The organism is Kitasatospora sp. NPDC056184, assembly GCF_042268405.1.
In the GTDB taxonomy this organism is placed as follows: Bacteria; Actinomycetota; Actinomycetes; order Streptomycetales; family Streptomycetaceae; genus Kitasatospora.
Window position 1 is genome coordinate 1,175,196 of the sequence record NZ_JBHJUI010000001.1, and the last position, 115,343, is coordinate 1,290,538.

Annotated in this window: 56 protein-coding genes and 2 pseudogenes (2 of these 58 cut by a window edge); 27 read left to right on the forward strand and 31 right to left on the reverse strand. The window is 76.3% G+C overall.

What is annotated here, in order from left to right:
* From ACFC0B_RS04575 to ACFC0B_RS04610, 8 genes and pseudogenes are all read left to right on the forward strand, one after another.
* Window positions 1–21,807: the 3' portion of an SDR family NAD(P)-dependent oxidoreductase gene (locus tag ACFC0B_RS04575; protein ID WP_376082032.1), read on the forward strand. Its footprint begins 3,678 nt before the window's first position; only the last 21,807 of its 25,485 coding nucleotides appear in the window; its start codon lies beyond the left edge, outside the window; it ends in the stop codon at window positions 21,805–21,807.
* 100 nt (window positions 21,808–21,907) lie between these two features.
* Window positions 21,908–44,221, forward strand: coding sequence for an SDR family NAD(P)-dependent oxidoreductase (locus ACFC0B_RS04580; RefSeq protein WP_376082034.1), 22,314 nt, complete (start codon window positions 21,908–21,910; stop codon window positions 44,219–44,221).
* Window positions 44,222–44,282: 61 nt separating this feature from the next.
* Complete coding sequence (locus ACFC0B_RS04585; RefSeq protein WP_376082036.1) at window positions 44,283–54,518, forward strand: type I polyketide synthase; 10,236 nt, start codon at window positions 44,283–44,285, stop codon at window positions 54,516–54,518.
* A gap of 125 nt (window positions 54,519–54,643) precedes the next feature.
* Window positions 54,644–59,257 (forward strand): annotated as a pseudogene (locus tag ACFC0B_RS04590) (type I polyketide synthase); the annotation flags it as partial.
* Between the two features lie 261 nt (window positions 59,258–59,518).
* Window positions 59,519–60,178 (forward strand): annotated as a pseudogene (locus ACFC0B_RS04595) (thioesterase domain-containing protein); the annotation flags it as partial.
* 65 nt (window positions 60,179–60,243) lie between these two features.
* Window positions 60,244–60,786 (forward strand): nuclear transport factor 2 family protein, encoded by a 543-nt coding sequence (locus tag ACFC0B_RS04600; RefSeq protein ID WP_376082039.1) that lies wholly within the window; start codon window positions 60,244–60,246, stop codon window positions 60,784–60,786.
* Window positions 60,783–61,958, forward strand: a complete 1,176-nt coding sequence (locus ACFC0B_RS04605) for a cytochrome P450 (protein WP_376082042.1) — start codon at window positions 60,783–60,785, stop codon at window positions 61,956–61,958. The genes ACFC0B_RS04600 and ACFC0B_RS04605 overlap by 4 nt, the downstream gene beginning before the upstream one ends.
* Window positions 61,959–62,000: 42 nt before the next feature.
* Window positions 62,001–62,813 carry a thioesterase II family protein gene (locus ACFC0B_RS04610; protein WP_376082045.1) on the forward strand — a complete coding sequence of 271 codons (813 nt, stop codon included), beginning with the start codon at window positions 62,001–62,003 and terminating at the stop codon, window positions 62,811–62,813.
* A 179-nt stretch (window positions 62,814–62,992) separates the two neighbouring features.
* Here ACFC0B_RS04610 and ACFC0B_RS04615 read toward each other — a convergent pair whose 3' ends face one another.
* Window positions 62,993–64,174, reverse strand: coding sequence for an epoxide hydrolase family protein (locus ACFC0B_RS04615; protein WP_376082046.1), 1,182 nt, complete (start codon window positions 64,172–64,174; stop codon window positions 62,993–62,995).
* 53 nt (window positions 64,175–64,227) lie between these two features.
* Entirely contained in the window at window positions 64,228–65,259 is a 1,032-nt protein-coding gene (locus tag ACFC0B_RS04620) for a medium chain dehydrogenase/reductase family protein (RefSeq protein WP_376082049.1), read from the reverse strand.
* A 257-nt stretch (window positions 65,260–65,516) separates the two neighbouring features.
* On the opposite strand from ACFC0B_RS04620, the gene ACFC0B_RS04625 reads away from it, so the two are divergent.
* Window positions 65,517–66,248 (forward strand): dienelactone hydrolase family protein, encoded by a 732-nt coding sequence (locus ACFC0B_RS04625; protein ID WP_376082051.1) that lies wholly within the window; start codon window positions 65,517–65,519, stop codon window positions 66,246–66,248.
* Between the two features lie 74 nt (window positions 66,249–66,322).
* Here the strand turns inward: ACFC0B_RS04625 and ACFC0B_RS04630 are convergent, their stop codons facing one another.
* A complete protein-coding gene (locus tag ACFC0B_RS04630) occupies window positions 66,323–66,865 on the reverse strand; it encodes a DinB family protein (RefSeq protein ID WP_376082053.1) in 543 nt (180 codons plus the stop codon).
* A gap of 242 nt (window positions 66,866–67,107) precedes the next feature.
* On the opposite strand from ACFC0B_RS04630, the gene ACFC0B_RS04635 reads away from it, so the two are divergent.
* Window positions 67,108–68,322 (forward strand): FAD-dependent monooxygenase, encoded by a 1,215-nt coding sequence (locus tag ACFC0B_RS04635; protein ID WP_376082056.1) that lies wholly within the window; start codon window positions 67,108–67,110, stop codon window positions 68,320–68,322.
* A 90-nt stretch (window positions 68,323–68,412) separates the two neighbouring features.
* On the opposite strand, the gene ACFC0B_RS04640 is transcribed toward ACFC0B_RS04635, so the two are convergent.
* The 14 genes from ACFC0B_RS04640 to ACFC0B_RS04705 all read right to left on the reverse strand — a co-directional run bounded on the left by ACFC0B_RS04640 (window position 68,413) and on the right by ACFC0B_RS04705 (window position 82,497).
* A complete protein-coding gene (locus ACFC0B_RS04640; RefSeq protein ID WP_376082059.1) occupies window positions 68,413–68,832 on the reverse strand; it encodes an SRPBCC family protein in 420 nt (139 codons plus the stop codon).
* A 56-nt stretch (window positions 68,833–68,888) separates the two neighbouring features.
* Window positions 68,889–69,899, reverse strand: coding sequence for an aldo/keto reductase (locus tag ACFC0B_RS04645; protein ID WP_376082061.1), 1,011 nt, complete (start codon window positions 69,897–69,899; stop codon window positions 68,889–68,891).
* 135 nt (window positions 69,900–70,034) lie between these two features.
* Window positions 70,035–71,030: a TIGR03571 family LLM class oxidoreductase gene (locus ACFC0B_RS04650; protein WP_376082064.1), complete on the reverse strand. Its 996-nt coding sequence runs from the start codon at window positions 71,028–71,030 to the stop codon at window positions 70,035–70,037.
* 122 nt (window positions 71,031–71,152) lie between these two features.
* On the reverse strand, window positions 71,153–71,983 hold the full coding sequence (locus tag ACFC0B_RS04655) for an aldo/keto reductase (protein ID WP_376082067.1): 831 nt from the start codon (window positions 71,981–71,983) through the stop codon (window positions 71,153–71,155).
* 15 nt (window positions 71,984–71,998) lie between these two features.
* On the reverse strand, window positions 71,999–72,346 hold the full coding sequence (locus tag ACFC0B_RS04660) for a nuclear transport factor 2 family protein (RefSeq protein WP_376082069.1): 348 nt from the start codon (window positions 72,344–72,346) through the stop codon (window positions 71,999–72,001).
* Window positions 72,343–72,765, reverse strand: a complete 423-nt coding sequence (locus ACFC0B_RS04665; RefSeq protein ID WP_376082072.1) for a heme-binding protein — start codon at window positions 72,763–72,765, stop codon at window positions 72,343–72,345. The genes ACFC0B_RS04660 and ACFC0B_RS04665 overlap by 4 nt, the downstream gene beginning before the upstream one ends.
* A gap of 38 nt (window positions 72,766–72,803) precedes the next feature.
* Window positions 72,804–74,003 carry an MFS transporter gene (locus ACFC0B_RS04670; RefSeq protein WP_376082074.1) on the reverse strand — a complete coding sequence of 400 codons (1,200 nt, stop codon included), beginning with the start codon at window positions 74,001–74,003 and terminating at the stop codon, window positions 72,804–72,806.
* A 205-nt stretch (window positions 74,004–74,208) separates the two neighbouring features.
* Window positions 74,209–74,676: a MarR family winged helix-turn-helix transcriptional regulator gene (locus ACFC0B_RS04675; protein WP_376082077.1), complete on the reverse strand. Its 468-nt coding sequence runs from the start codon at window positions 74,674–74,676 to the stop codon at window positions 74,209–74,211.
* Window positions 74,677–74,837: 161 nt separating this feature from the next.
* The gene (locus ACFC0B_RS04680) at window positions 74,838–75,998 is read right to left on the reverse strand and encodes an RNA polymerase sigma factor (protein ID WP_376082407.1); all 1,161 of its coding nucleotides are present in this window, start codon (window positions 75,996–75,998) and stop codon (window positions 74,838–74,840) included.
* A gap of 8 nt (window positions 75,999–76,006) precedes the next feature.
* Complete coding sequence (locus tag ACFC0B_RS04685) at window positions 76,007–76,414, reverse strand: YciI family protein (RefSeq protein ID WP_376082409.1); 408 nt, start codon at window positions 76,412–76,414, stop codon at window positions 76,007–76,009.
* A 124-nt stretch (window positions 76,415–76,538) separates the two neighbouring features.
* Entirely contained in the window at window positions 76,539–78,599 is a 2,061-nt protein-coding gene (locus ACFC0B_RS04690; RefSeq protein WP_376082080.1) for a discoidin domain-containing protein, read from the reverse strand.
* Window positions 78,600–78,787: 188 nt separating this feature from the next.
* On the reverse strand, window positions 78,788–80,191 hold the full coding sequence (locus ACFC0B_RS04695; RefSeq protein WP_376082082.1) for an MFS transporter: 1,404 nt from the start codon (window positions 80,189–80,191) through the stop codon (window positions 78,788–78,790).
* Complete coding sequence (locus ACFC0B_RS04700; RefSeq protein ID WP_376082085.1) at window positions 80,188–80,646, reverse strand: hypothetical protein; 459 nt, start codon at window positions 80,644–80,646, stop codon at window positions 80,188–80,190. The genes ACFC0B_RS04695 and ACFC0B_RS04700 overlap by 4 nt, the downstream gene beginning before the upstream one ends.
* Window positions 80,647–80,664: 18 nt before the next feature.
* Entirely contained in the window at window positions 80,665–82,497 is a 1,833-nt protein-coding gene (locus ACFC0B_RS04705; RefSeq protein ID WP_376082086.1) for a glycoside hydrolase family 15 protein, read from the reverse strand.
* A 212-nt stretch (window positions 82,498–82,709) separates the two neighbouring features.
* Between ACFC0B_RS04705 and ACFC0B_RS04710 the strand changes: the two genes are divergently transcribed.
* Entirely contained in the window at window positions 82,710–82,910 is a 201-nt protein-coding gene (locus ACFC0B_RS04710) for a hypothetical protein (protein WP_355363385.1), read from the forward strand.
* Window positions 82,911–82,957: 47 nt separating this feature from the next.
* On the opposite strand, the gene ACFC0B_RS04715 is transcribed toward ACFC0B_RS04710, so the two are convergent.
* Complete coding sequence (locus ACFC0B_RS04715) at window positions 82,958–85,690, reverse strand: LuxR C-terminal-related transcriptional regulator (RefSeq protein WP_376082090.1); 2,733 nt, start codon at window positions 85,688–85,690, stop codon at window positions 82,958–82,960.
* A gap of 259 nt (window positions 85,691–85,949) precedes the next feature.
* On the opposite strand from ACFC0B_RS04715, the gene ACFC0B_RS04720 reads away from it, so the two are divergent.
* The 3 genes from ACFC0B_RS04720 to ACFC0B_RS04730 all read left to right on the forward strand — a co-directional run bounded on the left by ACFC0B_RS04720 (window position 85,950) and on the right by ACFC0B_RS04730 (window position 87,703).
* Entirely contained in the window at window positions 85,950–86,468 is a 519-nt protein-coding gene (locus ACFC0B_RS04720) for a hypothetical protein (protein ID WP_376082091.1), read from the forward strand.
* A 128-nt stretch (window positions 86,469–86,596) separates the two neighbouring features.
* Window positions 86,597–87,076 carry a hypothetical protein gene (locus tag ACFC0B_RS04725; protein WP_376082093.1) on the forward strand — a complete coding sequence of 160 codons (480 nt, stop codon included), beginning with the start codon at window positions 86,597–86,599 and terminating at the stop codon, window positions 87,074–87,076.
* A gap of 213 nt (window positions 87,077–87,289) precedes the next feature.
* Entirely contained in the window at window positions 87,290–87,703 is a 414-nt protein-coding gene (locus ACFC0B_RS04730; RefSeq protein WP_376082096.1) for a hypothetical protein, read from the forward strand.
* 31 nt (window positions 87,704–87,734) lie between these two features.
* Here ACFC0B_RS04730 and ACFC0B_RS04735 read toward each other — a convergent pair whose 3' ends face one another.
* From ACFC0B_RS04735 to ACFC0B_RS04750, 4 genes are all read right to left on the reverse strand, one after another.
* Window positions 87,735–88,301: a GNAT family N-acetyltransferase gene (locus ACFC0B_RS04735; RefSeq protein WP_376082098.1), complete on the reverse strand. Its 567-nt coding sequence runs from the start codon at window positions 88,299–88,301 to the stop codon at window positions 87,735–87,737.
* A 124-nt stretch (window positions 88,302–88,425) separates the two neighbouring features.
* A complete protein-coding gene (locus ACFC0B_RS04740; RefSeq protein ID WP_376082101.1) occupies window positions 88,426–88,674 on the reverse strand; it encodes a type B 50S ribosomal protein L31 in 249 nt (82 codons plus the stop codon).
* Window positions 88,675–88,724: 50 nt separating this feature from the next.
* Window positions 88,725–88,889, reverse strand: coding sequence for a 50S ribosomal protein L33 (gene rpmG, locus ACFC0B_RS04745; RefSeq protein WP_376082103.1), 165 nt, complete (start codon window positions 88,887–88,889; stop codon window positions 88,725–88,727).
* A gap of 120 nt (window positions 88,890–89,009) precedes the next feature.
* Window positions 89,010–89,888 (reverse strand): RimK family alpha-L-glutamate ligase, encoded by an 879-nt coding sequence (locus tag ACFC0B_RS04750; RefSeq protein ID WP_376082106.1) that lies wholly within the window; start codon window positions 89,886–89,888, stop codon window positions 89,010–89,012.
* 145 nt (window positions 89,889–90,033) lie between these two features.
* On the opposite strand from ACFC0B_RS04750, the gene ACFC0B_RS04755 reads away from it, so the two are divergent.
* Window positions 90,034–90,384, forward strand: a complete 351-nt coding sequence (locus ACFC0B_RS04755) for a calmodulin (RefSeq protein WP_376082109.1) — start codon at window positions 90,034–90,036, stop codon at window positions 90,382–90,384.
* Between the two features lie 95 nt (window positions 90,385–90,479).
* On the opposite strand, the gene ACFC0B_RS04760 is transcribed toward ACFC0B_RS04755, so the two are convergent.
* Window positions 90,480–93,923: a LamG-like jellyroll fold domain-containing protein gene (locus ACFC0B_RS04760; protein WP_376082112.1), complete on the reverse strand. Its 3,444-nt coding sequence runs from the start codon at window positions 93,921–93,923 to the stop codon at window positions 90,480–90,482.
* Between the two features lie 99 nt (window positions 93,924–94,022).
* The gene (locus ACFC0B_RS04765) at window positions 94,023–94,661 is read right to left on the reverse strand and encodes an HD domain-containing protein (protein ID WP_376082114.1); all 639 of its coding nucleotides are present in this window, start codon (window positions 94,659–94,661) and stop codon (window positions 94,023–94,025) included.
* 104 nt (window positions 94,662–94,765) lie between these two features.
* Here ACFC0B_RS04765 and ACFC0B_RS04770 point away from each other — a divergent pair, with 104 nt between their 5' ends.
* Window positions 94,766–95,719 carry a GlxA family transcriptional regulator gene (locus ACFC0B_RS04770; RefSeq protein ID WP_376082117.1) on the forward strand — a complete coding sequence of 318 codons (954 nt, stop codon included), beginning with the start codon at window positions 94,766–94,768 and terminating at the stop codon, window positions 95,717–95,719.
* 348 nt (window positions 95,720–96,067) lie between these two features.
* Window positions 96,068–96,562, forward strand: a complete 495-nt coding sequence (locus ACFC0B_RS04775; protein WP_376082120.1) for a hypothetical protein — start codon at window positions 96,068–96,070, stop codon at window positions 96,560–96,562.
* Between the two features lie 28 nt (window positions 96,563–96,590).
* Here ACFC0B_RS04775 and ACFC0B_RS04780 read toward each other — a convergent pair whose 3' ends face one another.
* The 5 genes from ACFC0B_RS04780 to ACFC0B_RS04800 all read right to left on the reverse strand — a co-directional run bounded on the left by ACFC0B_RS04780 (window position 96,591) and on the right by ACFC0B_RS04800 (window position 101,481).
* A complete protein-coding gene (locus ACFC0B_RS04780; RefSeq protein ID WP_376082123.1) occupies window positions 96,591–97,487 on the reverse strand; it encodes an alpha/beta fold hydrolase in 897 nt (298 codons plus the stop codon).
* Between the two features lie 90 nt (window positions 97,488–97,577).
* On the reverse strand, window positions 97,578–98,330 hold the full coding sequence (locus tag ACFC0B_RS04785; protein ID WP_376082124.1) for an ABC transporter ATP-binding protein: 753 nt from the start codon (window positions 98,328–98,330) through the stop codon (window positions 97,578–97,580).
* Window positions 98,309–99,196 (reverse strand): ABC transporter permease, encoded by an 888-nt coding sequence (locus ACFC0B_RS04790; protein WP_376082127.1) that lies wholly within the window; start codon window positions 99,194–99,196, stop codon window positions 98,309–98,311. Before ACFC0B_RS04790 ends, ACFC0B_RS04785 begins: the two co-directional genes overlap by 22 nt.
* An 8-nt stretch (window positions 99,197–99,204) precedes the next feature.
* Window positions 99,205–100,248 (reverse strand): ABC transporter substrate-binding protein, encoded by a 1,044-nt coding sequence (locus ACFC0B_RS04795; protein ID WP_376082129.1) that lies wholly within the window; start codon window positions 100,246–100,248, stop codon window positions 99,205–99,207.
* A 285-nt stretch (window positions 100,249–100,533) separates the two neighbouring features.
* Window positions 100,534–101,481 carry an N-acetylmuramic acid 6-phosphate etherase gene (locus ACFC0B_RS04800; protein WP_376082131.1) on the reverse strand — a complete coding sequence of 316 codons (948 nt, stop codon included), beginning with the start codon at window positions 101,479–101,481 and terminating at the stop codon, window positions 100,534–100,536.
* Between the two features lie 433 nt (window positions 101,482–101,914).
* Here ACFC0B_RS04800 and ACFC0B_RS04805 point away from each other — a divergent pair, with 433 nt between their 5' ends.
* From ACFC0B_RS04805 to ACFC0B_RS04825, 5 genes are all read left to right on the forward strand, one after another.
* Window positions 101,915–102,808, forward strand: coding sequence for a MurR/RpiR family transcriptional regulator (locus ACFC0B_RS04805; RefSeq protein ID WP_376082133.1), 894 nt, complete (start codon window positions 101,915–101,917; stop codon window positions 102,806–102,808).
* Window positions 102,809–102,941: 133 nt separating this feature from the next.
* A complete protein-coding gene (locus ACFC0B_RS04810) occupies window positions 102,942–103,940 on the forward strand; it encodes an N-acetylglucosamine kinase (RefSeq protein ID WP_376082136.1) in 999 nt (332 codons plus the stop codon).
* A 773-nt stretch (window positions 103,941–104,713) separates the two neighbouring features.
* Complete coding sequence (gene lanKC / locus ACFC0B_RS04815) at window positions 104,714–107,290, forward strand: class III lanthionine synthetase LanKC (RefSeq protein ID WP_376082139.1); 2,577 nt, start codon at window positions 104,714–104,716, stop codon at window positions 107,288–107,290.
* Window positions 107,291–107,370: 80 nt separating this feature from the next.
* Window positions 107,371–107,508, forward strand: coding sequence for a SapB/AmfS family lanthipeptide (locus ACFC0B_RS04820; protein WP_350571418.1), 138 nt, complete (start codon window positions 107,371–107,373; stop codon window positions 107,506–107,508).
* Between the two features lie 132 nt (window positions 107,509–107,640).
* Entirely contained in the window at window positions 107,641–109,503 is a 1,863-nt protein-coding gene (locus ACFC0B_RS04825) for an ABC transporter ATP-binding protein (RefSeq protein ID WP_376082142.1), read from the forward strand.
* A gap of 25 nt (window positions 109,504–109,528) precedes the next feature.
* Here ACFC0B_RS04825 and ACFC0B_RS04830 read toward each other — a convergent pair whose 3' ends face one another.
* Complete coding sequence (locus tag ACFC0B_RS04830) at window positions 109,529–110,332, reverse strand: leucine-rich repeat domain-containing protein (RefSeq protein ID WP_376082145.1); 804 nt, start codon at window positions 110,330–110,332, stop codon at window positions 109,529–109,531.
* 195 nt (window positions 110,333–110,527) lie between these two features.
* On the opposite strand from ACFC0B_RS04830, the gene ACFC0B_RS04835 reads away from it, so the two are divergent.
* On the forward strand, window positions 110,528–111,916 hold the full coding sequence (locus ACFC0B_RS04835; protein ID WP_376082147.1) for a pyridoxal phosphate-dependent decarboxylase family protein: 1,389 nt from the start codon (window positions 110,528–110,530) through the stop codon (window positions 111,914–111,916).
* Window positions 111,917–112,038: 122 nt separating this feature from the next.
* Window positions 112,039–112,437: a PLDc N-terminal domain-containing protein gene (locus ACFC0B_RS04840; RefSeq protein ID WP_376082149.1), complete on the forward strand. Its 399-nt coding sequence runs from the start codon at window positions 112,039–112,041 to the stop codon at window positions 112,435–112,437.
* A 13-nt stretch (window positions 112,438–112,450) separates the two neighbouring features.
* Here the strand turns inward: ACFC0B_RS04840 and ACFC0B_RS04845 are convergent, their stop codons facing one another.
* Window positions 112,451–113,899 carry a hypothetical protein gene (locus ACFC0B_RS04845; protein WP_376082152.1) on the reverse strand — a complete coding sequence of 483 codons (1,449 nt, stop codon included), beginning with the start codon at window positions 113,897–113,899 and terminating at the stop codon, window positions 112,451–112,453.
* Window positions 113,900–114,189: 290 nt separating this feature from the next.
* On the opposite strand from ACFC0B_RS04845, the gene ACFC0B_RS04850 reads away from it, so the two are divergent.
* The 3 genes in view from ACFC0B_RS04850 to ACFC0B_RS04860 are tightly spaced (at most 44 nt apart) and all read left to right on the forward strand, a layout consistent with a single transcriptional unit that may run on beyond the window.
* Entirely contained in the window at window positions 114,190–114,660 is a 471-nt protein-coding gene (locus ACFC0B_RS04850; RefSeq protein ID WP_376082153.1) for a DUF6325 family protein, read from the forward strand.
* 44 nt (window positions 114,661–114,704) lie between these two features.
* Window positions 114,705–115,001: an SHOCT domain-containing protein gene (locus tag ACFC0B_RS04855; RefSeq protein ID WP_376082156.1), complete on the forward strand. Its 297-nt coding sequence runs from the start codon at window positions 114,705–114,707 to the stop codon at window positions 114,999–115,001.
* Between the two features lie 37 nt (window positions 115,002–115,038).
* Window positions 115,039–115,343: the 5' portion of an MFS transporter gene (locus ACFC0B_RS04860; protein WP_376082159.1), read on the forward strand. It continues 1,306 nt past the right edge of the window; only the first 305 of its 1,611 coding nucleotides appear in the window; its start codon is at window positions 115,039–115,041; its stop codon lies off the right edge, out of view.

Here is a 115,343-nt window from a genome sequence, read left to right on the forward strand (position 1 = left end):
GGCCTCGAAGGCCCCGCCGTCACCGTGGACACCGCCTGCTCCTCCTCGCTCGTCGCCGTGCACCTGGCCGCCCAGGCCCTGCGCAACGGCGAGTGCACGCTGGCCCTCGCGGGCGGCGCCACCGTGATGGCCGAGCCCGGGATGTTCGTCGAGTTCGCCCGCCAGCGCGGCCTCGCCCCGGACGGCCGCTGCAAGCCGTTCTCCGCCGACGCCGACGGCACGGCGTGGGCCGAGGGCGTCGGCGTCGTCCTGCTGGAGCGGCTGTCGGACGCCCGGCGCCACGGCCACCCGGTGCTCGCCCTGGTCGTCGGCTCCGCCGTCAACCAGGACGGCGCCAGCAACGGCCTCAGCGCCCCCAACGGGACCGCCCAGCAGCGGGTGATCCGGCAGGCGCTGGGCTCGGCCGGGCTGGCGCCCGGAGACGTCGACGTGGTCGAGGCCCACGGCACCGGCACCGCCCTCGGCGACCCGGTCGAGGCGCACGCGCTGCTCGCCGTCTACGGCGCCGACCGCGCCCCCGAACACCCCCTGCTGCTCGGCTCGGTGAAGTCCAACATCGGCCACACCCAGGCCGCGGCCGGGGTCGCCGGGCTGATCAAGACCGTCCTCGCGCTGCGGCACGGGCTGGTGCCCGGCGTCCTGCACCTGCGCGAGCCCTCGCCGAAGGTGCGCTGGGCGGACGGCGCGGTCACCGTGCCGGCGGCCGCGACCCCGTGGCCCTCGCCCGCCGGTCCCGAACGCCCCCGGAGGGCCGGCGTCTCCTCGTTCGGCATCAGCGGCACCAACGCGCACCTCATCGTCGAGCAGGCGCCGGCCGACACCGGGCGGGCGCCGGAGGCCGAGGGCGGCGGGCACCCGGACCTGCCCGTGCCGCTCACCGTCTCCGGCCGCACCGAGGCCGCGCTGCGCGCCCAGGCCGCCCGGCTGGCCCGGCACCTGGACACCGACGGGGCGGACGGGGCGCACGGGCTCGCCGACCGGCACGCGCTCGCCCACGCCCTGCTGCGCGACCGGACCAGGTTCGACCACAGCGCCGTCGTCCTCGCCCGCACGCACGCCGACGCGCTGAGCGGGCTGACCGCGCTCGCCCAGGGCGAGCCGGCCGACCACCTCGTCCGGGCCCAGTCCACCGCCCGCGGCGCGACCGTCCTGGTGTTCCCCGGCCAGGGCTCGCAGTGGGCCGAGATGGCCGTCGAACTCCTCGACGCCGCACCCGCGTTCGCGGCCGAGCTGGACGCCTGCGCGGCGGCGCTGGCCCGCTGGACCGACTGGTCGCTGCACGACGTGCTGCGCGGCCGGCCGGGCGCGCCCGACCTCTCCCGGGTCGACGTCGTCCAGCCCGTGCTGTTCGCCGTCATGGTCGCGCTGGCCGGGCTGTGGCGGTCCGTCGGCGTCGAACCGAGCGCCGTCGTCGGCCACTCGCAGGGCGAGATCGCCGCCGCGTACGTCGCGGGCGCGCTCACCCTGGACGACGCCGCCAAGGTGGTCGCGCTGCGCAGCCGCGCCCTGCTCGGCCTGGCCGGCACCGGCGGCATGGTCTCGGTGCCGCTGCCCGCCGAGGAGACCGGGGAACTCCTCGCCCCCTGGGGCGGAAGCCTCGGCATCGCCGCCCGCAACGGCCCCGCCACCACCGTCGTCTCCGGGGGCGCCGAGGCCCTCGACGCCCTCCTCGCCCACTGCGAGCGGTCCGGCGTGCGCGCCCGCCGGATCCCGGTGGACTACGCCTCGCACTCGGCGCACGTCGAGTCGCTGCGCGAACCGCTGCTCGCCGCGCTCGCCGACCTCGCGCCCCGCACCGCGCGGATCGCCTTCTACTCGACCGTCACCGGCGGGCTGCTGACCGACACCACGACGCTCGACGCCGACTACTGGTACCGCAACCTGCGCCAGGAGGTCCGCTTCGAGCCCGCCGTGCGCGCCCTGAGCGATGACGGCCACCGGCTCTTCGTCGAGGCGAGCCCGCACCCCGTCCTCAAGATCGGCACCCAGGAGACCCTGGACGACTGCGGCGCCGACGGCACCGGCGGCCCCGGCGGCACGGCCATCGGCACCCTGCGGCGCGACCACGGCGGCCTCGGACAGTTCCTCGCCGCCGTCGCCGAGGCGATCGTCCACGGGGCGGAGCCCGCCCCCGACGCGCTGCTCCCCGGGGTCCACCGCGGCCGGCACGTCGACCTGCCCACCTACGCCTTCCAGCGGCGCCGCTACTGGCTGGCCGCCGGGTCCGAGCGGACCCGCCCCGCCGACCTCGGCCTGGACGCCGTCGACCACCCGCTGCTCGGCGCCGTCACCACGACCCCGGACGGCACCACCTTGGTCACCGGCCGGCTCTCCGCGGACGCCCAGCCCTGGCTGCCCGACCACGCGGTCACCGGCACCGTCGTGCTGCCCGGCACGGCCTTCCTCGACCTCGCGCTCCGGGCGGGCGCGCTCGCCGGCTGCCCGGGCGTCGAGGAGCTCACCCTGGAGTCCCCGCTCGTGCTGCCCGACACCGGGTGGACGCAACTGCGGGTGGCCGTCGCCCCCGCGGACCCGGCGGGCCGGCGCGCCGTCACCGTGGACTCCCGGCCGTCCGCCCCCGAGGGCGAACCGGACGACGAGCCCGTGGAGCGGCCCTGGACCCGGCACGCCTCCGGCGCGCTGACGGCCACCGAGGAGCCCATCACCCTTGCGGAACACGGGAGTTGGCCGCCGGTGGGCGGCGAGCCGATGGACCTCGCCGACGCCTACCACCGCCTCGACCGCCTCGGCTACGGCTACGGCCCGTGGTTCCAGGGCCTCGCCGCCGCCTGGCGCGCGGGAGACCACCTGTACGCCGACGTCCGCCTGCCCGCCGAACCCGGCCGGGGCGACGCCGCGCACAGCGTCCATCCCGCCCTGCTCGATGCCGCGCTCCACCCGCTGCTGCTGGCCGACGCCGACGCCGGGACCGCCCTCGGCGCGGCCCCGCGCATCCCGTTCTCCTTCACCGACGTGCGCCTGCACGCCACCGGAGCCACCGCCCTGCGCGTCCGGCTCTCACCCGCGCCGGACGGCACCACCGCGCTCGCCGTCGAGGACCCCACCGGAGCGCCGGTCCTCACGGTCGGCGGCCTCAGCCTGCGCGAACTGCCCGCCGACCGGCTCGCACCGGCCGGGCCCGCCCGCGACGCGCTGTTCGAACTGCGGTGGACGGAACTCCCCGTCCCCGCCACGGAGGCGGACCCGGACTGCGTCGTCCTCGGCGCCGACGACCTCGGCCTCGACCCGCGCGCCGCGTTCCCGGGCCTCGCCGAACTCGACGCCCGCACCGCCGCCGGGCACCCCGCGCCCGCCGTGGTGGTCGCCGCCGTCCCCACCGCGCCCGCCGACAGCCCGGCCGAGGCCGCGCACGCCGCCGCCCGCTGGGCCCTCGACACCGTCCGGGCCTGGCTGGCCGGCGACCGCCCGGACGGCGCCAGGCTGGTCGTCGTCACCCGGGGCGCGGTCGCCGTCCGACCGGGCGACGCCGTGCCGGGCCTCGGCCAGTCCCCGGTGTGGGGCCTGCTGCGCACCGCGCAGTCCGAGCACCCGGGCCGCGTCACCCTGATCGACCTCGACGACCCCGCGCGCTCCGGCCGCGCCCTGCGGACCGCCCTCACCGCTGACGAGCCCCAGCTGGCCCTGCGCGACGGGATCCCGCACCGCCCCCGGCTCGCCCCCGCCGCGGTCCCGAGCGGCGGGCGCCCGCTGGACCCGGACCGCACGGCGCTGATCACCGGCGGCACCGGCACCCTCGGCGCGCTGATCGCCCGACGGCTGGTCACCGAGCACGGCCTGCGCCACCTGCTGCTGGTCAGCCGGTCCGGGCAGCGGACGGACGGCGGCGAGCGGCTGCGGGCCGAACTCGCCGCGCTCGGCGCGCGGGTGACCATCGCCGCGTGCGACGTCGCCCGCCGCGAGGAGCTCGCGGACCTGCTCGCGGGCATCCCGGCCGCGCACCCGCTGGGCGTCGTCGTCCACGCCGCCGGCGTCCTCGACGACGGCACGGTGGAGACCCTCGCCCCCGAACGCCTCGCCGCCGTCCTGCGCCCCAAGGCGGACGCCGCCTGGCACCTGCACGAGCTGACCCGGGACCAGGAACTCGACGCGTTCGTCCTGTTCTCCTCCGTCACCTCCGTCACCGGCAACGCCGGCCAGGGCGCCTACACGGCCGCGAACGCCTTCCTCGACGCCCTCGCCGAGCACCGCCGCGCGGCCGGACTGCCCGGCAACGCGCTCGCCTGGGGCCTGTGGGCCGAGGGCAGCGGGATGACCCGCCACCTCGCCGCCGCCGACCTCGCCCGACTCGCCCGCGGCGGCATCGGCCTGCTGTCCACCGAGGACGGGCTCGCGCTGTTCGACGCCGCGCTGCGCCGCGACCTGCCGTACGCCGTCACCGCCCGCCTGGACCGCGCGGCGCTGCGCGACCTCGCGGCGGCCGGCACCGTGCCGACCGTCCTCCGCGGACTGGTCCGCGCCCCGCTGCAGCGCGCGGCCGGGGCGGCGGCGAGCGCCGGGGAGGCGGGCGGCGCCGGGGACGCGTCCTCCTGGGTGCGCCGGATGGCCGGGCTGCCCGAGGACCGCCGCGCCCGCGCGGCACTCGACCTCGTCCGCGGCCAGACCGCCACCGTGCTCGGCCTCGGCGAAGCGGACACCGTCGACGTCCAACGCGCCTTCCGCGAACTGGGCTTCGACTCGCTCACCGCGCTGGAACTGCGCAACCGGCTCAACACGCTCACCGGCCTGCGGCTGCCCGCCACCGTGGTGTTCGACCACCCCAGCGCCACCGCCCTCGCGGCACGGCTGACCAGGGAGGCGGTGGGCGCCCCGGCGGCGGCCGTCCCGGTACCCGTGGCCGTCCCGGTGGACGACGACCCGATCGTGATCGTCGGCATGGGCTGCCGCTACCCCGGCGGTGTCACCGGGCCCGAGGACCTCTGGCGCCTCGTCGCCCGGGAGACCGACGCGGTCGGCGGCTTCCCGACCGACCGCGGCTGGGACGCCGACGCCCTGTACGACCCGGACCCGTCCCGCCCCGGCACGGTGTACACCCGGCACGGCGCGTTCCTGTACGACTCCGGCGACTTCGACGCCGAGTTCTTCGGGATATCACCGCGTGAGGCACGTGCGACGGACCCGCAGCAGCGCCTGCTGCTGGAGACCTCCTGGGAGGCGCTGGAGCACGCGGGCATCGACCCCGTCGGCCTGCGCGGCTCGCGGACCGGCGTCTTCACCGGCGTCATGCACCACGACTACGCCTCCCGCCTGCACCGGGCCCCGGACGGCTACGAGGGCCTGCTGCTCGCGGGCAGCGTCGGGAGCGTCGTCTCGGGCCGGGTGGCGTACTCGCTGGGGTTGGAGGGGCCGGCGGTCAGCATCGACACGGCGTGCTCGTCCTCGCTGGTCGCGCTGCACCTGGCGGCGAACGCGCTGCGCACGGGGGAGTGCGACCTGGCGCTCGCGGGCGGGGTCACCGTCATGTCGACGCCGCACGTGTTCGTGGAGTTCGCCCGCCAGCGCGGGCTGGCGGCCGACGGCCGGTGCAAGCCCTTCGCGGCGGGCGCGGACGGCACCGGCTGGGGCGAGGGCGTCGGCCTGCTCGTGGTCGAGCGGCTGTCGGACGCGCGCCGCAACGGGCACCGGGTGCTGGCGGTGGTACGCGGTAGCGCCGTGAACCAGGACGGGGCGTCCAACGGTCTGACGGCGCCGAACGGTCCGTCGCAGGAGCGGGTGATCCGGCAGGCACTCGCCGGCGCGGGCCTGACGACGGCGGACGTCGACGTGGTGGAGGCGCACGGGACGGGGACGACGCTGGGTGACCCGATCGAGGCGCAGGCGCTGCTGGCCACCTACGGTCAGGGCCGTCCTGAGGACCGGCCGCTGCGGCTGGGGTCGGTGAAGTCGAACATCGGGCACACGCAGGCGGCGGCGGGTGTGGCGGGTGTGATCAAGATGGTGATGGCGCTGCGGCACGGGGTGCTGCCGAGGACGCTGCACGTGGACGCGCCGTCGCCGCATGTGGACTGGTCGGCGGGCGCGGTCGAGCTGCTGGCGGAGTCGGTGGAGTGGCCGGAGACGGGGCGGCCGCGTCGGGCGGGGGTGTCCTCGTTCGGGATCAGCGGCACCAACGCCCACGTGATCATCGAGCAGCCGGCTTCCGTCGACCGCGAGGACGTTCCGGCGGAGCCGGTGACGGCCGCGGGGACGGGCGAGGTGGTGCCGTGGGCACTGTCGGCGCGATCGGCCGAGGCACTGCGTGCGCAGGCGGAGCGGCTGCTCGGTTGGGTGGCCGACCGTCCGGAGGCCGATCCGGTGGCGGTGGCGCGGACGCTCGCCTCGGGTCGGGCGGCGCTGGAGCACCGGGCGGTGGTGGCCGGTCGGTCGGTGGCGGAGCTGGTGGACCGGCTGGGCGGGGTGGCCGACGGTGAGTCGGTTGCGGCGTCGGAGTCGGGCGCGGTGTTCGTGTTCCCGGGGCAGGGGTCGCAGTGGGCCGGGATGGCCGTCGAACTCCTCGACTCCTCACCGGTGTTCGCGGCCGCTGTGGAGGAGTGTGCGGGGGTGATGGACCCGCTGACGGACTGGTCGCTGCTGGAGGTGCTGAGGGACGGTTCGGGGGCGTTGCTGGAGCGCGTCGACGTCGTGCAGCCGGTGTTGTTCGCGGTGATGGTGGGTTTGGCGCGCTGGTGGGAGTCGTGCGGGGTGCGGCCGGCTGCGGTGATCGGGCATTCGCAGGGTGAGATCGCCGCCGCGCACGTGGCCGGGCTGCTCACTCTGGAGGACGCGGTCCGGGTGGTGGTGCTGCGCAGTCGGGCGCTGCGCGGGGTGACGGGCGGCGGGATGCTGTCCGTCGGCCTTCCGGCCGAGCGTGCCGCCGAACTGGTCGCCGAGGACGGGCGGTTGTCGCTGGCGGCGGTGAACGGGCCGTCGAGTGTGGTGCTGTCCGGGGAGATCGAGGCGCTGTCGGCCGTGGTGGAGCGGTGCGAGCGCGACGGTGTGCGGGCGCGTTGGATCCCGGTGGACTACGCCTCGCATTCGGCGTACATGGATGCGGTGCGCGACGAGGTCGTCGAACTGTCGTCGGGTGTGCGGCCGTTGGCGGGTCGGGTGGCGATGTTCTCGACGGTGACCGGCGAAGTGGTCGAGGAGCCGGACCAGTTGGCGGGGTCGTACTGGTTCGACAACCTGCGCGGCACCGTCCGCCTGGACGCGGCGGTGCGCGCGGCCCTCGCGGAGGGACACACCACGTTCGTCGAGTGCAGCCCGCACCCCGGGCTGGTCGTCCCGATCGCGGACCAACTGGAAGAGGCTCCCGGCGCCGTGGCCCTGGAGACCCTGCGCCGCCATGAGGGCGGTCCCGCACGGCTGGTGACGGCGCTGTCCGCCGCCTTCGTCGCGGGCCTGCCCGTCGACTGGACCACCCAGCTCCCTACCGGCCCCCGGGCCGATCTGCCGACCTACGCCTTCCAGCACCGCCGCTACTGGCTCGACGCCCCACCCGTCGCGGGCGCCGCGCACGACCTCGGTCTCGTGGCGGCCGGCCACCCGCTGCTGGGCGCCGCCGTGCGCGCGCCGGAGGACGGCGGCATCTCGTTCACCGGACGGTTGTCCGTGCCCGCCCACCCCTGGCTCGCCGACCACGCCGTGCACGGCACGGCCCTCGTTCCGGGCACCGCCTTCCTCGACCTCGCGGCCTGGGCCGGCGCCGAGGCCGACTGCCCGGTGGTCGACGAACTCACCCTGCACGAGCCGCTCGTGCTGCCCGACCAGGCCGGAGTGCGGCTGCACGTGGCACTCGCCGCGCCCGACGCGACCGGTGTCCGGACCCTTGCCGTCCACTCCCGGCCCGAGGGCGCCCCCGAGGACGAGCCGTGGACCCGGCACGCCACCGGAACTCTCTCCTCGACCCCGCCGCAGGCCGCCGCCGACGACCTCCTGCCGTGGCCGCCCCCGCACGCCGAGGCCGTCGACACCACCACGCTCTACGAGCGCCTGGCCGAGTCCGGCTACGACTACGGCCCCGCCTTCCAGGGCCTGCGGGCCGCCTGGCGGCACGGCGACGACGTGTTCGCCGAGATCGAGCTCCCGACCGGCTCGGACGAGCCCGCCCGGGAGGAGCACGGCTACCACCTGCACCCCGCGCTCCTGGACGCCGCCCTGCACCTCACCGCGCTGGACGCGGTGGAGGCCTCGGGCAGCACCCTGCTGCCCTTCACCTGGGCGGGAGCGACCAGGGAGCCGACCGCCGAGCCCGTCACCGCGCTGCGGGTGCGGCTGCGGCGCACCGGCGGCGAGTCGGTGTCGCTGCTGGCCACCGACCGCGGCGGATCGCCGGTGCTGCGCGCCGAGTCGCTCGTCCTGCGGCCGCTGGCCCCCGGGGGGCTCGCCGGTCGGGCCGCCGCCGACCCGGCCTGGCTGCACCGGGTGGACTGGACGGAGACGGCGCTGCCGGAGGCGGAGTCGGACCCGCAGCAGCGCTGGGCGCTGCTCGGCGCGCCGTCACCCGACCGGCCGGCCCACCCGGACCACGGCCTTCCCGCCCACCCCGACCCGGCCGCGGCCGCCGAGGCCGGGACCGACGTCGCCGTCCTGCCCTGCCCGCCCGCGGACGGCACCGGGCCCGCCGCCGTCCCGGCCGCCGTCCACACCGTCCTCGGTGTCCTCCGCGGCTGGCTCGCCGAGGAGCGCCTCACCGCCGCCCGCCTGGTGGTCGTCACCCGGGGCGCCATCGCGTCCGACCCGTCCGAGGACGTCCCCGAACCGGCGCACGCGGCGATCTGGGGCCTCCTCCGCACCGCCCAGACCGAGCATCCGGACCGCTTCGTCCTCGTCGACCTCGACCACGACCCGCACCGGGCCGACCCCCCGCTCCCCGTGGACCTGCTGCGCGCCGTCCTGGCGTCCGGTGAGGACCAGGCGATCGTCCGGGACGGCACCGTGCTGACCCCGCGGCTGGTCCGCGCAGGCGCCGGCACGGCACTGGTGCTGCCGGACGGGCCCGCGCCCTGGCGCGTCGAATCCGGCCCGCGGCACACCATCGACGCCCTCGCCGTCGCCGAGCACCCGGCCGCGGCCGAACCGCTCGCCGCCGGGCAGGTCAGGGTCGCGGTGCGCGCGGCCGGCGTGAACTTCCGCGACGCGCTGATCGCGCTCGGCATGTACCCCGGCCGGGCGGTCCTCGGCGCCGAGGCGGCGGGCGTCGTGACCGGGGTCGGACCGGGCGTCACCGCGCTCGCGCCGGGCGACCGGGTGATGGGCCTGTTCGACGGCGCCTTCGGCCCGCTGGCCGTCACCGACCACCGCCTGCTGGCCCGGATACCCGCCGGCTGGTCGTACGCCCGGGCGGCCTCCGTGCCGGTGGTCTTCCTGACCGCCCTGTACGGGCTGCGCGACCTCGGCGGACTGCGGCCCGGCGAGACCGTCCTCGTCCACGCGGCGGCCGGCGGAGTCGGCATGGCCGCCGTCCAGCTCGCCCGGCACTGGGGCGCCACGGTCCTCGCCACGGCGAGCGCCGCGAAGTGGCCGGTCGTACGGGAGCTCGGCGTCCCCGAGGCCCGGATCGCCTCCTCCCGCGACACCGGCTTCGAACGGCGCTTCGCCGAGGCCACCGACGGCCGGGGCGTCGACGTCGTCCTGAACTCGCTCGCCGGGGAGTTCGTGGACGCCTCGCTGCGCCTGCTCGCGGACGGCGGCCGGTTCGTCGAGATGGGCAAGACGGACGTGCGCGGCCAGGAGGCCGTCGCGGCCGACCGCCCCGACGTCCGCTACCGGGCGTTCGACCTGATCGACGCCGGGCCGGACCGGATCGCCGAACTGTTCGCCGAACTCGTGGAACTCTTCGAGGCGGGCGCCCTGGACCCGCTGCCCGTCCGCACCTTCGACCTGCGCCACGCCCGTGAGGCGGTGCGCTTCGTCAGCCGCGCCCGGCACATCGGCAAGGTCGTGCTGACCCTGCCCCGGCCGCTCGCCGACGACGGGACCGTGCTGATCACCGGCGGTACCGGCACCCTCGGCCGCCACCTCGCCCAGCACCTGGTCACCCGGCACGGCGTCCGGCACCTCCTGCTGCTCGGCCGAAGCGGCGCGGACGCCCCCGGCGCGGCCGCCCTGGCCGCCGAACTCGCCGAGCTGGGCGCCGACGTGCGCATCGAGGCCTGCGACGCGGCTGACCGCGAGGCCCTCGCCCGGGTGCTCGCCGCGATCCCCGCCGAGCACCCGCTCACCGCCGTCGTCCACGCGGCCGGGGTGCTCGACGACGGGCTGGTCGACGCGCTGACGCCGGAGCAGGTCGACCGCGTCCTGCGCGCCAAGGCCGGGACCGCCGCCAACCTGCACGACCTCACGCGGGACACCGAGCTGTCCGCCTTCGTGCTGTACTCCTCGGCCGCCGGCGTCCTCGGCACCCCCGGCCAGGCCGCCTACGCCGCGGCCAACGCCTACCTCGACGCCCTCGCGCACCACCGCCGCGCCCGCGGCCTGCCGGCCACCTCCCTGGCCTGGGGCCTGTGGGCCGAGCGCACCGGACTGACCGGCCACCTCGGCGCGGCGGACCTGAAGCGGCTCGCCCGCGGCGGGCTGCTGCCCTTCTCGACGCCGCAGGGGCTCGCCCTGTTCGACGCCGCGTGGCAGCGGCCCGAGGCGGCACTCGTCCCGGCGCGGCTGGACCTCGCCGCGCTGCGCGCCACCACCGGCCCCCTGCCGCCGCTGCTGCGGGCGCTCGCCGGGCCGGCGTCCCCGCGCCGCACGGCCGCCGCCGACGGCGCCCTGCCGTGGGCCCGGCGGTTGGCCGGAGCCTCGGCCGAGGAGCGCGTCGACCTCGCGCTGCGCCTGGTGCGGACCGAGGCGGCCGTGGTGCTCGGCCACGACTCGGCGGAGAGCGTGCGCCCCGAGACGGCCTTCCGGGAGCTGGGCTTCGACTCGCTGACCGGTGTCGAGCTGCGCAACCGGCTCAACGGCGCCACCGGTCTGCGGCTGCCGTCCACCCTGGTCTTCGACCACCCGACGCCGCTGCGGCTCGCGGGCTTCCTCGCCGCGGCCGCCCGGGGCGGGACGGCGTCCGCCGGGGCGCCGGCCGCCGCGAGCACGGCGGTCCGCGCCGACGAACCGGTGGCGATCGTCGCGATGGGCTGCCGCTTCCCGGGCGGTGTCGCTTCGCCCGAGGACCTCTGGGAGCTGGTCGCCGCCGGGGGCGACGCGATCGGCGACTTCCCGGGCGACCGCGGGTGGGACGTGGCCGGGATCTTCGACCCCGACCCGGAGGCGTCCGGGAAGAGCTACGTGCGGCGGGGCGGATTCCTGTCCGGGGTGGCCGACTTCGACGCGGAGTTCTTCGGGATCTCGCCGCGCGAGGCGCTGGCGATGGACCCGCAGCAGCGCCTGCTGCTGGAGACGGCGTGGGAGACCTTCGAGCGGGCCGGGATCGACCCGCGGTCGCTGCGCGGCAGCCGGACCGGCGTCTTCGCCGGGATGGCCGGGCACGACTACGCGACCGGCGGGATGCCGTCCAGCGTCGAAGGGCACGTGCTCACCGGCAACGCCACGAGCGTCGCCTCGGGCCGCGTCGCCTACACGTTCGGGCTGGAGGGCCCGGCGCTGACGGTGGACACCGCGTGCTCGTCGTCGCTGGTCGCGCTGCACCTGGCGGCGAACGCGCTGCGCTCGGGGGAGTGCGACCTCGCCCTGGCCGGCGGGGTGACGGCGATGTCCACCCCGGACTTCTTCGTCGAGTTCTCCCGCCAGCGCGGCCTGGCCCCGGACGGGCGGAGCAAGGCCTTCGCCGCGACGGCCGACGGCATGGGCGCGGCGGAGGGCGTGGGCCTGCTGCTGGTGGAGCGGCTGTCGGACGCGGTGCGCAACGGGCACCGGGTGCTGGCGGTGGTGCGGGGCAGTGCGGTGAACCAGGACGGTGCGTCCAATGGTCTGACGGCTCCGAACGGTCCTTCGCAGGAGCGGGTGATCCGGGCGGCGCTGGCGAGTGGGGGGCTGGCTCCGGCGGACGTCGACGTGGTGGAGGCGCACGGGACGGGCACGGCGCTGGGGGACCCGATCGAGGCGCAGGCGCTTCAGGCGGCGTACGGGCGTGAGCGGGCCGGTGAGCCGCTGCGGCTGGGGTCGGTGAAGTCGAACATCGGTCACACGCAGGCGGCGGCGGGTGTGGCGGGTGTGATCAAGATGGTGATGGCGCTGCGGCACGGTGTGCTGCCGAGGACGCTGCATGTGGATGCGCCGTCGCCGCATGTGGACTGGTCGGCGGGCGCGGTCGAGCTGTTGACGGAGTCGGTGGAGTGGCCGGAGACGGGGCGGCCGCGTCGGGCGGGGGTGTCCTCGTTCGGGATCAGCGGCACCAACGCCCACGTGATCCTGGAGGAGGCGCCAGAGGCGGAGGTGCCGGCACCGGCGGAGCCGGTCGGCGGGGTGGTGCCCTGGGCGCTGTCGGCGGGGTCCGAGGCCGCGCTGCGTGCGCAGGTGGAGCGGCTGCGCGGTTGGGTGGCCGACCGTTCGGAGGTTGATCCGGTGGCAGTGGCGCGGACGCTCGCCTCGGGTCGGGCGGCGCTGGAGCACCGGGCGGTGGTCGCCGGTCGGACGGTGGCGGAGCTGGTGGACGGGCTGGGCGGGGTGGCCGGTGGTGAGCCGGTTGCGGCCTCGGGTTCGTCGGGTGCGGTGTTCGTGTTCCCGGGTCAGGGGTCGCAGTGGGCGGGGATGGCGGCCGAACTGCTGCTCTCCAGCCCGGTGTTCGCCGCCGCTGTGGAGGAGTGCGCGGGGGTGATGGACCCGCTGACGGACTGGTCGCTGCTGGAGGTTTTGCGGGACGGTTCGGGCGCGCTGCTGGAGCGGGTGGACGTGGTCCAGCCGGTGTTGTTCGCGGTGATGGTGGGTCTTGCGCGTTGGTGGGAGTCGTGCGGGGTGCGGCCGTCCGCGGTGATCGGGCATTCGCAGGGTGAGATCGCCGCCGCGCACGTGGCCGGGCTGCTCACTCTGGAGGACGCGGTCCGGGTGGTGGTGCTGCGCAGCCGGGTGCTGCGCGGGGTGACGGGTGGCGGGATGCTGTCCGTCGGCGTCGGTGCGGAGCGTGCCGCTGAACTCGTCGCCGAGGACGGCCGGTTGTCGCTGGCGGCGGTGAACGGGCCGTCGAGCGTGGTGCTGTCCGGGGAGATCGAGGCGCTGTCGGCCGTGGTGGAGCGGTGCGAGCGTGACGGCGTGCGGGCGCGTTGGATCCCGGTGGATTACGCCTCGCATTCGGCGTACATGGATGCGGTGCGTGACGAGGTCGTCGAACTGTCGTCGGGTGTGCGGCCGTTGGCGGGCCGGGTGGCGATGTTCTCGACGGTGACCGGCGAAGCTGTTGACTCTCCCGACCGGCTGGCGGGGTCGTACTGGTTCGACAACCTGCGCGGCACCGTCCGCCTGGACGCGGCGGTGCGCGCGGCCCTCGCGGAGGGACACACCACGTTCGTCGAGTGCAGCCCGCACCCCGGGCTGGTCGTCCCGATCGCGGACCAACTGGAAGAGGTCCCCGGCGCCGTGGTGCTGGAGACCCTGCGCCGAGGCGAAGGCGGTCCCGCCCGTTTGGTGACGGCGCTGTCCGCCGCCTTCGTCGCGGGCCTGCCCGTCGACTGGACCACCCAGCTCCCCACCGGCCCCCAGGCCGATCTCCCGACCTACCCGTTCCAGCGCGAGCGCTACTGGGTGACGGCCGCCGACGCGGGCTCCTCCGGTGCCGGCCGCGGCCAACTCGCCGTCGACCACCCGGTCCTGGGCGCCGCCGTCGAGCTGGCGGACGGCTCCGGGACGGTCCTGACCGGTCGGCTCTCCACCGTCACCCACCCGTGGCTCGCCGACCACGCCGTGCTCGGCACCGTCATCGTCCCCGGCACGTTGTTCGTGGAGCTCGCCCTGCGGGCCGGAGACCGGGTCGGCCACGGCGAGATCGAGGAACTCACCCTGCCTGCACCGCTGGTGCTGCCCGAGGCGGGAGGCGTTCAGCTCCAGGTCTCCGTCGGCGCGCCGGACGAGTCCGGCGCCCGTGCGATCGGCATCCACTCCCGACCCGAGCACGCGCCCGCCGACCGGCCCTGGACCCGGCACGCCACCGGCACGCTGGTCGTCCCGGACGAGGGGGCCGGGATCGGCGCGCCGGACCTCACCGCCTGGCCGCCGCCGGGTGCCGCACCCGTCGCGACCGACGGCGCGTACGAGCGGCTCGGCGCTGCCGGCTTCGACTACGGCCCGGTGTTCCAGGGCCTGCGGGCCGCCTGGCGGCGCGGCGACGAGCTCTTCGCCGAGGTCGAACTCCCCACGGAGGCCGACGCGCAGACCGACCGTTTCGAGCTGCACCCCGCCCTGCTGGACGCCGCCCTCCACGCGCTGGCGGCAGCCCGCCAACCGGACGGGCCGGAGGAGCCCGCCGACCCGACGGCCGGGGCGCGGGTGGCCTTCGCCTGGCGCGGCGTCCGGTCGGCCGCCGGGCCGAGGCCGAGTGCGGGAACCTCCCGCCTGCGGGTCCGGCTGTCGCCCACCGGGGCCGACGCGGTGTCGCTGCACCTGGCGGACGACACGGGGGCGGGTGTCGCGTCGGTGGCGGCGCTCACCGTCCGTCCGGTCACGGCGGAGCAGCTGCGCCCGGCCGGTCCGTCGCACCGCGACGCGCTGTTCCGGGTGGAGTGGCGGGCGGTCGAGCCCGGCCCGGCGGAGGTGCCGTCGTGGGCCCTGCTCGGCCCGGTCGGCCCGGTCGGCCCGGATACGCCCGGCGTGGCCGCGCGCTTGGCCGAGGAGCACCGTCCGGCCGCCCTCTTCGAGGACCTGGCCGCGGCCGCGGCGGCCGACGGGTCGCTGCCCGCCACGGTCGTGCTGCACCTCCCGGTGGCGCCCGAGGCCGGGGAGGACGTCCCGGCCCGGACCCGCAGGCTGCTGGGCTCGGTGCTCGGCCTGCTCCAGGCCTGGCTGGCGCACGACCGCTTCGACGGTGCCCGCCTGGTCGTCGCGACGACCGGTGCGCTCGCCGCCCGTGCGGACGAGCCGGTCGCCGATGTCGCGGCCGCCGCCGTCTGGGGCCTGGTGCGCTCGGCACAGTCGGAGCACCCCGGCCGCTTCGCCCTGCTCGACCTCGACGGCGACGACGCCTCGCTCGCCCGGTGGCCGCTGGCGCTCGCCGTGCCGGAACCGCAACTGGCCCTCCGCGAGGGGACCTTGCTGGTGCCCCGGCTGGTCCGCGCGACCCCGCCGCCGACCGCCGACCGGGCGCTCGACCCGGAGGGCACCGTCCTGGTCACCGGCGCCACCGGCGGCCTGGGCGCGCTCGTGGCACGGCACCTGGTGACCGGCCACGGCGTGCGCCGACTCCTGCTGCTGTCCCGCCGCGGCACCGCCGCGCCGGACGCCGCCGCGCTCCTCGCCGACCTCGCCGAGCTGGGCGCCGAGGCCACGCTGCTGGCCTGCGACCTCGCCGACCGCGACGCCCTGGCGGAAGCGCTGGCGCGGGTGTCCGACGAGCACCCGCTGACCGGCGTGGTCCACACCGCGGGCATCGTCGACGACGGACTGGTCGAGACCCTGACGGCCGGCCACCTGGACCGGTCGCTCCGCCCGAAGGCCGACGGGGCGTACCACCTGCACGAACTCACCCAGGACGCCAAGCTCGCCGCCTTCGTGCTCTTCTCCTCCGGAGCGACCACCTTCGGCGGCCCGGGCCAGGGCAACTACGCCGCCGCCAACGCCTTCCTGGACGGACTGGCGCAGCACCGCCGGGCCCTCGGCCTGCCGGCGATCTCGCTCGCCTGGGGCCTGTGGGCCGGCACGCGGGGCATGGGCGGGCGGCTGAGCGAGGCCGACCTCGCCCGGTGGGCGCGGACCGGCGCGGTCGCGATGCCGGCCGAGGAGGCGCTGAGCCTGTTCGACCTCGCGCTCGCCGAACCCGGCGCGACCCTGGTGCCCGCGCACCTGGACCTCCGGGCGATCCGCGCCCGTGCGGCGGTCGCACCCGCACTGTTCGGCGAGCTGCTGGGCGTGGCGACCCGCCGTGGCGACCGGCAGTCCGGCGCGGCCCCGCTGGCCGCCCGGATCGCCGCCCTGGCGGCGGGCGAGCGCGAGCGGGCGCTGCTGGAGATCGTCCGGACCGAGGCCGCGGGCGCGCTGGGCCACCGGTCGGCCGACGGCGTGCACGCGACCCGGGCCTTCAAGGAGCTCGGTTTCGACTCGCTGACCGGTGTCGAGCTGCGCAACCGGCTCAACCACGCCACCGGTCTGCGGCTGCCGTCCACCCTGGTCTTCGACCACCCGACCCCGGCCCGGCTCGCCGGCCATCTCCTGGAACGGCTGGTCGGCGCCGAGGGCCCGGACGAGTCGGCGGTGGCGCCCGTGCCCACGCCGGCCGCCGGAGCGGGCACCGACGGCGATCCGGTCGTGATCGTCGGGATGGGCTGCCGCTTCCCCGGCGGGGTGGGCTCGCCCCAGGAGCTCTGGGAGCTGGTCGCCTCCGGCCGCGACGCGATCGGCGACTTCCCGGGCGACCGCGGGTGGGACGTGGCCGCGCTCTTCGACCCCGACCCGGAGGCGTCCGGGAAGAGCTACGTGCGGCGGGGCGGATTCCTGTCCGGCGTGGCCGACTTCGACGCCGAGTTCTTCGGGATCTCGCCGCGCGAGGCGCTGGCGATGGACCCGCAGCAGCGCCTGCTGCTGGAGGCCTCCTGGGAGGCGATCGAGCGGGCCGGCATCGACCCCGGTTCGCTGCGCGGCAGCCGGACCGGGATCTTCGCCGGCGTCATCGACAACGACTACGGCTCGCGTCTCGACCGCGTCCCGGAAGAGGTCGAGGGCTACGTCGGCTACGGCAGCGCGAGCAGCATCGCCTCCGGGCGGGTGGCGTACTCGCTGGGGCTGGAGGGGCCGGCGGTCAGCATCGACACGGCGTGCTCGTCCTCGCTGGTCGCGCTGCACCTGGCGGCGAACGCGCTGCGCACGGGGGAGTGCGACCTGGCGCTCGCGGGCGGGGTCACCGTCATGTCGACGCCCGAGTTCTTCGTCGAGTTCTCGCGGCAGCGCGGACTGTCCGCGGACGGCCGCTGCAAGGCGTTCTCGGAGGCCGCCGACGGCATGGGCGCCGGCGAGGGGGTCGGCCTGGTCCTGCTGGAGCGCCTCTCGGACGCGCGCCGCAACGGGCACCGGGTGCTGGCGGTGGTGCGCGGCAGTGCGGTGAACCAGGACGGCGCCTCCAACGGGCTGTCCGCCCCCAACGGGCCGTCCCAGCAGCGGGTGATCCGGGCGGCGCTGGCCAACGCGGGCCTGACGACGGCGGACGTCGACGTGGTGGAGGCACACGGGACGGGCACGACGCTGGGCGACCCGATCGAGGCGCAGGCGCTGCTGGCGACGTACGGGCAGGGCCGGTCGGCCGACCGGCCGCTGCGACTCGGTTCGGTGAAGTCCAACATCGGCCACGCGCAGGCGGCGGCGGGTGTGGCGGGTGTGATCAAGATGGTGATGGCGCTGCGGCACGGCCTGCTGCCGAGGACGCTGCACGTGGACGCGCCCTCGTCGCACGTGGAGTGGTCGGCGGGCGCGGTCGAGCTGCTGACGGAGGCCGTGGAGTGGCCGGAGACCGGTCGGCGGCGTCGGGCCGGGGTGTCCTCGTTCGGGATCAGCGGCACCAACGCGCACGTGATCCTGGAGGCGCCGGAGGCGGAGGCCCCGAGCGAGGCTGAGCCGGTCGGTGGGGTGGTGCCGTGGGTGGTGTCGGCGCGGTCGGGTGCGGCGCTGCGGGAGCAGGTGGAGCGGCTGCGGGAGTGGGCGGTGGCGCATCCCGGGGTCGACCCGGTGGATGTCGGCCGGTCGCTGGTGGCGGGCCGTGCGGTGTTCGAGCACCGGGCGGTGGTGGCCGGGCGGGATCTGGCCCAACTCGTGGACGGGCTCGGAACGTGGGGGGCGGATTCCCTGCCGGCGGCGGGGCGCGCGGAAGAGCCGGGTGCGGTGTTCGTGTTCCCGGGGCAGGGATCGCAGTGGGCGGGGATGGCGGCCGAACTGCTGCTCTCCAGCCCGGTGTTCGCCGCCGCTGTGGAGGAGTGCGCGGGGGTGATGGACCCGCTGACGGACTGGTCGCTGCTGGAGGTGCTGCGGGACGGTTCGGGCGCGCTGCTGGACCGGGTCGACGTCGTGCAGCCGGTGCTGTTCGCGGTGATGGTGGGCCTGGCCCGTTGGTGGGAGTCGTGCGGGGTGCGGCCGGCGGCCGTGATCGGGCATTCGCAGGGTGAGATCGCCGCCGCGTACGTGGCGGGGCTGCTGTCCCTGGAGGACGCGGTTCGGGTGGTGGTGCTGCGCAGCCGGGCGCTGCGCGGGGTGACGGGTGGCGGGATGCTGTCTGTCGGCGTCGGTGCGGAGCGTGCCGCTGAACTGGTCGCCGAGGACGGCCGGTTGTCGCTGGCGGCGGTGAACGGGCCGTCGAGTGTCGTGCTGTCCGGGGAGATCGAGGCGCTGACCGCCGTGGTGGAGCGGTGTGAGCGCGACGGCGTGCGGGCTCGCTGGATTCCCGTCGACTACGCCTCGCATTCGGCGTACATGGACGCGGTGCGCGACGAGGTTGTCGAACTGTCGTCGGGTGTGCGGCCGTTGGCGGGCCGGGTGGCGATGTTCTCGACGGTGACCGGCGAAGCTGTTGACGCTCCCGACCGGTTGGCGGGGTCGTACTGGTTCGACAATCTGCGCGGCACCGTCCGCCTGGACGCGGCGGTGCGGTCCGCGGTCGCCGCCGGGCACACCACGTTCGTGGAGTGCAGTCCGCACCCCGGGCTGGTCGTCCCGGTCGCGGACCAGCTGGAAGAGGTCCCCGGTGCCGTGGTCCTGGAGACCCTGCGCCGCCATGAGGGCGGTCCCGAGCGCCTGGTGACGGCGCTGTCCGCCGCCTTCGTCGCGGGCCTGCCTGTCGACTGGACCACCCTGCTCCCCGCCGGCCGGCACGTTGACCTGCCGACCTACGCCTTCCAGCACCGCCGCTACTGGCTCGACCAGGGTGTCCGGGCGGGCGACCCGGCGGGGCTCGGACTGGCCTCGGCCGAGCACCCGTTGCTGGGCGCGGCGGTCAGCTCGGCGCACGACGGCACCGTGTTGTTCACCGGTCGTCTCTCCGCCGCGGCTCACCCGTGGCTCGCCGACCACGTGGTCCTGGGCACGGCGATCGTGCCGGGGACGCTCTTCGTCGAGCTGGCGGCCTGGGCGGGCGGCGAGGTGGGCAGTCCCACCGTCGAGGAGCTGACCCTGCACACCCCGCTCGTCCTGCCGGACTCCGAGGCCCTGCGGATCCAGGTCGTCGTGGGTGCGCCGGACGAGTCCGGCGCGCGGGCGATCGGCATCCACTCCCGGCCCGAGCACGCGCCCGCCGACGAGCCCTGGACCCGGCACGCGGAGGGCACGCTGGTCGAGGGCGCGGACGTCGACGACGCCGGCGCCGAGTGGGCGAGCTGGCCTCCGATCGGCGCCGCGCCGTTGGAGGTGAACGACTTCTACGAGCGCCTGGTGGCCTCCGGGGTCGACTACGGTCCCGCCTTCCGGGGCCTGCGGGCCGCCTGGCGGCGCGGTGACGACCTGTTCGCCGAGGTCGCGCTCCCCGGTGAGCACGAGCGCGAGGCGGCCGGCTTCGCCGTGCACCCGGCCCTGCTCGACGCGGGGGTCCAGACGCTCCGCGTGGGTGCGGGCGAGGACGAGGACGTCCGGGTCGCCTTCTCCTGGCACGGTGTCCGCTTCTCCGGCACGGGTCCGGTCGGCCTGCGGGTCTGGCTGGCCCCGGCAGGGGAGGGCGCCGTGTCGATGCGGGTCGCGGACGCGGCGGGCCGTCCGGTCGCGGTGGTCGAGGCGCTGACCGTGCGCCCGGTCTCGGCCGAGCAGTTGCGCGCGGCCGGCGGTGCGCACCGGGACGCGCTCCTGCGGCTGACCTGGGCGGAGTGGGGCGAGGACGCGTCGAGCTGTGATTCACCCGGACGTCTCGCCGTCCTCGGCGCGGCGGAGGCCCTCGACGGCTTCGGCCCGGTGGACCGGTACGCGGACGTGGCGGCCCTCGCCGCCGCCGTCGCGGGCGGCTCGCCGGCGCCCGACACCGTCGTGCTCGCCGTGACCGACCCGGACCCGGTCGCGGCGGACCCGGGCGCCGACCGGACCGGTGCGGAAGCCCTCCGCCAGCTGTCCCGCGCGGCGGCTCGGGCCGCCGCCGGCTCGGCGGCCCAGGTCGCGGCCTGGGCGGCCGAACCGGGGCTGGCGGACAGCAGGCTCCTGCTGGTGACCCGGCAGGCCGTCCTCACCGGGGACGGGGACCGGGTGCCCGACCCGGACCGGGCGGCCGCCTGGGGCGCCGGGTGCGCGCTTCAGGCCGCGTACCCGGACCGGACCCTGCTGGCCGACCTGGACGGCGACCCGGCCTCCGTCGCCGCACTGCCCCGGGCGGTGTCCGCCGGTGCACCGAGGCTCGCCCTGCGCGGCGGACGGCTGCTCGCCCCGGCGCTGGCCAGGGCGGCGGCCGACCGTGCGGCAGCGGAGCCGTGGGACGCGGGAGGCGGCACCGTGCTGATCAGCGGCGCGGACGGCCCGCTGGCCGCCGCGCTGGCCGGACACCTGGTCGCGGCCCACGGGGTCCGCCGCCTGGTCCTGTTGCCGGGCAGTGACACCGGCGGTGACACCGGCAGCGCCACGGGCAGCGGCACCGTGCGCCGACTGGCGGACCGGCTGGCCGAGGCGGGAGCCGAGGCCGAGGTCGTCGCCTGGGCCCCCGGCGACCACGACGGGCTGCGCACCGCGCTGGACGCCGCCATCGCCGGGCACCCGGTGGCCGGCGCGCTGCTCGCGGCGGCCGGTGCGTCCCGCGACGGTGCGGAGCCGGACGTCGAAGCGGCCCTGGCCCTCTCCGGACTCCTGGCCGCGCATCGGGGCGCGTCGCTCGTGGCGCTCTCCCCGGCGAGCGGCCTGATCGGTGCTGCGCCCGAACCGCCCGCCGTCGCTGCGGCCGCCGCCTTCGCGGAGGCGTTGGCGGCCGCCCGGCACGCGGACGACCTGCCCGCCGCCGCGCTCGCCTGGGGACCCACCGGAGTCGGTGGATCCGAGGACGAACTCCAGCAAGGACTGCTGGAGCTGACGGAGGCCGAGGCGCTCGTGCTGTTCGACGAGGCCCTGCGTGCGGCCGGGCCCGGACTGGTGCTCGCCCGGCCCGACCGCGCGGCTCTGCGGACCCGCCCGGAGGCCGTAAGCGCTCCGCTGCGGCACCTGCTCCGCGCCCCGGAGGTCCGCCGCGCGGCCGGCGGGGCCGAGACGCCCGGGGCCCCGGGCGCCGACGCGCTGCAACGGCGGCTGGCGGCGCTGCCCGAGGAGGAGCGTGAACGCGAACTGGTCACGCTCGTCAGGACCCTGGCGGCCGCCGTGCTCGGACACCCGGGCGCCGATGAGGTCGGGCCCGAGCGGGCGTTCAAGGAGGTCGGCTTCGACTCGCTGATGGCGGTCGAACTGCGGAAGCGCCTGATGCGCGTCACCGGGCTGCACCTGCGCTCGACCCTGGTGTTCGACTTCCCGCACCCGGTGAGCCTGGCCCGCCACGTGCTGGCTCGCCTCGCCGAGGACTCCTCGGAGGCCACCCCGGTGCTCGCCGACCTGGACCGGCTGCACGAGGCGCTGCCGGCGGTCCTGGCCGAGGACGGCGCCCGCGACCGGATCGCCGAACGTCTGCGCGAGCTGCTGGCGCTGTGCGGGGCGCCGGACGACGGGGCCGACGGGAGCGACGCGGACGATCTCGGCTCCGCCACCGACGACGAGCTGTTCTCGCTCGTCGACCAGGGGTTCGAGTGATGCCGCGGATCCCGGGCCCACCGCCGTACCAGCACCAGAACCAGCGTCAGCACCACCAGACCAGCGACAACGAACGTTCGATCGAGGAGTCGGAGTAGACGTGGCCGAGTCGGAAGAGAAGCTGCGGTCCTACCTCAAGCGGGCCGTCGCCGACGCGCGGGACGCGCACCGGCGGGTACGGGAGCTGGAGGAGCAGGGCCGCGAGCCGATCGCGATCGTGGGCATGGCCTGTCGCTTCCCGGGCGGGCTGTCGACGCCGGAGCAGCTGTGGGAGTTCGTGGCGGGCGGCGGCGACGCCATCGGCGCCTTCCCGACCGACCGGGGCTGGGACCTGGAGGCGCTGTACGACCCCGACCCCGACGCTCCCGGCACGGCGTACGTCCGCGAGGGCGGATTCCTCTACGACGCCGCCGACTTCGACGCCGGCTTCTTCGGGATCTCGCCGCGTGAGGCGCTGGCGATGGACCCGCAGCAGCGGCTGCTGCTGGAGATCTCCTGGGAGGCCGTCGAGCGGACCGGCATCGACCCGAGCACCCTGCGCGGCAGCCGCACCGGGGTGTACACCGGGATCAACTGGCTCGACTACACGACCGTCCTCGCCCGGACGGCCAAGGGCCGGGACGGAACGCTGGGCATGGCCAACGCCGCCAGCCTCCTCGCGGGCCGGGTGTCCTACGTCCTCGGTCTGGAGGGGCCGGCGGTGACGGTGGACACGGCGTGCTCCTCGGCGCTGGTCGCGCTGCACCTGGCGGTCGGCGCGCTGCGCGCGGGGGAGTGCGACCTGGCGCTCGCCGGCGGCGCCACCGTGATGTGCACCCCGGAGACGTTCGTCAACTTCAGCCGGCAGCGCGGCCTCGCCCCGGACGGCCGCTGCAAGCCGTTCTCGGCGGCGGCCGACGGCTTCAGCCCTGCGGACGGCGCGGGCCTGCTGGTGGTCGAGCGCCTCTCGGACGCGCGCCGCAACGGTCACCCCGTCCTCGCCGTGGTGCGCGGCAGCGCGGTGAACCAGGACGGTGCGTCCAACGGCCTGACGGCGCCGAACGGCCCGTCGCAGGAACGGGTGATCCGCCAGGCCCTGGAGGCCGCCGGCCTGGCCGCGCGCGACGTGGACACGGTGGAGGCGCACGGCACCGGCACCCCGCTGGGTGACCCGATCGAGGCGCAGGCGCTGCTGGCCACCTACGGACGGGGCCGTCCCGAGGACCGGCCGCTCTGGCTCGGTTCGGTGAAGTCGAACATCGGGCACACCCAGGCGGCGGCGGGTGTGGCGGGCGTGATCAAGACGGTGATGGCGCTGCGGCACCAGGAACTGCCGCGCACCCTGCACATCGACGCCCCTTCGCCGAACATCGACTGGGAGACCGGCAACGTCCGGCTGCTGACCGAGCCGGTGGCCTGGCCGCGCTCGGAGCGGCCGCGCCGGGCCGCCGTCTCGTCGTTCGGCGCGAGCGGCACCAATGCGCATGTGGTGGTGGAGGAGGCGCCGGAGGCGGAGGCCGCCCCGAGCGCGGCTGAGCCGGTCGGCGGGGTGGTGCCGTGGGTGGTGTCGGCGCGGTCGGGTGCGGCGCTGCGGGAGCAGGTGGAGCGGCTGCGGGAGTGGGCGGTGGCGCATCCCGGGGTCGACCCGGTGGATGTCGGCCGGTCGCTGGTGGCGGGCCGTGCGGTGTTCGAGCACCGGGCGGTGGTGGTCGGTCGGTCGGTCGCGGAGCTGGTGGACCGGCTGGGCGGGGTGGCCGACGCTGAGTCGGTTGCCGCGTCGGAATCGGGCGCGGTGTTCGTGTTCCCGGGTCAGGGGTCGCAGTGGGCGGGGATGGCGGCCGAACTGCTGCTCTCCAGCCCGGTGTTCGCCGCCGCGATCGAGGAGTGCGCGGGGGTGATGGACCCGCTGACGGACTGGTCGCTGCTGGAGGTGCTGCGGGACGGTTCGGGGGCGTTGCTGGACCGGGTCGACGTCGTGCAGCCGGTGCTGTTCGCGGTGATGGTGGGGTTGGCCCGTTGGTGGGAGTCGTGCGGGGTGCGGCCGGCTGCGGTGATCGGGCACTCGCAGGGTGAGATCGCCGCCGCCCACGTGGCGGGGCTGCTGTCCCTGGAGGACGCGGTCCGGGTGGTGGTGCTGCGCAGCCGGGCGCTGCGCGGGGTGACGGGTGGCGGGATGCTGTCCGTCGGTGTCGGTGCGGAGCGTGCCGCTGAACTGGTCGCCGAGGACGGCCGGTTGTCGCTGGCGGCGGTGAACGGGCCGTCGAGTGTGGTGCTGTCCGGGGAGATCGAGGCGCTGTCGGCCGTGGTGGAGCGGTGCGAGCGCGACGGTGTGCGGGCGCGTTGGATCCCGGTGGACTACGCCTCGCATTCGGCGTACATGGATGCGGTGCGCGACGAGGTCGTCGAACTGTCGTCGGGTGTGCGGCCGTTGGCGGGCCGGGTGGCGATGTTCTCGACGGTGACCGGCGAAGTGGTCGAGGAGCCAGACCAGTTGGCGGGGTCGTACTGGTTCGACAACCTGCGCGGCACCGTCCGCCTGGACGCGGCGGTGCGCGCGGCCCTCGCGGAGGGACACACCACGTTCGTCGAGTGCAGCCCGCACCCCGGGCTGGTCGTCCCGATCGCGGACCAACTGGAAGAGACTCCCGGTGCCGTGGTCCTGGAGACCCTGCGCCGCCATGAGGGCGGTCCCGAGCGCCTGATGACGGCGCTCTCGGCGGCCTTCGTCGCGGGCCTGCCCGTCGACTGGACCACCCAGCTCCCCACCGGCCGGCACGTCGACCTGCCGACCTACGCCTTCCAGCACCGCCGCTACTGGGCCGAGCCCGACCCCACGGACGTCGTCGGCGTCGGCTGGGGCCAGTCGGCCGTGGAGCACCCGGTGCTGGGCGCCGCCGTCGAGCTGGCGGACGGCTCCGGGACGGTCCTGACCGGCCGGTTCTCCGCCGCCACCCATCCGTGGCTCGCCGACCACGCCGTGCTCGGCACGGTCATCGTCCCCGGCACGGCCTTCCTCGAACTCGCCCTCCGCGCGGGGGCCGAGGCCGGCTGCCCGGTGGTCGACGAACTCACTCTGCACACCCCGCTCGTCCTGTCCGACACCGAGGACGTCCGGATCCAGGTCACCGTCGAGGATCCGGACGAGTCCGGCGCGCGTGCGATCGGCATCCACTCCCGGCCCGAGCACGCGCCCGCCGACCAGCCCTGGACCCGGCACGCCACCGGTCTGCTCACCGCCGCCCCCGAAGCAGCCCCGGAGGCCCCGGTCGACGAGGAGGCTCCCGGGCAGTGGCCCCCGCCCGGCGCCCGGCCGGTCGACGCGGACGACCTCTACGAACGCGCGGCAGCGGCGGGCTTCGACTACGGCCCGCTGTTCCAGGGCCTGCGGCAGGTCTGGCGGCGCGGCACCGAGCTGTTCGCCGAGGTCGAACTCCCCGACGAGGGCGGCGCCGACGCCGACCGCTTCACCCTGCACCCGGCCCTGCTCGACGCCGCCATGCACCCGATGCTGGTCCGGGAGGACTCGGACGCGCCCCTCCAGGCGGGCCTGCCGTTCTCCTGGACGGCCGTCCGGCTGGACACCCGCCACAGCCGCGCGCTGCGCGTGCGGCTGGTGGCCGGCGCGGCCGGCGCGATCTCGCTGAGCGCCCACGACGAGGACGGCCGGGCGGTCGTCTTCATCGGCTCGGTGGCCGTCCGGCCCGTCTCCGCCGAGCTGCTGCGGACCACCGACGCGCCGCTCCGCGACTCCCTCTTCGAACTCCACTGGAAGGAGACGGAGTTCGAGGCGGCCTCCGGTTCCGGCAGGACCGTCTCCCTGGACGACGTCCCCGCGCTCCTCGACGACCCCGAGGCCGCGTTCCCGGAGGCCGTCCTCGTGCGCGTCCCCTCTGCCGACGACCCGGAACCCGCACGGGCGCACGAGCTCACCGCTCGCGTCCTCGGCCTCCTGGGCCGCTGGCTGGCCGACCCCAGGACCGCCGACACCCGTCTCGTCCTGCTGACCACCGGCGCGGTCGCGGTCGGCGGGGACGAGCGGATCGCCGACCTCGCCTCGGCCGCGGTCTGGGGCCTGGTCCGCTCGGCGCAGGCCGAGCACCCCGGGCGCTTCGTGCTGGTCGACGCCGACACCGACACCTCCGAGGAGGCCGTGCTCGCGCAGGCCGCCTCGGGTGAGACCCAGCTCGCGCTGCGCCGCGGCACCGCCCTCCTCCCCGGCCTGGTCCGGGCCGCCACCCGCCCCGAGGACACCGGCTTCACGCCCGCGCCCGAGGGCACCGTCCTGATCACCGGCGGCACCGGCACCCTCGGCGCCCTGCTCGCCCGTCACCTGGTCGCCGAGCGCGGCGTGCGCCGGCTGCTGCTGCTCAGCCGGCGCGGCGCGGACGCCCCCGGTGCGGCCGCCCTGGCCGCCGAACTCGCCGAGCTGGGCGCCGACGTGCGCATCGAGGCCTGCGACGCCGCCGACCGCGAGGCCCTCGCCCGGGTGCTCGCCGAGATCCCCGCCGAGCACCCGCTCACCGCCGTCGTCCACGCGGCGGGCGTACTCGACGACGGGGTCGTCCAGGCCATGACGCCCGAACGGCTGGCCGCCGTGCTGCGCCCCAAGGCCGACGCGGCGTGGAACCTGCACCGGGCGACCCGGGACCTGGACCTGGACGCCTTCGTCCTGTTCTCCTCGGCCGCCGGTCTGATCGGCAACCCCGGGCAGAGCAACTACGCCGCCGCCAACGCCTACCTCGACGCCCTCGCCCGGCACCGCCGCGCCCACGGCCTGCCGGCCACCTCGCTCGCCTGGGGCTGGTGGGCCGACGGCAGCGAGATGACCGCGGGACTCGGCACGGCCGACCGGCGGCGCATGACGAGCCTCGGCGTCCTGCCGCTCTCCGCCGAGCAGGGCTGCGCGCTCCTCGAAGCGGCGACCAACCGCGCCGAGGCCGTTCTGATGCCGGTCCGGATGGACCTCGCCGTGCTGCGCCGCGCCGACGCCGACGCGGTGCCCGCGCTGCTGCGCGAGCTCGCCCGGGGGCCCCGCCGCCGTGGCGCCGCGGCCGGCGGAAGGACGCGGTCCGGCGCCCTGACGGCCCGACTGGCCGGGCTGCCGGAGGCCGAGCGCCGGCAGCTGCTGCTTCGGACCGTGTGCACCCACGCCGCCGCCGTGCTCGGGCACGGTGACGAGGACGGCATCGAGGAGAGCCGGGCGTTCCGGGAGCTGGGCTTCGACTCGCTCACCGGGCTCGAACTGCGCAACCGGCTGAGCAGCGCGATCGGCCTGCGCCTGCCCGCGACGCTGGTCTTCGACTACCCGACTCCGAGGCTGCTGGCCGGCCGCCTGGCCGACCTGCTCGCCGACGGCCCGGCCCCGGCGGCCGCGTCCGCCCGGCCCGTGCCGGTGGCTTCGGACGAGCCGATCGCCATCGTCGGCATGGGCTGCCGGCTTCCGGGCGGCGTGACCTCCCCGCAGGAGCTGTGGGACCTGGTCGCCGGCGGTGTCGACGCCCTCACCGACTTCCCCGCCGACCGTGGCTGGGACATCGACCGGATCTTCGACCTCGACCCCTCGCGCCCGGGCAGCACCTATGTGCGGACCGGCGGATTCGTCGACGCCGCCGCCGACTTCGACGCCGAGTTCTTCGGGATCTCGCCGCGCGAGGCGCTGGCGATGGACCCGCAGCAGCGCCTGCTGCTGGAAGCCTCCTGGGAGACCGTCGAGCACGCGGGCATAGACCCGGAGACGCTGCGCGGCAGCCGCACCGGCGTGTTCGCGGGGGCGATCTACTACGACTACGCGACCCGTCTGAACCGGGTGCCGGACGAGCTGGAGGGCTACCTCGGCAACGGCAACGTCGGGAGCGTCGCCTCGGGCCGGGTGGCCTACGCGCTCGGCCTGGAGGGCCCGGCGGTGACCGTCGACACGGCCTGCTCGTCCTCGCTGGTCACCCTGCACCTGGCCTGCCAGGCGCTGCGGGCCGGCGAGTGCGACCTCGCGCTCGCGGGCGGGGTCACCGTGATGTCGACACCCGCCGTCTTCGTCGACTTCGCCCGCCAGCGCGGGCTGGCGGCGGACGGCCGGTGCAAGCCGTTCGCGGCGGCGGCCGACGGCACCGGCTGGGGCGAGGGCGTGGGCCTGCTGCTGGTCGAGCGGCTCTCGGACGCGGTGCGCAACGGGCACCCCGTTCTCGCGGTGGTGCGCGGCAGCGCGGTGAACCAGGACGGGGCGTCCAACGGTCTGACGGCGCCGAACGGCCCCTCGCAGGAGCGGGTGATCCGGGCGGCGCTGGCGAGCGGGGGGCTGGCTCCGTCGGACGTCGACGTGGTGGAGGCGCACGGGACGGGGACGACGCTGGGTGACCCGATCGAGGCGCAGGCGCTGCTGGCCACCTACGGTCAGGACAGGTCGGCCGACCGGCCGCTGCGGCTGGGGTCGGTGAAGTCGAACATCGGTCACACGCAGGCGGCGGCGGGTGTGGCGGGTGTGATCAAGATGGTGATGGCGCTGCGGCACGGTGTGCTGCCGAAGTCGCTGCACGTGGATGCGCCGTCGCCGCATGTGGACTGGTCGGCGGGCGCGGTCGAGCTGCTGGCGGAGTCGGTGGAGTGGCCGGAGACGGGGCGGCCGCGCCGGGCCGGGGTGTCCTCGTTCGGGATCAGCGGCACCAACGCCCACGTGATCATCGAACAGGCCCCGGAAGCGGCCGGCCAGGACACCCTCCCGGAGCCGGGCCTGCCCGTTCCGTGGGCGGTCTCCGCACGCACCGCGACCGGGCTGCGGGCCCAGGCCGCGCGGCTGCGGGACTGGGCCGGCGAGCACCCGGAGGCCCCGATCGCCGAGGTGGCGGCCGTGCTGGCCTCGGGGCGTACGGCCATGGCACACCGGGCGGTGGTCCTCGGTGGGGACGCCGCGGAACTGTCGGCCGGCCTGGCCGCGCTGGCGGGTGGCGAGCCCGAGCCCATCGGCGTGGTGACCGGCACCGTGCCACGTGGTGCGGTACGGACGGCGCTGGTGTTCACGGGGCAGGGGGTGGGTTGCCGGGGTGTGGGGCGTGGGCTCTACGAGGTGTTCCCGGTGTTCGCGGCGGCGGTGGACGAGGTGTGTGGGGCGTTCGAGGGGGTGGTGCCGTTCTCGGTGCGGGAGGTGCTGCTGGGGGAGCCTGGCGGTGTCGCGGAGGACACGGGGGTGGTGCAGCCGGTGCTGTTTGCGTTCGAGGTGGCGTTGTACCGGTTGTGGCGTTCGTGGGTTCCGGTGCCGGAGGTGGTGCTGGGGCATTCGCTGGGCGGGATCGTGGCGGCGTATGTGGCGGGGGTGTTCTCGTTGGAGGGTGCGGTCGCTCTGGTGGCGGCGCGGGCCCGGTTGATGGCTGAACTGCCTTCGGGTGGGGCGATGTTGGCGGTGGGGGCGAGCGAGGCGCAGGTGCTGGCCCTGCTGGGTGAGAGCCGTGTGGGCGTGGTGGGGATCGCGGCGGTGAACGGTCCCGCCTCGGTGGTGGTGTCCGGCGAGACCGAGGCCGTCGAGGCGGTGCGGGTGCTGTGCGCGGAGCGCGGCTGGCGTTCCTCGCGCCTGGCGGTGTCGCACGCGTTCCATTCGGTGCTGATGGAGCCCGTGGTGACACAGCTGCGCGAGGTGGTCGCGGGCATCACCCTCGCGGAGCCGTCGATCCCGCTGGCCTCGGACGTGACGGGCCGGCTGGCGACGGCGGCCGAGGTCCGCGACCCGGAGTACTGGGTGCGGCAGGTGTGTGAGCCGGTGCGGTTCGCGGACGCGGTCGCCTCGGCGAGGGCGGCGGGCGCCTCGGTGTTCGTCGAACTGGGCCCGGAGGCGGCACTCACCCCGATGGTCGCGGAGTGCACGGCCGGCACGGACACTGCCGCCGTCCCCGCCCAGCAGCGGGACCGCGACCGGTCCCTCGCCCTCCGGACGGCGCTGGCCCGGCTGTTCGTCCGCGGCGGAGCGGTCGACTGGACGGCGGTGACCGGCATCGACGCGGCCACCGCCCGCCGCCGCGCCGGCGAGCTGCCGACGTACGCGTTCGAGCGGCAGCGCTTCTGGCTCGACGCCGGCACCGGCGCGGGCGACGCCGCCGGCCTGGGGCAGGGGGCGGTGGACCACCCGCTGCTGGGCGCGGTGGTGGGCCTCGCGGACGGCGACGGCGTGCTGTTCACCGGCCGCCTCTCGCTCGACACCCACCCGTGGCTCGCCGACCACGCGGTGCTCGACACCGTGCTGGTGCCCGGGGCGGCCTTCCTCGAACTCGCGCTGCACTCCGGCGCCCGGCTCGGCTGCGCACGCGTGGACGAACTGACCCTGGTGGCACCGCTGGCCGTGCCGAGGACCGGGGGAGTGCAGGTCCAGGTCACCGTCGGCGCGCCCGACCCGTCCGGTCTGCGGCCGGTCACCGTGCACGCCCGCCCCGAGCGGACCGAAGGAACCGCCGGGCCGGACGGCGCCTGGACGCTGCACGCGACCGGCGCCCTGACGCCCGACCAGGACGCCGGGGACGTCCGGGGCACCCGGGAACAGCAGGCGCTCGCCGTCTGGCCGCCGGCCGAAGCGGAGCCGGTCGAGGTGGACGAGCTGTACGCCGACGCGGCCGACGCCGGGGTGCGCTACGGCCCGTCCTTCCACGGGCTGCGGGCGGCCTGGCAGCGCGGCTCCGAGCTGTTCGCCGAGATCGTCCTCCCCGAGGAGGCGGCCGGCGGCCGGTTCGGCCTGCACCCGGCCCTGATCGACGCCGCCCTGCACCCGCTCGGGCTGACCCCGGCGGCGACCGAGGGATCCGAGGGGGCCGAGGACCTCGGCACCCGGGTGAGGCTGCCGTTCTCCTGGCGCGGCGTGCGGCTGCACGCGGGCGGCGTCCGGGCGCTGCGGGTGCGGCTGCTGCCGCTGGACGCGGACGCGATCGCCGTCGCGGCCGTCGACGCGGACGGCCGGGCCGTCCTCTCGGTCGAGACCCTGACGGTGCGCGCGCTCTCCCGGGACCAGCTGCCGACGGCCGCGGCGCCCGCCGCCGACCACCTCTTCGACCTGGCCTGGGCCGAGGCCCCGGCCGTCGAGCCGCCCGCGCGCTGGGCGGTCGTGGGCGGCGGGAGCGACCCGGAGCCGGCCGCGTTCGCGGCGCGGTTCGCCGCCCCCGGGTACCCGGACCTCGCCGCGCTGGCCGCGGCGGTCGACGCCGGTGCGCCGCTGCCCGACGCGGTCCTGCTCGCCCCCCGGTCGGGCCAGGACCCGGCCACCGAACCCGCCACCGAACCCGCCGCCGGGCCGGAGGCCGTCCGGGCCGCCGTGCACGAGGCGCTCGCCGTCGCGCAGGCCTGGCTCGCGGACGAGCGGTTCGCCGCCGCGCGCCTGGTGGTCACGACCCGCGGCGCGCTCGCCGTGAACGGCACCGAGCCGCCCGACCCGGCCGCCGCCGCGGTGTGGGGCCTGATCCGGTCCGCGCGCTCGGAGCACCCCGACCGCTTCGCCCTGCTCGACCTGGAGGCGGGTGCCGGGCGACCGGACGGCACCGACCCCGCCGACGCCCGGCTCGACGCGACCGCCGCGGCCGGCGCCCTGCCCGAGGCGGCGCTGCGCGGCGCGGCCCTGCTGGTGCCCCGGCTGCGCCGGGCGCCGGCCCTCCCGGCCGCCCCCACCCCGCCGGAGTTCGCGGACGGCGGCACCGTGCTGGTCACCGGCGGCACCGGAGCCCTGGGCTCCCTGGTGGCCCGGCACCTCGTCGCGGCGCACGGCGTGCGGCACCTGCTGCTGGTGTCACGGCGCGGCGCCGACGCCCCCGGGGCGCCGGAGCTGCGGGCCGAGCTCGCCGCGGCCGGTGCCCGGGCCGACTTCGCCGCCTGCGACGTCGCCGACCGGGCCGAGCTGGCGCGGGTGCTCGCGGCCGTCCCGGCCGAGCACCCGCTCACCGCGGTCGTCCACCTGGCGGCCGTGGTCGACGACGGCCTGCTCCCGGCGCTGACCCCCGAACGGGTGGCCCGCGTCCTGGGGCCCAAGGCCGACGCGGCGCTGCACCTGCACGAGCTGACGGCCGGTCTGGACCTGCGGGCGTTCGTGCTGTTCTCCTCGGCCGCCGGCCTCACCGGCAACCCGGGCCAGGCCGCCTACTCCGCCGCCAACCGGGTGCTCGACGCGCTCGCGCAGCGCCGCCGCTCCCTCGGCCTGCCCGCCGTCTCGCTGCAGTGGGGCCTGTGGGAGCAGGACAGCACGCTCACCGCCGGCCTCGGCGCGACCGACCGGCAGCGGATGGCCCGCTCCGGGGTCCAGCCGCTGGACACCGGGCTCGGCCTCGCCCTGTTGGACGCGGCGCTGGCCCGTCCGGAGGCGGTCCTGGCGCCGGTCCGGCTCGACCCGGCCCGCCTCGGCGGGGAGGACCTGCCGCCCGTCCTGGCCGGGCTGGCCGCCCGCCGGCCCGGGGCCGAGCGGCCGGGGCCGGGCACCGGCCGCGCCCTGGTCCGCCGGCTGGCCGCCGCCCCGGCGGCCGAACAGGAACGGCAGCTGGTCGACCTGGTGCGCACCCACGCCGCCGCGGTCCTCGGACACCGGGACGGCGGGGCGATCGACCCGGACCGGGCGTTCAGCGAGCTGGGCCTCGACTCGCTCGCCGCGCTCGAACTGCGCAACCGGCTGAACGGCGCGGTCGGTCTGCGCCTGCCCGCCACCGTGCTGTTCGACCACCCGTCCGCGGGCGCCCTCGGCCGGCACCTGCGCGCCGAACTGCTCGACGCGCCGCGCCTCCCGCGCGCCGCCGCCCCCGCCCGGGTGGTCGAGGAGCCGATCGCGATCGTCTCCGCCGGCTGCCGCTACCCCGGCGGGGTGGCGAGCCCCGAGGACCTCTGGCGGCTGGTGCACGAGGGCGCCGACGCCATCGCGGCCTTCCCCGACAACCGCGGCTGGGACGTGGAGAACCTGTTCCACCCCGACCCGGACCACCCCGGCACCTCGTACGTCCGCGAGGGCGGGTTCCTGTACGACGCCGACCGCTTCGACCCCGGGTTCTTCGGCATCTCGCCGCGCGAGGCGCTGGCGATGGACCCGCAGCAGCGCCTGCTGCTGGAGGCCTCCTGGGAGGCGATCGAGCGGGCGGCCATCGACCCGCGCTCGCTGCGCGGCAGCCGCACCGGCGTCTTCGCCGGCCTGATGTACGCCGACTACGCGTCCCGGCTGGCCGCCGTCCCCGAGGGCGTCGACGGCTACCTCGGCAACGGCAGCGCCGGCAGCATCGCCTCCGGCCGGGTCGCCTACACCCTGGGCCTGGAGGGCCCGGCGGTGACGGTCGACACCGCCTGCTCCTCCTCGCTGGTGGCGCTGCACCTGGCCTGCCAGGCGCTGCGCCGGGGGGAGTGCGACCTCGCCCTGGCCGGCGGGGTGACGGTGATGTCGAGCCCGTCGACCTTCGTCGAGTTCTCCCGCCAGCGGGGCCTGGCCCCGGACGGGCGCTGCAAGTCCTTCGCGGCCGGTGCCGACGGCACGGCCTGGTCGGAGGGCGTGGGCCTGCTGCTGGTCGAACGGCTCTCCGACGCGCGGCGCAACGGCCACCCCGTCCTCGCGGTGGTCCGGGGCAGCGCGGTCAACCAGGACGGCGCGAGCAACGGCCTCTCCGCCCCCAACGGCCTCGCCCAGGAGCGGGTGATCCGCGACGCCCTCGCCCAGGCCGGGCTCGCCCCGGCCGAGGTCGACGCGGTCGAGGCGCACGGCACCGGCACCGCCCTCGGCGACCCGATCGAGGCGCACGCGCTGCTCGCCACCTACGGCCAGGACCGGCCGGCCGAGCGGCCGCTGCGCCTCGGCTCGGTGAAGTCCAACCTCGGCCACACCCAGGCCGCCGCCGGGGTGGCCGGCGTGATCAAGATGATCATGGCGATGCGGCACGGCGAACTGCCCGCCACCGTGCACGTGGACGCGCCCACCCCGCACGTCGACTGGGCGTCCGGCGCGGTCTCACTGCTCACCGAGCCGGCGCCCTGGCCGCGGGAGGGCCGGCCCCGCCGGGCCGGAGTGTCCTCCTTCGGCGTCAGCGGCACCAACGCGCACGTGATCCTGGAACAGGGCGATCCGGTCGAGGAGGCCGCGACCCCGCTCCCGGAGCCGGAGCCGGAGCCGTCCGCGCTGGTCTGGCCGCTGTCCGGCGCGACCCCGGCCGCCCTGCGCGACCAGGCCGGCCGGCTCCGCGCCCACCTGGCGGCGCACCCCGCCGCCAAGCCCGCCGACACCGCCCACGCGCTCGCCACCACCCGCGCCGCGCTCGACCACCGCGCCGTGCTCGTCGCCGCCGACCCGGCCGAACTCCTCGCCGCACTCGACGCGCTGAGCACCGGCGCGGCCCACCCCGGGCTCGTCACCGGCGCCGCCGGGCAGCCCGGCCGGACGGCCTTCGTGTTCGGCGGGCAGGGCTCGCAGTGGGCCGGCATGGGCGCCCGGCTGCTGGAGCGATCCCCGGTGTTCGCCGAGCACATCCGCGCCTGCGACGCCGCCCTCGCCCCGCACACCGACTGGTCGCTGCTCGACGTGCTGCTGCGGCGCCCCGGCGCCGCCTCGCTGGACCGCGTCGACGTCGTCCAGCCCGCGCTGTTCGCCGTCATGGTGTCCGTCGCCGCGGTGTGGCGCTCGCTCGGCGTCGAACCGGCCGCCGTCGTCGGCCACTCCCAGGGCGAGATCGCCGCCGCCCAGGTGGCCGGCGCGCTCACCCTGGAGGAGGCCGCCCGGATCGTGGCGCTGCGCAGCCGGGCCCTGCGGGCCGTCGCGGGCGGCGGCGGCATGATGTCGCTGGCCGCCGCGGCCGCGCGGGCCGAGGAGCTGATCGCCGACCTGCCCGGGCGGCTCGGCATCGCGGCCGTCAACGGACCCGGCGCGGTGGTCGTCTCCGGCGACGCCGCCGCCCTGGACGCCCTGCACGAGCGGTGCGAGGCCCAGGGCCTGCGGACCCGCCGGCTGCCGGTCGACTACGCCGCGCACTCCGCCGCCGTCGAGCACGTCCGCGACGAACTCCTCGCCGGCATCGGCGACATCGCCCCGAGGCCGACCCCGGCGGTGGCGTTCTACTCGACCGTCACCGGCGAGCCGCTCGACGGCACCGCCCTGGACGCCGGGTACTGGTACCGCAACCTGCGCGAGACCGTCACCTTCGAGCGGGCCACCCGCGCGCTGCTGCGCGACGGGTACACGACGCTGGTCGAGACCAGCCCGCACCCGGTGATGGCCCCGGCCGTCGAGCAGACCGCCCAGGAGGCCGGCACGGACGCCCTGGTCGTCGGCTCGCTCCAGCGCGACGCGGACACCCTGCACCGCCTGCTGACCGCGGCGGCCGGCCTGTCCGTGCGCGGGGTGCCCGTCGACTGGGCGGCGCTGCACGCGCACCGCGCGCCGCTGCGAACCGACCTGCCCACCTACGCCTTCCAGCGCGAGCGCTACTGGCTGGACCCCGCCCCGGCCGCCGCCGACGCCGAGGGGCTCGGCCTGCGCTCCGCCGACCACCCGCTGCTCGGCGCCGCCCTCGCCCAGGCCGGGGACGACCGGCACCTGCTCACCGGCCGGATCTCGCTGCCCACCCATCCCTGGCTCGCCGACCACGCCGTGCTCGGCACGGTGCTGCTCCCCGGCACGGCCTTCGTCGAACTCGCCCTCCAGGCGGGGCAGTCGGCGGACTGCGCGGTGATCGAGGAACTGACCCTGGAGGCGCCGCTGACCCTGCGCGAGCGCGCGGCCGTCCAGCTCCAGGTCCACCTCGACGCCCCGGACGAGGACGGGCGCCGCGCGCTCACCGTGCACGCCCGCCCCGACACCGCCGAGCCGGGCCCGTGGACCCGGCACGCCGCCGGCGTCCTGGCGCCCGCCCGGCCCGGCGAGGAGCCCGCCGCCGACGGCGCGGCGTGGCCGCCGCCCGGCGCCGAACCGCTGGACACCGACGGCCTCTACGAGCGGCTGGCCGCCGCCGGCTACCAGTACGGCCCGCTGTTCCGCGCGGTGCGCGCCGCCTGGCGGCACGGCGGCGACCTGCTCGCCGAGGTCGCCCTGCCCGGGGACGACCACGACGCCGGGCGGTTCGCGCTCCACCCCGCGCTGCTCGACGCCGCCCTGCACACCGCCGGGGCCCTCGACGGCGCGGACGGCGAGAACCGGGGCGTCGGCCTCCCGTTCGCCTGGACGGGGGTGCGCCTGTACGCGGTCGGCGCCCGCACCCTGCGCGTGCGGCTCGGCCGCACCGGCCCGGACGCCGTCACCCTCGCCCTGACCGACCCGGCCGGCGCGCCCGTCGCCACCGTCGACACGCTGCTCTCCCGGCCGCTCGGCGCGGGCGGCCTCGCCCCCGCCCCGGCCGGCGCGGACCAGGACCTCCACCCCGTCGCCTGGCCGCCGCTGACGCTGCCGCAGCCCGCCCCGCTCGGCAACTGGCTGCTGGCCGGGCCCGACGAACTCGGCGCCGGGGCCGCCCTGCGCGCGGCCGGCGCCGCCGTCACCGCGCTGGCCGACCCGGCCGCGCTCGACCCCGGCGCCCCGCTGCCCGACGCCGTCGCGCTCACCTGCGCCACCGACGGCGGCCCGCGGGCCGTCCGCACCGCCACCCGGCGGGTGCTGGCGTTCCTGCAGTCCTGGCTCGCCGCCGAGCGCTTCGCCGCCACCCCGCTGGTGGTGCTCACCCGCGGCGCCGTGCCCGGCCCGTACGGGGAGGCGGTCGACGACCTCGGCGCGGCCGCGGTCTGGGGCCTGGTGCGCTCCGCGCAGACCGAGAATCCCGGCCGGATCGTGCTGGTCGACCTCGACCGGCACCCCGACTCGCACGCCGCCCTCGGGGCGGCCCTGGCCTCCGGCGAGCCCCAGCTCGCCCTGCGCTCCGGCACTGCGGCGGCCCCCCGGCTCGCCCGGACCGGCCCGGCGGAGCGCCTGGCGGTGCCGGCCGGCACCGACGCCTGGCGCCTCGACCTGACCGGCACCGGGACCGTCGACGGCCTGGCCCTGCTGCCCCACGAGGACGGTGCCCGCCCGCTCGCCCCCGGCGAGGTCCGGGTCGCGCTGCGCGCCGCGGGGCTCAACTTCCGCGACGTCGTGGTCGCCCTCGGCATGGTGGCCGACACCCGGCCGCCCGGCGGCGAGGGCGCCGGCGTGGTGGTCGAGGTCGGCGCCGAGGTCCACGACCTCGCCCCCGGCGACCGCGTCATGGGCCTGTTCTCCGGCGGCACCGGCCCGCTCGCGGTGACCGACCGCCGCCTGCTCGCCCCCGTCCCGGCCGGCTGGACGTACCCGCAGGCGGCGAGCGTGCCGGTGGTGTACCTCACGGCCTACTACGGCCTGGTCGACCTCGGCCGGGTCCGGCCGGGCGAGTCGCTGCTGCTGCACGCGGCGAGCGGCGGCGTCGGCATGGCCGCCCTGCAGCTCGCCCGCCACTGGGGCCTGGACGTCCACGGCACCGCCTCGCCCGCCAAGTGGCCGGTGCTGCGCGCCCTCGGGCTGGACGACGAGCACCTCGCCTCCTCCCGCGACCTCGGCTTCGAGGAGCGGTTCCGCACCGCCCGCGACGGCCGGGGCTTCGACCTCGTGCTCAACTCGCTCGCCCAGGACTACGTCGACGCCTCGCTGCGCCTGCTCGGCCCCGGCGGCCGCTTCCTGGAGATGGGCAAGACCGACATCCGCGACCGCGACGCGGTGACCGCCGCCCACCCCGGCACCGACTACCGGGCGTTCGACCTGATGGACGCGGGCGCCGACCGGATCCAGCAGATCCTCACCGAACTCGGCACCCTGTTCGCCGACGGCACCCTCGCCCCGCTGCCCGTCACCACCTGGGACGTCCGCGACGCCGTCGCCGCCTTCCGCCACCTGAGCCAGGCCCGGCACACCGGCAAGATCGTGCTGACCCTGCCGCCCACCGTCACCGGCGCCGCCGCCGACCCGCACGGCACCGTCCTGATCACCGGCGGCACCGGCACCCTCGGCGCCCTGCTCGCGCGCCACCTCGTCACCGGGCACGGCGCCCGGCACCTGCTGCTGACCAGCCGCCGCGGCCCGGCCGCCGACGGCGCCGCCGAGCTCGCCGCCGACCTCACCGCCCTCGGCGCCGAGGTGCGGATCGAGGCCTGCGACGCCGCCGACCGGGACGCGCTGGCCGCCCTGCTCGCCACCGTCGACCCCGGGCACCCGCTCACCGCCGTGGTGCACGCGGCCGGCGCCATCGACGACGCCGCCCTGCACGCGCTCACCCCCGACCAGCTCGACCGGGTGCTGCGCCCCAAGACCGACGCCGCCTGGAACCTGCACGAGCTGACGCTCGGCCGGGACCTGGCCGAGTTCGTGCTCTTCTCCTCGATGGCGGGCACCTTCGGCGGCGCCGGACAGGCCAACTACGCGGCCGCCAACGCCTACCTGGACGCGCTCGCCCAGCACCGCCGCTCCCGGGGCCTGGCCGCCACCTCGCTGGCCTGGGGCCTGTGGGCGCAGGCCAGCGGGATGACCGGCCACCTCGACCGGGCCGACCTCGACCGGATCGCCCGCACCGGTGTCGCCGCCCTGGAGACCGACGACGCGCTCGCGCTGTACGACGCCGCGCGCGCCGCCGACCACCCGGCCGCGGTGCTCGCGCACCTGGACCTCGCCGCACTGCGCGGGGCCGACGGCGTCCCCGCCCTGCTGCGCGACCTGGTCCGGTCCCGCCCCAGGCGGGCCGCGGCCGGCCCCGACCCGGACACGGCCGCCTTCGCGCAGCGGCTGGCCCGGCTGCCCGAGGACCGGCGCCGGCAGACCCTCACCACCCTGGTCCGCCAGGAGACCGCGGCCGTCCTCGGCCACGCCGGCGCCGAGACGATCGAGCGCGGCCGCCCGTTCAAGGCACTCGGCTTCGACTCCCTCACCGCGGTCGAACTGCGCAACCGGCTCACCGCCGCGACCGGGCTGCGGCTGCCCGTCACCCTGGTCTTCGACCACCCGACCCCCGAGGTGCTCGCCGAGCACCTCGGCGCCGAACTCCTCGGCTCCCCCGAGCAGCAGACGCCGGCCCTGCCCGTGCCGCGCACGGCCGACACCGCCGAGGACCCGGTGGTCGTCGTCGGCCTCGGCTGCCGCTACCCCGGCGGCGTCGCCGACGAGCACGGCCTGTGGCGGATGCTCGCCGAGGGCGCCGACGCCATCACGCCGTTCCCGCGCGACCGCGGCTGGAACCTCGACACCCTCTTCGACCCCGACCCCGACCGCCCCGGCAAGTCCTACGTGCGCGAGGGCGGCTTCATCGACGACGCCGTGAGCTTCGACGCCGAGTTCTTCGGCATCTCGCCGCGCGAGGCCGCCGCGATGGACCCCCAGCAGCGCGTCCTGCTGGAGACCGCGTGGGAGACCTTCGAGCACGCCGGCATCGATCCCACCTCGCTGCGCGGCTCCGCCACCGGCGTGTTCGTCGGCGCGATGGCGCAGGACTACCACACCGCCTCGGGCGCGGTGGCCGAGGGCCAGGAGGGCTACCTGCTCACCGGCACCGCCACCAGCGTCATCAGCGGCCGGGTCTCCTACGTGCTCGGCCTCGAAGGCCCGGCCGTCACCGTCGACACCGCCTGCTCCTCCTCCCTGGTCGCCCTGCACCTCGCGGCCGCCGCGCTGCGCTCCGGGGAGTGCGACCTCGCCCTCGCCGGCGGCGTCGCGGTGCTCACCTCGCCGCACGCCTTCGTCGAGTTCAGCCGCCAGCGCGGGCTGGCGCCGGACGGCCGCTGCAAGCCGTTCGCGGCCTCGGCCGACGGCACCGGCTGGGGCGAGGGCGTCGGCCTCGTACTCGTCGAGCGGCTCTCCGACGCCCGGCGCCGCGGCCACCGCGTCCTCGCCGTCGTGCGCGGCTCCGCGACCAACCAGGACGGCGCCTCCAACGGGCTCACTGCGCCCAACGGGCCGTCCCAGCAGCGGGTCATCCGCCAGGCGCTCGGCAACGCCGGGCTCACCCCGGCCGACGTCGACGCGGTCGAGGCGCACGGCACCGGCACCCGGCTCGGCGACCCGATCGAGGCGCAGGCCCTGCTCGCCGTGTACGGCCGCGAGCACACCGCCGAGCAACCGCTCTGGCTCGGCTCGATCAAGTCCAACATCGGCCACACCCAGTCCGCGGCCGGCATCGCGGGCGTGCTCAAGATGGTGCTCGCCCTGCGCCACGGCGAACTGCCGCGCACCCTGCACGCCGACGAGCCGACCCCGCACGTCGACTGGGCCTCCGGCCACGTCGCGCTGGCCACCGAGCACCGGGCCTGGCCGGAGACCGGCCGCCCGCGCCGCGCCGCCGTCTCCTCCTTCGGCGTCAGCGGCACCAACGCGCACATCATCCTGGAACAGGCTCCCGCGGAGGAGCCGGCGCCCGACCGGGCCGCCCCGCCCGCCCCGCGGGTGCCGGGCGTGGCCGGCGTGGTGCCGTGGCCGCTGTCCGCCCGCACCGGCGAGGCGCTGCGCGCCCAGGCCGCCCGGCTGCGGGACTGGTTCCTGCGCCACCCGGAGGCCGAACCCGCCGACGTGGCCTGGTCGTTGGCGACCGGCCGGGCCGCCTTCGATCACCGGGCGGTGGCCCGCGGCCGGGACGCCGCCGAGCTGCTCGCCTCCCTCGGCGAGGTGGCCGACGGAGCGGTGGAGGCTCCGGGCGTCCTGATGTCCGGCCCCGGACCGGTCTTCGTCTTCCCCGGCCAGGGCTCCCAGTGGCTCGGCATGGCGGCCGAACTGCTGGACACCAGCCCGGTGTTCGCACAGGCCGTGGCCGAGTGCGCGGAGGCCGTCGACCCGCTGGTCACCGGCTGGTCGCTGCTCGACGTGCTGCGCGGCACCGACGAGCAGACCGAGCGGACGCTCGCGCGGGTCGAGGTGCTGCACCCCGTCCTGTTCGCCGTGATGGTCGGCCTCGCCCGCTGGTGGGAGTCCTGCGGGGTGCGCCCGGCCGCCGTGATCGGCCACTCCCAGGGCGAGGCCGCCGCCGCCTACGTGGCCGGCCGGCTCTCCCTGGCGGACGCCGCCCGGGTCGCGGTGATGCGGGTGCGGGCCGTGCAGACGGTCGACGCCTGCCGCGGCGGCCTGCTCGCGGTGGCCCTGACCCCGGACCTGGCCCGCGCCGAGATCGACGCGGTCGGCGCCGCCGACCGGGTGTCGCTCGGCGCCGTCAACAGCCCGACCGGCGTGGTGCTCTCCGGCGAGACGGACGCCCTGGCGCAGATCGCGGCCCGCTGCGAGGCGGCCGGCACCCGCGCCCGCTGGGTGCCCGCCGCCTACGCGTCGCACTCCGCGCAGATGGACCCCGCCCGCGAGGAGATCACCCGCCTGCTCGCCGACCTGCGCCCGCTGCCGGGCCGCGTCCCGATGTACTCCACCGTCACCGGCGCGCTGCTGGACGAGGCGACCCCGCTGGACGCCGCCTACTGGTTCGAGAACATGCGCCGCACCGTCCTGTTCGAGAGCGCGGTCGGCGCCGCCGCGGCGGACGGCCACGACGCCTTCCTCGAATGCAGCCCGCACCCCGGCCTGCTGGTGCCGGTCGGGGACACCCTCGACGCGCTCGGCGTCCCCGCCGCGGTGCTGGGCACCCTGCGCCGGGGCGACGGCGGCGCGGACCGGCTGGTCACCGCCCTGTCCGACGCGCACGCCCGCGGCCTCGACGTCGACTGGCCGGGGCTGCTCGCCCACGACGGCGCGGTGCGGGTCGACCTGCCCGGCTACGCCTTCCGGCGCCGCCGCCACTGGATCGAGCCCACCACCGCCACCGGCTCCGCCGGCGCCGGCTGGGGGCAGTCCGCGGTCGAGCACCCCGTGCTCGGCGCCGGCGTCGACCTCGCCGACGGCTCCGGGACGGTCTTCACCGGGCGGCTCTCCACCACCGCGCACCCCTGGCTGGCCGACCACCTCGCGCTCGGCTCCGCCGCCGTGCCCGGCAGCCTCCTCGTCGACCTCGCACTGCGGGCCGGCGGCGAGAGCGGCTGCCCGGTGCTGGAGGAGCTCACCGTCCACACCCCGCTGGTGCTGCCCGCGACGGCCGGCGTACGGGTCCAGGTCGCCCTGGAGGCGCCGGACGGCACCGGCGCCCGGACCGTCGGCGTGCACTCGCGGCCCGAGGACGCGCCCGCCGAGGCCCCCTGGACCCGGCACGCCACCGGCACGCTGGCCCCCGGCGGCCACCACCCGGCCGCCCGCCCCGAGCAGTGGCCGCCGATCGGCGCGACCCCGCTCCCCGTCGCCGACGCCTACCAGCGGCTCGCCGACACCGGCCTGCTGCTCGGCCCGGCCTTCGCCGGCATGCGGGCCGCCTGGCAGCGCGGCGAGGACCTGTTCGCCGAGACCGCCCACACCGCCGGCGAGGCGGCGACCGCCCGCCACGACCTGCACCCCGCGCTGCTGGAGGCGGCCCTGCTCGGCCTCGCCCCCGGCGAGCCCGCGGCCGACGGCCAGGTGCGGCTGCCGTCCGCCTGGCAGGGCGTCACCGCCGTGCCCGGGGCACGGGCGGCCGTCCGGCTCACGCTGCGCGCCACCGGCCCGGACACCCTGGCCGTGCACCTCGCCGACGAGCAGGGGCTGTCCGTCGCGGCGATCGAGTCGGTCCGGCTGCGCTCCTGGTCGGCCGCCGAACTGCGCGCGGCGGGCCGGGAGCGCCCGGCGCTCGCCCGGCTGGAGTGGCTGCCGCCGGAGCAGCCGCCCGCCGCGGCGGCCGGCGGGACCTGGGCCGTGCTCGGCGCCGCCGGCCCGCTCGCCCGCGAGCTCGCGGCCGCCACCCACCCCGACTGGGCGGCCCTCGGCGCCGCGGTCGCGGCCGGACTGCCGGTGCCGGAGCGGATCGCCCTGGTACCGGACGCCCCGGCGGACGGGGAGCCGCTGCCGCGGGCCCTCCGCGACCGGCTGCACACCGCGCTCGCGCTGCTGCGCGAACACGGGGCGGACCGGCGCTTCGAGGGCGCCCGCCCGGTCCTGGTCACCCGGGGCGCGGTGCTCGCCGAACCCGGCGACCGCGTCGCCGACCCGGCCGCCGCCGCCCTGTGGGGGCTGCTGCGCTCGACCGGCCGGGAGCGGATCGTCCTCGCCGACCTGGACGGGCACGAGGCCTCCCCGCAGGCCCTGGCGGCAGCCGTGGACGCGGGCCTGACCGAGTTCGCCGTCCGGGCCGGGCAGGTCCTCGTGCCGGTGCTCGGCCGGGCGCCCGCCGTCGGCGCGGCCGGGCCGGGGCTCCCGGCGGACGGCACCGTGCTGGTGACCGGCGCGGCCGGCCGCCTCGGCGCCGCCACCGCGCGCCGGCTGGTGGCCGTCCACGGCGTGCGCCGCCTGCTGCTCGCCGACCCCGGCCCCACGGCACCGCGGACGGCCGCCCTGGCCGAGGAGCTGACCGGGCTCGGCGCCGCCGTCACGCTCGCCGACTGCGACGCCGCGGACCGGGACGCCCTGGCCGCCCTGCTGGCCGCCGTGCCGGCGGAGCACCCGCTGCGCGCCGTGGTGCACGCGGCCGAAGCCCCGCGCACCGGCGGCGCGGGCCCCGCGGACGACACCGAGGCCGAGCTGCGCCCGACCGTCGACGCGGCCTGGCACCTGCACGAACTCACCCGGGACCTCGACCTCGCCGCCTTCGTCCTGCACGGCTCCTGGGCCGGCCGGGCCGGCGACCCGGACCGGGCCGGGCGGGCCGCGGGCGCCGCCTTCCTCGACGCCCTGGCCCAGCACCGGCGCGCCCAGGGGCTGCCCGGCCTCGCGCTCGCCTGGGGCCCGTGGGCGGATGCGGACGCCGCCCCCGACGAGGGCGACGCCCGCCCGGACGGGCTGGTCGCCCTCGGCGAACCCGAGGCCCTGGCGCTGCTCGACGAGGCGCTCGGCCGCCCGGAGGCCGCGCTCGTCCCGCTCGCCGTCGACACCGCCGCCGTGCGCCGCGGCGACCCGGGCGTGGACCCGCTGCTCACCGGCCTGGTGACGGACCGCCGGCGGGGCCGGTCCGCCGGCCCGGCCGAGGCGGGCCCCGCCGTCGCCGCCCGCCTGCTGGACCTGCCCGAGGACGAGCAGGAACAGGCCTTCGTCGACCTGGTCCGGGCCGGCGCCGCCGCCGTCCTCGGCCACGCCGACCCCGAGGAGATCGACCCCGGGACGGCCTTCAAGGACCTCGGCTTCGACTCGCTCACCGCGCTCGCGGTGCGCAACCGGCTGCGCACCGCGACCGGGCTGGCCCTGCCGGCCACGCTGGTCTTCAGCCACCCGAACCCGGCCGCCCTCGGCCGCCACCTGCGGACCCTGCTGCGCCGCGAGCACACCGTCTCCTGGGACTCCGTGCTCGGCGAGATCGACCGGGTCGAGGCGATGCTCGCCCTGCTGGACGAACAGGACCGCGCCAAGGCGGCGCAGCGCCTCAGGGAGCTCGCCGGCGGCGGGGCCGAGAACCCGGAGGAACACCAGGTCCCGGCTGTGCACGAGGAATTCGGATCGGCCACCGACGAGGAGATGTTCGACTTCATCGACCGCGGCACCGATCGCTGACCACCCATCACGGGGCTGGGGCATCCCCGTCCCTCGCGGACACTCACGGAGCAGACCAACGATGGCGAACGAAGAGCAACTGCGCGACTACCTGCGGCGTGCGGCCAACGAGCTGCACGAGACCCGGACCCTGCTGCGCGACGCCGAGGACCGGTGGCACGAGCCCATCGCCATCGTCGGCATGCAGTGCCGCTACCCCGGCGGGGTCGGCTCTCCCGAGGAGCTCTGGGAGCTGGTGCGCACCGGCGGCGACGCCATCACCGGCATCCCGTCCGGGCGCGGCTGGGAGCACGCCGAGGGCGCGGCCGGCAGCTCCTACCGGGGCGGGTTCCTGGACGACGCGGCCGACTTCGACCCCGGCTTCTTCGGGATCTCGCCGCGCGAGGCGCTGGCGATGGACCCGCAGCAGCGCCTGCTGCTGGAGGCCTCCTGGGAGGCGGTCGAGCGGGCCGGGATCGACCCGACCTCGCTGCGCGGCAGCCGGACCGGCGTCTTCGTCGGGGTGATCGCGAGCGACTACCTGTCCCGGCTGCCCTCCGTTCCCAAGGAGGTCGAGGGCCATCTGCTGACCGGCAGCCTGACCAGCGTCGCCTCCGGCCGGATCGCCTACACCCTGGGCCTGGAGGGCGCGGCGGTCACCGTCGACACGGCGTGCTCCTCCTCGCTGGTCGCCCTGCACCTGGCCTGCCAGGCGCTGCGGGCCGGCGAGTGCGACCTCGCGCTGGCCGGCGGCGCCACCGTCCTGGCGACCCCGGGCGCCTTCGACGAGTTCGCCCGCCAGCGCGGCCTGGCGGCGGACGGGCGGTGCAAGTCCTTCTCGGCGGCGGCCGACGGCACCGGCTGGAGCGAGGGCGTCGGCATGCTGCTGGTCGAGCGGCTCTCCGACGCGCGGCGCCACGGGCACTCCGTGCTCGCCGTGGTGCGGGGGTCGGCGGTCAACCAGGACGGTGCCTCCAACGGTCTGACCGCGCCCAACGACCTGGCGCAGGAGCGGGTGATCCGCCAGGCCCTCGCCGGCGCCCGGCTGACCCCGGCGGACGTGGACGCGGTGGAGGCGCACGGCACCGGCACGGTGCTCGGCGACCCGATCGAGGCCCAGGCACTGCTGGCCACCTACGGCCGGGACCGGCCGGCCGGACGGCCGCTGCGCCTCGGCTCGGTGAAGTCCAACCTCGGCCACACCCAGGCCGCCGCCGGGGTGGCCGGCGTCATCAAGACGGTGATGGCGCTGCGGCACGGCCTGCTGCCGCGCACCCTGCACGCCCAGGAGCCCACGCCGATGGTCGACTGGGCGTCCGGCGGGGTCGAGCTGCTGACCGAGCCGGCCGACTGGTCGGCGGGGGAGCGGGTGCGCCGGGCCGGCGTCTCCTCCTTCGGGGTCAGCGGCACCAACGCGCACGTGATCATCGAGGAGGAGCCGGCCGAGGACCGGGCGCCCGCCGACCCGGCGGCCGATGCGCCGTCGCCGGCCCCCGTGCCGTCACCGGGCCCCGTGCCCTGGGTGGTCAGTGCCCGCACCGAGTCCGGGCTGCGCGCCCAGGCCGCCCGGCTGCGGGACTGGGCGCTCGCGCACCCCGGGGCCCGGCCGGCCGACGTGGCCTGGTCGCTGGCCTCCGGCCGGGCCGTGCTGGAGCACCGGGCGGTCCCGGTCGGGGACGACCTCGCCGCACTCGCCGCGGAACTGGACCGGGTCGCGGACGGCGGCGGGGACGCGCCGCAGGGCGCCGCGCCGCGCCGGGCCGGCCGTACCGCCGTCCTGTTCACCGGCCAGGGCACCCGGACCCGCGGCGTCGCGCGCGAGGCGTACCGGGCCTTCCCGGTGTTCGCCGCCGCGCTGGACGAGGTCTGCGCCGCCTTCGAGGGCGTGACCCCGTTCTCCGTCCGCGAGGTGCTGCTCGGCGAGCCCGACGGGTCGCCGGCCGAGGACACCGGCGTCGCCCAGCCGGCCCTGTTCGCCTACGAGGTCGCCCTCTACCGCCTGTGGACCGCGTGGGCGCCGGCGCCCGACTACGTGGCCGGCCACTCGCTGGGCGAGATCGTCGCCGCGCACGTGGCCGGGGCGCTCACCCTGGAGGACGCCGTCACCCTGGTCGCCGCCCGCGCCCGGCTGATGGCCGCGCTGCCGGCCGGCGGCGCGATGCTCGCGGTTGGGGCGGGCGAGGCCGAGGCCGCCGCCGTGCTGGCCCCGATCGCCGGGGTCGGGCTCGCCGCCGTCAACGGGCCCGCGAGCGTGGTGGTCTCCGGCACCGCCGAGGCCGTCGAGCAGGTCCGCGCCGCCTGCGCCGACCGCGGCTGGCGGCACACCCGGCTGCCGGTCTCGCACGCCTTCCACTCCGAGCTGATGGACCCGGTGCTGGAGAAGTTCGCCGCCGTGGTCGACGGGCTGCGCCCGCGCCGCGCCGGGATCCCGCTCGCCTCCACCGTCACCGGGACGATCACGGCCCCCGACCGGCTGGGCGATCCGGCGCACTGGACCGCCAACCTGCGCGGCACCGTCCGCTTCGCCGACGCGGTCGGCGCGCTGCGGGCGGCCGGGGCGACCGAGTTCGTCGAACTCGGCCCCGGGGCCGTCCTGACGCCGATGGCCACTGAGTGCCTCGCCGCCGAGGAGGCCGACCGGACGGTCGCCGTCCTCCCCACCGCCGAGCGCGAGGGCCCCACCGCCCGGAGCATCCTGACGGCGCTCGGCCGGGCCTTCGTGCGCGGCACGCCGGTGGACTGGGCGGCCCTCACCGCGGGCACCGTCACCGACCCGGCCGCGCTCGGCCGGCGCCGGGTGGAGCTGCCCACCCAGGCCTTCGAACGCCGCCGGTTCTGGCTGGACGCGGGCATCGGGGCCACCGACGCGACCGGCCTCGGCCAGGGCCCGGCCGACCACCCCCTGCTCGGCGCCATGGTCGAACTCGCGGACGGGCACGGCTCGCTGTTCACCGGACTGCTCTCGCTCGACAGCCACCCCTGGCTCGGCGACCACGTGGTGCTCGGCACCGTGCTGCTGCCCGGCACCGCCTTCCTGGAGCTCGCCCTGCACGCCGGCCGGCGGGTCGGCTGCGAACTCGTCGAGGAACTCTCCCTGGAGGCGCCGCTGGTCCTGCCCGAGCGCGGCGCCCTCCAGCTCCAGCTGTGGCTGGAGGCCCCGGACGGGGGCGGCCGGCGGACCGTCGCGATCCACTCGCGGCCCGACACCGGCGACGCCGCCGAGCCGTGGACCCGCCACGCGGTCGGCACCCTGGCCCGTCCCGGCGGGAGCACCCCCGCCGAGTCGCCGGCCTGGCCGCCGGCCGACGAGGGCGCCGTCCCGCTCGACGGCTTCTACGACTGGCTCGCCGACGCCGGCGTCGCCTACGGCCCGGCCTTCCTCGGCGTGCGCGCCGCCACCCGCCACGGCGAGGACGTGTACGGGGAGATCGCGCTGCCCGAGGCCGTCGCCCACGACGCCGACCGCTTCGGCGTCCACCCGGCGCTGATGGACGCCACCCAGCACCTGCTCGGCATCGCGGCCTTCGCGGACCGCGCCGACCCCGGCGCCGGACCGGTCTCGCTCCCGTTCTCCTGGCGCGACGTGCGCCTGTTCGCCCCCGGCGCCGCCGCGGTCCGGGCGCGGCTGCGGCGCACCGGCCCGGAGGCCGTCACCCTGACCCTCGCCGACGCCCACGGCCGGCCGGTCGCCGAGGTCGGCTCGCTGGCCGTGCGGCCGGTTTCCGCGGAGAAGCTGCGCGCCGCCGCCACGGCCCGTCAGGACCCGCTGTACGCCGTGCGCTGGACCGCCCTGCCCCACCCTGCGCAGCCCGCCGTCCCCGCCGCCGGCACCTGGGCGGTGGTCGGGGACGGCGACCCGGCTTTCGGTCCGGACGCCTCCCGCCACACCGACCTCGCGGCCCTCGCCCGCGCCCTGGACGACGGTCTGCCCGCCCCGGCCGTGGTCGTGCTGCCCTGGCCCGCCGCCGCAACCCCCGGCCCGCCGCCCGCGGAGGCCGTGCACGCCGCCGTCACCCGCGCCCTGGAGACCGTCCAGACCTGGCTCGCCGAGCCCCGCCTCGCCGGAACGCGCCTGGCCGTGGTGACCCGTCGGGCGGTCTCGGTGGGCGCCGACGACCCGGTGCGCGACCTCGCCGCCGCCGCGGTCGGCGGCCTGGTGCGCTCCGCCATGTCGGAGAACCCGGACCGGATCGTCCTGGTCGACCTCGACGACGACCCGGCCTCGGTGTCCGCCCTCGCCGCCGCCACCGCGACCGCCGCCGAGACCGGAGAACCGCAACTCGCCCTGCGCGCCGGTGCGCTGTACGCCCCGCGGATCGTCCGCAGCGCCCCCGCCGAGGCCGCCCGGCCCGCCTTCGACCCGGACGGGACCGTCCTCGTCACCGGCGGCACCGGCGCGCTCGGCGCCCTCGCGGCCCGGCACCTGGCCGCGGTCCACGGCGTCCGCCGGCTGCTGCTGACCAGCCGGCGCGGCCCGAGCGCCCCCGGCGCCGCGGAACTCGCCGCCGAACTCGCCGCCCTGGGTGCCGAGGTCGAGGTCGCGGCCTGCGACGTCGCGGACCGGCAGGCCCTGGCGGCCCTGCTCGCCGCCGTCCCCGCCGAGCACCCGCTGCGCGCCGTGGTGCACACCGCCGGCGCCGTGGACGACGGCGTGATCGCCGCCCTGACGCCCGAGCGCGTCGGCCCCGTGCTGCGCCCCAAGGTGGACGCCGTCCTCCACCTGCACGAGCTCACCCGCGACCTCGACCTGACCGCCTTCGTGCTCTACTCCTCCGTCGCCGGCGTCATCGGCAGCCGGGGCCAGGCCAACTACGCGGCCGGCAACGCCTTCCTGGACGCCTTCGCCCAGCACCGGCGGGCGGCCGGCCTGCCCGGCGTCTCGCTGGCCTGGGGCCTGTGGGAGGAGGAGAGCGGCCTGATGCGGGAGGACTTCACTGCCACCGACCGCCACCGCATCGACCGCAGCGGCGTGCTCGCGCTCTCCGCCGAGCAGGGCCTCGCCCTGTTCGATGCCGCCCTCGCCCAGGACGAGGCGCTGCTCGCTCCCGTCCGGCTCGACCTGGCCGCGCTGCGCCGCTTCGACGAACTGCCGGTCATCCTCGGCGGACTCGTCCCCGCGCGGCGCCGGGCCGGTGGCGAGGAGGCCCGCAGGCTCGTCCAGCGCCTGGCCGGCCGCCCCGAGGCCGAGCAGGTCCAGTTGCTCACCGACCTGACCCGCCGGCAGGCCGCCGTCGTCCTCGGGCACTCCGGCCCCGAGACGGTCGGCGCCGACCGGGCCTTCACCGAGCTGGGCTTCGACTCGCTCACCGCGCTGGAGATGCGCAACCGCCTCAACACCGCGACCGGCCTGCGGCTCCCGGCGACCGTCCTGTTCGACTACCCCAGCGCCACCGCCCTCGCCCGCTTCCTGCGCACCGAACTGCTCAGCCTGCCCGAGTTCGGCCGGGCCCCGGCCGCCGTCCCGGCCCGGGTGGTGGACGAGCCGATCGCGATCGTCGCCATGAGCTGCCGCTTCCCCGGCGGCATCGCGAGCCCCGAGGACCTCTGGCGCTGCGTGGCCGACGGCGTGGACACCGTCTCCCCGCTCCCCACCGACCGCGGCTGGGACCTCGCCGGGCTGTACGACCCGGACCCGGACCGCTCCGGGCGCTTCTACACCCGCGAGGGCGCGTTCATGCGGGGCATCGACCGCTTCGACTCGGAGCTGTTCGGGATCTCGCCGCGCGAGGCGCTGGCGATGGACCCGCAGCAGCGCCTGCTGCTGGAGACCTCCTGGGAGGCCTTCGAACGGGCCGGCATCGACCCGCTCTCGCTGCGCGGCAGCAACACCTCCGTCTTCGCCGGGCTGATGTACTCGGACTACGCCGCCGGCCGGGTCCAGGACGTCGACGACGAGCTGGAGGCGTACATCGGCAACGGCAACTCCTTCGGCGTCGCCTCCGGGCGGGTGGCCTACACCCTCGGCCTGGAGGGCGCGGCCGTCACCGTCGACTCGGCCTGCTCCTCCTCGCTGGTGTCGCTGCACTGGGCGAGCCACGCGCTGCGCACCGGGGAGTGCGACCTCGCGCTGGCCGGCGGGGTGACGATCATGTCGACCCCGAGCGTGTTCGTGGAGTTCGCCCGCCAGCGCGGGCTGGCCCCGAACGGCCGCTGCAAGTCCTTCGCGGCCGGCGCGGACGGCACCGCCTGGGGCGAGGGCATCGGCATGCTGCTGCTGGAGCGGCTCTCCGACGCCCGCCGCAACGGGCACCCCGTGCTGGCGATCGTCCGCGGCTCGGCGGTCAACCAGGACGGCGCCTCCAACGGGCTCACCGCCCCCAACGGGCCGTCCCAGCAGCGGGTCATCCGCCAGGCGCTGGCCAACGCGCGGCTGTCCACGGCCGAGGTCGACGCGGTGGAGGCGCACGGCACCGGCACGGTGCTCGGCGACCCGATCGAGGCCCAGGCGCTGCTCGCCACCTACGGCCAGGACCGCCCCGAGGACCGGCCGCTCTGGCTCGGCTCGGTGAAGTCGAACTTCGGCCACACCCAGGCGGCGGCCGGCGTGGCCGGTGTGATCAAGATGGTGATGGCGCTGCGCCACGGTGTGCTCCCGAAGACCCTGCACGTCGACGCGCCGACCCCGCACGTCGACTGGACGGCCGGCCGGGTCGAACTGCTCGCGGAGGGCCGCCCCTGGCCCGAGCTGGACCGCCCGCGCCGGGCGGCGGTCTCCTCGTTCGGGATCAGCGGCACCAACGCGCACGTCATCCTGGAGCAGGCGCCGGCCGCCGAGGCCCCCGCCGGGCCGGCCGCCGGGGAGCCCGCGGGCGTGGCCGGGGTGGTGCCCTGGGTGCTCTCGGCCCGGACCGAGGGCGCGCTGCGGGACCAGGCCGAGCGGCTCGGGCAGTGGCTGACCGTCCGCCCCGAGGCCGGACTCGCCGACGCGGCCTGGTCGCTGGCCGCCGGGCGGGCCACCCTGGAGCGCCGCGCGGTGGTCTGGGGCCGTGACGGCGCCGAGATCGCCGCCGGGCTGCGGGCGGTGGCGGACGGTACGGCCTCCACCGCCCCGAACGCGCTCCCGGGTGACGCCGGCGGACCCGGCGCCGCCGCCACCGGACCGGTGTTCGTGTTCCCGGGCCAGGGGTCGCAGTGGGCCGGGATGGCCGTCGAACTCCTCGACGCCTCACCGGTGTTCGCGGCCGCTGTGGAGGAGTGCGCGGGGGTGATGGACCCGCTGACGGACTGGTCGCTGCTGGAGGTGCTGCGGGACGGTTCAGGGGCGCTGCTGGAGCGTGTCGACGTCGTGCAGCCGGTGCTGTTCGCGGTGATGGTGGGCCTGGCCCGCTGGTGGGAGTCGTGCGGGGTGCGGCCCGCCGCCGTGATCGGGCACTCCCAGGGCGAGATCGCCGCCGCCCACGTGGCCGGGCTGCTGTCCCTGGAGGACGCGGTCCGGGTGGTGGTGCGGCGCGCCCAGGCGCTGCGGCGGGTCTCCGGCACCGGCGGCGGGATGCTCTCGGTCGGCCTCCCCGCCGAGCGCGCCGCCGAACTCCTGGCCGACGACGAGCGGTTGTCCCTGGCGGCGGTCAACGGACCGTCGAGCGTGGTGCTCTCCGGGGCCGTCGAGGCACTGGCCGCGGTGGCCGAGCGGTGCGAGCGCGAGGACGTCCGGGCCCGCTGGATCCCGGTCGACTACGCCTCGCACTCCGCGCACATGGACGCGCTGCACGACGACCTCCGCGCGCTGCTGGCGGACGTCGCCCCGCTGCCGGGCCGGGTGCCGATGTACTCGACGCTGACCGGTGAGGCGGTCGACTCGCCGGACCGGCTGGCGGGGTCGTACTGGTTCGACAACCTGCGCGGCACCGTCCGGCTGGACGCGGCGGTGCGCACGGCCCTCGCGGAGGGGCACACCGTCTTCCTGGAGTGCAGCCCGCACCCCGGGCTCGTCGTGCCGCTGGAGGACCTCATCGCCGGAGCCGCCGCCCCCGGCACCGTGCTGCACACCCTGCGGCGCGGCGCGGGCGGTCCGGACCAGCTGGTCACCGCCCTGGCCGCCGCCTTCGCCCGCGGCGTGCCGGTGGACTGGGCCGGGCTGCTGCACCGGCGCGGCGTGCGCCGGGTCGACCTGCCCACCTACGCCTTCCAGGGCCGCCGCTACTGGCTCGACCCGGACGGCGGGACCGCGCTGCCGGGCCGCGCCAAGCGGTCCGCCGCCCCGAGCGGCGACCCGGTCGACGGCACCCTGTGGGACGCCGTCACCGCCTCCGACGCACCGGGCCTCGCCGCCCTGCTCGACGTCCGCGAGGACGCGCCGCTGCACGAGGTCCTGCCCGCGCTCGCCGTCTGGCGCACCCGCCGGCGGGCCGACACCGCGGTCCGCTCCTGGCGCTACACCGAGCGGTGGGAGCCGTGGACGGACGCCCCCGCCGCGCCCGGCCGGCTCACCGGGCGCTGGCTGCTCCTCGCCCCGGCGGACGCGGAGCCGCGCGCCACCGTGGCGGACGCGCTCACCGCGGCCGGCGCGGAGGTGCTCGCCCACGAGGCCGGGGAGGTGCCCACCGGGCGTGCCGAGCTGGCCGCCTGGCTGCGGGAGACCGCGCCCGCCGGCGTCCTGCTGCTGCCCGATCCCGGGCCGGAGCGGGCCGACCCGACCCCGGCCCTGCACGGGCTGGCCACGCTCGTCCAGGCCCTGGGCGACGCCGGACTCGACGCACCGCTCTGGTGCGCCACCCGGGGCGCGGCGTCCCCCCTCGGCGAACCCCCGGCCAGCGCGACGGCCGCCGCCCTCTGGGGGCTCGGCCGCGTCGCCGGCCTCGAACACCCGGACCGCTGGGGCGGCCTGGTCGATCTGCCCGAGGCCGTCGACGAGCGCTCCGCCGCGATCCTGGCCGCCGTGCTCGGTGCCCGCTCGGCGGAGGACGAGATCGCGATCCGCCCGCTCGGCACCTTCGTCCGGCGCCTCGCCCGGTTCCCGCACGCCGAGGGCGCCCCGCGCCGGGACACCCCCTGGCAGGCCGGCCGTACCGCGCTGGTCACCGGCGGCACCGGGGCGCTCGGCGGGCACGTCGCCCGCTGGCTGGTCCGGGCCGGCGCCGAGCACCTGGTGCTGGCCGGACGGCGCGGCGAGGCCGCACCGGGGGCCGCGGAACTGCGCGAGGAGCTGACGGCGGCCGGCGCCGAGGTGGAGATCGCCGCCTGCGACGTCAGCGACCGCGAGGCGGTCGCGGCCCTGCTCGCCGACCTGCGCGGCCGGGGCCTGCGGGTGGACACCGTGGTCCACGCGGCGGGCGCCGAGGTCGGCGGGCCGTTCGACCGGATCACCCGGGAGTCCGTCGCCGAGGCGGTCGCCGCCAAGGTCGGCGGCGCCCTCGCGCTGGACGACCTGCTGCGCGCCGACGAACCCGGGACCTTCGTGCTCTTCACCTCGGGTGCCGGGGTGTGGGGCGGAGCCGGCCAGGGCGCGTACGCGGCGGCCAACGCCTACCTCGACGCGCTCGCCGCCCGGCGCCGCGACGAGGGCCGGGCCGCCACCGCCGTCGCCTGGGGCCGGTGGGCGGGCGGCGGGATGTCGGACGGCGAGGCCGTCTCGGCGGCGCTCGACCGGATCGGCGTGGCGGCGATGGACCCCGAACTCGCCCTCGAAGCGCTGCGCCAGGCCCTGGAGGAGGACCTGGAGCGGGTGACCGTCGCCGACCTCGACTGGCCGCGCTTCGCGGTCGGGTACACCGCCGCCCGCCCGCGCCCGCTGATCGCGGAGCTGGTCGCGGCCGAGACCCCGGCGCCGGCCGACGCGGAGCCGGGCGCCGGCGACCGGGCGCCCGAGCAACTGCGCGAGCGCCTCGCCGGGCTGTCCGCCGACGACCGGCACGACGCGCTGGTCACCCTGGTGTGCGCGGAGGTCGCCGCCCAGCTGGGCCACGCCGACCCGGGCGAGATCGAGCCCGAACGGCCGTTCCGCGACCTCGGGTTCGATTCGCTGGCCGCCGTCGGCCTGCGCAACCGGCTGGTCGCCGCGACCGGGCTCGACCTGCCGACCACGCTGGTCTTCGACCACCCGACGGCGCAGGCGCTGGCCGCCCACCTCGGCGCCGAACTGTTCGACGACACCGCGCGGAACGTGTCGGCCCTCGACGAGCTGGACCGGCTGGAGGCGGGCCTGGCGACGCTGTCCGGCGCCGCGGACCGCGACCGCGTCGCCGACCGGCTGGCCGAGCTGGCGGAGCGGCTGCGCGGCGGGCCGCGACCGCCGGCCGAGGCCGAGGCCGGCCGCGACCTGCGGACCGCCACCGACGCCGAGATGTTCGACATCCTCGGGGAGGAGTTCGGGATCTCCTGAGCAGCCGTCCACACCGGATTTCTCGAACCGACAGGGGTACACAGATGTCCACCGAGGCCGCCGCGTCCAGCGCGCCGGACCCGTCCAGCGGGTCGAACGAGGAGAAGCTCCGCCACTTCCTGCGGATGACCGCCACGGACCTGCGCGAGACCAAACAGCGACTGCGGGAGGCCGAGGAGGCCGCCCGGGAGCCGCTCGCGATCGTCGCGACCGGCTGCCGGCTGCCCGGCGGCGTCCGCTCCGCCGAGGACCTGTGGCACCTGGTGGCGGAAGGCGGCGACGCGATCGGCGCCTTCCCGGCCGACCGGGGCTGGGAGACCGGGCCGGAGCGGGACGACGCCGCCGGCTCCGCCACCCGGCAGGGCGGATTCGTCTACGACGCCGCCGAGTTCGACGCGGAGTTCTTCGGCATCTCGCCCTTCGAGGCGCTGGCGATGGACCCGCAGCAGCGCCTGCTGCTGGAGACCGCCTGGGAGACCGTGGAACGCGCCGGAATCGACCCGCTCTCGCTGCGGCGCAGCCGGACGGGCGTCTTCGTCGGCGCCTCCGCGCTCGGCTACGGCGGCGGCCGACAGGACACCGCCCCGGCGGTGGCGGGCCACCGGGTGACCGGCGGGTCGATGTCCGTGGTCTCGGGCCGGATCTCGTACGTGCTCGGCCTGGAGGGCCCGGCGGTGACCCTGGACACCGCCTGCTCCTCGTCCCTGGTCGCCCTGCACACCGCGGCGCAGGCGCTGCGCGCCGGTGAGTGCGACCTGGCACTGGCGGGCGGCGTGACCGTGATGCCCCGGCCGACCGCCTTCGTGGAGTTCTCCCGGCAGAACGGGCTGGCCTCGGACGGCCGGTGCAAGCCGTTCGCGGCGGCGGCCGACGGGACCGGCTGGGGCGAGGGCGTGGGCCTGCTCCTGCTGGAGCGGCTGTCGGACGCGGTGCGCAACGGGCACCCCGTGCTGGCGGTGGTGCGGGGCAGCGCGGTGAACCAGGACGGGGCGTCGAACGGTCTGACGGCGCCGAACGGTCCTTCGCAGGAGCGGGTGATCCGCCAGGCCCTGGTGAACGCGGGGCTCTCCACGGACGAGGTGGACGTGGTGGAGGCGCACGGGACGGGGACGACGCTGGGTGACCCGATCGAGGCGCGGGCGCTGCTGGCCACGTACGGGCGTGAGCGGGGCGGTGAGCCGCTCCGGCTCGGTTCGGTGAAGTCCAACATCGGGCACACGCAGGCGGCGGCGGGTGTGGCGGGTGTGATCAAGATGGTGATGGCGCTGCGGCACGGTCTCCTGCCGAAGTCGCTGCACGTGGACGCGCCGTCGCCGCACGTGGACTGGTCGGCGGGCGCGGTCGAGCTGCTGACGGAGGCCGTGGAGTGGCCGGAGACCGGTCGGCCGCGCCGGGCGGGGGTGTCCTCGTTCGGGATCAGCGGCACCAACGCCCACGTGATCGTCGAACAGGCCCCGGAGCCGGTGGAGCCGCTGCCGGAGCCTTCCTCGGCGGCGGGGGTGGGCGGACTCGTCCCCTGGGTGCTGTCGGCCCGGACCCCCGAGGCGCTGCGGGCCCAGGCCGCGCGGCTGCGGGACTGGGCCGGCGAGCACCCGGAGGCCCGACCCGCCGATGTCGCCTGGTCCTCCGTCACCGGCCGGGCCCTGCTGGAGCACCGCGCCGTGCTGTTCGGGCGCGACGTCGCCGAGCTGACGGCCGGACTGACGGCGCTCGCCGACGGCGCGTCCCGGCCGGCCGGGACGGCCGGGGCCCCGTTGGCGGTGACCGGCACCGTGGCGCGTGGTGTGGTGCGGACGGCGCTGGTGTTCACGGGGCAGGGGGTGGGTTGCCGGGGTGTGGGGCGTGGGCTCTACGAGGTGTTCCCGGTGTTCGCGGCGGCGGTGGACGAGGTGTGTGGGGCGTTCGAGGGGGTGGTGCCGTTCTCGGTGCGGGATGTGCTGTTGGGGGAGCCTGGCGGTGTCGCGGAGGACACGGGGGTGGTGCAGCCGGTGCTGTTTGCGTTCGAGGTGGCGTTGTACCGGTTGTGGCGTTCGTGGGTTCCGGTGCCGGAGGTGGTGCTGGGGCATTCGCTGGGCGGGATTGTGGCGGCGTATGTGGCGGGGGTGTTCTCGTTGGAGGGTGCGGTCGCTCTGGTGGCGGCGCGGGCCCGGTTGATGGCTGAACTGCCTTCGGGTGGGGCGATGTTGGCGGTGGGGGCGAGCGAGGCGCAGGTGCTGGCCCTGCTGGGTGAGAGCCGTGTGGGTGTGGTGGGGATCGCGGCGGTGAACGGTCCCGCCTCGGTGGTGGTGTCCGGCGAGAGCGAGGCCGTTGAGGCGGTGCGGGTGCTGTGCGGGGAGCGGGGGTGGCGGTCGTCGCGTCTGGCGGTGTCGCACGCGTTCCATTCGGTGCTGATGGAGCCGGTGGTCGCGCAGTTGCGCGAGGTGGTCGCGGGCATCACCCTCGCGGAGCCGTCGATCCCGCTGGCCTCGGACGTGACGGGCCGGATGGCGACGGCGGCCGAGGTCCGCGATCCGGAGTACTGGGTGCGTCAGGTCTGCGAGCCGGTGCGGTTCGCGGACGCGGTCGCCTCGGCGAGGGCGGCGGGCGCCTCGGTGTTCGTCGAACTGGGCCCGGAGGCGGCACTGACCCCGATGGTCGCGGAGTGCACGGCCGGGACCGACGCCGTCGCCGTCCCCGTCCAGCGCCGCGGCCGCGACCCGCGGGAGACCCTGGCGGCAGGACTCGCCACCGCCTTCGTCCGCGGCACCCCGGTCGACTGGGCCGCGACCGTGACCGGCGCGCACCGGGTGGACCTGCCGACCTACCCCTTCCAGGGCCGCCCCTACTGGCTCGCCCACGAGGCGCCCGCGGCGGAACCGGTGCCGCAGCCCGCCGCCGAACCGGCGGACAGTGGGTTCTGGGAGGCCGTCGAGCAGACCGACCTCGACGGGCTCACCGCGCTGCTGGACGTCCCCGCGGACGCGCCGCTGCGCGAGCTGCTGCCCGCGCTCTCCGCCTGGCGCACCGAGGACCGCGCCGCGCGGACCGCCCGGTCCTGGCGCCACGAGCTGCGCTGGGAGCCGTGGACGCCCGCCGCGCCCGGCGCCGCGCCCACCGGGCACTGGGTCCTCGTCCACTCCGCCGACGGCGGCGACATCGCCGCCGCGGTGGCGCGGGCGCTCACCGACGGCGGCGCCCGGGTCCTGCGCCGCGAACTCGACGCGAAGACCGCCGACGGGGCCGAACTCGCCGCCTGGCTCCGCGAGTCGGCCGGTGAGCCGGGACTCGCCGGGGTCGTCTCGCTGCTCGGGGCGGCGCCGGAGGAGGAGGGCGACGGCGGACCGGGCCTGGTCCGCGCCGTGACGGCCACCGTCACCCTGGTCCAGGCGCTGGCGGACGCGGACATCGCCGCCCCGCTCTGGTGCCTGACGGCCGGTGCCGTCTCGGTGCTGGGCGAGGACGTGGCCTCCGCGACGGGCGCCGGGATCTGGGGCCTGGGCGGCGTCGTCGGCCTCGAACACCCGCTCAACTGGGGCGGATTGGCCGACCTTCCGGCCGACCCCGACGAGCGCTCCCTGACCACCCTGCTCGCCGTCCTGGCCGACGCCGGGGGAGAGGACCAGTTCGCGATCCGGCCGCTGGGCACCTTCGGCCGCCGCCTGTCCCGCCCCGCCGCCACGGTCGCTCCCGCCCGCCCGGCCCGCCCCTGGCGGACCGGCGGCACCGCGCTGATCACCGGCGGCACCGGAGCCCTGGGCGGGCACGCGGCCCGCTGGCTGGCCGCCCGCGGGGCCGAGCGCGTGCTGGTGCTGGGCCGCCGGGGCCCCGACACCCCCGGCCTCGACGGGCTGCGGGCCGATCTCGCGGCCGTCGGCGCCGACCTGGTGCCGGTCGCCTGCGACCTCACCGCCCCGGACGCCGCCGACCGGCTCGGCGAGGCCCTGGGCGAGGAACTCCCGCGCATCCGCACCGTGCTGCACGCCGCCGGTGTCGCCGGCCCGGCCCGGCTGCTCGACACCGACCCGGCCGCGATCGCCGCCACTGTCACCGCCAAGGTCGCCGGGGCGCTGGCGCTGGACGAGCTGTTCGCCACGGCCGAACTCGACGCCTTCGTGCTCTACTCCTCCGGCGCCGGGGTCTGGGGCGGCGCCGCGCAGGGCGCCTACGCGGCCGCCAACGCCCACCTGGACGCCCTCGCCCTGCGCCGCCGGCAGCGCGGACGCACCGCCACCGCCGTCGCCTGGGGCCCCTGGGCCTCCGGCGGCATGGCCGACGGCGAGGCCGGACGCCACCTCGGCCGGCTCGGGGTGCGGCCGATGGACCCCGCCACCGCCCTGACCGCCCTCGGCCAGGCCCTGGACGAGGACCTGACCTGCGTGACGGTCGCCGACGTGGACTGGACCCGACTCGCGCACAGCTACGCCGCCGCCCGCCCCCGGCCGCTGATCGCCGACCTCGTGGCGGCCGCCCCGGAGCGTCCGGCGGACCCGGCGCCCGGCACCGTACCGACCGCGCTCCTGGACCGCTCCGCCGAGCGCTCGCCCGCGCAGCTGGCCGCCGAGCTGCTCGACCTGGTCCGCACCGAGGTGGCCGCCCAGCTCGGCCACGCCGACGCCGGCGCCGTCGACCCGGACCAGCCCTTCCGCGCGATGGGCTTCGACTCGCTGGCCACTGTCGGGCTCGCCCGGCGGCTCGGCGAGGCCACCGGCCTCGACCTCCCCACCACCCTGGTCTACGACCACGCCGGCCCGGCCGCGCTCGCCGCGCACCTGGCCCGCGCCCTGGAGGAGGGGACCGCCGCGCGCCGCGGCCCGCGGCCGGAGCCGGGCGCGGAGGAGTCCCACGAACTGCTCGGCTCCGTCTACCGCGAGCTGGCCCTGCGCGGACAGATGGACGACGCGGAGGCGCTGCTGGTCGGCGCGTCCGGCCTGCGCGAGGCCAGCGCGGACCTGCCACTGCTCGCCGGCCTGGCCGGATCCGTCCGGATGTCGCAGGACGGCGCGCACCCGCGGCTGATCTGCTTCCCGCCGTTCGCCCCGGTCGACGGCACCATCCAGTTCGGCCGGCTGGCCGGCGCCTTCGACGGATTCTGCGGCACCGCCGTCCTGACCGTCCCCGGCTTCCGCTCCGGCGAGCCGCTCGCGGCCTCCCGCGACGTCCTGCTCGACCTGCTGACCGACGCGACCCTGCGCTGCGCCGAGGGCGAGCCCTTCGTCCTGCTCGGCTACTCCTCCAGCGGCTGGCTCGCCCACGGCGTCACCAGCCGGCTCCAGGCGGCCGGCACCGCGCCGACCGGCCTGGTGCTGCTGGACACCTACCTGCCGGCCACCATGTCGCGCCGCATGCGCAAGGCGATGAACTACGAGGTGATCGTGCGCCGGCAGGCGTTCACCGCGCTCGGCTACGTCGGACTCACCGCGATCGGCAGCTACCGGCGGATGTTCCGCGGCTGGGAGCCCGAGCCGACCACGGTGCCGACGCTGTTCGTCCGGCCGTCGCGCTGCGTGCCGGGCTCACCCGAGGAGCCGATGACCGGCGAGGACTGGCGCTCCTCCTGGCCCCACGAGCACACCGCCGCGGAGGTCGAGGGCGACCACTGCACCATGATCGGCGAACACGCGGACCGGACCGGCGCCGCGGTGCGCAACTGGATCACGGGGCTGTCCCGGACCGCCCCGTGACCCGTCCGGGACCACCGGCCCCGGACCGAACGACGACCGCACGACAGACGGAGGAACCACCGCCCATGACCCGGACCACCGCCACGACGCCCGCCCCGCTGCTTCCGGCGCCCGGCTCGACCGGCCACCTCGACGCGGCGTTCCTCGCCGACCGGGCCGCCATCCAGGACGTCATCGCCGCCTACAGCCTGTACTACGACTCCGGCGACTTCGACGCGCTCGGCGACCTGTTCACCGAGGACGCGAGCTTCACCTTCACCCCGGCCCCCGAGGGCTTCCCGCCGTCGGTGACCACCCGCGAGCGGATCGTCTTCGCGATGGCCGCGCTGTACCGCCACCACACCGAGACACGCGGCGCCCACCAGCGCCACCTCACCGGCAACACGGTCGTCGTCCGCCTGGACGGGACCACCGCGGAGGCGCGCTCGCTGCTCTCCGTCACCTTCGCCCTCGACGACGGCACCCACGAGATCGGCCGCAGCGGCTCCTACGTCGACCTGCTGGAGAAGGACGGGGACCGCTGGCGCATCGCGAGCCGCCACCTGTGGCTCCGGGACCTCCCCCGGGTCACCGCCACCGCCCCGGACGGATCGGAGGGGCAGGCGTGATCCCCGTCCTGGACCTCGTCCAGATCTCCTCCCTGCCTGACGCGGAACGCGAACTCGGGCAGTTGGCCCGCCGGCACCCGGTGATCCGCAGCCGGCAGGCCGACGGCACCGAGGCGTGGACCGTCCTCGGCGCCGAGTCCGCCCGGCGGCTGCTCGGCGACTCCCGGCTCTCCAACGACCTCCACCGGCACGCGCCGCAGGCCGCGCAGATCCCGGACAGCCCGATCGTCCTGTTCGAGCAGGACAATCCGGAGCACGCCCGCTACCGCCGGCTGGTCAGCGCCGCCTTCGCCTCCCGCGCGGTGCGCTCGCTCGAACCCCGCCTCACCGAGATCGCCCGCGGCCTGCTGGACGACCTGCCCGCCGAGGGGGAGGCCGACTTCGTGTCCGCCTTCGCCAACCCCTTCCCGCTGGAGGTGATCTGCGAGCTGCTCGGCGTGCCGTCGGCCGACCGCGAGGTGTTCCACACCCGGGTCAAGAACATGGACTCGCCCTCGGCGCCGGTCCGCCAGGCCGCGACGGACGCCTTCGCCGCCTACTGCACCAACCTGGTCGAGGAGAAGCGCCGACAGCCCACCGAGGACCTGCTGAGCGAGCTGGTCGGCGCCCGGCTGGACGACGGACAGGCACTCACCCGGGAGGAGCTCGTCGGGTTCTGCTCCGTCCTGCTGTTCGCCGGACACGTCACCACCGCCTACGTCATCTCCAGCGCACTGCTCGAACTCCTCAAGCACCCCGACCAGTTGGCCGCGCTCCGGACCGACCCGGAACTCGTGGCGGGCGCCACCGAGGAGGCGCTGCGCTACCGCGGCTCCCTGCTGTCGACCACCAACCGGGTGGCGCTCGACGACATCGAGATCGAGGGCGTGGTCGTCCGCAAGGGCGAGCTGGTCCGCTTCCTGCCGTCGGCCGTCAACCGGGACCCGGCCGTCCGCGCCGACCCGCACTCCTTCGACCTGCTGCGCCCGACCACCGCGCACCTCGCCTTCGGCCACGGCCCGCACTTCTGCCTCGGCCACCAGCTGGCCCGGCAGGAGATCAGGGTCGCGCTGACCGAGGTCCTGACCCGCTTCCCCGTCCTGGAACTCGCCGTCCCGCCCGGGCGGCTGACCTGGCACCCCTCGGACTTCCTGCGCGGGCTCACCGAGCTGCCGCTGCACTTCGCCGGCTGACCGGCCGGACCGGTTCCACCACGAGAAACGGATCCCCCTCCCATGCCCGATCCCGACTCCGGCCCCGGCCTCGACCCGGACCTCGCGGAGCTGACCGGCCGCTGGCTCCGGCAGTACCGCCCGGCCCCCGAGGCGGCCGTCACCCTGGTCGCCTTCCCGCACGCCGGCGGCTCCGCCAGCTACTTCCAGCCGCTGTCCGGTGCGCTCGGGCCGCGGACGGAGGTGCTCTGCCTCCAGTACCCGGGCCGGCAGGACCGCCGCCACGAACCCTGCCTGGACACCGTCGAGGCCTTCGTCGACGCCATCTGCGCGGTGCTGCGCCCCCGCACCGAAAGGCCCCTGGTGTTCTTCGGGCACAGCATGGGCGCCGTCCTGGCCTACGAGACGGCCCGCCGGCTGGAGGCCGAGCGGGCCGTCGACCTGCTCGGCCTGATCGTCTCGGGCCGCCGCTCGCCGACCACCACGCGGCACGAGACTGTGCACCTGCGCGACGACGCGGGCATCCTCGCCGAGATCCAGCAGCTGAACGGCACCGACAGCACGCTCCTGGACGACGAGGACATCCGGCAGATGATCCTGCCGTGCCTGCGCGCCGACTACAGGGCGGTCGAGACCCACGTCCACCGCGACGGGCCGCCCCTGCGCTGCCCGGTCACCGTGCTGACCGGCGACGCCGACCCGCAGGTGACCCGACAGGAGGCGGAACGCTGGGCGGAGGTCACCTCCGGAGGGTTCCGCCTCCAGGCCTTCCCCGGCGGGCACTTCTTCCTCGGCTCCCAACAGGGACCGGTGACCAGGGCGCTCACCGACTCCCTCACGGACTTCCGCACCGGATCAGCGGGACGTGCCCGCTGATCCGAGGCAGGGGGAGCGGGAACGGGAAGCCCCGCCGACCGGTCGTGATCGGGACCGGGCTCACCGAAGCCTGTCGATGCCGAAGACCGCCGGGCCGCGGCCGGGGCGTGCTGCCGCCGCCGGTGGAACGCTTCCGCCGGCCGGCTGAGGGAAGCGGCAGCGTGTCCCGGGTGCCGTGGTCAACGGCGCTCGTGCACCGCCGCGCGGTAGGGGCGGAAGAAGGTCCGCAGCTCCTCCGCGTAGAGCTCCGGCTGCTCGAACGGCGCGAAGTGGCCGCCGTGCGCGGGCTCGCTGAGGTGGACCAGATGGGTCGTGCGTTCCAGCCAGGCCCGCGGCGGCCGCAGCACGTCGCCGGCGAAGAGCGCGAAGCCGGACGGGACCTCGACCCGGCGGGCCAGCTGCTCCGCCGGGATCGCGGCATTGGCGTGGTATATCCGCATCGACGAGGCGATCGTCCCGGTCAGCCAGTAGATCGTCAGGTTGGTGAGGATCTCGTCCCGGCTGAAGGCGCGTTCGAGGTCGCCGCCGCAGTCGCCCCACGCCTGGAGCTTCTCGACGATCCATGCGGCCAGCCCGGCCGGTGAGTCGGAGAGGCCGACGGCGGCGGTCTGCGGCTTGGTGCGGTGGACGGCGCCGTATGCGCCCTCGCGGGCGCCCCAGGCCGCGACGTCCGCGAACCAGGCGCGCTCCTCGGGGGTGAGGTCGGCCGGGTCGGCGCCGGGGACGGGCAGGCCGGCGTCCATCCGGTGGACGGCCACCACCCGGTCCGGGTGGTCGAGGGCGAGGTAGCGGCTGACGTGGCTGCCGAGGTCCCCGCCCGCCGCGCCGAACCGGGGGTAACCCAGGACGTCCATCAGCTCCGCCCACAGGCCGGCCACGGCGACGGAGTCGAGCGGGGCACCGGCGGGCCGGTCGGAGTAGCCGAAGCCCGGCAGGTCGGGGACGACCACGTCGAACGCGTCGGCGGGATCGGCGCCGTGCGCGCCGGGGTCGGTCAGCAGCGGGACGACCTTCGAGTAGCGCCAGAACGAGTCCGGCCAGCCGTGGCTGAGCACCAGCGGCAGCACCGGGCCGGTCGGTGCGACGGCGCGGGCGTGCACGAAGTGGATGCCGAGCCCGCCCACCCGGGTGCGGTAGCGCGGCAGTCGGGCCAGCGCCCGCTCCTGGGCCGGCCAGTCGAAGCCGTCCGCCCAGGAGGCCGCCAGCTCCCGCAGGTAGCCGACGTCCGTGCCGAGCGACCACCCGGCGTCCTCGGGGGCGTCCGGCCACCTCGTGGCCCGCAACCGCGCGCGCAGGTCGTCCAGCACCGCGGGCGCGGTCTGCGGGCTGAAGGGCTCCACGGGGAAGCAGGCGTCCGGCATGGCGCCCATGCTAGGGCGTGTCCGACGCCCGGTCCGGGAGCCCCGCGGGGGCGTCAGGGGATCAGCACCACCTTGCCGCTGACCGTGCCGGACTCGGCCAGGCGCAGCGCCTCGGCGGCGCTGGTGAGCGGGAGTTCGGCGGCGACGCGGGCGGAGACCTCGCCGCGGCGGACGGCGCCGAAGACCTCGGTGAGGTCGGTCCGGAGCCGGGCGCGGAAGCCGTCCCTGCCCAGCGCCCGGCCGGCCCAGATGTTGTAGAAGTGGGCGCGGCGCCCGTTGGGCAGGGCGTTCCAGAGCCAGGTGCGGGCGAGGATCTTCAGCACGGGCCACTGCTTGGAGCCGGTGTCGTCCCGGGTGGAGGCGCTGCCGTAGGCGACCAGGGTGCCGCCGGGGGCGAGCAGCTGCCAGGAGTCGACCACGCTGCGCCCGCCGACGTGGTCGAAGACCGCGTCCACCCCGTCGGGCGCCAGCTCCCGCACCCGGGCGGGGACGTCGCCGCCCCGGTAGTCGACGGGGACGGCGCCCAGCTCCCGCAGCGCGTCGTGGTGCCGGGCGGAGGCCGTGCCGATCACCGACACGCCCGCCGCGCGGGCGAGTTGGACCAGCACCGAGCCGACGCCGCCGCTCGCGCCGTGCACCAGGACGGTCTGCCCGGCCCGCACCCGGGCCAGCCGGTGCAGCATCTGCCGGGCGGTGATGCCGTTGACCACCACGGTCTCCGCCTCGGCCGGGGTGAGGCCGTCCGGCACGGGCACCACGTCCGCGGCCTCCAGCGCCACATGGCTGGCCCACCCGCCGACCTTCACCAGCGCGGCCACCCGCCGGCCGGTCAGGGCCGGGTCGACGCCCTCCCCGGCGGCCAGCACCCGGCCGACCAGGTCGTAGCCGGGGACGAAGGGGAACGGCGGCTGGTCGTAGTAGCGCCCGCGGCGCATCTGCTGCTCGGCGAACGAGACTCCGGTCGCCTCCACGCCGATCACGACCTGGCCCCGGCCGGGCTCGGGAACGGTCCCGTAGCGGATCCGCAGCCCCTCCGGAGCCACCACGCCCGGCAGGACGACTTCGAGCAGGCGCTGCTCGCTCATGGCTGCGCCCTCCTTTTTCCCTAGAGGATTTCGTGTTCGTTATAAGGTGTAACTCCTCTCGTTGTGAGTGTCAACAACTTCAGTGAGACCCTCTAACTCTGCTGTGCGGGGGCGGCGCCCCGTGGTACGTTCCCCGTCGCCGTGCACCGCTGCGAACCGAGGAGGTGGGACCGATCAACGCTGTGACAGGTCGGGCACCCCTCCCTCGCATGGCCCGGGAGTGCCCGCAGTAGGCACCCCGAAAGGCCCGTACCGCAATGCGCTTCACCACTGACACGTCGTCCGACGGCATCCGCGAGCAGCTCTTCGTCCTGGGGGAGACCCCCGGCGCGCTCTGGACCCCGGACGGTCCCGCCCGCCCCCGCCCGCTGGTCCTGCTCGGACACGGCGGCGGCGAGCACAAGAAGGCCCCCGCCGTCCTGGCCCGCGCCCACCGGCTGGTCGCCGAGTGCGGCTTCGCGGTCGTCGCCCCGGACGTGCCCGGCCACGGCGACCGGCCGGTGCAGGAGGAGTACGACCGGATCGCCACCGCCAATCGGGCCCGCATCGAGGCCGGGGCCGCACCGGGGCCGCTGCTCGCGGAGTTCCACGCCCTGGTGGCGCGGCGGACGGTGCCCGAGTGGCGGGCCGTGCTCGACGCGGTCCAGCGGCTCGGCCACGTCGGGGCCGGCCCGGTCGGCTACTGGGGCGTCTCGCTCGGATGCGGGCTCGGCGTCCCGTTCGTCGCCGCCGAACCCCGGGTACGGGCGGCGGTCCTGGGCCTCGGCGGCGCGTCGGCCTCGGCCGAGGAGGCCGCGCGGATCACCGTCCCGGTGGAGTTCCTGCTCCAGTGGGACGACGAGCGCGTCCCGCGTGCGGCGGGCCTGGCCCTGTTCGAGGCCTTCGGCTCCGCCGAGAAGACCCTGCACGCCAACCCCGGCGGGCACGGCGACCTCCCGGCCTTCGAACTGGACGGCGCGCTGCGGTTCTTCGGCCGGCACCTCGGCTGACCGCCACGCACCCCGGCTGACCGCCCTTCACCCCGGCGCGCGTCCCGAGGCGCGCGCCGGGTGCTCGACGGGCGTCAGCCCATCGACTTGGCGCCGTCCAGGGACTCCCGCAGGATGTCGGCGTGGCCCGAGTGCTGCGCCGTCTCGGCGATGATCTGCAGCACCACCCGGCGGGCGGTCCAGCGGGCGCCGGGCTCGAACCACGGCGCCTCGGGCAGCGGGTGCGAGACGTCGAGGTCCGGCAGGGCGGCGATCACCGCGTCGGTGCGGCGGGCCACCTCCTCGTAGCCGGCGAGCACGCCGGCCAGGGTCTCGCCCGGCAGCAGTCGGAACACGTCGGCCCGCCGCTCCAGGTCGGCCTGCGTCGGGTTGGCGAAGTCGGGCATCGCGGACGGGCCTTCCAGGATGAAGCCGACCCAGGCCCGCTCGACGCTCGCGACGTGCTTGATCAGCCCGCCCAGGCACAGTTCGCCCGCCGTGGTGCGCAGGCCGGCCTGCTCGTCGGTCAGGTCGCGCGTGGTGTGGCGCAGGAAGTAGCGCTGCGTGGCGAGCTGCGCGAGCAGGTCGGCCCGCTCGCCGGTGACCGCGGGGGCGGTGGTGGTCGCGGTGTCGCTCATGTCGGTACCTCCGTGGGTGCTCCGGTGTCGGCGGCCCCTGCCGTCCGACGTGATCCACAATAGGGGCCGTATAGGTCAGATCCTGTCCTCCACTGGGGCCGGACCGCCTCCCTGACGGGCTGTCAGTGGGCTGTCGGCGAGCTGTCGGCGGGGCGACAGCGGCGCCGGTGCGGTGCAGGCGAGCCGACGGCGGCCGACGGGAGGCTGGTGCGTGGCAGTGAACGATCCAAGGGAGGCACGCCATGCCGAACAGCACCCGGCCGCACCACTCGCGCACCACCTCGGTCCTGGTCTCCGGCGCCGGGATCGCCGGTACCGCCCTCGCCCACTGGCTGGACCGCTACGGCTTCCGGGTCACCGTCGTCGAGCGCGCCCCGTCGCTGCGCGGGGGCGGCCAGCCGGTGGACATCCGCGGCAACGCCCTGGACGTCGTCGACCGGATGGGCCTGCTGGCGGAGGTCCGGGCGCGGCGCACCGGGCTGCGCGGGATGTCCCTGGTCGACGTGGACGGCCGCGAGCTGAGCCGCACCACCGGCTGGACGGCCGGCGGCGGCCCCGTCGACGGCCCCGACGTGGAGATCCTGCGCGACGAGCTCGCGGTCCTGCTCGTCGGGGCGGCCCGCCCCGGCGTCGAGTACCGCTTCGACGACTCGATCGAGACCCTCGTCCAGGACGAGGAGGGGGTCCGGGTCCGCTTCCGCGGCGGCGCCGAGGCCTCCTACGACCTCCTGGTGGGCGCCGACGGCCTGCACTCCGGGACCCGGCGCCTGGTCTTCGGCCCCGAGCGCGACTACCTGCACCCGATCGCCACCTACCTCGCGAGCTGGAGCGCGCCCAACCACCTCGGACTCGACCGCTGGCAGGTGATCCACCGGCCCGCCGGCCGGGGCGACCGGATGTGCATGGCGATGACCGTCCGCGACAACACCGAACTGCGCTTCTTCCTCGGCTTCGGCTCCGACGAGTCCGTCGAGCGGATGCTGCCGCGCGACCCGGCCGAGCAGCGCCGCCTGGTGGCCGAGCGCGCCGCCGGGATGGGCTGGGAGGTGCCGCGCTTCCTGGCGGCGCTGGGGGAGACGGACGTCTTCCACTACGACGTCGTCGCCCAGATCAAGATGGACCGCTGGTCGCGCGGCCGGGTCGTGCTGCTCGGCGACGCCGGCTACTGCTGCTCGCCGCTCACCGGCCAGGGCACCAGCGTGGCCCTGACCGCGGCCTACGTCCTGGCCGGGGAACTGCACGCGGCCGACGGCGACCACCGGGCGGCCTACCCCGCCTACGAGCGCCGCCTGCGTGACCACGTCGCCGCCAACCAGGCGATCCTGGAGTTGACCGGCCACCGGTTGGACGGCGGCGCCGCGGAGGAGCCCGGCTCCTTCGGCGGCTTCGACGAGCCGGGCCCGGAGATGGACGCGGTCTTCCGCGCCGCCACGGCCTTCGACCTGCCGGACTACTGACCTGTCGGGCTACTGACCGGCCGTCGACGTGCCCGTGGCCCCGCCCGCCGTTCGGCGGGCCGGGGCCACGGGCAGTGCGGTGCGTGCGGTTCAGCCGGCGAGGGTCTTGTTGAGGGCTTCGAGGCCGTCGGCGTAGATGCCGGTGAAGAGGTCGACGGTCTCCTGCTCGGTGGCGCCCTTCGGGTTGAAGCGGCCGGACCACTGGACCTCGGCGACGTCGTCACGGCCGGGGACGGCGTGGACGCGGATGGTGGAGACGTAGCCGTCGACCGGGAACGGGGCCTGGAGGATGGCGTAGCTGTACTGTCGCTCGGTCTCGTTGAAGTCGACGAGGCGCTCGATGATGACGTCGCCGTCGGGGTTGGCGAGGCGGCGCACCCGGCCGCCTTCGAGGGCGACGCTCTCGGGGATGTAGGGGAGCCAGTCGGGCAGGGCGTCGAAGCCGCCGATGAGGGCCCAGACCTGCTCGGGGGTGGCGGGGACGATGCGGCTGACGGAGGTGGAGGCCATGGCGATCTCTCCTGGTGGGGGCGTGTGCGGAAGGTGTGGGGGTGGGACGGGGGTGCTCAGGCGCCGTGGGGCAGCGGGGCGGCGGGGCTGACGAGGCCGGCGGCGCGCAGGTCGTGCCAGAAGGCGGCGGGGACGGTCTCGTTGAGCGCCGCCCGGTCCTCGGCGATGCGGCTGGGCTTGGTGGCGCCGGCGACGACGGCGGCGGTGGCGGGGTGGGCGAGGGAGAACTGGAGGGCGGCGGCCTTGATGGAGACGCCGTGCCGGGCGGTGAGGTCCTTGAGCCGGTTGACGCGCTCGATGATCGGCGCCGGGGCGGGCTGGTACTCGAAGTGGGTGCCGCCGGCGAGGACGCCGGAGCTGTAGGGGCCGCCGACGACCATGTCGACGTTCTGCTCCTGGGCGAGGGGCAGCAGGCGCTGGAGGGCGTGGTCGTGGTCGAGGAGGGTGTAGCGGCCGGCGAGGAGGAAGCCGTCGGGCTGCGGCTCGTCGAGGGCGAGGGTGAGCTCGATCGGCTCGGTCTTGTTGACGCCCAGGCCCCAGGCCTTGATGACGCCCTCGTCGCGCAGGCGGGACAGGACGCGGAAGGCGCCGGTGCGGGCCTCCTCGAACTTGGCGAGCCACTGGTCACCGTGGAAGTCCTGGGCGATGTCGTGGACCCAGACGATGTCCAGGCGGTCGGTGCCCAGGCGCTTGAGGCTGTCCTCGATGGAGCGCTCGGTGGCCTCCGCGGTCCAGACGTGGAGCATCTTGTTGGGGTTGCCGTGCTCGAACAGGCCGCCCTTCTCGCCGAGGTCGCGGTCGCCCTGCTCCTTCTCGTCGAGGATGACGCGGCCGACCTTGGTGGAGAGCACGTAGGCGTCGCGGGGCTTGGCGGAGAGGACCTCGCCCAGGCGCTCCTCGGAGAGGCCGGCGCCGTAGAAGGGGGCGGTGTCGTAGTAGCGGACGCCCTGGTCCCAGGCGGCCTCGACGGTGGCGGCGGCCTCCTCGTCGGGGATCGCGCGGAACATGTTGCCGAGCGGGGCGGTGCCGAAGCCGAGCTTGCCGGGAAGGATTCCAGTAAGGGACATGACAGATCCTTGGTGAACGATGCCTCGTTGTCGGGAGCGCGCGGCGTTCCGGCAGCGGGGGTGGGGGAGGAGGTCGGGCGGTCCACTTAGATGCAGAAGCGCCTTATGTGCACTAACAATACTTGCATGCGCGGGCTAATGCAAGGCCTCGGGTGTGGGGAAGTGCGGCAGCACGTGCTCGGCGAGCTCGTGCAGCAGCTCCTCGACCGGTCGGTCGTTGGGCCGCAGGTTGAACGAGACGTGGGCGACGCCGAGCCCGGCCATCGCCTTCAGGTGGTCCAGCAGGGCGTTGCGGCCGGTGCTCAGACCCAGCCGGATCGGGACGGCCGGGGCGTCGGGGTCCTCCTGGAGGGTGAGGACCATGGGCGTCAGGTACGGCTTGGCGCCGCCGGTCCGCTCCTGCCACTCCCGCGCCCTGATCCGCAGCGCGCCCGGTTCGCGCGGGTAGTTCAGCGAGGCGTCGACGTTCTCGGCGATCCACTCGGGGGTCTGCTGCGCGCCGCCGGCGACGGCGATCGGGATCCCCGCAGGGTGCACCGGCCGCGGCAGCACCTCCAGCTGTCGGTCCGCGCCGAGGCCGACCCCGGGCAGTTCCAGCGGCCCGCCGCGCCAGGCGGCGCGCAGCGTCTCGACACCCTCGCGGAAGGCCGCGCCGCGGGACCGGAAGTCCCGGCGGAACAGCGGGTACTCCACCGGGCGGTCGCCGCTGGCCAGGCCGAGCAGCATCCGCCCGCCGGACAGTACGTCGACGGTGGCGGCGGCCTTGGCGACCAGCAGCGGCTCGCGCAGCGGCAGGACGATCGCCCCGGTACCGAGGACGGCGTTCTCGGTGACGGCGGCGAGGTGGCCGAGGTGGGTGAAGGTCTCGAAGACGGTGCCGGCGTCGCCGAACTGGAGCGGGTCGTAGAGCGGGACGTCGCGCAGCCAGAGGGCGGCGAAGCCGAGCCGGTCGGCCAGCCGGGCGCGCTCGGTGTGCGCCGTGAGGTCGGGGACGCCGAACGGCCGGCCGGCCGCGCGGTCGGCGCGTCCGCGCCCGGGGCCCCAGTCGTTGTCGAGGGGCAGTTCGAGGCCGAGGGTGAGCCGTCCCTCGCCGGGGGCGATGCGGGCGAGGGCGGGGTGGGCGGAGGCCATGGCGGATCCTTCCGGGGCCGGGTGGACGGGTGCGGGGGAGGGGGCGGGCGGGGCGGGAACGGACGACGCCCCCGCGCCGCCCCGGACGGTGGGCCGGGGGCGGGGCGGGGGCGTCGGGAGGATCAGTTGAACTGGTCCGGGTGCGGGCCGGTGCGCAGGCCGCGGTCGGTGCCGGCGATCGCGTCCATGTCCGCGCCGGTCAGCTCGAAGTCGAAGACGTCGAGGTTCTGGCGGATGCGGGCCGGGGTGACCGACTTGGGGATCACGATGTTGCCCAGCTGCAGGTGCCAGCGCAGCACCACCTGCGCGGGCGACTTGCCGGTGCGCTCGGCGATCGCGGTGATCGCCGGGTCGTCCAGGACGGCGCCCTGGGCGAGCGGGCTCCAGGCCTCGGTGGCGATGCCGTGCTCGGCGTGGAAGGCGCGCAGCTCGGCCTGCTGCAGGCCGGGGTGCAGCTCGACCTGGTTGACGGCCGGGACGAGCTCGCTGGAGTCCAGCAGGCGCTGGAGGTGGGCGGGCTGGAAGTTGGAGACGCCGGCGGCGCGGATCCGGCCCTCGGCGGCGAGGCGCTCGATGGCGCGCCAGGAGTCGAGGTAGCGGTCCCGGGCCGGGGTGGGCCAGTGGATCAGGTAGAGGTCGACGGTCTCCAGGCCCAGCTTGGCGAGGCTGGCGTCGAAGGCGCGCAGGGTCTCGTCGTAGCCCTGGTCGGCGTTCCACAGCTTGGTGGTGACGAACAGGTCCTCGCGCGGCACGCCGCCCTCGGCCAGGGCCCGGCCGACGCCGGCCTCGTTGCCGTAGATCGCGGCGGTGTCGATGCTGCGGTAGCCGGCCTGGAGGGCGGCGGCGACGGCGGCGGTGGTCTCGGCATCGGGGACCTGGAAGACGCCGAAGCCGAGCTGGGGGATCTCGACGCCGTTGTTGAGCTTCACGGTGGGGACGGTGGGGGTGTTCATGGTGGTGCCGGTCTTTCAGTCGGTGCGGTTGCTGAGGGTGTAGCGGACGGTCTGGGCACTGATGAGGCCGTCGCGGAAGACGAAGGTGTCGGTGCCGTCGGCGACCCGGTGGGTGCCGGTGGCGGCCGTCCAACGGAGGAGGAGGATCTCGCCGGCGAACTGCGGGGTCAGCCGCCACTCGGCCCCCGGCAGGTCGGCCAGCAGTCGGCCGATCACCCGCCGGACCCCGTCGTGGCCGCGGAACTCCCCGTCGGGGGTGATCAGGACGGCGTCCTCGGTGTAGTTCCCCGCGATGTGGTCGAGGTCCCCGGTGCCCAGGCGCTCGCCGTGGTCGGCGAAGACCTCGCGCGGGGTGCGGGTCATCGGGCCAGTTCCTGGAGGGCGGCGGTGGCGAAGGAGTGGTCCTGCTCCGGGGCGCCGCCGCCGAGGCCGATGGCGCCGACGAGGCGGCCGTCGCGGTGGATCGGGATGCCGCCGCCGATGAACAGCAGCGGCCGGTCGAGTGCGGTCGGCAGCGAGTGGAACGGCCCGTCGGGCTTGACGAGGTCGACCAGGTCGGCGGTCGGGGCGTTCAGCTGGAGCGCGGTGTAGGCCTTGCGGGTGCTGGTCTCGCCGGAGATCAGGACGGCCCGGTCGTCGCGGCGGAAGGCGAGCAGGTGGCCCCCGGCGTCGAGGACGGTGACGCTGACCGGCACCCCGGCCGCCTCGGCGGCGGCGCGGGCGGCCGTGATCAGGGTCTCGGCGTCGGCGGTGGTCAGCGGGGTCACGGTGGTGGTGCTCATGGGGTGGTTCTCCTGGAAGGAACGGGGAAAGGGGACGGTCAGTGGTGGACCGGGACGGGGACGGCGGCCGTGTCGGCCGGGGCCGTGGTCGCGGGGGTGCGGCGCTCCAGCGCGGCGGACCAGAAGGCGAGGCCGAGGGCCGCGGCGGCGAGGAGGGCGCCGACCCAGTTCGGGGAGGTGTAGCCGAGGCCGGCGGTGATCACCATGCCGCCGAGCCAGGCGGAGAGCGCGTTGCCGAGGTTGAAGGCGCCGATGTTCACGGCGGAGGCCAGGGTGGGCGCGCCGTGCGCCTGGTCGAGCACCCGCTTCTGCAGCGGCGGGACGGTGGCGAAGCCGAGCGCCCCGACGAGCATGATGGTGATCGCGGCGAGCACCTTGTTGTGGGCGGTGAGGGTGAACAGCGCCAGGACGACGGCGAGGCCGCCCAGGGTGGTGTAGAGCATCGGCATCAGCTTGCGGTCGGCGTACTTGCCGCCGAGCAGGTTGCCGAGGAACATGCCGATGCCGAAGAGGACCAGCAGCCAGGTGACCGCGCCGTCCGAGTAGCCCGCCACGTGGGTCATCATCGGGGCGATGTAGGTGATCGCGGCGAAGACACCGCCGAAGCCGAGCACGGTCATCGCCATGGCGAGCAGGACCTGCGGGTTGCGGAAGGCGGTCAGCTCGCGGCGCAGGTGGGCGCCCTCGGGGCGGGGCATGGCCGGCACGAGCTTGACGATGCCGAGCAGTCCGACGATGCCGAGCGCGGCGACACCGGCGAAGGTGGTGCGCCAGCCGACGGCCTGCCCGATGTAGGTGCCGAGCGGCACGCCGACGATGTTGGCGACGGTGAGGCCGGTGAACATGGTGGCGATGGCGCCGGCCTTCTTGTCCGGGGCCACGAGGTCGGCGGCGACGACGGAGCCGATGCCGAAGAACGCGCCGTGGGCGAGCGAGGCCACCACGCGGCCGGTGAGCATCAGGCCGAACGAGGGGGCGAGGGCCGAGACCAGGTTGCCGAGCACGAACAGGCCCATCAGCAGCATGAGCATCCGCTTGCGGCTGATCCTGGTGCCGAGCACGGTCAGCAGCGGCGCGCCGAGGACCACGCCGAGCGCGTAGCCGGTGACCAGCAGGCCCGCGGTGGGGATGGAGACGCCGTAGTCGGCGGCGATCTCGGGCAGCAGGCCCATGATCACGAATTCGGTGGTGCCGATGCCGAAGGCGCCGACGGCCAGAGCGAGCAGTGCGAGAGGCATTGGGCTCGACCCTTCTGTGATTGCTTGAGTGAGCTCCTTGCGTGTCTTTACAATAATTGCAGACGCGCTATAGATGCAAGCGCGGGCTGTGGTCGTTCTCTGGATGTCGGCGGTCACATGGTGTGGTCGCGCCGGACGGGTGGGTCCGGGCATGCAAAAACCGGCCCCAGCGAGGTGCTGGGGCCGGTCGGGGGAACTGTGGTCGCTAGCCGAGGCGTGCCGGGGTCTCCACGGCCTCGACGGCCTCGACCAGCGAGGCCAGCTCGGGATTGCGCGCGGCTTCGTCGAGCGCCTCCCGGAGCGCGGCATCGTTGGTCGGCCGGGCCTCCTCCAGCAGCTTCAGCCCGTCCTCGCTGACATTGGTGTAGATGCCGCGGCGGTCGGTGGGGCACAGGTAGCGGGCCAGCAGGCCGCGGTCCTCCAGGCGGGTCACCAGCCGCGTCGTCGCGCTCTGGCTGAGTACGACGGCGTCGGCGACCTGCTTCATCTGGAGGTGGCCGCCCTCGCCTTCGTGCTGTCGGCTGAGCACGTCGAGCAGCGAGTACTCCCGCACGCTCAGGTCGTGCTTGGACTGCAGGGCGCGCTCGATGTGCGACTCGATCCTGCCGTGCAGGAGGGAAAGCGCGCCCCAGCCGCTGGCCAGGGCGGTGAGCGCGGGGTCCGTGGCGGTCATGAGGCCGGTCTCCTTCCGAATGTGGCTGTACCCAAGGGTAAGCCATGAAGGTGAATACCGGCTAGGGCCGATAAGAGGCTAGTGCAAGTATCTCCCCACGGGTGCGGAGCGATCACGGGAGCATTCCCGCAGCCCACCGCCTCTCGGGCCAGCGCCGGCGGTCACCCCTCCCGCCGGTCCGCCCCGAGAGCCGTGTTGAGCCGGGCCGCCCGGCGCGTCAGGTGGTCCCGCTCGGCGAGGTTGGGCGCCTCACGGGCCGCCTCGGCGTACAGCTGCGCCGCCGTCGCCCGATCGCCGTCCCGCTCGCGGAGGTAGGCCTCCGCCGCCGTCCGGCGCGGCAGCCCGGCGCCGACCGCCGCCAGCGCCGCCAGCCCGGCGCGCGGCCCGTCCGCCTCGCCGACCGCCACCGCGCGGTTGAGCCGCACGACGGGGCTGTCGGTGAGCCGCAGCAGTTCGTCGTACCACTCGACGATCTGCACCCAGTCCGTCTCCTCCGCCGTCCGCGCGTCCGCGTGCAGGGCCGCGACGGCCGCCTGTGCCTGGAACTCGCCCAGCCGGTCGCGGGCGAGTGCCGCCCGGAGGACCGCCACCCCCTCGGCGATCGCCGCGGTGTCCCAGTGCGAGCGGTCCTGCTCGGCGAGCGGCACCAGGCTGCCGTCCGGCGCGGTCCGGGCGGCCCGCCGGGCGTGGTGGAGCAGCATCAGCGCGAGCAGTCCGGCCACCTCGGGGTGGTCGACCCGGGCCGCCAGCTGCCGGGTCAGCCGGATCGCCTCGGCGGCGAGGTCGACATCGCCCGAGTAGCCCTCGTTGAACACCAGGTAGAGCACCCGCAGCACGGTCGCGACGTCGCCCGGCCGGTCGAGGCGCACACCGGACACGGTGCGCTTGGCCCGGCTGATCCTCTGGGCCATGGTCGCCTCGGGCACCAGGTAGGCCCGGGCGATCTGGCGGGTGGTGAGCCCGCCGACGGCGCGCAGGGTCAGCGCGACCGCCGAGGCCGGCGTCAGCGAGGGGTGGGCGCACAGGAAGTAGAGCCGCAGCGTGTCGTCGAGCGCGGGCGCCGGCCCGGGCGCCGGCTCCTCCTCGACCCGGTCCTCGCGGCGGCGCCGGGCGGAGTCCGCCCGGGCCGCGTCGAGGAACTTGCGCCAGGCCACGGTGACCAGCCAGGCCTTCGGGTCGGCCGGAGGCCCCGCGGGCCAGACCCGCAGGGCCTCCACCAGGGCGTCCTGGACGGCGTCCTCGGCCGCCGCGAAGTCGGCTCCGCGGCGGACGAGGACGGCGAGCACACCCGGGGTGAGGCTGCGGAGCAGGGCCTCGTCCACGGGAACGGTCACTCCGTGATGGTCGGCGAGGAGCCGTAGAACGGTCGCAGCTCCAGCCACTCGTGGATCGGCCGCCCGCCCGCCCCCGGAGCGGCGGACAGCTCGCCGGCCAGCTCGACGGCGCGCTCGTAGCTGTCGACGTCGATCACCATCCAGCCGGCGATGAGGTCCTTGGTCTCGGCGAACGGGCCGTCGGTGACCGGCGGCCGGCCCTCGCCGTCGTACCGGACCCACGCCCCCTCGGGGGCGAGGGCCTGGCCGTCGACGTACTCGCCGCTCTTCTCCAGCCGGGTCGCGAAGTCCCGCATGTACCGCATGTGCGCCTCGATCTCCTCGGGCGTCCACTGGTCCATGGGCACGTTGTTGACCGGCTCGGGGGCGCCGCGGTAGTGCTTCAGCAGCAGGTACTTGGCCATGGTGACCCTCTCCTCGGAGTTCGTGCGGCCCATTGTGGCCGCCTTCGACCCTGGGACGGAGCCGCCCACGGCTTCTCGACATCACCGCGCGGAATTTCCTCCGCGGATTCCGTCGGCCCCGCCGTCAGCTCCGGTAGGCACCCGCCTCGAACAGCGAGTACCCCCACGAGGTGGCGCGCTGCTCGCCGTGGATCCGCACGTACCGGGCCGGTACGGCGGGGAACCGGGCGGTGTCCAGGCCGCCGTCGCCGGAGGCGGTGGACCACACCGTCCGCCAGGTCGTCCCGTCGGTGGACACCTCGATCCGGTAGGCGCGGGCGAAGGCGCGTTCCCAGTCCAGGGTGACCCGGCCGACCAGGGTGGTGGCGGGCAGGTCGATCCGCAGCCACTGGTCGTCGCTCCAGTCGCTGGCCCAGCGGCTGGTGCCGTTGCCGTCCACGGCCCGGGCGGCCCCGAAGTCGGTGAACGGGTTCCACTCGGCCGAGCTCGCCGCAGCGGTGGCGCCCGCGGCGAGGTTCACCTCGGACCGGTGCCGCTCGGAGGCGCCCCAGGTGGTGAGGTACGACTCCGCGCCGCGGAACAGGTCGTCGACCACGTCCTGCCCGCCGACCTGCCGGATGTCCTCCAGCCAGTCCGGCACCAGGCCGTAGTGCGCGGCGCCGTCGGTGTTGACGTCCCAGGTGCGGCTGCCGGCGGTGGCGCGCTCGACCACGGAGCCGCCGTCGGCGGTGCGGAACGGGTAGCGCACCGGGTTCGCGGTACCGGCCCCGCGCGGACCGGGCCAGCCGCCCACGCCGTTCATGTCGGTCCCGTAGCCGTAGCCGACCCCGTACTTGTCGCGCAGCGCGTCGGTGCGCTTCGCCTCCGCGCTGAACGCCTCCGCGCCGTTCATGTACTGGGCGACGAAGCCGCCGAGCTTGTAGACGCGCTCCGTCCAGCCGAGGTCCATCCAGCTGTGCGAGGAGAGCGCGCCCGGGTACGACACGGACTCCATCACGTCCAGGGCCCGCCCGGCCGCCTTGACGCTCATGTGGTCGAGTTCCAGCATCATGCCGCGCCGCATCATCCCGCGCAGGGCGTACTCGCCCAGCTCGGTCAGCCCGCGGGTGTTGCACTGCGCGCCGGCCGCGTACGAGGGCAGCGCCACCCCCGCAGGCAGCCGGCTCTGGACCGAGGCCGGCGCGGGCGCCAGGCCGATCGGGTTGTCGTGCTGCGGGCCGGTGCACTGCTCGGTCTGCCAGAAGGTGCCGGTCGACAGGAACTGGCCGGTGTTGATCGCCGCGCCCAGCGAGCCCTCGTCGAACCGCACCCCGCACAGCGCGTTGTCGAACTTGTGGCACAGGAACATGCTGCGCACGCCGAGCCCGTACAGCTCGTCGAGGCCGCGGTCGATGTCGGCCTGGCCGCACTGGGCGACGTCCAGCACCTGCTTGCAGCCGAACGGCTCCGAGGTCTCCACCCCGAGCACGACGGCCAGCTTGCCCTGGCGGACCACCTCGCGGGCCTGGGCGCTGCTGGTGACGATCCGGAACCAGCCCTTGCCCGCGCCGCCGTACATCGTGTCGACGAAGGCCTGCATCTCGTAGCTCTTCTGCGCCTGCAGGCGGATCGAGGTCATCTCGTCGCAGCTGCGGTCCTTGAAGAAGTAGACCGAGCAGATCACGCCGTTGGTCACCAGGTCGTTGACGAGCACCCGCTGGCCGCCGCGCCAGGCGCGCTCCACCCAGGCGTAGTAGTTCTGCTGGTGGGTCAGCGAGTCGTGGGCGGGCCAGTCGGCGAAGGTCGGCCAGCCGACCGGGTCGTGCTTGCCGTCGCCGCCCTTGGTGATCATGTCGAAGATGGCGAGCGAGCCGTCGGGGTAGTGCTCCGGACAGTCCTTGAGGGCGTCCTCGACGCCGGCGGCGGAGAAGGCCTTGCCGCAGATCAGACGGCCGCCGAAGGCCTCGTTGGCCATGATGTGATCGTGCGCGTCGACGAAGCCGCGGACCCGGCCCTGGGCATCGGTGCCGGTGAACGGCTCACCGGTGACGCCGATCGCGGCGTCGGGCGCCGGGCGGGCGACCGGATCCCACCAGTTCGCCCCGCCCGCCCCTTGGGCCGGGGCGGCGAGAGCGCCCGCGACCAGGGCGAGTAACGCGGCGAGCAGGGTGGCGAATCGAAGGCGTGCGTGGCGGACTCGGCTCATGGGTACCCCGGGTTTCCGGACGGACGGACGACGCGGTCGGCGCCCGCCCGCGGCACGGCCCCGCACCCGGTCCGGCCGCCAGGTCCCGCGTACTCGGTGTGACGAGAATCGCCAGTGTTGGACATTCCGTCAATAGCGTTGGCAGAACCCGTGGTTCCGCGCGGCCCGGCGGAACGCCGCGGCGGCCGTCAGGCCTCGGTCCCGGTGCCCTGCGCGCCCGGCGGCCGGTCGTGCGGCAGGAGCAGCGCGGCGCCGAGGCCGACCAGGCCGAGGGCGCCGAGGGCGGCCATCGCCGCCGCGTAGCCGTTGCGGGTGAGCTCGGCGACCAGGATGGTGCCGGCGACGGCGGTGCCCAGCGAGGAGCCGAGGTTGGAGATGCTGCGGGACAGGCCGGAGATCTCGCCCTGGCGGCTGTCGGGGAACGCGGACTGCACCACGTTCACCGACGGGGTGAGCATCAGGCCGAGGCCGAGGCCGATCAGCAGCAGGCCAGGGGTGAACGGCCAGGCGCCGTCGAAGGAGCGCACCAGCAGGAGCAGGACGAGGATGCCGGCGACGGTGACGGCGAAGCCGGTGACGATCAGGGTGCGCTGGGCGCGCCGCTTCGCCAGCCGTTCGGCGGCGAGCGAGGAGGCCAGCAGGCCCAGGGTGGCGGCGGTGAAGACGCCGCCGGTGGCGATCGCGCTGTAGCCGCGGACCACCTGGAGGTAGGCGCCGACGGTGAACGAGACGCCCATCAGGACGAGCCACTGGGCGTTCTGGGTGACCAGGCCCAGGTTGGAGGTGCGGTTGTGGAACAGGCTGGTGGCCAGCAGCGGCTCGCGGCCCGCGCGCTCCAGCCGGCGGATCCAGCGGAAGAAGGCGGCCAGTACGGCGGCGCCGGCGGCCAGCAGGGCGATCATCAGCCAGGTGTTGTTGTCCGCGGCGAGGATGCCGGTGACCAGCAGGACCAGGCCGGCGGCGGACAGCACGGCGCCGACGGTGTCGAACGGCCGGTCGGGGTCGGCGGGCAGCGGGTCCTCCAGGGTGCGGGTGAGGAGGAGGATCGCGGCCACCACCACGGCCTGGAAGCCGAAGTTGGCGCGCCAGTCGATCGCCGTGGTGAGCAGACCGCCGATCAGCGGGCCGGCGGCCGCCCCGATGCCGCCCAGCGCCATGATGGCGCCGAACGCCCGGGCCCGGGCGGCGGTCCCGGTGAACAGCAGGGTGGTGAGGATGTAGACCGGCGGGATCAGCAGGGCGGTGCCGACGCCCTCCAGCACCGAGTTGCCGAGGATCAGCACGCCGAGGCCGGGGGCGGCCGCGCTGAGCAGGGCGCCGACGCCGTAGACGGCGAGGCCCAGCATCAGGCAGCGTTTGCGGCCCCAGCGGTCGGTGAGCTTGCCGCCGGGGATCATCAGGGCGGCCATCACCAGCAGGAAGACGGTGATCGCCACCTGGACGCCCTGGACGCTGGTGTCGAGGTCCGCGCTGATGTCGTTGATCATCACGTTCATGCTGGAGCCGGCGAAGCTGCAGATGAACTGGGCGAGGGCGAGCGGGGCGAGGACCCGCCGCCCGGCCGCGGCGGGGCGGGCGGCCGTGGTGGTCATTCCCGGCTCCGTTCGTCGGGTCGTGCGTCGGTTCGTCCGTCGGTTCGCGCATCGGGTCGTGCGTCGGTTCGCGCGTCGGGCGCGGTGAGCACCGCGTAGAGCGCGGCCACGTCGATCGCGATGATCATCACTGACCAGGCGGGGTAGCTCGCCACGAACACGAACTGCACGAAGATGTTGGCGCACAGCACCGTCACCGGGAACCAGCGGCTGGGGAGGTCGCCGGTGAGCAGGGTGATGCCGGCCAGGCCCTGGGCGACGGCCAGCACCAGCACCGCCCAGCCCAGGCTGTGCAGGTCGCCGAAGACGTAGCGGTCGGTGCCGGTGACGACGGGCGAGTCGGTCAGCGCCGCCATCGCGTCCCACCCGTTGAACAGGGCGAGCAGGATCAGCGCGACGCCCGCGAACGGCAGCAGGTTCCGGCGGGGCCGCGCCGGGTGGGCGGGTGAGGCCATGACCGGGCTCCTTCCGTGTCAGGCGGTGCCCCGGCGGTCGAGTTCCTCGTCGAGGGCGAGGGCCGCGTCGATCAGCGCGAGGTGGGTGAACGCCTGCGGGAAGTTGCCCAGTTGCTCGCCGGAGGGGCCGATCTCCTCGGCGAACAGGCCGACGTGGTTGGCGTAGGTGAGCATCTTGTCGAAGGCGTAGCGGGCCTGGTCGACCCGGCCGGCCCGGGCCAGGGCCTCGACGTAGAGGAAGGAGCAGAGGTTGAAGGTGCCCTCGGTGCCGCTCAGCCCGTCGGGGGAGGCGGCCGGGTCGTAGCGGTAGACCAGGCTGTCGCAGACCAGTTCCCGGTCCATCGCGTCCAGGGTGGACAGCCAGTCCGGGTCGGTGGGGGAGAGGAACCCGACCTTGGGCATCAGCAGCAGCGAGGCGTCCAGGACCTCGGTGTCGTAGTGCTGGACGAAGGCCCCGCGCTTCGGGCTCCACCCGCGCTGCACGACCTGGCGCAGGACGTCGTCGCGCACCGAGCACCAGCGGTCGAGGTCCGCGGGGCGGGCGTGGGCGCGGGCCATCCGGACGGCGCGGTCGAAGGCGACCCAGCACATCACCCGGCTGTAGGTGAAGTCCTGGCGCCCGCCGCGGGTCTCCCAGACCCCCTCGTCGGCGCGGTCCCAGTGCTCGGTCAGCCAGTCCACCAGGCGCCGGAACGCGTCCCAGCCGCGCAGCGCGCCCATGTCGCCGCCGTCGGCGGCGAACGCGAAGGCGGCCTCGCCGTAGATGTCGAGCTGGAGCTGGTCGGCGGCGGCGTTGCCGGCCCGCACCGGGAACGAGCCGCGGTAGCCCTCCCAGTGGCCGAGCGTCTCCTCGCTCAGGCGGGGGTCGCCGTCGACCCGGTACATGATCTGCAGGCGTTCGCCCGCGGCGCCGGCGCCGGCCTCGACCCGGTCGCGCACCCAGCGGCGGAAGGCCAGCGCCTCGTCGTGGAAGCCGAGGCCGATCAGGGTGCGCACGGAGAGCGAGGCGTCCCGGATCCAGGTGTAGCGGTAGTCCCAGTTCCGCTCGCCGCCGACCTGCTCCGGCAGGCCCATGGTGGCGGCGGCGATCAGCGCACCTGTCGGCCGGTAGCTGAGCAGCTTCAGGGTGATCGCCGAGCGGTCCACGATCTGCCGCCAACGCCCCTGGTAGCGGGACGACCTGAGCCAGCCGTACCAGAACGCGCGGCAGGCGTCGAAGGCGGCGAGGCCCTCCTCGTCCCGGGGCGGGGCGGGCAGGGCGGTGCCCGGCGGCCGGGTGGTCAGCACGACGGTGGCCATCTGCCCCGCTTCCAGGGTGAACCGGGCGGTCACGTCGGTTCCGTCCGCCCGCAGTTCGACCGGGTCGGAGGCCTGGAGGCACAGCTCCTGCCCGGCCCCCGCCAGGACGGCGGTGCGCTCGTCGGGCAGGGTGAGCTCGTGGGGGGCGCGGCCGTAGTCGAAGCGCGGACGGCACTCCAGGACGAAGGGCACCCGGCCGCGCACCACCCGCGCCGCCCGGACGATCCGGTGCTGGTCGCTCGGCGACGGCGAGGTGTCCGGGGGCATGAAGTCGATCACCTCGGCGACGCCCTGCGGCGCGAGGAAGCGGGTGACCAGGATGGCCGTGTCGGCGAGGTAGAGCTGCTTCACCTGCGCGTCCGGCACGGCCTCCCGGTCGACGGCGAGCCGGCAGCGGCCGCCCCGGGCGTGGTCCAGCAGGGCGGCGAAGAGGCTGGGGGAGTCGAACCGGGGGGTGCACCACCAGTCGATGTCGCCCTCGGTGGAGACCAGCGCGGCGGTCTGCAGATCGCCGATGACGCCGTGCTCGGCGATCGGCGGGTAGGGACTCATGGTGGGGTGCTCCCTCGGCGGACGGCGGGAACCGGCTTCGCCGCCACCGTACGGGCGGCGGCTCGGGCGGAGGATCACCCCGGGCGGGTGAGCGCCTACCGGCGGTCGCCGCGCCCCGCCGCGCCCCGGCGGGTCACCTTGCGGGGGTGATGCGCCGCGCGCCCGGGGCGACGAGGCTGGAGGCCACCGTCGAGGCGAAGGGAGCCGGCCCCATGCGCTACGAGATCCGGGTGTCCGGCGTGTTGCAGGAGACGACCCGCCGGGAGGGCTTCCCCGAGCTGGAGAGCAGGGTCGTGCCCGATCACACCGTTCTGTACGGGGATGTCGTCGACGAGGCCCACCTGTTCGGGCTGCTGAACCGCTGCCAGGCGCTGGGGCTCCGGGTGACGGAGCTGCACCGGCTGCCCGAGTGAGGCGCCGCCGCCGATTCACCGCTCGTCCGGCTCACCGTTCGTCGGGTTCACCGCTCGTCGAGCAGGTGCAGCCGGACGGCGGCGCGCACCGCCTCGCGGCGGTTGGCCGTCAGCAACTTCCGGTTGATGCTCTTGAGGTGGGTCTTCACCGTGTTCGGTGACAGGAACAGCTCGTCGGCGATCTCCTGGGTCGACAGCATCCGCGCCGCGTGGGCCAGGACGTCGCGCTCCCGCTCCGTGAGCGGCTCGGTCGGCGGCGGCGGGCCGTTGCCGTGCCATCCGTTGCCGGGCCGTCCGTCGGCGGACCGCCCGTTCGGGGCCGGGGCGGCCGTCGGGGCCGGGCCGGGGGAGGGCGGGCGCAGATCGCCGGGCAGCCAGGTGTGGGCCCGGGCCAGCTCGGGCCGTCGGCGCAGTTGGCGCCGCACCCAGGGGGCGGACTCGCGGAACGGCCGGACCAGCCGCTCCGGTTCGGCCGTGGCGAGGGCCTGCGCCAGCAGCCGGGTGCTGTCCGGGCCGCCCGTCCCGGCGTCGGCCTCGGCCTCGGCCAGCAGGAGCAGCGCACGGGTGCGGGTCGCGCCGCCCACGGCGGGGTCGTCGCGCAGCGCGCGCAGCCGGTCGAGGGCGCCCGCCGCGTCCGTCCCGGCGGCCAACCGGGCCCGCGCCGCCACCACGAGCGAGTCCGGCGCGCGGGTCGGCACGCCCTCCAGGGCCGCCACCGCCGCCTGCGGCCGGCCGGCCGCCAGGTGCGCGGCGCAGGCGGCCACGGCGAGGCGCTCGCGGCTCCAGTCCGACGGCCGGTCGGCGAGCGCGCCCTCCCGGGCCTCCGCCAGCAGCCGCAGCGCGGCGTCGGGGCGGCCCCGGGCCAGTTCCAGCCCGGCGCCGATCACCGCGTTCCCCAGGGTGACCAGGGGATCGCGCTCGGGCGCGGGGCGCGCCGTCGTCCGCCGCAGCGCCCGGCGGGCGTCGGCCGACTCGTCGCGCTCCAGCGCCGTGGCGGCCAGCACCAGGTCGCGCACCGGGGTGCGGGCATCGGGCGGCAGGCTGCAGCGGTCGGCCTCCTCGTCGGCCTCGCGCACCCGCTGCTCGGCGCGCCCGGACCGGCCGCGCAGCTGGTCGATGAGCGCCAGCCGGCACAGCGAGTCGTGGCGCAGCCGGGCGGTGGCGGGTGAGGGCGGGGCCTGCACCGCGCTCTCCAGGGCCGCCTGCGCCTCGTCGAGGCGGCCGTGCCACAGCAGGGCCGAGCCGAGGCCGGCGTCCACCAGGGCGAGCAGCTCGGGGTGCCGTTCCAGCGGGTCGGACGGCACCCGGCGCGCCAGCTCGTGGGCGCGGCGCGCGGCGTGGTCGGCGAGCGCGGCCGAGCCGAGCAGGCGGGCGGCCTCCGTGCGCACGAAGGCGGCCGCCAGCTGGAGTTCGGGCTGCTGCTCCGGCAGCAGGGGGTCGACGCGCGCCAGGATCCGCAGCGCGTCGTCCGCCTCCTCGCGGCCCAGCCGGACGGCCGCGCGGACGAGGTCGGCGGCCGGGGCCCGCTCGGCCGGCGGCATCCCGGAGAACAGGTCGCCCAGCCGGGCGGCGTCGTGGCCGGCGACCAGCTCGCCGAGGGCCAGCTCGTCGACGAGGAGCTGCGCGGCGAGCCCCCAGGCGCCGCCCTCGGCGGCGTGCTCCAGCGCGGCCCGGTACTGGCCGTGGTCGGCGAGCCAGCGGGCGGCCCGCACCCGCAGCCCGTCCACCCGCTCCGGGGCGGCGGCGCGCAGGTGCAGGCGCAGGATGCCCGCGAACATCGGGTGCAGCCGGTACCAGCCGTCGGGCAGGGCCTCGGTGAAGGCGTTGTCCTGGTGCAGCCGGTCCAGGATCCGCCGGCCGTCCCGGCGCCCGGTGAGCGCGTCGGCGAGGTCCGGGTGGACCCGGCCCAGGATGCTGCAGCGCAGCAGCAGGTCCTGGGTCGGCGCGGGCTGGGTGCGCAGCACCTCGGCGAGGAGGTAGTCGGAGAGCGCGGCCTGCTCGGCGTCGATCCGTCCGAGGTACGCCTCGGGGTCGTCGGTGTCCTTGGCGGCGAGCGCCAGCAGCCGCAGTCCGGCCGCCCAGCCGGACACCGCCCGGTGCACCGCGTCGACGGTGGACGCCTCCGGGTGCAGCCCGTGCCGCTCCAGCAGCGCGGCCGCCTCGGCGCGGCTGAGCGCGAGGTCGGCGGCGTGGAGTTCGCCGAGCTCGCCCGCGGCCCGGTAGCGGTGCAGGGGCAGCAGCGGCTCGCGGCGGCCGACCAGGACCAGCCGCAGCCGGCCCGCGGTGTGGCGGACCAGGTCGTGCAGCTGTCCGGTCAGCCGGGGGTTGTCGATGTGCTCGAACTCGTCCAGCACCAGGACCAGCGGCCGGGGCCGGTCGTTGATCCACGCGGCCAGCCGGACCAGCAGGGACGGTTCGACGTGCTCGGCCCGGGCCGGGGCGCCGACCTCGTCGGGCAGCCCGGGGACGCCGCCCTGCAGGGCCTCCCGGACGTACGCCCAGAAGGTGCCGGGCTGGTTGTCGCTCTCCTCCAGGGTGAGCCACCCCGCGGGCCCGGGGAGCCGGCCGCGCGCCAGCCAGTCGGCGACCAGCAGGGTCTTGCCCGCCCCCGCCGGTCCGTCGACCAGGGTCACCGGCCGGGACGTGGCCGTGTCCAGCTGCCGCAGCAGCCGTTCGCGCCGCAGGAAGGTGGCGGCCGGCGGGCCGGGCGGACGGACCCGGGTGACGAGCATCGGATCCCCGTTGGGGAGGGTCGCGGGCGCTGTGCGGGTGTGCGGCATGGGGCCACCGCCTGACGGTTCCGCCGTGCGGGCGGGCACGGCCGGGTGCGGAGCGCCGGGCCGCGGGCGCGCCGTCGTGTACGCCTCGGGGAGACGACACCTCGACGGTAGTACGGCCCGGCGGCGGCGTGCCATCCGAGCGGTCGGGCGGCCCGCCTCACCTGCCGGGGGTGAGGCGGGCCGCCCGCCGCGGCGGCGACCATCGTGGCGAGGACCGGTCGGGCCGGCCGGTCCGCCACCCACCCCGCAGGAGGCCGCCGTGACCGTCCCCGGACCGGCATCCCGCAGACGCGTCCCGGGCCCGGACCGGGCGGAGGGGCGGACCGACTACGCGGGCGCCGTCTACGGCTCGATGCTGGCGGCCTCGGTGATCGCGGCCTCCAGCCTGACCGAACCGCATCCGCGGCTCGCGCTGATCCTGCTGCTGGTGGTCACCGGCCTGGTGTTCTGGGCGGCCCACGTCTACGCGCACGTCGCCGGACAGCGCGAGGCCGGCCGCCAGGTCACCCGGCGCCAGGTGCGCGAGGTGGGGCGGCACGAGTGGCCCATCGTCGAGGCCGCCGTGCTGCCGGCCCTGGCCGTCCTGCTCAGCCCCTGGCTCGGGACGGGGCAGACCGCCTGGCTCGCCCTCGGCGTCGCGGTGGCCCAGCAGGTGGGCTGGGCGAGCCTGGGTGCCCGCCGGGCGGGCGCGGCGCCGCGCCAGGTCCTCGCCGAGGGCGCGGTCAACCTGCTGCTGGGCCTGGTCATCGTGGCGGCCAAGGTGGCCGTCGGGCACTGAATCACCCGGACCGGGTGGTCCCGGCGGCACACCCGCCGTGGCGCAGTGGTGGTGCAGGGCCGCCCCGGCCGCCCCGGCCCGGAGCAGCCGCCCGGAGCAGCCCCTGGACCAGCCACCTGGAGGCCATCATGACCGCCGCCGTTCCGCACGGCGCCGCCCCGTCGGCCGGGGCGTCCGCGCCGACCGACCACGCCGGTTCCGGGCTGCTGACCTTCGCCGGAGTGCTGCTGGTGCTGGTCGGCTCCCTGAACGCCCTGGACGGCATCTCCGCCATCGCCGGCTCGCACGTCTTCATCGGGGACGCCCACTTCGTCTTCGGGGACCTGCTGGCCTGGGGCTGGGTGATGCTGGCCCTGGCCGTCGCCCAACTCGCCGCCGCCTACGGCGTGCTGGCCCTGCGCACCCAGTGGGCCCGGTGGGCCGGCGTCGTCGTCCTGGTGCTCAACGCCTTCGCGCAGATGTCCTTCGTCCCGTCGTACCCGGTGTGGTCGCTGACGATCATCGCGATCGACGTCGTCGCCATCTACGCGCTGACCGCCTACGCCACCCCCGACCGGTGGCCGTCGGCCTCCTCCGAGCAACCCCCCGGCCCCGGCGGCACCACCTGAGCGACCGGGCCCCGTCCGCGGATTCCGCGGCCGCCCCCACCGGCCGAGCCGGCGGGGGCGGCCGGCGCGCCGTCCACCGGGATCGGGCGGCATGGCGCGCGCCGTTGCGGGCAGACGGGCCCACGGGCCGGCGCTGACGGTCCGTCGGGCGAACCCCGGCGGGCCGTCGGGCGTCCGCCGGCCCGCACCGCCGCCACCGCCGAGGAGGAACCGATGACCCGGCCCGTCCCCCCGAACCTGTCCGTCGCCCACCTGGCCGCCGAGGCCGCCGAACTGCTGCGCGCCGCCGGGGCCGCCCCGCAGGGCGGCCGGCCGGGCCTGCTGCACACCGCCGAGGCGGCCGAGACCGTCGGCGCCCTGGCCGGGCTCACCGCCCGGCTGCCCGACCTGCTGGACCGCGTCGAGGCGTTCCTGAGCAGCGAGCAGGCGGCCGGCCGGATCGCCTCCCCGGCGGCCGGCGACGACGGGTTCGCCGCTGTTCGTACCGCCCGCGACGCCCGCGAGCAGCTCTACGAGGCGAGCCGCACCGCCGCGCTGCTCGCGGAGTCCCTGGCGGCGGCGACCGCGATCCTCGCCCCGCTCGGCGCGACCCGCGCCACCGGCGGCCCGACCGTCCCGCACGTCTGACCCGTCCGGTCCGCCCGCCCCGCCCGGCCGCTCAGCCCGGCCGCACCGTGTCCGCCGCCGGCCGCTCCAGCCGCCAGACCACCTCGATCCCGGTGCCGGCCGGAGGCACCGGCGGCGTGCCCGGCCCGCGTCCGACCTCGGCGAAGCCCAGCCGGCGCGGCACGGCGGCGCTGGCGGTGTTGGCCAGGTCGTGCGCGATCTCCACGAACGCCACGTCCGGCAGCGCGAACATCTCGGCGGCCAGCGCCGCCGCCGCCCGGGTCGCGATGCCCCTCCCGGTGGCGCCCGGGTGCAGCCAGTACCCCAGCCGCCGCCCGCCGGGCTCGGCCCAGCGGTAGGCCTGGCACATCCCGAGGAGCCTGCCGTCCCCGGCGGCGACGGCGTAGTTGAACACCTCGCCCTCGTCCCACCGCAGACCGCAGCGCGCGAGGAACCCCCGGGTGTGCTCCGCGCTGTGCTCGGTGACCCAGGTCTCCCAGGGCCGCAGGTGCTCCAGCGACTCCTCGATCAGGGCCGTCGCCGCGGCGAAGTCCTCCCGCTCCCGCCACCGTCGCAGCGTGAAGTCCCCACAGTCGATGATCTCTCTCGGTCGCCCCATGGAGGCCATGATGGCCCGCACCGCATACGCACCGCCAGACCTCGATACCGCCGGGTACGGAAGCCGCCGGGCCGGGACGCGGAGGGGCCGCACCCGAGCCGGGTGCGGCCCCGCGGGGCGTCGGTCAGTACCGGTCGCCGAAGCGGCGACGGAACCGCTCGACGCGGCCGGCGGTGTCGAGGACCCGGGAGCGGCCGGTGTGGAAGGGGTGGCTCGCCGAGGAGATCTCGACGTCGATCACCGGGTAGCTGCGGCCGTCCTCCCACTCGACCGTACGGTCACCGGTGACCGTCGAACGGGACAGGAAGGCCAGGCCGCCGCTCTTGTCGCGGAAGACGACGGGCCGGTACGCGGGGTGGATGGCGGTCTGCACGGGATGCCCCTTCGGTCGGGTCGGGTCGGTGGGTGCGGCGGGCCGGCGGGTCAGCGCTCCTCGCGGAAGTCGACGTGCCGGGCCACGACCGGGTCGTACTTGCGCAGCACCATCCGGTCCGCGTCGCTGCGGCGGTTCTTGCGGGTGACGTACGTGTAGCCGGTGCCCGCGGTGGAGCGGAGCTTGATCACCGGGCGCAGTTCGCTGCGGGCCATGGGGTGTCCTCCCGGGGTCGCTCGGTGGGGGGCCGGAACCCTCCACCGTCATGAATGTCGTTTTCATCCGGCTCCAACGCGAGCCGTGCCCGGGGCATTCCCGGGGTCCGGGAGCAGGTGTCAGCGCCGCGCCAGCGCCGCCACGGCCCCGGCGAACCGCGCCGGACCGTGCGGCACGGTGTCGAGGAAGAGGTTCGGCTCGACGAGCTCCAGCTCCAGGACCACCGCCTCCCCGGAGCCGTCCAGCACCAGGTCCACCCGGGCGAACAGCGGCGGGCGGGGGGAGGGCACCGTGGCGAGGGCCGCCCGTGCGGTGCGGATCTCCGCCCCGGTCGGCCGGTACGGGACGAGGCCGGGATGCGGGTGCCGGTCGTTGTCGATCACCCCGGGCTCGGTCAGCACGGGGTCCTTGCGGACCGCGTGGCTGAAGTCGCCGTTGAGCAGCACCAGCGCCCGTTCCCCCTCCGCCACCCGGGGCAGGTAGGGCTGGACCATCACGCCGCGGCCCCGCTCCAGCAGCGTCCGGACGTGCCGGGCGGCCTGGTCGGGGCGGCCGGGCGCGTAGCGGGCGGTGTCCAGCGCGCCCGCCGAGATCACCGGCTTGACCACCACGCCGTCCGGGCCGTCCAGCTCCTCCGGGTCGACCGGGGAGCCGGGTTCGAGGAAGCGGGTGGGGACGACGGGGACGCCGCGGCGGGCCAGCTCCGCGAGGTAGTGCTTGTCGCTGTTCCAGCGGATCACCGGCGCGGGGTTCCACAGCCGGGTGGCGCGGGCGGTGCGGTCGGCCCAGCCGAGGAAGGCGTCGAGCCGCTCCACGTAGTCCCAGGTCGAGCGGACGACCGCCAGGTCGAACCGCTCCCAGGCCGTCCGCTCCGCCGACCACACCACCGGCTCCGCGGCCAGCCCGCGCGCGGCCAGCGCCGCCACGACGGGCGCGAGGTCGCCGTCGAGCGCCCGCCCCACCTCGCTGGTCACCACGGCGACCCTGGTCACGGTCATGGCTGCCCTCCTGCCGGTGCCCCGGGAGTACCGGTGCCCCGGGAACCAGTCTGACCCCGGTGGCACCCGATCGAGCGATTGCGGGCCGTGGCCGTCGTCCGTAGCGTCGGGACGTCCTTGGTTCGTACCCTCCCAGGAGCGCGCGATGACGACCACCCTCTTCGGCCTCGTACCGTCACCGAACGAAGACGAGTTCGTCTTCCGGCTCGATGACGAGGCGAGGATCAGGCAGGCCCGGGAGATCCTCTCCGGGAACGAGACGTCCAGGGTGCACGTCCAGGGACGGGTCGTGCCGGAGACGGCGGACCACAATCCGGAGTGGAACTTCCATCTGGATCCCGGCAGCATCACGTTCTTCGACGAGGCGGACGAGGACTGCGACGCCACGGGGCACTACGTCGCGACGCAGCTGGACCGCGTCGGCGAGGAGGGCTTCCTGCCGGAGAACATCTGGGCCCCCTCGCGTTCCAGGATCACCCGGGAACTCGGCGGCTGACCGCCCCTGCGCCCGCCGGGGGACTCCGGCCGGCGCGGGGGCGCCCCGCGGTGCGCGCGGCATCGCGGGGCGCCCCTTCTGTGCTCCTCGCGGGCTCAGCCCTTGGCGAAGCCGTTCGGGCTGAGCGAGTCGAAGCCGAGCCGGACGGCGGTGACCGTCCCCAGGTCGGCGTTGGTGGTGTGCACCGACACCAGCTCCTGGTCGGTCAGCGCCCGGCGGTGGATCCGGAACTCGTCCAGCGAGCCGGTGAAGCGGTTGGTGCCGTCGGGCTTCGCCCCGAGCTCGAACCCGCTCACCGCGAACGCGTCGGTGACCGTCACCGAGCCCGCCGGAACGGCCGACGAGCCGACCACCGCGCCGTCCACCAGCAGCTGCAGCGCGCCGGCGGAGCGGCGCAGCGCCACCTGGTGCCAGGCGCCGTCGCCGAACGCCGTGGCCGCCGAGGCGTCCACCGCCGTCACCGTGGTGGTCGAGGTGTCCGTCTCGAAGGCCGCGTGGAGCCGGTCCTGCGAGGGCTGGACCCGCAGCCAGATCTGCCGCTCGGCGGCGCCCGTCCCATACGCCCAGAGCAGCACCTGGTCCGGGTCGCCCGGCTTGGCCTGGTACCGCACCTCGGTGCTGATCGTGAAGTCGCCGGCGCCGAGCGCCACCGCGGAGCGGTAGGGCAGCCGCACGTCGTCGTCGGCGCCGTCCAGGGTGAGCGCCGCGCCGAACGCGCCGGCCGGCGTGAGCCGGGCCCCGCCGTCCACCCGGGCGTTGACGCAGTGCACGGAGCTGTCCGGGGTGGACGGCCCGTCGTCCAGGCGGACCACGTCGTGCTGCTGGGTCCACTGGTTCTCGAAGCTCCACCAGAGCGCCGGCAGGTCGCCCGGGTAGTAGCCGCTGCTGCCGTCCGGCGAGCCGGCCACCGTCGCCAGCTCGGCGGGGCTCAGTGCCCGGTGGTAGAGCCGGACCTCGTCCAGCGCGCCGGTCAGCACGTCGGTGCCGGTGGGCTTCGCGCCCGCCCGCAGGCCCTCGATGCCCTGCTCGGGGCCGGCCGTCAGCGAGCCGGTGAGGCCGTCGACGGAGGTGCCCGCACCGCCGTCCACGCTGAGCCGCACCGTGCCGCCGGTACGGGTGAGCGCCATCAGGTGCCAGGCGTCGTTGCCGAAGGCGGTGGCCGGGGAGGTGTCCGGCAGGGCCACCGCGACGCTGTCGGTGGTGGTCTGCACCCAGGCGTAGAGCCGGTCCTGGGAGGGCTGCGCCCGCACCCAGAGCGAGCGCTGGCCGGAGGTGGAGCCGTAGGCCCAGAGCAGGGCCTGGTCCCCGGTGCCGGCCTGGTACTTGAACCAGGCGGTGTAGGTGAAGTCGCCCGAGCCGACGTCGAGGGCCGGCGTGTAGGGCACCTCGACGCCGGGGCGGGTGCCGCCGACCGCGATCGCGCTCGCCCCGACCCGGCCGTCCACCAGCGAGGGCTTGCCGCCCAGCAGGGTGCCGTCGGCGCAGTGCCCGGAGACGTCCTCCTCGATGGCGACCGGGGTGCGCGTCGGCACGGTCGCCCCGTCCAGGACCTGGAAGGGCAGCCGCACGCCGAGCGCCGCGTCGGTGTCGGGCGCGAGGTCGACCGCGTTGGCGTCCCGCAGGGCGGTGATCTGGGCGGCCGTCAGCGCGGTGCGGTACAGCCGGAACTCGTCCAGGCTGCCGGTGAACCGGTCGTCGCCGGCGCCGGCCTTGGCGCCCAGGCGCAGCCCGGTGGACCGGTCGGACGGGCCCGGGGTGACGGCGCCGGTGACGCCGACGGCGGTGGCCGGGGTCCCGCCGTCGACCGCCAGGCTGACGGTGCCGCCGGTGCGCGACAGCGTCGCCAGGTGCCAGGCGCCGTCACCGAAGGCGGTCGCGGCCGAGGGGTCGGGCAGGGCGACGGGGGTGCCGGCGTCGGAGCCCTGCACCCAGCCGTAGAGCCGGTCCTGGCCGGGCTGCGCGCGCAGCCACACCTGGGGGACCGCGCCCACGCCGTAGCCCCAGAACAGGGCCTGCTGAGCGGTGGCGGCGGTCGCCTGGTACTTGAACCAGAGGGCGTAGGTGAAGTCCCCCGCGCCGGGGTCGGTCGGGCGCGACCAGGGCACGTCCACGTACTGCGCGGTGGTCCCGGTGTTGTCCAGCACCAGGCCCTGGTAGAAGCGGCCGGGGCCGAGCGCCGCGCCGCCGCGCGGGTAGGCGTCGCCGTGCTGCGAGCTCGCGTCGGGGGTGGTGACGGCGGCGGGGACCTGCTGCTGGTTGGAGCCGGTGCCGTGGAAGCCGCCGGGCAGGCCGAGCGCGGCCGCGGTGAGGGCGCGGAAGTGGATCCGGTCCGCCGAGAAGGCGGTGCCGGTCTCGTAGAGCAGCCCGATCCCGCCGTCGGCGGCCTCGACGAGGTCGGAGTAGCCCGAGGCGTCGCCGGTGATCAGGCCGTTCGCGGGGGTCTTCCAGCTGGTGCCGTTGTCGGTGGAGTAGCGCACGGTCATGTTCTTGCGGCTGCTGGGGTCGGCCGGGCCGGAGAACAGCAGGGTGTCGCCGGACGCGCTCTGCCAGGTCTGCCGCAGGGCCAGCACGGAGCCCTGGACGTCCGGGGTGACCAGCGAGGGGATCACGGTGGCGGCGGGCATCGTCGTGCCGCCGTCGGTGCTGACCGCCCGGGTGCGGTGGTTGGCGCTGCCGCCGATCTGGTTGCGCGCCATGGCGTAGACGCCGCCGCCGCGCAGCTCGGTGACGGACACCTCGCCGGGGTTGACCAGCGCCTGGCCGGGGTCGGCCGGGTCCGCCACGTAGGAGTTGGGGGTCGAGCCGGCCTGCCAGGTGGCGCCGTGGTCGTCGCTGTACAGCACGCCCGCGTAGTCCACGCCGGCGGACGGCACCTGGTGCGCCCCGACGACCAGCCGCCCGGCGTGCGCGCCCTGGGTGAGCTGGACGCCGTGCCCGGGGCCGGTCGCGAACCAGCCGTTGGTGGCGCCGGAGAAGGTCGAGGTCAGCTGCTCGGCGGGCGACCAGGTCCGGCCGTCGTCGTCGCTGTGCTGGACCCAGGGGAGCCGCTTGCCGGTCGGCGTCGCGGGGTTGGAGGTGGAGAGCAGGAAGATCCGGCCGGTGGCGGCGTCCACCACGGGCGCCGCGTTGCCCCGGGTGTAGGGCTGGTCGGCGTCGCCGGGGCCGCCGGAGAGCACCACCTCGACGGGGCCCCAGCTGCGGCCGTCGTTGGTGGAGCGGCGCACCACGATGTCGATGTCCTGGCGGTCGGCGCAGGTCGGCGACTTGCGGGCCTCGGCGAAGGCGAGCAGGGTGCCGGCCGCCGTCCGGACCAGGGCCGGGATGCGGTAGCAGCCGTAGCCGCCGGTGCCGCCCGCGAAGAGCACCTGGTCCGCGGTGCCGCTGACCCCGCTCGCGACGGCCGTCCCGGCGGGCGGGCCGGCCAGGGCGAGGACGACCGCCGTGCAGAGCGCCGCGACCCAGGCCGGCCAGGCGGGCCGGAGGGCGCCGGAGCGGAGCCGCGTCCGGCGTCCGCCCCGGCGTGAACATGATCGATTCATGACGGCGGACTGTAGGCCCGCCGCGTGTACGGAGGATGTCCGGGGCGTGCGCACCCCGTGGCCCGCCCCGCCGCCCGGGGCGGGGCGGCTGACCGGCCGTCACTCGGCCCAGGGGGAGCCCTTGATGACCTCGACGAAGTCGCCGCGTTCGAATCCGGGCAGGTAGTGGGCCAGGACGTCGGCCTTGACGTTGCCGAAGGTCGTGGCGGGCCGGTCCTTGACGCCCTCGGTGAACGCGGCGAGGATCCGGTTCTTGAAGTCGGGCCGGGGGTGGGCGGCGGTGACGGCGGCGCGCTGCCCGTCGGTGACGTCGTGGTAGCCGATGCCCAGGACGTCCAGCTCGACGCCGCGGGTGACCAGCGCGATCTCGGGCGCCATGTGCAGCGGGATCTCCGGCGTGGTGTGCAGGGCGATCGCCGCCCACACCCGGTCGGCTGGCTCGCCCGTGATGCCGTGGGCGTGCAGGAAGCGGCGGGCCTCGTCGGCACCGTCGATCTCGAAGCGCCGGTCGGCGCGGGCGAAGCGCCCGGTGAGCCCGAGGTCGTGGAACATCGCCCCGACGTAGAGCAGCTCCGGGTCGAAGTCCAGGCCCTGCTCGGCGCCGCGCAGCGCCCCGAACAGGAAGACCCGGCGGGAGTGGTCGAACAGCAGCGGGGAGGCCGCCTCCCGCACCAGTTCGGTGGCCTCCCGGGCCAGGGCGCTGTCCGGGATCCGCACGCCCGCGATCGTCTCGCTCATCTCGGTCTCCTTCTGTCGGCCACCGCTCGATGGCTCCTCCACCCTCGCCCCGGAGCGTAGGCTGGCGCCATGTCCATTCAGCCGTTCGCACCACGGATCCGGACATGACGCGACGGGTCGGCTTCCTCGTGTTCGACGCCGTGACCCTGCTCGACGTCAGCGGCCCCCTGGAGGTGTTCCACCAGGCCGGAAGGCTCGGCCACCCGTACCGGACCGTGCTGCTCTCCCCGCACGGCGGCACCGTCACCGCCTCCAACGGCGCGGCCCTGGCCGCCACCGCGGCCCCGCGGGACGCCGGGCCGCTGGACACCCTGGTGATCGCCGGAGCCGACCACCTCGCCGCCGAAGGGCCGGACGACGGCCTGCTCGCCGCCGCGCGGTCCCTGGCGGAGGGGCCGCGCCGGGTGGCGTCGGTGTGCACCGGCGCCTTCGTGCTGGCCGCGCTCGGCCTGCTCGACGGCCGCCGCGCCACCACCCACTGGCGGCACGCCGCCGCCCTCGCCCGCCGCCACCCCCGGGTGCGCGTGGAGCCCGACGCGCTGCACGTCCGGGACGGGCGCTTCCACACCAGCGCGGGCATCAGCGCGGGCATCGACCTCGCGCTCGCCCTGGTCGAGCACGACCACGGCGCCGACGCCGCCCGCGGCATCGCCCGCGAACTCGTCGTCTTCGTGCAGCGCCCCGGCGGCCAGTCCCAGTTCTCCACCGCCCTGGCCACCCCGCCGGTCCGCGGCGGGCTGCTGCGCACGCTCACCGAGGCCGTCCTCGCGGACCCGGCCGCCGACCACAGCCTGTCCGCGATGGCCGCCACCGCCGCTGTCAGCACCCGCCACCTGACCCGGCTGTTCCGCGGCGAGCTGGACACCACCCCCGCCCGCTGGGTGGAGCGGGTGCGCCTGGACCGCGCCCGGCAGCTGCTCCTCGACGGCCACAGCGTCACGGCCGCGGCCCGGCACAGCGGCCTGGGCAGCGACGAGACGCTGCGTCGCGCCTTCGCCCGCCACCTGGGGACCACGCCCACCGACTACCGCCGGCGGTTCGCGAGCACGGGCCCCTGAGGCCGGACGGGCCCTGCCGGTCGGACGCCACCCGCCGTCGGACGTCCCCTGCCGCCGGGCGGTCTCGGACGGCGGCGGGCCAGTTGCGCAGCAGCGCGTCGAGGGCGTCGATGACGCGCGGCCAGGTGTGCTCAATGGTGCGCGGGGTGTGCTGGAAGCCGGCGGGCGGAAGAAGGACGTCGGCACCCGGCTCCACGAGTCCCTCATCGTGGAGGAGAAGATCCGCCGCACGGTGGCCGACCCCGCCGCCCCCCTCGCGAGGGTCGCGGCCCGACATCTCCCGGCCCGGTGCGCGCGAAACCGCTTCGGTTGCGCCGTCCGCTCGTTGAACAGCGCATGGCGGACGGCATGGCTGGGGCGGACGGGAACGGGGACGGGCCGGGCGACGGCGGGCCGGCCCCCATGGTGTGGGCGCTGGCGGTGCGGGTGGTGGCGCTCGGGCCGCCGTACGCCGAGCTGATCGTGGAACTCGGCCCTGGCCTGTACCAGGCGTTCGCCGAGAACGTCCTGGACAGCGGGTTCGTGCTCGCGGCGGGCGAGCCCCCGGCCACGACGGCGGTCGTCGAGGCGGGGGAGGACGTCCTGATCCGGCTCGTCCTGGTCGGCGGCCGACAGGCCTGGGAGCCCGCCTCCGAGGTCCGGACGTCAACCGGCTGGCAGGAGGCGGCCCGCGGGCGGAACGCCGTGGTGGTGCTCGTCGTCCCGCCCGGGACATGGCCGCCGGACCTGATGGACCTCGACCCCCGGGAGGGCGCCGTGGCGCTCACCCGGAGCCTGGAGTCGGCCCGGGCGGCGGGCGAGGTGCTGCACGGCCTGGCCCGCTACGCCCGGCTCGACACCTGACACCTGACACCGGCCCCGGGCCGTCCGGCTAACGGGTCAACAGGCCGACCACGGCGTCGGCGAAGGCGCCGGGGGCCTCCTGCGGAACGTTGTGCCCCACGCCCGGCAGGAACCGGTGCTCGTACGGTCCGGTGAAGCAGTCGCGGTCCTCCGCCGCGCTCGGACCGCCCACGCCGTCGGCACCGCTCTCAAGGACGACGGTGGGCACGGTGATCGGCGGCTGGGCGGCGATGAGGTCCTCCAGTCCCTGGTAGCGCGGGTCGCCCTCGGCCAGGCCGAACCGGTGCCGGTAGGAGTGGATCACCACGTCGACGAAGTCGGGATTGTGCAGGCTCGCGCCGCTGGCGGGGAAGGCCGCGCTCGCACCGGCCCAGGTCGGCGACCAGGTCCGCCAGAGCAGCTCGCACAGCTCGTCGCGGTTGCGCTCCAGGCCGAGGCGCCCGCGCTCGGAGTGGAAGTAGTACTGGTACCAGTAGGTGCTCTCCCACTCCGGGGCGGCGGGTTCCCCGGCGTGGGCGAGGTCCTGGATGTTGTAGCCGTCGACCGTGACCAGGCCGCGGACGCGCTCGGGACGCAGGGCCGCGGCGATGCACGCGGCCCTGCCGCCCCAGTCGTACCCCGCGAGGACGGCGCTCCCGATGCCCAGCGCGTCCATGAAGTCGAACAGGTCCTGGGCGAGCGCCGCCTGCTGTCCGGAGCGGACCGTCGCACCGTCCCGGAACCGGGTCGGCCCGAAGCCGCGCAGATACGGTGCGAGCACGTAGCCGCCCCGCCCGGCGACGCCCGCGGCGACCTCGTCGAACGCCCGCACGTCGTAGGGGAACCCGTGGAGCAGGATCACCGGTACGGCGTCGGGTTCACCCGCGGACTCGTAGCCGATGTCCAGTACCGCGGTCGCAACCTGTCCTGATGATGAGAAGGCCATCCTGTGATCATGGCACGGACCCGCGGCGGACTCTCCCGAATTCTCCCGGCCCCGGGCGCCGGGCAGCCGACGGCGCGTCCGGCGCCCCGGTCAGCCCTGGTGGACGCCGAGCGCCGCCAGCAACTCCTCGCGCAGCGCCCCGCGTTCGGCCGGCCCGGCACCGGCCGGCGGCCGCAGGTCGTGCGAGATCCGGCCGGTGGTCAGCACCAGCACCCGGTCGGCGAGCGCGAGCGCCTCGTCGATGTCGTGGGTGACCAGCAGCACGCACGGCCGGTGCCGGGCGCACAGCTGCCGCAGCAGGGCGTGCATCCGCAGCCGGGTGAGCGCGTCGAGGGCCCCGAACGGCTCGTCCAGCAGCAGGAGTTCGGGCCGCCGCACGAGCGCCCGGGCCAGCGCCGCGCGCTGCGCCTCCCCGCCCGAGAGTACGGCGGGCCAGTCCCGTTCGCGGCCGGCCAGGCCGACCTCGGCGAGGGCGGCGCGGCCGGTGGCGGCGGCCTCCGGGCCGGTCAGCCCGAGGACGACGTTGTCCAGGACCCGGGCCCACGGCAGCAGTCGGGCGTCCTGGAAGACCACCGAGACGCGGTCCGGGACGTCGACCTCGCCGAGGGCGGTGCCGCCGGGGCCGGTGCCGCCGTCGTCCAGGCGCCCGAGCGCCCGGAGCAGGGTGGACTTCCCGGAACCGCTGTGGCCCAGCAGGGCGGTGAACTCGCCGGGGGCGAGGTCGAGGTCGACGCCGTCCAGGACGGTCCGGGTGCCGAAGGCCCGGGTGAGCCCGCGCAGCCGGACGGCGGGGGCGTCGGCCGCCGCGGTGGGGCCGGTGGTCAGGCCAGGGTGCGGCGCCATGCCAGCGCCCTCCTTTCGATCAGGCGGACCAGGGTGTCCGAGAGCAGTCCGAGCAGCCCGTAGACGACCAGGCCGACCACGATGACGTCGGTGCGGCCGAAGGTGCGGGCCTGGGTCATCAGGTAGCCGATGCCGCTGGAGGCGTTGATCTGCTCGCTCACCACCAGGACCAGCCACGAGATCGTGACCGACATCCGCAGCCCGGTGAAGAAGCCGGGGGCGGCCCCCGGCAGGGCGACGTGCCGCAGGAACCCCAGCGGCGTCAGTTCCACGGTCCGGGCGAGCTCGGCGTAGCGGGGGTCGAGGCCGGTCAGCCCGGCGTGCGTGTTGAGGTACACCGGGACGAGCGTGCCGAGGGCGACCAGGATCACCTTGACCTCCTCCCCGATGCCGAACCAGAGGATGGCGAGCGGGACCAGGGCGAGGATCGGCAGCGAGCGGACCAGCTGCACGGTGCCGTCGATCAGCGCCTCGCCGATCCGGCTGAGGCCGGCGGCCAGGGCGAGCAGGAGTCCGGCGGCCACCCCGAGGCCGAGCCCGAGGGCGGCCCGTTGCAGGGAGACCAGCAGGTGTTCCTGCAGCTCGCCGCGCACCACCAGATCGGCGAAGGTCCCGGCGACCTCGGCGGGCGGGGCGAGGGTCTGCGGGTCGAGCAGGCCGGTGGCGGAGGACAGCCACCAGAGGCCGAGCAGCAGCACCGGGCCGAGCGCGCGGGCGAACGGCCGGCGGGGGCGGGGCAGGCCCACCGTGCGCGGACGGCGCCGGCGCGGCCGCGCCCGGCCGGGCGCGCGGGGGACGCCGGCCGCCACGGTGGCCCTCTCGGTCGGAGTCGGGACGGGGACGGTGACGGGTTCGGGAGCGGGCATGGACACGGTCAGCCGGCCAGGGCGCCGCGCTGGACGGCTTCGAAGCGACCGTCGTACGTGCCCGCGACGTCGAGCTTCCCGGGCAGGGCCCCGGCCTCGGCGAGCACGTCCGCGATCGCCTGGTGGTCGGCCACGGCCTGCTGGTAGGAGGGGAAGGCGGCGGTGCCGGTGTTCCGGAAGATCTGGCTCCCGGAGGCGGCCGGGATGTTCTGCTTCTTGACGTAGTACTGCTCGACCCACTCCGTCTCGTTGGCGTTCTGCCAGGCCAGCGCCTTGGTCCAGCGGGCGGTGAGGTCGGCCAGGGCGGCGGCCCTGGCCGGGTCGCGCAGGGTCTTGCCCGGGGTGATGAGCAGCAGCAGGCCGCTGGTGAGGTCCTTGTCGTCGGTGATCTCGTGCGCGCCCTTCTCGGCGTTGGGCAGCAGGTATTTGGAGGCGAGCGGCTCGGTGAGCGCGGCGGCGTCGATCTGGCCGCTCTGCAGGGCGGCAGGGATGTCCAGCACCTGGAGGTTGACCAGGGTGACGTCGGTGGTGCGCAGCCCGGCCCGCTTGAGGGCGTTGAGGACGGCGGGCTGGAAGGTGGTGCCCTCGGTGTAGGCGATCCGCTTGCCCTTCAGCTCGGCGACGGTCCTGGCCGGATTGCCGGGGGAGGTGACCAGGTGGACGGAGGAGCGGCTGGTCTGGGCGACGCCGACCACCTTGACGTCCTGCTGCGCGGCCTGGGCGAAGATCGCGGGCGTCTCGCCGACGATGCCGAGGTCCAGCGAGCCGCCCCGGAAGGCCTCCAGGATCGTCGGGCCGCCCTGGAAGGCGTTGTAGGTGAGCTTGTACGGGGTGTTCGCGTCCTGGCCGGAGGCCTTGAGCAGCATCTCCAACTGGGCGTTCTGGTCGCCGATCCGCAGGTCGGTGCCGGCCGGGACGGCGGTGGGCAGCGGGTCCTGCGGGGCCGGCGGGGCACCGGCCGCGGTGCCGGAGCCCCCGCCCGTCGAGGCGCAGGCGGTCAGGGCGAGGGCGGCGACGGCGAGGACGGCGGCGAGCCGGCGGGGGCGGTGCATGGGGTGAACTCCTTCGGGGTGGCCGGGTGCCGGGACCGCGGAGCGGTGTGGGTCCGGCAGCCGGAACGGTGGAACGGCGCGGGGTGTGTGCGGTGCGGGGTGCACGGTGCGGGCGCGGACGGCCCGGTGACGGCGCGCGGCGCCGGGGCAGGCCGGGGCGGCCGTGCGACCGGGTGCACGGCGGGCGCAGCGAGCGCGGCGGGTGCGGAACGACGGCGGGACACGGGGACGGTGTCCCGCGGACTCGGGTGCGGGCGTGGGGGCGGGCGTGAGGTTCAGGTGCGGCTACGGCCGGGCGGGGGTGCGGTCGTCGGCCGCGTCGCCGGGACATCGGCGCGCCGTCGCCGGGCGGAGCACGTCGAGCGCGCCGCGCACCGTCCCGCCGCCGGCCGTGAGCGCCTCACGGGCCTCGGCCGGGCCGGTGCCGGCGAGGAGCAGCACCAGGGCGGCCTTGAGGTCGCCCCCGGTGGCGGTGAGCGCGGCCCGGCAGGCCTCGGGCCCGGCCCCGGAGGCCTGGCCGAGCAGGGTGGTCTTGCGGGCGGTGAGCTTCCGGTTGCCCGCCGCCACGTCCGTCATCAGGTTGGACCAGGTGCGGCCGAGACGGACCATGACGGCCGTCGAGAAGCCGTGCAGCACCAGCTTCTGGGCGGTGCCGGCCTTCATCCGGGTCGACCCGGTGACCGCCTCGGGGCCGGTCTCCACGCAGACGTGCAGGTCGGCGAGGCCGGCGAGCGGGGCCCGCGGGTCGCTGCTGACCAGCACGGTGGTGGCGCCGCCCGACCGTCCCGCCGCCAGCGCGCCCGCGACGTACGGGGTCCGGCCGCTCGCGGCGAGGCCGATGACCACGTCCCCGGCGGTGACGCCCGCGAGCGCGGCCCGCCCGGCATGTTCGCTGTCCTCGGCGCCCTCGGCCGCCGTGGTGAGCGCGGCCGGACCGCCCGCGAGGTGGACCCGGATCCGGCCGGGCTCCAGCCCGTAGGTGGGCGGGAGTTCGGCGGCGTCCAGGACGGCGTACCGGCCGGAGGAGCCCGCGCCGACGTAGTGCACGGTCCGGTCGGCCCGCAGCGCGTCGACGGCGGCGTCGACGGCGCGGGCGAGCACCGGCAGGGCGGCGGACACGGCGGCGGGGACGAGGGCGTCCTCGGCGTTGATCAGCCGGAGGACGCCGAGCGCGTCGAGCCGGTCGATGCCGGTGGTGCGCGGATTGCGCGTCTCGGTGGGCGGGTGGTGCACGGGGGCTCCCGATGACGGTACGGGGGGCGGGTGTGGAGGGGCCGGGCCGGGCACGGGGCACGTGGGCGCGGCGGCCGCCCGGGCCCGGTGGGCACGCCGTACGGCCGGGGCGGCCTCCCGGGGGACGGGGGCGGCGGGCGGCGACGGCGGGGCCGGGGGCGCGGGGGTGTCAGCGAAGCGGCGCGACGGCCGGACAGGCCGTGCTGGTGACGCGGCAGAAGTCCACGTGGGCCCGGGTGGTGAGATCGGCGGTACGGGGCACGGCACGGTCTCCTTCCCGGGCTCGGATGGCACACTTCGGACACACCCGGGGGTTGACACCCGTCGGGATGTCGAGGATTCTCGCACAGAACTCTTCAAATGTGGAAGAGCAACATCGATGGCCGCGGCCCGGCGACGGGCGGACCGGCGGAAGACCAGTGGGAGGGGTGCCGTGGACCGGACGTCGGCCCAGGCTCTGATCGTGCGACTGCGGGGCAGGCTGCCCTCCCTCTCGCCGGTCGAACGCGCCGTCGCCGAACGGGTGTTGGCCGACCCGGCCGGAGCGGCGTCGCTGAGCATCGGCCAACTCGCGGCGGCGGCCGGGGTGTCCGACACCTCCGTGACCCGGTTCTGCCGGACGCTCGGCCTGCGGGGTTACCCCGATCTGCGCCTCGCGCTCGCCGCGGCCCAGGTGGCCGCCGAGGGGGAGTTCGCCGTCCGGGTCGGGGCCGACGGCGACATCGCGGCGGACGACGACACCCGCACCGTGGTCGCGAAGGTCGCCCGGCTGAGCGCCCGGGCGGCCGAGGAGACCGCCGCCCAACTCGACCTCGCCGCCCTGGACGCGGTGGTGGACGCGCTGGCCGCCGCCCGCCGGATCGAGGTGTACGCGGCGGGGGCGGGCGCGGTGGTCGCCGCCGACCTGGAGTACAAGCTCCAGCACCTCGGCCTGGTCTGCGCCGCCCGCTCGGACGTGCACCGCGCCCTGATGGGGGCCGCCCACCTGACCGCCGCCGACGTCGTCGTGGGGATCTCCTACTCGGGCCGCACGGCCGAGGTCCGCGACCCGGTCGACGAGGCCGTCCGGCGCGGCGCGACCGCCGTCGCCCTCACCAGCGACCCCGGCTCGCCCCTGGCCGCGGCCGTCGGGCACGTGCTGACCTTCGCCGGGCGGGAGAGCGACCGCCGCACCGGCGCGACGGTCAGCCGCACGGCCCAGCTCACCGTCGTCGACTGCCTCTACGTCCGGCTCGCCCAGCGCCTCGACCAGCGCGCCGCCGAGGCCCTGGACCGCACCCACCACGCCGTCACCCGCGCCCGCACCCCCCGGCCCTCCGATGGCTGACGGCCTGTTCCCCGCTCCGCCGCGGCTCCTCGGGGGTGCCGTGTCGTCGGCCGGGCGCGAGCCGGCGCTCCGGACCGCCGTGGCCGCCGTCGCCGGATCGGCGCGGCCTCCCGCCCCGGCGGGGGAGGGCTGGGTGGTCGGGGTGGACGTCGGCGGGTCCGGGATCCGGGTCGCGTCGGCGCCCGCCCGGTGGCCGGAGGGGCTCGCCGGGGTGCGGACCGTCGAGGTGTCGGCGCCCGCGCGGGTCTCGGCCTCGGCGGGCGGGCTGGACGCCGAGGCACTGCTCGACCGGCTGCTCCCCGCCCTCCAAGGACTCGCCGCCGGGCTGCCGGACGGTGCGCGGATCGGGGCCGTCGCCGTCGGTGCCACCGGGATGGCCCTGCTCGGCCGCGACCTCGCCGAGCGGCTGCCCGGCCCGCTCGCCCGGGCCACCGGGGCCGGGCGGCTGGTGCTCGCGGGGGACGCGATCACGGCCCATGTGGGCGCTTTGGGCACGGGCGCCGGGGTGACCGTGGCCGGCGGCACGGGGCTGGTCGCCATCGGCTACCGCCCCGGCGCCGGCTGGCGGCGCGCCGACGGCTGGGGCCAACTGCTCGGCGACTGCGGCAGCGGCGGCTGGCTCGGCCGCGCCGGTCTGGAGGCGGCCCTGCGGGCGTACGACGGCCGGACCGGCGGCTCGCCCCGGCTGCTGGCCGCCGCCGAACGCCGCTACGGCCCGGTGGCCGGGCTGCCGGCCGCCCTCCAGCCGCACCCCGACCGGGCCGCCCGACTCGCCGCCTTCTCCCCGGACGTCGCGGCGGCGGCCGAGGAGGGCTGCCCGGTCGCCGCCGAGCTGCTCCGGCGCGCGGGCGAGGAGATCGCCGCCTCCGCGACCGCCGCCGCCGGCTCGGCCGGCCTGGCCGCCCCGGACCTCGCGCTCACCGGCGGCCTGTTCCGCCTCGCCCCGCTGCGCCGCGCCACCGTCGACGCCCTGGCCGCCCGCCTCCCCGCCGCCCGCCTCCGCACCCCCGGCGGCCCGCCCCTGCTCGGCGCGCTCCGCCTCGCCGTCACCGCCGTGGCCGCGCCCGACCTCCCCTGGCCCCTGCACCCGCCCCTCCTCACCGTCCTCGACACTCCCGCCGGCCGTCGGTAGCCCTCCGGTGTCCGAGTGGCACAAGGGGTGCCCGGGATGGGACTCGTGCGAACGAATCATTCCGATGTCACCGACCGTTGGTCAAGGGAAAACAAATTTCCCGGGCCCTTGAAATACTCCCGAAATAGAACGGCAATATCGATAAACGGGCATCCGTTCGGTTCTTTCGGAGGGGGAGGGGCCGGTTCCCGGCGCCTTCGGACGGCCGGCCCCTGAGAGCGCGCCGGGCGTGCGCCGGATCCGGGCCGCCCGGCGTGCACCGCGTGCCGTCCCCCTCGCCCCGCCCTGCCCGGTCGCTCCGGTGCAGGTGGGAGCCCCACCGCCGGCTGGCCGCGGCGGTCGGGCGGGCCCGTCGCCGGCGCCTTCCGCGCGCCTCCGGGCGGTCTTCCGGCCGGCTTTCCGCCGCGGACGGCGCGTGACACCGCGCCCCGCTCGCGCAGCGGCGCCAGGGGCGATCGGGGTGCGCGATTCCGGTCGGACGGGCGAATTGCGCGCCGTTGCGGAGTCGTCGCGGCGAACCCACTATTCGGATGGCCGTATCGCCATACCGGAACCTCACCTCCGGGCCGCACCCTCCGCCGTACGCCCCTCGTTCCGCCGTGCCCGGTGCCGTTTTCATTCCGTCCCGGGCCGTTCCGGGCCGGGCCGTGCCGCTCCGCGCCTCCCGCTCCACGTTCGACGCTCCACGTTCGACCCCTCACGCTCGACGCTTCACGCTCGACGCCGTCCCGCCACGCCGCCCGCCGCCGATCCCTGCCACGAGGAGGGTTCCGTTGGACAACCGGTACGAGACCTACGCCTACGCCGACCCGCTCTTCTACGACTCGCCCCGGCGCTGGGGAGCGCACGAGGAGTTCGCCGCCGTGACCCGCCCGCTGCCCGCGGGCTGGGAGCACGGCGACCTGGAGATGTGGGCCGTGGTGCGCCCCGTCGACGTGCGGATCCCGGACCAGGGCTGGAAGATCCACGTCTCGGCGTGCGTCGAGACCGCGGAGGAGGTGCTGGAGACCGTCTTCGCCTACTGCCTGCGCGAAGGCGTGGCCTTCAAGTTCCTGCGCGGCCTGCCGATCCTCCAGGTGCAGAACTCCAAGTACGCGCCGCGCGGCTCCAGCGGGAAGTTCTGCACCCTCTACCCGGTCGACGACGCCGAGCTGGAGCGATGTCTCGACGGCCTGGGCGCGCTGCTCGCCGGCCGCAAGGGCCCCTACATCCTCAGCGACCTGCGCTGGCAGGACGGCCCGCTGTACCTGAGGTACGGCGGCTTCGCCGAGCGCTACTGCCGCAACGAGGCGGGCGAGCGGGTGCTGGCCCTGGTCGGTCCCGACGGAAAGCTCGTTCCGGACGTGCGCGGCACCGCCTTCGCCGTCCCCGCCTGGGCGCCGGTGCCGGCCTGCATCGCCCCGGCGGTCGCCGAGCGCGCCGCCCAGCGCGACACCGGGCTGCCGTACACCGTCGAACGGGTCCTGCACTTCTCCAACGCGGGCGGCGTCTACCTGGCCCGCGACGGGCAGGACGGGCCGCAGGTGGTCCTGAAGGAGGCCCGCCCGTTCGCGGGGCTGGACCAGCGCGGCGTGGACGCGGTGACCCGGCTGCGCAACGAGCACGCCGTGCTGGCCCGGCTGGCCGGAGTCCCCGGGGTCCCCGCCGAGCACGGACTGCTGACGGCCTGGGAACACGAGTTCCTCGTCCAGGAGTACGTGGCCGGGCAGTCCCTGAGCGAGTGGCTGACGGCCCGCTACCCGCTGATCCACCCCGACGCGGGCGAGGACGCCGTCGCCGAGTACACCCGGGACGCGCTGGCGATCGTCGCGCAGGTGGAGCGGGCCCTGGCGCAGATCCACGCCCGCGGTGTCGTCTTCGGCGACCTCCACCCCCGCAACCTGATCATCAGGCCGGACGGCGAGCTCTGCTTCATCGACTTCGAACTCGCCAGCACCACGGAGGACTTCCTGCGCCCGGCGCTCGGCGCCGCCGGGTTCACCGCACCGCTCGGCCGCACCGGGACGGACATCGACCGCTACGCGCTGGCGGCGCTGCGGCTGTGGCTCTTCTACCCGCTGGTCCAGCTCACCGCGCTGGACCCGGACAAGGCCGGCCAGCTCGCCGACGCGATCGAGCGGCGCTTCCCGGTACCGCCCGGCTACACCGACGACATCCGCGGCCACCTCGCCCGCTCGCCGCAGGACGGCCGCACGCCCCGCCCCGAACTGGACGCGGGCCGCGCCGAGACCCGCGCGCTGCTGGAGGCCCCGGCCGCCGACTGGCCGGCGATCCGGGACTCGCTCGCCGCCGGCATCGCCGCGGCGGCCACCCCAGAGCGCGCCGACCGCCTCTTCCCGGGCGACATCGCCCAGTTCACCCAGGGCGGACTCGGCCTGGCGCACGGCGCGGCCGGGGTGCTCTACGCCCTGCACGCCACCGGGGCGGCCGTCGACCCCGCGCACGTGCGGTGGCTGGCCGCCGCCGCCCGCGACCGCGCCCCGGTGCCCGGGCTGTACCACGGCGGCCACGGCGTCGCCTACGTGCTGGACCTGCTGGGCGAGCACGAGCAGGCGTCCGGCCTCCTGCACCGCCTCGGCCGGGCCGCGGCCGCCGAGGGCGAACCGGCCGCGGCCCCGGCGCTGGCCACCGGAGGCCCGGGCATCGCGCTCACCCTGCTGCACTTCGCCCGCGCCACCGGGGACGAACGGCTGCTGGACGAGGCGCTGGGCGCCGCCAGGAGCGCCGCCATGACCTGGGAGAAGACCGGGCGCGGCGACGCCGGCCGGCGGGCCGGGCTGCTGGCCGGGGCGTCCGGCGCCGCGCTCGCCCTGGTCCGCCTCCACGAGCACACCGGGGACCACGCCCTGCTGGACCAGGCCGAGGCCCTCCTGGAACTCGACCTGGACCGCTGCGTCACCGTCGCCGACGGAACGCTGCAGGTCGTCGACCGGCGCCGGGTCCTGCCCTACGTCGAGACCGGCAGCGCGGGCATCGGCCTCGCCCTGGCGGCCCTCCTCGCCCACCGTCCCGACAGCGCCCTCGCCGAGCGGCAGGCGCCGATCCGGAAGGCGGCCGAGCCCGAGTTCGTGATCCAGCCGGGCCTGTTCAACGGACGGGCCGGACTCCTCGGCTACCTCGCGCTGACCGGCGCCCCGGCCGAGGGACGGACCCTGCTCGACCACCACCGTGCCCTGCTGGCCCTCCACCAGGTCCCGTACCACGGCCACCTCGCCTTCCCGGGCGACCAGTTGCTGCGGCTGTCGACGGACCTGGCGACGGGCTCGGCCGGGGTGCTGCTGGCCCTCGGCACGGCCCTCGCGGGCACCCCCTTCCTCCCGTTCACCGACGCGGCGCCCACGCCCCGGTGACCGCCCCGGGCGCGACCGCCGCGCCCCGCAGACTCCCGGCCGCCCGGCCGGGTGGTACACCGCAACCGAAGGAGAACGTCATGGCGATCCTCGACCTCCAGACCCTGGAGCTGCCCGAGACCGAGGCGGCCCCGATCGACGACACCCTCGCGAGCACCAGCTCGCTGAGCGTCCTCAACTGCGGCACCAGCACCGTCAGCACGCTGCTCTGCCTCTGACCCGACCGGCCGCCCGAAGGGGCGGCCCGTGACGGTCGACCCGGCCGGATGGTCCACGGACCGCCCGGCCGGGTCCCGTTCCCCGCCCGACGGCCCCGCGAAGGGCGCCCCGCCCAGGAGAGAGGTGTCCCCGTGGCCGACCGGCCCGCGCCCGCCCCCACCGCCGCGCCCGTCGGCGCCGCCACCACGCACACCGCCGGCACGCACACCGCCACCGCACACAGCACCGACCCGCACACCGCCCCCGCTCCCGCGGCCCCCGCGCCGCCGCAGGTCCGGCTGCGCCGCGAACTCGCCGCCCAGCCGGTCCGCCTCGCCGCCGCCCTCGCCCTCGCCGTGGTGGCCACCGCCGCCGCCCTCGCGCTCCCGCTGCTGGTCCGCCGGATCGTCGGCGACTTCTCCGGGCACCGCTCGCTCGCCCCCGGACTGCTGATGATGGCCGCGGCCGCCCTCGTCGGCGCGGCGGCCCAGGCCCTCTCCGGCTTCCAGCTGGCGCAGGTCGGCGAGGGGATGACCTACCGGCTGCGGACCGCCCTGATGGTCCACGCGCTGCGCCTGCCGCTGCCCGTCGTCCGGGCCCGCGGCACCGGCGAACTCGCCGCCCGGGTCACCTCCGACGCCCAACTGCTGGGCCAGGTGGTGGAAGTGGCGATGCAGCTGCCGCTCGCCGCGCTCAGCGTCCTGGCGACCCTCGCGGTCATGCTGTGGATCGACTGGGTGCTCACCGCGGTCACCGTGGCCGCGCTCGGCCTGCTGACCGCCCTGGTCCTGGTGATCACCCGCCGGATGCGGGCCAACGTCACCGGGCAGCAGGACGCGGTCGGGCGGATCGCCCAGCGCTTCACCGCCGACCTGGAGGCCCTCACCACCATCAAGGCCTACCGCGCCGAACCGCTCGCCGACCGGGTCCTGGCCGAGGACGCCGAGCACCTGCGCGCCGTCTCGCTGACCGGCGCCCGGCTCGGTGCCCTGGTGCCGGCGGTGCTCACCCTCGGCAACCAGTTCGCGATGATCGCGGTCATCCTCACCGGCGGCGCGCGGCTCGCGGCGGGCGAGCTGAAGGTCGCGGCCTTCGCCGCGTTCCTGCTGTACCTGCTGCAGACCGTCCCGTCGGTGAACACCCTCGCCACCGGCTTCGGCCGTCTCCAGGCCGGGCTGGCCGCCCGGGACCGCTGCAACGAACTCCTCGCCCTGCCCCCGGAGGCCGACCCGGACGACGCCGCCCGGACCGCGCCCACCCCCGCGCCCGACGCCCCGGCGGTGGTCTTCCGCGCCGTCTCCTACACCCACACCGGCGCCCGGCGGGAAGCGCTGTGCGCCGCCTCCTTCAGCATCCCGCGCACCGGACTGACCGCCGTGGTCGGCCCGTCGGGCGCCGGCAAGAGCACCGCCCTCGCGCTCGTCGGCCGCTTCGTACGGCCCGGCGCCGGATCGGTCAGCGTCCTCGGCCACGACCTCCGTACCTGGCCGCTGGGCGCGCTGCGCGCCCGGATGGCCTACGTGGACCAGGCGTTCACCCTGCTGGAGGCCAGCGCCCGCGACAACCTCCAGCTCGGCCGGGCCGGCGCCGCCGACGAGCAGGAACTGGCCCGGGCGCTCGCCACCGTCGGCCTGACCGAGGACGTCGCCCGCCTCCCGCACGGCCTGGACACCGTCCTGGGCCGCGAGTTCGACCTCTCCGGCGGCCAGCGCCAGCGGATGGCCCTGGCCCGCGCCCTGCTCGCCGACGCCGACATCGTCCTGCTGGACGAGCCCACCAGCCAGCTCGACGGCCTCAACGAACTGCGCTTCCGCGAGATCGTCGACCGCCTGGCCCGCCGCAGCGCCGTCGTGGTCGTCGCCCACCGGCTGACCACGGTCCAGCACGCCGACCACGTGATCATGCTCGACCACGGCACCGTCGTCGACGCCGCCGACCACCCCACCCTGCTCGCCCGCTGCGCCCCCTACCGCGAACTGGTGACCAGCCAGACGGGCCCGTCCCTCCGCACCTGAAGGCCGTCCGGCCCCCCGTTCCGGGTCAGTCCCAGTCGGAAGCCGGCTGGACGAGGCCCGGCCCGCCGGTGTGCGGCACGGGGACGTAGCCCTCGGCCGGGGCCGGCAGGGCGTCGACGCACTCCGCCGAGCAGGCGTTGACCAGCAGCGGCAGCACGTCGGCCCCCGAGGTCCACCGCGAGATCCAGACCTGGCGCAGGTTCGCGCCGTCCACGGGCCGGTCGCAGACACTGCAGGTGCGGATCGCCGCGGCACCCCACACCCCGGGGTCGAGGTCCGCGAGGTCGAGGCCCGCGGCGGCGCCCGGCGCGGCCCGCAGCCCGGGGAACTGGGCCCGGTACTTCTCGTTGCCGTAGAGGGCGCGGGTGCTCACCGTGCTGCGCCGCAGGGCGGGGCACCGGGTGAGCTCGTAGGGGAACCAGTGCAGCCGGTGCGAGGTGTACGGGGTGAACTCCTCCAGGCTCGTCATCGCGCCGATCTCCGGCGGCAGGCGGACCAGGTTGCTGCCGTACAGCACCAGGTGCCGCACCGCGGTGAGCCGGGCGACGGTCGGCGGCAGGGTGACGACCTGGCGCCGCTCCGGGGCGGTGAGTTCCACCAGCGGCGAGAAGACCTCCCGCCCGTCGGCCGCCGCCTCCTCGATCAGTTCGAGCAGGCGCAGCCAGCCGGGCGCCGTGGTGTCCTGGCGTTCGGCGTGGAAGCGGGTCGGCCGGTTGCGGGCGGTGGAGCTCCGGGGGAGGCAGGCGCACTGCTCGCGGGGCGCGTCCTGGTCGCCGGGCCCCGCGGCCCCGGCCCAGCGGTTGGAGAACACCTGCGGTTGCTCACTCATATGATCACCGTATCGATGGGGTCGATGTCCCGTGGACCTGGGTCGCACCAGCAGCGCCACGTGCCGGACGCATCCCTGACGCGCCGTCGGCCCACCTCGCTGAGCAGGCCACCTCCAGTGGATTGGACCGGGACACCGTGCGGCGCGGCGGCTACCGTCGACGACGACACAGCCGACCGACCGGAGAATTGCGCCATGCACCCCGAACTCGCCGCCGATCTCGACCAGTTGCCCGCCCTGCTGGAGGAGACCCGCCGGACCGCGGCCGCCTTCCTCTCCTCCCTGGACGAGCGGCCGGTGGTGCCGCGGGCCGACCCGCCCGCCCGGATGCCGCTGGCCGAACGGGGCGGCGGCCTGCGGGAGGCGCTGGCCGAGTTCGGCGAGCGCTGGGAGCCGAGGCTCTCGGCCGGGGCCGGGCCGCGCTACTTCGGCTTCGTCACCGGGGGAGCGACCCCGGCGGCGCTGGCCGGCGACTGGCTGACCGCCGCCGCCGACCAGAACTCCAACTCCTCGCTGGACGGCGCCGGCCAGCAGCTGGAGCGGGAGACGGTCGGCTGGCTGCGCGAGCTGTTCGGACTCTCCGACGCGCACGCCGGCACCTTCGTCAGCGGCGCGACCATGTCGAACACGGTCGGCCTGGCGATCGCCCGGCAGTGGCTCGGCGAGCACCTCGGCGTGGACGTGGCCGAGGACGGCGCCGCCGCGCTCGGCCGGGTCCGGGTGCTGTCGGGCAGCGCGCACTCCAGCGCCGCCAAGGCCCTGTCGGTGCTGGGCCTGGGCCGTTCCGCGCTGGTGAAGGTGCCCGTCCTGCCCGGGCGGGAGGCGGTGGACCCGGCCGCGCTGGAGCGGCTGCTGGCCGAAGCCGACGGCCCGTGCGTGCTGGTCGCCAACGCCGGCACGGTCAACACGGTGGACTTCGACGACCTGCGGGCGCTGGCCGAGCTGCGCGACCGCTACGGCTGCTGGCTGCACGTGGACGCGGCATTCGGCGCCTTCGCCGCCCTGGCCCCCGAGCACGCGGACCTGGTGGCCGGCCTGGACCGGGCCGACTCGATCTGCGTCGACCTGCACAAGTGGCTCAACGTGCCCTACGACAGCGCCGTGCAGTTCACCCGCCGCCCCGACCTCCAGGCCGAGGTCTTCCGCAACGCGGCCGCCTACCTCGGCCCGCTCGGCGAGCACCCCGACCTGGTGCACCTCACCCCGGAGAACTCCCACCGGCTGCGCGCCCTCGCCGCGTGGTTCACCCTGCGCGCCTACGGCCGGGCCGGCCACCGGGAGATCGTCGAGCGCTGCGTGGCCGGCGCCCGCACGCTGGGGGAGGCCGTCGCGGCGACGCCGGGGCTGCGGCTGCTGGCGCCGGTCCGGCTGAACGTCGTCTGCTTCACCCTGGCCGAGGACCCCACCGCGGACCGCCTCGCCGCCCTGGCCGGGGCCGTGGCCGACGAGGCGTTCCTGACCCCGACCCACTACGCGGGCGTCCCCGCCCTGCGGGCGGCGTTCAGCAACTGGCGCACCACCGACGCGGACGTCCGCCGGACGGCCGCGGCCCTCGCCCGGGCGGTCCGGGCACCCGGAGGCTGACGGCCTCCACAGCACTGGGCGCCGCCCGGCCCGCGTCTCACCCCTCAGGGGTGGTGCGCGGGCGGCCGGGGCGCGCGACCGTGGGCCGCGAGGGGGTTCGGCTTTCTCTCCGGAGGCGGGCGATGGACGACTATCCGCTGTTGAACATCTTCCTCACGACCATGTGGATCTTCCTATGGATCCTCTGGTTCATGCTCCTGTTCCGGGTCTTCGGCGACCTGTTCCGGGACGACACGGTGGGCGGCTGGGGCAAGGCCGGCTGGTGCGTGTTCCTGATCCTGCTGCCGTTCGTGGGCGTGTTCGTCTACCTGATCGCGCGCGGCAAGGGCATGGGGATGCGCGAGATGGCGCGCGCCAAGGAGGCGGAGGCGGAGTTCCGCACCTACGTGCGGGACGCGGCCGGGGCGGAGGCGAAGCCCGCCAGTGCCGCCGAGGAACTGGCCCGGCTCGCGGAACTGAAGCGCGACGGCTCCATCACGGAGGAGGAGTACCAGCGCGCCAAGGCGCTCGTGCTGTCCTGACGCCCGCCGGCGCTCAGTGCTCCGCGACCCCCGTGTCCACCGCGGCCCCGCCCGTGGACGCGGGGGTCACGGGGTGGGCGGGGGCGAGGAACTCGCGGACGGCGAAGGCCGCCAGGACGACCACGGCGAACCAGAACACCACCATCCCGGTCGGGTGGTCCCAGAGCACGAAGACCACGGCGGCGACGACCAGGATCAGGACGCCCAGCCAGCGCTTCCACCGCCGGACGAAGTGCTCCACCGGGCCGGCCCGGAAGCCCGCCGCGTCGGCGGAGGAGCGCAGCGCCGCGACCCCGTGCCCGGCCACCGAGCGGACGGTCACGGCGGGGCGCGAGGGGCCGACGAAGAACGCCCCGAGCGCGACGACCACGGCCAGGAAGCCCACCATCCGCACCCCGCTGCGCAGGTAGTCGACGACGGCGTCGTAGACGGCTCCGGCGGCGGCCTGCGAGGCGTCGGCGGGCAGGTGGTCGAGGAAGTAGGAGCGGAAGACGGCCAGCGCGATGCCCAGCACCAGCATGGCCACCCCGATGCCGAGGGCGGCGCCGACCAGCGCGCGGCGGCGGTTGAAGGCGGTCAGCACACCGGCCGCGGCGACCAGGACCGTGATGACCGGCATCCACCAGCCGAGGATCTGCAGGAGCCGGAACCCGCCCTTGATCTTGGCGAGGTCGGGCGAGGAGAACACCACGAAAGAGGTGTGCACCTCCGGGATCTTGGCGGCGGGCGCGAAACCGGCGTTGACCAGCTCGTTCTTGACCCGATCCACCATCGGCCCGATGTCGATCACGACCTCGTCGTCCTTCAGCACGACCGCGCCGCCGCCCTGGCCGGTCAGGGCCTTGACCATGGTGGCGTGCGCCGCCCGCACGGCGTCCTCCCACACGGTGGCGAAGGCGTCGCTGGTGACCACCCGCTCGGCGGCGCCGTGCACGAGGTTGGTCAGCGCCCCCTCCAGGGGGCCGGTCAGCCCGCCCAGCAGCTGGGAGAGCCGGGGCGGCACGCCCTGTTCGGCGGCGGCCTGGGAGAGGTCGTTGACGAAGGCCTTGACGTCGATCTGCTCGGTCGCGGCGTCGGTGATCCGGTTGGCGAGGGCGTTCTGCACGTCGGGGTTGTGGGCCAGCGGCGCCATCGTGGCGACGAACCGGTCGGTGTCGGTGATCTCGTCGTGGGCCCAGACGGCGATGACGGCCAGCAGCGACAGCACGGCGGCCACGATCACCAGCACGGTCGCGCCGGTGGTGCGCAGCCGGTGGTGCTGCGGGCCGCGCCGGGCCTCGGCCTCCAGCTGGGCGACCCGGTGGTGGAGCGCCTCCAGCTCGTCGGCCTGCGAACGTCCGGCCTGCGGGCGGTCGGCGGTCGGTCGGTCGGCCGGGGTGCGGTCGGGCTCCGGTCGCCCGGGCTCCGGACGGCCGGGCTGCTCGGGGTCGGGCTGCGGCGTGCTGGACTCGGCCGGTGGCATGCGGGCAGCTCCTCGCGCTGGGCGGTCCGGGCGGAGCGGCGGCGCCGAGCGGACGGGCCACCGTGCACACCAGCCAAGGCCCCGGCCCGGCGGACGGCGAGCAGGGCTACCCCACCGGGGTGAGCCGCTTCGCCCGTCGGGCGCAGAGGGCGGGCGCCGGGTCACCCCGAACAGGTGAGCCGCGGGGCGGGGGCGGCGGGTTAGCTTCGGCGAGGGTCGGCTTCACCGCAGCGTCCGGGGCCGGCTCCCGGCCGACGCCGTCGGCCGGACCTCCTCCGACAGGAGCCGACGTGAGCAGCGAACCCGTCACCCCCGGCGAACTCGACGAACTGGGCCCCATCGACTACCTGGTCATCGCGTTCCCCGGCAGCCACTTCACCGGCGAAGGGCTGCCCCTGCTCGTCGACCTGGTCGACCGCGGCATCATCCGCATCCTCGACCTGACCTTCGTCCGCAAGGACACGGACGGCACGGTCCGGGGCGCCGAGCTGGCCGACGTGACCGGCGACGGCCGCCTCGACCTGACCGTCTTCGAGGGCGCCTCCTCGGGCGTCCTCGGCGAGTCCGACGTCACCGAGGCCGGCGCGCTCCTGGAGCCGGGCGACTCCGCCGCCGTGCTCCTCTACGAGAACCGCTGGGCGGCGCCGCTGGCCGCCGCGCTGCGCCGGGAGGACGCCCGCCTGGTCGCCGGCGGGCGCGTCCCGGTCGAGGACCTGCTGGCGGTCCTGGACTCGCTCGACCGGCTGGAAGCCGCGAGCTGATCCCGACCCCTGACCCGACGTACCCCTCACCCCAGGAGGAAGCCATGCCCGGACTGCTTCGCGGAGTGGCCCGTACCGCGGTGGTCGCCGGTACGGCCACCGCCGTCTCCAACCGCGTCTCCCGCCGCCAGGCCGGCCGCTGGGCGCAGCAGGACGCCCAGCAGGCCGGCTACTACGCCGAGCCCGCCGCGCCCCCGCCTCCGCCGCCCGCCGCCCCGCCCGCCGCGGCGACCATGGAGGAGAAGCTGGACCAGCTCAAGGACCTGGCGACGCTCAAGGAGCAGGGCGTCCTCACCGAGGAGGAGTTCGCCGCCCAGAAGGCCCGGATCCTCGGCAGCTGACCGCGCGCGGGTACGCGGCACACGGGCGGGAGGCACGGTGAACCGCTGGAAGACCCTGGTCGTGCTCGGGACGGCCCAGTTCCTCATGGTGCTCGACGCGTCGGTGATGAACGTGTCGATCAGCCAGCTGGTCGAGGACTTCGACACCGAGGTCACCGCGATCCAGGCCGTCATCACCCTCTACACCCTGGTCATGGCCGCGTTCATGCTGACCGGCGGCAGGCTCGGCGACATGTACGGGCGGCGCCGGGTCTTCGTGGTCGGGTTGGCCGTGTACGCGGTCGGATCGGGGCTGACCGCGCTGGCCCCGACCGTGGGCGTGCTCGCGCTGGGGTGGTCGGT

Bases quoted from the DNA above. Each gene is read 5' to 3' on its own strand.
- ACFC0B_RS04585 (WP_376082036.1), top strand. From the start codon at position 44,283: ATGGCGAACGAAGAGCAACTGCGCGACTACCTGCGGCGTGCGGCCAAC.
- ACFC0B_RS04600 (WP_376082039.1), top strand. From the start codon at position 60,244: ATGACCCGGACCACCGCCACGACGCCCGCCCCGCTGCTTCCGGCGCCC.
- ACFC0B_RS04610 (WP_376082045.1), top strand. From the start codon at position 62,001: ATGCCCGATCCCGACTCCGGCCCCGGCCTCGACCCGGACCTCGCGGAG.
- ACFC0B_RS04615 (WP_376082046.1), bottom strand. From the start codon at position 64,174: ATGCCGGACGCCTGCTTCCCCGTGGAGCCCTTCAGCCCGCAGACCGCG.
- ACFC0B_RS04620 (WP_376082049.1), bottom strand. From the start codon at position 65,259: ATGAGCGAGCAGCGCCTGCTCGAAGTCGTCCTGCCGGGCGTGGTGGCT.
- ACFC0B_RS04625 (WP_376082051.1), top strand. From the start codon at position 65,517: ATGCGCTTCACCACTGACACGTCGTCCGACGGCATCCGCGAGCAGCTC.
- ACFC0B_RS04630 (WP_376082053.1), bottom strand. From the start codon at position 66,865: ATGAGCGACACCGCGACCACCACCGCCCCCGCGGTCACCGGCGAGCGG.
- ACFC0B_RS04635 (WP_376082056.1), top strand. From the start codon at position 67,108: ATGCCGAACAGCACCCGGCCGCACCACTCGCGCACCACCTCGGTCCTG.
- ACFC0B_RS04640 (WP_376082059.1), bottom strand. From the start codon at position 68,832: ATGGCCTCCACCTCCGTCAGCCGCATCGTCCCCGCCACCCCCGAGCAG.
- ACFC0B_RS04645 (WP_376082061.1), bottom strand. From the start codon at position 69,899: ATGTCCCTTACTGGAATCCTTCCCGGCAAGCTCGGCTTCGGCACCGCC.
- ACFC0B_RS04650 (WP_376082064.1), bottom strand. From the start codon at position 71,030: ATGGCCTCCGCCCACCCCGCCCTCGCCCGCATCGCCCCCGGCGAGGGA.
- ACFC0B_RS04655 (WP_376082067.1), bottom strand. From the start codon at position 71,983: ATGAACACCCCCACCGTCCCCACCGTGAAGCTCAACAACGGCGTCGAG.
- ACFC0B_RS04660 (WP_376082069.1), bottom strand. From the start codon at position 72,346: ATGACCCGCACCCCGCGCGAGGTCTTCGCCGACCACGGCGAGCGCCTG.
- ACFC0B_RS04665 (WP_376082072.1), bottom strand. From the start codon at position 72,765: ATGAGCACCACCACCGTGACCCCGCTGACCACCGCCGACGCCGAGACC.
- ACFC0B_RS04670 (WP_376082074.1), bottom strand. From the start codon at position 74,003: ATGCCTCTCGCACTGCTCGCTCTGGCCGTCGGCGCCTTCGGCATCGGC.
- ACFC0B_RS04675 (WP_376082077.1), bottom strand. From the start codon at position 74,676: ATGACCGCCACGGACCCCGCGCTCACCGCCCTGGCCAGCGGCTGGGGC.
- ACFC0B_RS04685 (WP_376082409.1), bottom strand. From the start codon at position 76,414: ATGGCCAAGTACCTGCTGCTGAAGCACTACCGCGGCGCCCCCGAGCCG.
- ACFC0B_RS04690 (WP_376082080.1), bottom strand. From the start codon at position 78,599: ATGAGCCGAGTCCGCCACGCACGCCTTCGATTCGCCACCCTGCTCGCC.
- ACFC0B_RS04695 (WP_376082082.1), bottom strand. From the start codon at position 80,191: ATGACCACCACGGCCGCCCGCCCCGCCGCGGCCGGGCGGCGGGTCCTC.
- ACFC0B_RS04700 (WP_376082085.1), bottom strand. From the start codon at position 80,646: ATGGCCTCACCCGCCCACCCGGCGCGGCCCCGCCGGAACCTGCTGCCG.
- ACFC0B_RS04705 (WP_376082086.1), bottom strand. From the start codon at position 82,497: ATGAGTCCCTACCCGCCGATCGCCGAGCACGGCGTCATCGGCGATCTG.
- ACFC0B_RS04710 (WP_355363385.1), top strand. From the start codon at position 82,710: ATGCGCTACGAGATCCGGGTGTCCGGCGTGTTGCAGGAGACGACCCGC.
- ACFC0B_RS04715 (WP_376082090.1), bottom strand. From the start codon at position 85,690: ATGCCGCACACCCGCACAGCGCCCGCGACCCTCCCCAACGGGGATCCG.
- ACFC0B_RS04725 (WP_376082093.1), top strand. From the start codon at position 86,597: ATGACCGCCGCCGTTCCGCACGGCGCCGCCCCGTCGGCCGGGGCGTCC.
- ACFC0B_RS04730 (WP_376082096.1), top strand. From the start codon at position 87,290: ATGACCCGGCCCGTCCCCCCGAACCTGTCCGTCGCCCACCTGGCCGCC.
- ACFC0B_RS04735 (WP_376082098.1), bottom strand. From the start codon at position 88,301: ATGGGGCGACCGAGAGAGATCATCGACTGTGGGGACTTCACGCTGCGA.
- rpmG (WP_376082103.1), bottom strand. From the start codon at position 88,889: ATGGCCCGCAGCGAACTGCGCCCGGTGATCAAGCTCCGCTCCACCGCG.
- ACFC0B_RS04750 (WP_376082106.1), bottom strand. From the start codon at position 89,888: ATGACCGTGACCAGGGTCGCCGTGGTGACCAGCGAGGTGGGGCGGGCG.
- ACFC0B_RS04755 (WP_376082109.1), top strand. From the start codon at position 90,034: ATGACGACCACCCTCTTCGGCCTCGTACCGTCACCGAACGAAGACGAG.
- ACFC0B_RS04760 (WP_376082112.1), bottom strand. From the start codon at position 93,923: ATGAATCGATCATGTTCACGCCGGGGCGGACGCCGGACGCGGCTCCGC.
- ACFC0B_RS04765 (WP_376082114.1), bottom strand. From the start codon at position 94,661: ATGAGCGAGACGATCGCGGGCGTGCGGATCCCGGACAGCGCCCTGGCC.
- ACFC0B_RS04770 (WP_376082117.1), top strand. From the start codon at position 94,766: ATGACGCGACGGGTCGGCTTCCTCGTGTTCGACGCCGTGACCCTGCTC.
- ACFC0B_RS04775 (WP_376082120.1), top strand. From the start codon at position 96,068: ATGGCTGGGGCGGACGGGAACGGGGACGGGCCGGGCGACGGCGGGCCG.
- ACFC0B_RS04780 (WP_376082123.1), bottom strand. From the start codon at position 97,487: ATGGCCTTCTCATCATCAGGACAGGTTGCGACCGCGGTACTGGACATC.
- ACFC0B_RS04785 (WP_376082124.1), bottom strand. From the start codon at position 98,330: ATGGCGCCGCACCCTGGCCTGACCACCGGCCCCACCGCGGCGGCCGAC.
- ACFC0B_RS04790 (WP_376082127.1), bottom strand. From the start codon at position 99,196: ATGCCCGCTCCCGAACCCGTCACCGTCCCCGTCCCGACTCCGACCGAG.
- ACFC0B_RS04795 (WP_376082129.1), bottom strand. From the start codon at position 100,248: ATGCACCGCCCCCGCCGGCTCGCCGCCGTCCTCGCCGTCGCCGCCCTC.
- ACFC0B_RS04820 (WP_350571418.1), top strand. From the start codon at position 107,371: ATGGCGATCCTCGACCTCCAGACCCTGGAGCTGCCCGAGACCGAGGCG.
- ACFC0B_RS04830 (WP_376082145.1), bottom strand. From the start codon at position 110,332: ATGAGTGAGCAACCGCAGGTGTTCTCCAACCGCTGGGCCGGGGCCGCG.
- ACFC0B_RS04835 (WP_376082147.1), top strand. From the start codon at position 110,528: ATGCACCCCGAACTCGCCGCCGATCTCGACCAGTTGCCCGCCCTGCTG.
- ACFC0B_RS04840 (WP_376082149.1), top strand. From the start codon at position 112,039: ATGGACGACTATCCGCTGTTGAACATCTTCCTCACGACCATGTGGATC.
- ACFC0B_RS04845 (WP_376082152.1), bottom strand. From the start codon at position 113,899: ATGCCACCGGCCGAGTCCAGCACGCCGCAGCCCGACCCCGAGCAGCCC.
- ACFC0B_RS04855 (WP_376082156.1), top strand. From the start codon at position 114,705: ATGCCCGGACTGCTTCGCGGAGTGGCCCGTACCGCGGTGGTCGCCGGT.